This window comes from Halorubrum marinum, assembly GCF_048381195.1.
Lineage (GTDB): Archaea > Halobacteriota > Halobacteria > Halobacteriales > Haloferacaceae > Halorubrum.
On sequence record NZ_JBLWMM010000003.1, the window covers coordinates 222,918 to 334,661 of the forward strand.

The following is a 111,744-nucleotide window of genomic DNA, read 5'->3' on the forward strand; positions in this document are numbered from 1 at the left end:
GTCCCGGTGTGTATCGGTCGCGATCCGCCCGACGCGGTCGAGTGGAACCCGGACGCGTCGGTCGTGTTCGACCCGTACCGCCGACACGTTCTCGTCGAGCTGTTGACGAGTCGTTGCTCCACTGGCCTCGGTCGGGACGCGCTCAGTCACGACCAGATCCGCGAGATCAGCGAGTGGGCGGAGGGCGACGCACACGACGCGCTCGCGGCGATCGCCGGTGCCGCGATCACCGCGGAGCGGGCCGGCGCCTCGACGATCCGACCCGTCGATCTCGACGAGGGAATCGAGGCGGTACCGAAACCCTGCGTCGCGCTGGGGCGCGTGCTCGCGCTCTCCGAGAGCCGTCGTCGGTTGCTCTACGAGCTGGTGACCCTCCCGGAGACCGCCCGGTCCTCGGTGAGTGCGGCGACAGCGACGATCGCGGATCGGCCCGCCGTCGACCTGTCGGCGTCGACCGTCCGACGCGTGCTGTACGAGCTCGCCGACGCGGGGCTGCTCGACCGCGTCACGGTCGCGCGCACCGACGGAAAGGGGCGCCCACCGAGCCGACTGGTCCCGCGGTTCCCGACGCTCGTGTTCCGGGAGCTGTTCGACCGTCCCTCGTGGGTGGTCTGACGCGGCACGGCCGCCGCGATTTTTCCGATCGAGCAGAACGAACGCCCGTTCGAAGCGAACGGAACACAGTTGCGTCCGACGCCCGCATTCGCGATATGGTTCCACCTCTCGCCTTGGACATCGACGGCACGCTGACGACGCCGACCGGGCGGATCGACTCGCGCGTCTTCGAGCTGCTGCCGTCGTGGGAGGCGCCGGTCGTGTTCGCGACGGGCAAAGCGTTCCCGTACCCGGTCGCGTTAGCGCACTTTCTCGGCCGCGACGAACACGTCGTCGCCGAGAACGGTGGCGTCACCTACGTCGACGGTGAGACGACGCTCCTCGGCGACCCGGACGCCGCGTGGGCGGTCGTCGAGACCTTCCGCGAGCGGGGCGGCGATATCGGCTGGGGCGACGGCGACACCGTCAATCGGTGGCGCGAGACCGAGGTCGCGGTTTCGATCGACGCCGACGAGGCGCTCCTCCGCGAGGTGGCGGCCGCCGCCGGCGACGTCGAGGTCGTCGACACCGGCTACGCGTATCACGTCAAATCGCCCGACGTGAGTAAGGGTCGGGCGCTTCGGACCGCCGCCGCGACGCTCGGGATCGAGCCCGCGTCGTTCGTCGCGGTCGGCGACAGCGAGAACGACGTCTCCACGTTCGGGGTCGTCGGCGAGTCGTACGCCGTCGCCAACGCGGACGCCGCCGCCCGCGAGGCGGCCGACGTCGTGCTGGAGGAATCGTATATGGACGGAACGGCCGGGGTCTTGGCCGACCTCCGCGCGCGGGACGCGAGTTCGCGGGACTAATGTTCCGTCTCGCTACGGATCGAACGGATACCGCGCGGTCGATCCGCACTCCAGACAGCGGACGACGACTCTCCCCGGACGCAGTCGGACGCGGCTCGTCTTCCCGGGCCGCAGGTACACGCCGCAGTCGCCGCAGGTACGTCTGGAGAACTCCGCGGGGAGGCCACACCGATTCCGCTCCGCGATCCGCCGCGCAAGCGCGACGTACTCGCGGGCGCGGTCGAACTCGTCGTCGACGACCGCTTCGCGAGCGAGCGTCGACAGCCGATCGATGCGCTCCGAGGGGATCCCCATATCCTCACGGGCGAGTCGAACCGGCAAAGTCGTTGCCATCGAGTCGACCGATATCCCTCGTGAGCGTTCGATCCGACGCTCGGCGCGTCGGTCAACCCGCACGCTTTTTTATCGGTCCACGCGAACGGCAGCGTATGAAAGAATCCCTGATGGACGTCATCTGCTGCCCCCTCGACAAGTCCGACCTCGAACTGGCTGTCGACGAGCGCGACGAAGAGGAGATCCTCGAGGGAACGCTCACGTGCACCGAGTGCGGCGAGACGTTCCCGATCGAAGACGGAATCCCCAACCTCCTCCCCCCGGACATGCGTGAAGAGGCGGCGGCCTGATCGGAATCGGGCCACTATCCCCCTCGAAACGTACTGTATCTTTTTTTAGTGTGGGTTCGTCGGCGTACACGTGCCGACACTCTCCGTCGAACTGAACGGGGACGCCGTTCACTCGATCCGGGCCCCGGATCGATTCACCACGACCGGCCCGTTCGCCATCGCGTTCGATAACCTCGGTCGCTCGACGCACGTCCACCTCAACTTCGATGCCGAACTCGGGCCGATCACCTCGCTCGGGGAGACGAACCACTACATCGAAGACGAGCAAAAGCGACGCGTCCACGTCTCCGTCGCCGACATCGAAGAACCGGTCCGCGGAAAGCTAAAAATCGTCACCGGCTACGGCTCGAACACCCGGTACGTCGACGTCCGGATCGATCCGCCGCCGGATGCCACCGCAGACGAGATCGCGATCGACGAGGCCTTCACGAAGCCCCCGGAACGGGCTCCGCCCGTCCCGCCCGCACAGCGCGCGGCGAACGCGGTCGAGCGCCTGATCGATAAAGGCGGAGTTCCGGCGGCTGTCCTCGGGTTCGTCGCCCTTGCGGGCGGCGCCGCTCTCGCGCTCGCGCTCGAGAGCGTCGTCGTCGCGATAGTGGTCGGGATCGCCCTCACGGTGTCGGTGGCCGCGGTGCTGCTGGCGGTGTGGTGACGCTGGGATTGTGTGCCGACTGCGTCGGGCGCCCTGCAGTCGACCGCGCTACCCGTCCGCGGTCGATCGCACCGTCCCGGATCCACGCGCTTTTAACCGCTCCGGGGGAACGTGAGCGCATGAGCTTCGAGAAGGAAGACGAGGTCGTGCTCCACGACAAACACAGCGACTACGACGGCGAGACGGGAACGATAACGCAGGTCATGGAGACGATGTTCGGCGACGCGACCTACACGGTCAGCTTCGAGGACGGGCAGGAGACCGGCGTCCCCGAAGACTCCCTCACCGCCGCCGAGAGCGACGAGTAACTAGCCGCTTTTCAGGAGTCTCGCATGCCGAAAGTCCCCTTTCACTACGTCGACCTTCGAGCCTTCTCGTACGCGACCGAAGACGAGAAGCGAGTCGTAGACGCGCTTCGGACGTTCCTCCCCGAAGACGCCGAGATCGATCGCGTCGAGAACGTCGGCCACCACGGCGATCGAATCGTCGTGCTCTCGGCGCGCATCGAGAACGCGGACGGAATGCGACACGTCCTCGACGCGCTCGCCGACCTCGACGACATCGACCGCGTGATAGACGAACTCGACCAGCGCGTCGACGACAACTGCGCGCTGTTCATGCGTGTTGACAAGCAAGCGGCGTTCCGCGGAGACGTCCGGCTCGGTCCCGGCATTACGGTTCGGGCGAAGGTCGAGGCGTACCCGGCGAAGAAGGACGCGGCCGTCGAAAACGCCCGAGAGACGCTGTCTCGGCTCGCGGACGATTCGTAGGGCGGTTCCCCGCTCGGGAGTCGACACCTGCTCGCCCGGACACCACCGCCGCATCCCCGGCGTGGATTTTTATCGCGGCCCGCCGATCCGTGAGCTATGACAGACCCGTTCGTCGTGGTCGGGGCCGACGCGGCCGGACTGAGCGCGGCCAGCAAGTTCCGCCGCGAGGCTCCGGACCGCGACGTAGTTGTCTTCGAAAAGGGCCAGTGGATATCGTACGCGTACTGCGGGATGCCGTACTTCATCGAGGGCCGCATCGAGCGGCTCTCAGATCTTCTCTCGCTGTCCCCGAGTGAAGTCGACGAGCGGGGGATCGACCTCCGGCGCGGTCACGAGGTCGTCGCCGTCGATCCGGACGCGAGAACCGTGACCGCCGAGACCGCCGACGGCGATACCGTCACGCAGGCGTACACGGATCTCCTCGTCGCCACCGGCGGTCGCGCGACGACCGGTCCCTTCGACGTCCGCGGCCCCGACGGTGCGTTCACCCTCCACAGTATGGACACCGCGGCCGCCATCGACGCGTACATCGCTTCACCGGAGGCGTACGATCCGGCGCGCGCCGACGTCGACGCGGTCGACCGCGAGCGAGTCGAGTACAACGCGGCGCTTCCCGCCCCCGAAACGGCCGCGATCGTCGGCGGCGGCTACGTGGGCGTGGAGATGGCCGAGGCGCTCAGCGGGCGCGGGCTCGACGTTCACCTGTTCCAGCGCTCCGGGCACCTCCTCCCGCCGTTCGGCGAGGCGGTCGGCGATCGCGTCGAAGCGACGATCGCCGAAAACGGGGTAACGGTACACACGAACACGCCAGTCGAGAGGCTCGTCGGCGACGGTCGAATCGAGGCTGTCGCCTTCGGCGGCGAGGAGCTCCCCGTCGATATGGCGATCGTCGGCGTCGGCATCCGACCGAACACCGAACTGCTCGACGGGACCGACGTGGAACTCGGTGACGGCGGTGCGCTCTCGACCGACGAGTACGGTCGCACTAGCCTCCCCGACGTGTACGCCGCCGGCGACTGTGCGACCGCAACCCACGCCGTGACGGGTACAGAGACGTGGGTGCCGCTCGGGCTAACCGCCAACCGCGCGGGACGAGCGGTCGGGGCAACGGTGGCGGGCGAACCCTCGCCAGTCGGCGAGATCGCCGGCACCGCGGTGGTGAAGGCGTTCGAGATGGAGGCCGGTCGCGCGGGGCTCGTCGAGGACGAGGCGGCGATCGACGCCGGCTTCGACCCGGTGCGAGAGACGGTGACCGCGGGCTCTCGGTCCGGCTACTACCCGGGCGCCGCGCCCACGGACGTGACGCTCGTCGCCGACCGCGACACCGGTCGGCTCATCGGCGGGAGCATCGCCGGTCCCGACCGCGCCGCGGTCCGGATCAACACGCTCGCGACCGCGCTCGAGGCCGACATGACCGTCCCTGGGGTGGAACGACTCGACCTCGCGTACGCGCCTCCGTTCAGTCCGGTGTGGGACCCGATCCTCGTCGCTGCGAAGGTGCTCAACGGGACGTTAGCGGAGTGAGACGGCAGGGACTCGGGAGATCGCGGGCGGTCGGCTTCGGCGGACCTCCGCTGAGCGGTTCACTCCTTGTTGTTACTGTTCCGCTCGTCGCTGTCGTTCCGCTCGCCGCTGTCGTCCCGCTCGCCGTTGTCATCCTGCTCGGCTTCCTCGTCCTGGATGTCGTCGTCGGTACCGAGCCCGGCGGCAACCCGACCGATAACGTATCCCGCGAGTCCGACGGCGACCCCGCCGGCGAGGGCGACGCCGAGGGGTTCGACGAGCGCCGCGGCGAATCCGAGGGGGTCTGCAGACGGGATCGTGTAGGGGTCCGGGCCCGTCGTCCGGAGCAACAGCGCCGCGAACGGACCGTACGCGAGGAGGATCGACGGCAGCGCGCCGCCGCCGACCGCCGCGAACGCGACGACCCCAACGGCGGCCACGACGGCGAGCGCGGCGACGATCGGTGCGGTGATCGACGGTGTGGCCGACGCGACTCCGAGCAGTGCGGCCGCGTCGACGGCGACGTACGAACCGGCGAACCCGACCGCGCTCCACACGGCGGCTCGCTCGAATCCGGTCTCGCCGAAGGCAATTCGCGCGAACGCGGAGGAGCGGGTGTCCCGGCTCATTCCGGACGAGTCGCGCCGCGTCCGTCGCGGTCGGGTGTGCGGTTACCGTGCTCGTCGATCTCGCCGGCGACGATTCGCGTCGACGAGATTCGTTCGCCGTCCTCGGCGGGAACGTGCTCGACGACGACGATCGCTAGCGGATCGTGACCCCGCTCCGTGCGAATCTCGTTTATCCGCTTACCGCCGTCTTTCGTCTCCGGGGAGACGATGAGCGCGTCGAACTCGGGCTCGACGGCGATGCCGGTCGGCTCGGTCAGTTCGCGGATCTCGAACTCGCGGTCGTACCGCTCGGCACGCGGCGCGAGCTCGGCTTCGAGGTCGCGCTTTCGTCGGTCGTACGGGCGGACGTACCGCTCGACGTGTCGGGTCTTCGGCGCGAGTTCGTCGGACGTGAGTCCGACCGTCACGTCTCCCAACTCGAAGGCCCGTTCGAACAGCTTCCGGTGGCCGTCGTGAACGGGATCGAACGTGCCACCCAGCGCGACGTTCATGTCTGTCGGTTGCGCGGGCGGAACTTAAAGTGTCCCGAACTGGGAACGCGGCTCGACGACGGCGTTACCGGTCGGCGTCCTCGTCGTCTGTCTCAGCGTCGTCCGCGTTCTCTCTCTCGTCGTCGCTGTCGTCCGCTTCCTCAGGATTGTCGTCGTCGACGGATATCTGTACGGGCTCCGTGTCTCCTTCCGTCGACTCTCCGCCCAGCCGACGGTCGAGGTTGAACACGGCGTTCAGCTCCCGCTGGACGTCGCCGACGACGCCCTGTACCAGCTCGCTCGGCGCGATCGCCTCGTACTCGTAGGGGTTGTTCCCGGCGCCGCTCGCCTCGCGTTTGTCGCGCTCGACGGTCCCTTCGTCGTGGAGCTCCGCGAGCGCCTCGCGGACCGTACTCGGGTAGAGGCCGGTGCCGTCGGCGACCTCGTCGCTGGTGCTCTGCGGGTTGTCCCGGAGATACACGTAGATTCGAGCCCGCGTCTCGGTGTCGAGCAACCACGACAGCAGGTCGACGATGTTGTCGTCGAACCCCCTCACGGCCTTGTCAGCGCCCTCGCCGATCCGCTCTTTCGTCTTGCGCAGCTCCTCGCGGGTTCGCTCGGTCGGCGACTCGTTTACAGGGTCATCGTCCGGGTCTGTTCCCGGATCAGCACCGGAGCCGGCGAAGTCGTCGGCGTCGTCGACGGGATCGGTAGTCATACCCCAGAATGGGGACTGCGCGCTCAAAAGGGTTTCTCGTCGTTTTTGTTCCGACGAAACTGGTCGACGGCGAGGTCGGGGTGCGCCGCGGCGAGCGAGTCACGCTGTCGGCGACACGAGCAGATCGTCACACAGTTCGTCCAACCCGGACTCCGCTCGCAGCCGGCGCTGTCGCTCGGTGCCGCTCTCCGCGTCGTACACCTCTCGAATGCCGTCGATTCGCAGTCTGTCACACTCTCGATCGACGACTTCGCCGAGCGATACCGTCCCCTCGCCGTCGCGAGCGAGGAAGGCGGCGTCGTGGCCGTGGCGGATCGCGCGCCACTTGTTCTCGTCTAACAGCTCACGACGGAGCTGCGGACTCTTTTCGCCGTTTGTGTCGTGGTCCCCGTCCTCGTAGCGTTCGGCGTACTCGACCACCAACGCGTGGACGTACTCGACGAGCGCGAGGGTGACGGCAGGGTCGCGCTGGGCGTCCGGTGCGCGCACCTCGACGGTCCCGTGGCCGGTGTGCGGCCGCACGTCGAACCAGAGCTCGCCGCGGTCCGCGATAGAGCCGTGTTCGACCATCCGCCGTTCGTATAGCTGGAACGCGTCGAAGTCCGCGAACGCAGAGGGGATCCCCGTGTTCGGGAGATTCTCGAATATCTTTGCACGGGCCGACGCGAGGCCGGTGTCGAACCCGTTCCAGAACGGCGAGTTCGCCGACAACGCGAGAATCACCGGACAGTGCCACCGAAGCTGGTTGGCGATCCAGACGGCCGCATCAGCGTCGTCGACGCCGACGTGGACGTGGAGCCCGGCCGTGGTGTTTCGGTGTTGCGGGTACTGGATTCGGTCGAGCTGATCCCGGTATCGGGGCTTCTCGACGTGGTCGAGCTCGCGCCACTTCGCGGCCGGATGGAGCCCGGCGGCGGCGATCCGGTAGCCGTCGGCGGCGGCGTGGTCGACGAGCGCCTCTCGGACCGTCGAGAGCGCGTCGGCCGCGTCGGCGGGATCCTCGATCAGTTCGGTCTGCGCCTCGATCGTGCACTTGAACAGCTCGTGATCGAACCCCTCGGGGATCGCAGCCGGGGGGTCGCGACCGTAGACGAGGTCGTCGGTTCCGGACGTCGGGCGACCGTCGGCATCTACGATGTAAAACTCCTCTTCGATGCCGAGCGTCCCCATTCGGTCGAACGCGTCACGCGAACCGAGATCCATTACGCACCCGTTCCGGCCGGGCGCTCTTATATGAATTGGAACCCGAAACGCACTGCCGACGCTGGCGGATTAGTGGGGCAGCCGAGAAAACGAGCCGGTGAGGGCGATCGGTCGTGTGCCGTTTCGTGGTCCGTCGGTAGCTCTCCGACGCGAGGCCGCGGCGGCCTCGGTCCGATTAGCCGAGGACGTAGCGGAGCGCCGGGAAGCGCTCGACGAGCGCCTCGCCGCCGACCTCCAGCTTCTCGATGTAGGCGTCGAGCCCGAGGATGCGGCCCGCACCGAACGCGGCGACCGTCAGGAAGACGATCGCGTAGATGAGCGTCGAGTCGAACAGCGCGAGGATGTCGCCCTCCCAGCCGCCGAGGTAGAACAACATCATCTGCATCGCGCCGCCGAGCGCGGCCAGCCGGACGAACGCCCCGGCGATGAGCGCGAGGCCGATGAGCACCTGCGTCAGCGGCACGAAGACGTTCGCGAATTCGACGAACCACGGCGTCGAGCCCATCGCGGCGTACAGACCGCTCACGGGACTCGCCGCGTCGGGCGCGTGAACGAGGTACCCGCTGGCGTCGAACGGCTCACCGGTGACCTTTCCGATACCCGCGAACAGGATCATCCCACCGATGGCCGCCCGCAGCAGCACGATGAACAGCGCCGATAGCGAATGCGCTTTCCCCAGCAGGGTGATGCCGCCGAACTCTCCGCCGAACTCGTTGGTCGTCTTGGTTGACATAGTGTCTCTCCTCACTTACGGATACGCCGGATATACACATAAACCCGGAAGCGAGTTCTCTTTGTCATAGAACGAACCGTCGAACACCCCAGATCGTTTGGGTCTTTATAAGCAATAACACACGGATAGCCGATTTGTCCAGAACGATCAGTGGGTTCGGAGTGAGACGCACAGCTATTTTCGGTCCGATAGAGGGGTTCCGCGGTTCCCTACCAGGGCTCGCCGCTCGCGAGGTCGACGTCGGCGTCGCCCTTCTCAGAGGGACAGACGTCGGCGAGCACGCAGTCGCCGCAGTCCGGGTTGATCGCGGTACACGTCGCGCGGCCGTGGTCGATCATGAGATGCGTGAACTGCTGCCAGTCGCTTTCGGGGACGGTGTCGAGGAGATCCCGTTCGATCTGTTTCGGACTCTCTTCCTCCGTGATCCCCAGTCGGCGGGTGATCCGTTGGACGTGGGTGTCGACGACGATTCCCTCCACGACGTCGTGGCCGTGTTGGAGGACGACGTTCGCGGTCTTTCTCCCGACCCCCGCCAGGTCCGTCAGCTCCGACATGGTGTCGGGCACCTCGCCGTCGTGTTTCTCGGCGATGTCCGCACACGCCGAGCGGATGTACTTCGCCTTGTTGTTGTAGTACGTGATCGAGTTGATCGCCTCCGCGAGCTCCTCTTGGGGGGCGTTCGCGTACGCTTCGGGCGTCTCGTACGTCTCGAAGAGGTCGGCACAGACCTTGTTCACGCGCACGTCGGTGCACTGCGCGGAGAGGATCACCGCGATGAGCAGCTCCAGTCGGTTCGAGTAGTTCAGCGATATCGTCGAGTCCGGGTACTCCTCGTACAGCCGGTCCAACACTTCGGCGACCTGCTCCTCGCGCGGATCGAGTGGCGTGCCCATACCCGTCCGTCCGCCCGGGCGACATTGAACGATCCGGAACCGGTGGCGGGAACCTGTGACTCCGGAACCGATGCTGTGCTCGCAGCCGACCCGAAATCGGCAGATTCAGGTCGTTGTCTCGACAGGTCCGGACGTGTCTCGTTCCCGCGGCCGATCGCGTCGTCGCCCCGCTTACCGCCGCCGACCGCAGGAGTTCTACTGGCTGTGGATAGCCGCGACGGCCACCTACGGCGTCGGTGACATCGTCTCGACGATCGCGTTCCTCCGGTACGTTCCCGCGATCGAGGAGGCGAACCCCGTCGTCGTCCTCGCGCTCGACGCGTTCGGTCTCGCCGGGCTCGTCGTCCTCAAGATCGCCGTCTACCTCGTGATGCTGTGGATCAGCGTCGCGGGCGCTCGCGACGGCGACGCGCTGCTCTACTACTTTCCGCCCGTGCTGTTGACGCTCGTCGGCACGTACCTCACGGCGAGCAACGTCCGCCTCATGTGGCTCTCCTGACCGACGAGGCTCTCTTCCCCGACCGACGAGGCTCCCTTCCCCGACCGACATCGGTTTGCGCCCCCGAACCCACGTCCCTCACATGCTCTCGGACACGCCCGGGCTTCACCACGTGACCGGGATCGTCGGCGACGCGGCGACGAACGCCGCGTTCTACGGCGAGACCCTCGGGCTCCGGCTGCTGCGCCGGACGGTGAACTACGAGGACATCCTCCAGTACCATCTCTACTTCGGGGACGCGACCGGGTCGCCGGGCTCCGTGTTCACCGTCTTCCCGGACCCGACCGGCGACCCGGGCCGCTCCGGGAGACCGGGCTACGAGGCCGTCGCCTTCGCGGTCCCTTCCGACTCGCTCAACTACTGGCGCGACCGGTTCGCGAAGCGAGGAATCGAGGCGGAGTCGGTCGAGCGCTTCGGCGACCGGGTGCTCCGGCTCGCGGACCCGTCCGGGACGCGGGTCGAACTCGTCGAGCGCCAGACCGATCCGGCGAACGACGACCCGTGGCTCGGCGGCGGCGCGGTTGACGCGGCCGACGCAGTCGACGCGGTCGACGCGGTCCCGAAATCCGCGGCGATACGGGGGCTGGACGGCGTCACCGCGCTCCCCGCGGACCCGTACGGAACGGCGAGCGTGCTCGATACGCTCGGGTTCGCGTACGAGGCGGAGTCCGGCGACCGGATCCGGTACCGCGCGCCCGGCGACCGCGCCGCGGTCATCGACATCCTCGACCGTGACGCGCCGTACCTCCGGGAAGGCCCCGGCACGCTGCACCACGCCGCCGTGCGGGTCGCCGACCGAGAGGCCCTCCTCGACTGGCACGGGCTGTTCCGCGACCGCGGCTACGACGTCTCTCGGGTGAAGGACCGCCACTTCTTCCACTCGCTGTACGTCCGCGGTCCCGGAGGGCTCCTCGTCGAGCTCGCGACGGAGGCGACGACGCCCGACGGTCCGGACGCGGCGACCGGACCGCGGGGGCGCGGCCTCGCGGACCCCGATACCGACGGTCACGCGACGGAGCTCTACCTCCCGCCGCGGTTCGAGAGCGATCGCGAGCTGATCGAGGACCAGCTGCCGGCGTTCCGGCTCACCGACGGGAGCGTCGGAGGCGGTACCGAGCGATGAATGACCGATGAGTCGGCGGCTCGCTGGCGTCGAGGGGCCGCACGCCGCGGCGACGCTCGCCACCGGCGGCGCTCCGGCCGCCGCGGCCGAGGTCGCGCTCGTTCTCGTCCACGGCCGCGGGGGAACCCCAGAAGGAATGCTCCGGCTCGCCGACGAGTGTTATCGGCCGGGAACCGCCCTGCTCGCGCCTGGAGCGGTCCGGTCGACGTGGTTGCCGGCCGGCCACGACGCGCCGATCGACGCCAACGAGCCGGCGCTGACCTCGGCGGTCGACTGCGTCGAGGCGACGGTCGACGCCGCACGCGACATCGGAATTAGTCCCGCGGAGACCGTTCTGGTCGGGGTCTCGCAGGGCGGCTGCGTCGTGAGCGAGTTCCTTCGTCGTTGCTCGCGGCGGTACGGGGGCGCGTTCGTCGTCTCCGCGGCGCTCCCCGGTGAGGACCCGACCGTTCGTTCCGTCGTCGACGGTGACCGTCCGCTCCGAGGAACGCCGATTGCCCTCGACACCAGCGAGGACGACCCGTACGTTTCTGCTTCTCGCGTGCGCGAGACCGCAGAAGTCTTCCGGCGGGCCGGCGCAGCGGTCGACCTCCGAATCGACCCGGGCGACGGGCACGGGCTCTCGGACGCGACGCTTGCTCGAATCGGTGACCGTCTCGGAGCGCTGGTCGGCGACGCCGAGGGTTCGGGCGGGGACTAAGAGCGTCGCTCCGAGCAATCGCCCAAGCTCCGGTGTGCGTGGTCGACCCCCTCGTGGGCACCCGAACGTGTTCGCGGTGCGACCCATGTGGCCGCGGCGTGGATGAGCGGACGATGCCTGAACTCGATGTCAGAGAGATTCCACCGACCGAGCGTCACGAACGGATCCACCGAGAGTTCGACGAGCTGGAGCCCGGCGAGGCGCTGACGATCGTCAACGACCACGAGCCGAAGCCGCTGTACTACGAGATGGCCGCCGAGGTCCCCGCGTTCGACGAGGCGGGGTACGCGGTCGAACGCGAGGGCGACTCGCGGTTCGTCGCGACGTTCCCGAAGGTGGACCCGTCGTCCGCGGTGGACCGCGTTCGACTCGCCGACCTCGACGGCGAGCCGCACGCCGACGCGTTCCCGGGGAAGGCACCGAAGACGATTCGCCTGTCACTGGCGGCGGCGGAGCGCGTCCCCGCCCACGACCACCCGGACCGGACCGTCCTCTTTCACCTGCTGTCGGGGGAGGTCGAACTCAGGCTCGACGGGGAGCCGCATCGCGTCGAGGATGGCGAGATCGTCCGATTCGACGGAGAAATGGAGGTCGAGCCGGTTGCGATCGAGGCGAGCACCGCGCTGATCGTGTTGGCGCCGCGATCCGCCGACTGAGACGAGCGGGAATTTAATCTCTTTTTAGCCTTCTCCGACCATCCGGTCCTCGTCGTCCCACTCGCGCTCGCGAAGCTCGTACTTCTGGATCTTCCCGGTCGCCGTCGTGGGGAGCTCGCCGACGAACTCCACCTCGCCGGGCGTCTTGTACGTCGCGACCCGGTCGCGGACGAACTCCCGAAGCTCCTCTTCGGTCGCGCCGGGGTCGTCGGGGTCGCCGCTCTCGGGGACGACGAACGCCTTCGGCGTCTCACCCCACTGCTCGTCGGGAGCGGGGATCACGGCCACCTCGGAGACGACGTCGTGTTCGAACAGCGTGTCCTCCAGCTCGATGGAGGAGATGTTCTCGCCACCGGAGATGATGATGTCCTTCTTCCGGTCTTGGATCGAGACGAACCCGTCCTCGTCGACGACGGCTAGGTCGCCCATGTGGTAATACCCCTCCAGTCGCTCGGAGAACGCGGTCTCCGTGGCATCGGGCTTGTTCCAGTACCGGTCCATCACCTGATTGCCGCGGACGACGATTTCCCCGATCGTCTCGCCGTCGGCCGCCACGTCCTCGCCGCTCTCGTCGACGACGCGGACGTCGGTTCCGAGGTAGCCGATCCCCTGGGTCTTCTTCACCGCGAACCGCTCGTCGGAGTCCGCGTCGTAGTGGCGCTTCGCGTCCGAGGTCGTCACGAGCGGCCCCGTCTCGGTCGCGCCGTACACGTGTTTGAGCGCCCAGCCGAACTCCTCCTCGACGGTTCGGATCGTCGCTTCCGGCGGTGCCGCGCCCGCGGTGGCGGCTCGGACCGGGTTGTCGCCGGTCGTCGCGCCGCCGTGTTCGGCGTAGTGGTCCCCGAGCATGTTGAGCACGGTGGGCGCCGCACAGAAGTACGACACGTCCTCCGTGCGGATCCGGTCGAACACCTCGGCGACGTCGACCCCCCGCGTGCAGACGTGGCGCGCGCCCATCCCGGTGATAGCGTAGATGTGTCCCCACCCGTTGACGTGGAACATCGGTAGGGTCCAGAGGTAGACGTCGTCGTCGGTGATCTCCTGGTGGATCGTTATCAGGTACGCGTGGAGGGTCTCCGCGCGGTGCGTCCGGCAGACGCCCTTCGGATCGCCGGTCGTCCCCGAGGTGTAGTTGATCGTGATCACGTCGTCTTCGTCCATCTCCGGGCGCTCGTAGGCGTCCGAGTCCGCTTCGTCGAGGACGGCGTCGAACGACTCCCAGTCGCCGTCGACCGCCGCGGCGTCGTTCGTGATGAACGTCTCCGTCGGCACCTCGTCGCGGACGGCTTCGACGTTACTCGCGTACTCGGCGTCGGCGTAAATCGCGTCCACGCCCGCGTCGGAGAGCATGTACGCGAAGTCGTCCGGAGTGAGCCGGTAGTTGAGCGGCGTGTGGATCGCGCCGACCTGCATGGCCCCGTAGGCGGCTTCGAGGTGGTAGTGCGTGTTCGGGTCCAACACGGCGACGCGGTCCCCTTTCTCGACGCCCCGCGCCTGTAGTGCAGCCGAGAAGCGGTCTGCTCGCTCGCCGAGTTCGGCGTACGTGTACCGCGTTCCGTCGGTGGCGAGGACCGCCTCTTCGTCGGCGTAGTGCCGTCGCGCTCGGTCCAGGAAGTCGGTCGTCAGTAGCGGCTTTCGCATCAATTTATCATTATGTATGATTTATAAAGCGTTTGCGGCCGCTGCAAGCTCGGTGGATTCGGTGTTGGTTTTATGTAGCTGCCTCCAACGAGGGCAGTATGAGTGACGACAGCGGCCGAACGGCCATTACCGACGGTTACGTCGTGCCCATCGCCGGGCTGCTCGCGCTGGTGTTCGCCCTAATGACGGGAATTACGGCGGGACGTGCGCTGTCCGGCGATCCGGCTGACATCGCACTCCCGGTTATTTTCGGGCTCGCGAGCCTCGTCGCGGTTCGCGTGCGACAGCGCTCGCTGGCCGCCCGTGACGAGGGATGACCGCGACGATTCCGTCCGAAATCGCATATAAACAATGCGTGGACGAATCGCACACGGGCAACGGGATCAGAACCCTTAACAGTCGCACGGGAGTTTGATACGATAGCGGGATGGGATAGCCAGGAGATTCCGCCGGGCTCATAACCCGGAGATCGGTAGTTCAAATCTACTTCCCGCTACTACGTCTCTGTCGCGCGTCTTCCTTCGACGACTACGGTTACCTCAGAGCGACACGCTCTCGGTCACCGTTCCAATACGCTATGGGATCAGGATCCCCCGTCGCACGTGATCGACACCGTCCTGTCCGCTTTGTCGCCGGAGATTTCGGCACTCACCGCGCCGCCGTCAACCGCAATTGTCACCGAAAGTAGTTCGCCCTCAAACGAATCTTCACAGTCGAGCTCAGCCACAATTTCTCCCGAGCCACCGGGTGAGACCTCCGTCGGTGTGGATGTCACTGTGACATCGAGGCCGTCGGGTTCGTCGATAGCGATCGGTGCGACGCCGATCGACGTGTCGAAGCGGTTCGTGACGGTCACGAGCGTCACCGTTCTCGTTGTCTCCGCGTCATCATCCGTCTCGTTCGTCTCTGTCTCGTTCGTGTCGCTTCCACCCGCCTGGCTCACGTTTTCGCTAAACTCGATCCGGATCTCGTCGGGCGAGTCGTACCCCACGTACGCGCGTGCGTCATCGGCTTGACCGGTCGCGATACCTCTATCAGCCGTCATCGACGCGAATCCCCCCGTTCCGACGACCAAGCACACGAGTCCGACAATGAGGAGTCCCAGTCCGACCGTTCGAAGTGCGTTTACCATTGTGCCCTTTGTGAATTAGCGCTCGCCGATCAGTGCTCGCCGAGTTGAACGTTCGAACCGATCTCGTTCCGTCGAGTGTGGATCGTGTGGACGACGGCGGAGAGCCCAAACACGGCAGTGACGATGGTACCGAACGCCACCGTCGAAAGCTCGGTGAACGGGTGGAGACCGAGACCGGCGAGCGCGACGATACCGCCGAGAACCACTGTGAGCCCGAGGTAGTGGAAACACCACGGGATATCGTCTTCGGGCACGTACTCCAGGTGCATCTGTACCTCAGTAACGGCGTCGTCGAGTTTGATCGTCCCGCGGCTTCGATCGTACTCGATCAGACCGCAGTCGTCCAGCTTCTGCAGGTGCGTTTGGCGCAGCGACGAGTAGACCCGCTTCCGCTGTTTGTAGTCCACGTCCGCAACTGTCGTATCGTTCTCACGGGCCGCAACGTACTCGACGAGATCGCTGAGGTCGATCTCGTCGCCGGGGTCGTATTGGTTGAGCAACTCGATCGCATATCGCCGCCGGGCGTTGCTCAGAACGTCGAAGACGTCTTCGCGTTCGATTTCGGTGTCGTGCGGCGTTCGGGTCGGTAACCTCCGAACGGCTATGCCACCTGAGCCGTTAGATCGTTGGTTTTGTGGATTAGAGCTCACATCACGTTCCTCCTCTTTTCAGCACCGACTCGCTCTGGGGTGGATCGACCAACGATTGTCACCGGGAAGCGACGAGATGGTCGTCGCCGTCCCGGTATTTGGTCGAACCATTCGTCATGTCATCTACCCTGTATGTATATAGTTATAGCACCCGTTTGCTCGCAAAGTAGCTATTACTTGCAGGGCGGTGAGCGGATCGAAAATGCAGGTATCGATTGTTGACAAATATTATATACTTATTCCGGAGACTTCCCGACACGAGTTGACGGTCATCAGTTGTGCGGAGATACGATCCTGGGATCGAACAGTCAGCAGCCGGTTCGCCCGTGTCTGTGGCTCTGTACATATCGTTACCGTGTCTCGGCACGGGCGTCAGCGTCGGCGTCGAAAACGCGACCGTTCGCGTCGGACTGAAGGCCGCAGCCTCCGGTTAGCAGATCGGTGGAAGGCCCAGTGATCCGAGGTCAGTCGTCGTCGGTGTCGACGGCTTCGGCGTAGATGCTGACCGTCTCCGGCTCCGCGGTGTCGGTCCTGCGATCGTCCGCTTCGCGACCGACGAACTCGAAGTGAACTAGCAGGCCCTCTCCCGGGTCGAGAACGGCGCCGTCTGCGTCGACGTCGCCGGTGAACTCGCCGTCGCCCGATCGATCGTTGGTCGTCCCGATCTCCTCGTACGTGTAGTACGCTCGCGGGAAGTTCGTGCTCCAGTCCACATCGTCGAGGTTCTCGGACAGTGTGATTGCGATGGTGTCTCGCCCCTCGTTCCGTATCTCGAAGACGTCGGTGAAGACGAAGTTCGCGTCCTCGGCGAGTCCCGTCGCGTTCTGGGAGCCCGTGCTGCCGTCGAACGCCAGCCGGAGCATGGTGTCGTCGTCGTACTCCGCGTACGCGCTCGTGGGCACGAGGGTGAGATAGGACGCGTCGTCCCCCACCGTCTGGACGCTGATCCCGCGGTCGGCCCGCGCGACGTTGAAGGCGTTGCCACCGAACGCGGCCATTCCACCGACGGCCACCGATCCCATACCGATCAGAATATTTCGCCGTTGCATGTGTGGATCACTCGTGTCACGCCCGGTGTCGGCACGCGGGTCGACTCGTCCGAACGGGACTCCCAGCGTGCCGGTTTCAAGCGCTTGATAGAACGAACGCGGGGGAATAGACATTAGTCTGAATAGGTTGTTACACCGACACTCTCAGATTGCTATCTGCTCGATCCCCCGTCCGAGACGACAGGCTTGGATTGTGGTTCGACATAGCTTCATTCCTATCACATAATAATCACATAAATCCGCCCGTCCCTCGATCGATCGGATCGACCTCGTGGTAGGCTATTGACGGAGAATACGGGAAGTAGAAACGCTGAACGGGCCGATAACACCGTTCTGTGATCGGCCGAACCGGAGCCCGTAGCGCGAAACGGATACGTATCATACCAGCCAGCGGGCATCTCAGGCGGCTCAAAACGCGAGCTACGTCGATGAGATTGACGGTGACTCTCGTCTCATCGACGCGTGACAGGTCCAGTCCACGAGCGCGGTCTCTCGTGACACCGTCGGCTTGTTGTCGAGAAACGTGGCGTTCCGGCTCTGTAGTTCGCCCCTGTTACGCAACAAGAACTGGCTGGTGCAGTAACAGGCTCTTCAGATAAGTATGGGTTCCAGTCGTGGAGCAAGACAAGCGCTCGGCGGTGCCGGAGCCCGCGCGGCGTGGTCGTGCGAGAACCCACGTCGGTCGGGCGCGCCGGCACGGACGAGCGTGAGATAACTATGGAACGACGCAACTTCCTGATCGGCATGGGTAGTACAGCTGCGGGAGCAAGCGCGCTCATCGGCTCGGGCGCATTCAGTCGAATTGAATCACAGCGATCAGTGACCATCCAGGTCGCCGAGGACGCGAACGCGTACCTCGGAATGAGGACGCTCAACACGCCGAACAGCAACAACTTCGTCGGAACCGACGGAAACGGTCACCTGGAGATCGACATCGGTGACTTCGATCCTGATGGTACAAATTACGAGTACCAGACAGGTTCCGGTGTCAACTCGGACTCGTTCACCTACTTCGACGGGCTGTTCGAGCTGTGTAACCAGGGGAAGGCGGACGCAACGATCAGTTACGCGCTGCCGGAGTCGTCGCCTCATACGGACGTGGGGAATGACTGGACAGCCCCGGACGCCGAGTACGACCAGCAGGTGGTCGCGTTCTACTACATCGACGAAAGTCGCAGCGAAGCTGAGGACGGTGTTGATTCAGGAGGCCGAGTCATCGTCAACGAGGGCGATACGGTCGACCTTGCGCTCGGCGAGTGTGAGGAGATCGGCATCCGGACCGTGACCAAGGGCGTCGACGCGACTACGGGTGAAGCGCTCATCGACGGCGAGATCGTTGTGACGGCCGACGCTCCTGAGGCGGGACAGCCGAACAACTCCTGATCGAGGTACCGATTCATGACCCGACGACGACGAACCCCGATCGATGACGGTTCTAATGGTGGTGGGACGGACACGTCCGTTGTTCGCCGAGCGAACTCCGACCTGCGAACCGACGGCGTCATCTCGGGGCAGTCGTCGAAAAGTCTGAGCACCACGACGCAAGTAACAAGCGAGGACAGAGTATGAAACGACGATCTTTCGTCCTCGGTGCGGGTTCGGCCGCCGCCACGGGGAGCGCGATCCTCGGCTCCGGAGCGTTCTCCCGCGTCGAGTCCCAACGACAAGTGACCGTTCAACTGGCGGAAGACACGGACGCGTACCTCGGGCTGAAGCCCATTGATACCCCCAACAGCAACAACTTCGTCGAACTCGACGAAAACGGTCACCTGAAGATCGATATCGGCGATTACGACGACGGGACGTACGAGCGTCCGACCGGCGTGGGCGTCAACTCCGATTCGAACACCCGGTTCGACGGGATGTTCGACATCTGCAATCAGGGGAAAGCCCAGGCTGAGGTCTGCTTCATGTTCGACTATGACGACATGGTAGACCACGGCGATCCGAATCTCGACTTCCGGGACGAGTACGATAAGACGCTCCTCTGTCCGAACAGAAAGAAGATCGATGTCGGCGAGTGCGTGCGCGTCTCGATCGACTTGGCGTCGTACGACGTCGACGCAACCAGTGGCGATCCGCTGTTCGACGGTGACGTGCTCATCACGGCCGACGCCGACGGAGCAGGAGACACCGGAGACTAGCCTCTCACAGGACGATGACTAACAATTCAAATATATGAAAAGAAGAAAATTCCTCGCCGGAGCTAGTGGGGTTGGTCTCGGTGGCAGCGGCCTCATCGGTTCCGGCGCGTTCAGCGCAGTCGAATCGCAACGACAGGTAACCATTCAGCTAGCGGAAGACACGGACGCGTACCTGGGATTAGACACGTGCGGAACGATAAACGGCGATAACTTCGTCGGTACGGACGGCCAGGGTCACCTGACCGTCGACATCAGCGAGCACAGCGACGCCGCGGACGCAGGTCGCGACGTGAGCGAGCCGGCCGAAGGCGTCAACTCGGACTCGTTGACCGCGTTCGACAACGTGTTCCGGATCTGTAACCAGGGGAAGGAAGACGCGTGTGTCTGGATCGACGCCGAAGTCGCTGAGGATTTGCTTGAAGGGCACGACACCAGCCTGCCGACGCTCGACTTCTACGTCCTCGACGGCGACGGCGACCCGCGGTCGATCCTCGGCGAAGAGAACTCGGTTAAACTCCCCGTGGGGGAGTGCTTCTGTGTCGGTATCCGCGTCTACTCGAGGTTCCTCTCGGCGGGCGATCAGATCGTCGAGAATGAGGAGATCCGGATCATCGCCGACGTCGACGGCGCCGACGACTGTCCGGAGGTGAACGGCGGCACGATTCCCCCCGGTGAGGAACCGCAGAACGGGCAGGGGATCAGCTTCATCGCGTTCTGTGGTGACGACTTGACTGCGAACGATTACACCCTCTCCATTGTGGGTCGGAACGAAGACGGCGAACCGACGAGCGTGTCGTGGTCCGGCCCGACGCCTGACAATATCGTGGTCTTCGGAGGTGCGCGGCTGTTCAACACCTCCGGATCGCCGATCACGCTCAGTGGTGACGAGGTCGAGTGGAAAGCCGGTAATAACCCAACCGAACAGCGACCCCCGAGCCCGTGTAAAGACGGCAACTGCGGGCCGAAGTTCGACTACAAGTCCGCGTCCGACACGTTCGAAGCCGTCGGACATCAGGACCAGTGCGTTGACGAGAGCGACGACTAATCGCTCACCGTCCCGCGAATTTCCTATTTTTATAAAATGGTTCGGACTGAACGAGATTACCAGTAACGACGCACATCGTTTCAGATTCCCGTATACGAACTATCGAACCACCTAGCATGGGCGGTGTCTTTTTAAATAACTTATTTGAATATTCTTTTATTCTCGGTTGTTTTCGATAGAATCCACACGAGCCCTTAAGCCGGTTAAGCGTACAGTAACGTCCGTAATGGCACACAAGCTGGGTCGAAGAGCGGGACGCACAGCGACGGCACCGTTCGAGGGGACGGACGCGGAACCACCGGCGTCGAACGCGGACGGCGACGGCGACGAAACGGAGGCGGCGGAGTCCACGGCGGCGACGAACGACCGCGACGCCGCGGACGAGTCGTCTTCGGTCGCGGACACCAGTCGGCGGTCGGTGCTGATCTCCACCGGCGCGCTCGCGGGCGCGGGACTGCTGACCGGCGAGGCGGCGGCGTCGCCCGGCAACCGCCCGGAGGAGGTCGTGATCGGCACGGGGTCGCGGGCCGCACAGCGCGCCGTGGAGTCGCGAGCGGAGTCGGTGAGCCGCGTCCTCGACTTCGCGGACATCGGTCAGGCCGTCTCGGGGCGGTTCCCGCCCCAAGCGATCGAGGCGCTCGAGCGACGCGCCGACGTCCGGTACGTCGAACGCGACGGAGCGGTACCGCCGCTCGGACAGACGCTCCCGTGGGGCGTCGACCGCGTCGACGCCGACCGCGCGCACGCCGCGGGCGAGACGGGTGCCGGCGGCGACGTCGCGATCATCGACTCGGGGATCGACTCCGATCACGAGGATCTCGCGGCGAACCTCGGCGAGGGCTACGCGGTCGTCACGTGTTCGGGTTGTGCCGAACCCTGGGACGACGACCAAGGCCACGGCACGCACTGTGCGGGCATCGCGGGAGCGGTCGACAACGACGTCGGCGTCGTCGGCGTTAGCACGGAAGCGACGCTCCACGCGGTAAAGGTGTTCGACGCGGACGCGTACGCCACCGTCTCCGGCCTCTCGGAGGGGATCAAGTGGGTCGCCGATCAGGGGTACGACGTCGGGAGCATGAGCCTCGGCGCGGCGAGCAGTTACGCGACGCTGCGAGACGCCTGCCGGTACGCCGCGGACCGCGGAGTCCTGCTCGTCGCGGCCGCCGGCAACGACGGCTGTTCCGACTGCGTCAACTACCCGGCCGCCTACGACAGCGTCGTGGCGGTCAGCGCGACCACGAGCAGCGACAGCCTGGCCTCGTACTCGTCGTACGGTCCAGAGATCGAACTGGCCGCGCCGGGGTCGTACGTCTACTCGACCGTCCCGGGATCGTACGGGCGTAAGTCGGGCACCTCAATGGCGTGCCCGCACGTGGCAGGCGCAGGCGGGCAGCTGATGGCGAACGGTTACACGAGCACGGAGGCGCGAGCGCGACTCCGCGACACCGCCGAGGACATCGGGCTCTCGGCGGCTCAGCAGGGCGCGGGGCTGCTCGACGTCGAGGCGGCCGTCGACGACGGGGGCGACGGTGGAGACGACGACGGCGATGGCGATGGCGATGGCGACGACAGCGACGACGGAGACGGTGAGGAGACGGCTCCCCTCGCCGTCTCGACCACCGGCGCCTCCGACGTCGGCGAATCGAGCGCGACGCTCGACGGCTCGCTCGACGAACTACCGGACGGCGACACCGCGACGGCGGCCTTCGAGTACCGCCAACAGGGGGCAGACACCTGGTCGACGACGGATACCACGACGCTGACCGCGACAGGTGCCTTCGGCGAGTCAGTGACGGGCCTGACGGACGGGGCGGACTACGAGTTCCGCGCTGTCGCCGAAACCGAAAGCGATGCGGACGCCGGGACCACGCTCGCGTTCACGACCGACGCGGTCACGGTCACCGTCGACGTGTCGACGACCGGTTCCGTCGCAGTCGACGAGACGAGCGCCACGCTCGAGGGGACGCTCGACGTCCTCGACGGTGCCTCCTCGGCCGAGGTGGCCTTCGAGTGGGGCGTCAGCGGCGAGGGGCTTCCGGAGACGACGACCCCGGAAACGCTGTCCGCGACGGGGACGTTCGACGCGACGCTGAGCGACCTCGCAGGCGGAACCGACTACGAGTTCCGCGCCGTCGCCGATGCCGACGGGACCACGGACGCCGGCGAGACGCTGACGCTGACGAGCGACACCGCCGACGAACCGGCAGCCGCCGAACCGGTCGTCGACGACTACGTCGTCAGCGAAGCCGGGTCACCGAACCCACACGCGGAGATCACCGCGAAGTGGGCCGTGAGCGACGCCGACGGTGATCTCGACTCCGTCTCGGTCGAGGTCCTCGACCGACGCGGACGCGTCCGAGACTCGATCCGAACGAACGTCGCCGGATCGCAAGCGTCCGGGATCGACGAGCTCCGGGTGAAACACGCGCGCAACGCTCGGTTCGACGTTCGTCTCACAGTGACCGATAGGAACGGACACGCGGTCACGGAAACCCGGACCGTGTCCACCTGAGGTGCTACCAGCGAAGGATGCGTCCCTGGAGTCGTCCCAAACGCGTCTCAGTACCGCCCGTTGAAGACGACGTCTCCGCAGGCGTTACACGAAACGGTCACGTCCGTTCCCTCGCGACAACAGGATTCCCAGGCGCTCTCGCTCGCTTCGAGGGCCGCGTCGCAGGCCGGACAGCGTTCGAGAAACGCCCGTAGACTGCCGATGATCTGCGTACGGAGTTCGGGGTCGTACGACTCCCATCCCGAACACCACTCCGAGAGCGTCGGTTCGACGCCCATGTCAGCGAGGAACGCCGCCCGGGATGGCCACCCGTCGACGCGGTCCCCGTGGTAGGTCACCGCATACTCGCTCTCACGATCTTCGAGCGCAAGCGCCTGCGGGTCGACGTCGAGATGAGCCGCGAGGCGATCAACGCCGGTCCCGCCTTCACGAAGTCCGGCGATACGATGTCGCCACGCGTCACGGAACTCCGGATCGAGACAGAGGTCGTCGGCCTCCGAACACTCCGTCACCACTCCCTCGTCTTGGAGTGCTTCCCCTGCGTTGGTGTACCCGCCCTCCGCGTCGTGTCGTTCGGTGCCGACGCTCGGATCGGCGGTCACGCCGCCCCCCGCTGGTTCGACGTGATGCGTCCCGAAGAGCCGGTGGATTCGACCCGGCAGATACCGTTTCGTGAGCGTCGGCGTCCCCGGGATTAGGTATCCACGGAGGTAGATTGCGGCCCCACAGGCCGCGAGGACGGCGGTGCCGACGCCGATAGATACCGTTATCGTGGCTATCGATGCGGCAACCAGAGCGATGAGACCGTTGACCACCGTGCACGGAAGACACCGGTTCGATCCCGTGTACTCGGGCCGTCGGACCGCGTCGATCAACGAGGAAGCGTCGCTCATACCACACGGTGTGTGATATCGGGGCAAAAGTATACGCCGCGTCACCTCTCGGTCGAAACGGGGGTGGCCCAACAATCTGACATTGATGTAGCGAGCGCGTTGGTTACGTCCGGGCAAAACAGTGGCCGTACGGGTCGGATAGCCTATCCGATTTCGGTTCCCGCTGCTCGAACCCGGCGGATCCGTGACGCGGATCGCACAAATTATTACCAAGCGGTTAACACGTTACCGCGGTGCATAGCTAATTACGGCGCTCTCCTTGTTCGGGGCGTGACCGACGGAGAAGCCAGGGTCGACAGGTCGAAGCCGCGTCGGAGGGACTCAGTCCTGAGAGACACGTTCCGAGCGCTCTCGGGACGCGTCCCCGGTATGGCGCCGAATGCGCCGAAACGGAACGTCCTCGTGGTGCTCGGTGCACTGCTCGGGGCCGTCCTCCTGATCGCTATGATCGCGCCGGCTCTGTGAACTGATCGAAAACGCACCCGCGACGCCCCTCCGGAACCCGGAAGCGATTTCCGTCGCGCTGTCGTTCCCTCGCGTATGGATTACGAATCGAGCCTCGACCGCGCGATGGAGGAGGTACCGGACCTCGGCGGCTCCGACGAGCGGCTGTCGGTCCCCGACCCGGAGACCCAGAAAGACGGCGCGTTCACCCGACTGACGAACCTCTCGTCTATCGCCGACGCGCTGAGCCGCGACCCCGAACACGTCCACTCGAAGATCCAGCAGGAGCTCGGGACGGCCGGCCAGTACGAGTCGGGCCGCGCCCGCTATAACGGGAACTTCCGCGAACGCGACTTCCAGGCCGCCGTCGACTCGTACATCGAGTCGTACGTCACCTGCTCGGAGTGCGGTCTCCCCGACACCCGACTGGAGACGGAGAACCGCACGCCGATGCTCCGGTGTGAGGCCTGCGGGGCGTTCCGACCGGTCGCCAAGCAGAACACCTCGAACACCCAGCGTCAGGAGGAGGCGATCGAGTCGGGCAAGACGTACGAACTGGAGATCGTCGGCACCGGCCGAAAGGGCGACGGCGTCGCCGAACGCGGCGAGTACACGGTCTTCGTCCCCGGCGCACAGGAGGGAGAGACCGTCAAAGCGTACATCAAGAACGTCTCCGGAAACCTCGCGTTCGCCCGCCGCGAGAACTGAGCCGGCGAGGAGCGACCGGTCGCTGACCGCGTCCGCACACCCGTTCCGCTACCCGACCGTTTATCCGCGCGTTCGCGAATCGTGAGCTATGGCCACGCGACTCCCCGCCGCCGCCTTCGACGACCGTCTCGCGGCGGTCCGTGATCGACTCGCCGAGACGGACGCCGACGCGGCGACGTGGTTCGGCGCGACCGCGATCGAGTACCTCACCGGCTTCCACCACATCCAGACTGAACGACCCGTCGTCCTCGCGGTGACCGCGGACGCCGTGGAGCTCACCGTCCCCAGACTGGAGGTCGAACGAGTCGAGCCGAATCCGCGGATCGACGCCGTCCACCACTACTTCGACTATCCCGGCGGCGAGCCGATCGCCGTCGCCGTCGAGATGCTGAACGGCCTCGACGTCGACGCGGTCGCCACCGACGCCGACGGCGCGCCGGGCGTGATGGGCTACGAGGGGCCCGCGCTCTCGGAGTACCTCGACGTCGAGACGCAGTCGTGGGTCGACCGCATGCGCTGGGCGAAGTCCGACGACGAGGTCGACCTCATTCGCGAGTCGGCGAAGTGGGCGAACCTCGGCCACCGATACCTCGCGGAGTTCTCCGAGCCGGGCGCGCACCCGGCGACGGTCTCTCAGCGCGCGTCGACCGAGGCGTCCCGTGCCATGCTCGACACGCTCGGCGACACCTACAGCGTTCGCGTCCGCGGTGACGGTCCCGTCCACGCCGGGTACATCTCGGGCCACGAAACCGCCCTCCCGCACGGTCACACCCCGAACGAGCGGCTCACCGAGGGCGACGTGCTCGTAACGGGCGCGACAGCGAACGTCGACGGCTACCGCTCGGAACTGGAGCGAACGATGTTCGTCGGCGAGTACACGGACGAGCAGGAACACTACTTCGAGCTCATGCTCGAGGCGCAGACGATCGCCATCGATGCGCTCGGGCCCGGCGTCCCCGTCGCCGAGGTCGACGCGGCCGTCTGGGAGTACTTCGAAGAGCAGGGCGTGACCGACCTCGCGCAGCACCACGTCGGACATAACATCGGGCTCGGCGCGCACGAGCCGCCGTACATCGACCGCGGGTGGGGCGAGCGCTACGACGGCGACGACGCGGTGATGGCTCCCGGACACGTGTACACGATCGAGCCCGGACTGTACACCGAGGAGTACGGCTATCGCCACTCCGATACGGTCGCGATCACCGAGTCGGGGACGGAGACGCTCACGCACTTCCCCCGTGATATCGACTCGAACGTGGTGTGAGCGAAGGCGTGCGAACGCCGGCGTACTCAACTGACTACCGGCCCACTCGGAGGTTCGATACCGTCTACGTGACGCGGCCGACGACCACGCGGTGGTCCGTCTCTCGGGCGTGTTCGCGCCTCAGACGCGCCGCCTCATCGTCGACGTCGAACAGCCGTTCGAGTGCACAGTCTCTGCAGACGAGGTGGTACCGTTCCCGAGCTATCTGACTCATACTCGGTACACGACCCTCCTCCTGGTAGTTACACGCTCCATACCAGCGTCAAACGTGTCGTTAACCGTGCGGATCAGGTTTCGTCCGTTCGCTCCGCGAATCGGTCCAACGCGAACCCCAGCATGTCGGGGCTCACGGGCTGGTACTCCTCGCGTTCGTGTGCCGGTAGGTACTCCCGGACGCTGTTCCAGGACTCGCGGGCGTACCGAGCGTCGAGCAGCACCCGCACGCCGCGCTCCTCCGGTCCTCGAATTACCCGGCCGACGGCCTGTCGGGCCTTTCGGACCGCCGGGACGGTGAGCGCCGTCTCGAACCCCGACTCGAAGCGGCGGTCGTACGCGGTGATTACCGCCCGGGTCCGCGGACGGGCCGTGTTGATGATCGGAACGCCGCAGACGACGGCGGCCGACAGGCGATCGCCCCGGTAGTCGACGCCCTCAGTGAGCGTTCCGCGGAGGCTCGTCACGAGAACTTTCCCCTCACCTGCGAAGAAGTCGTCTTTGAGCGACTCCGTCGCGCGATCGCCGGACGACTCGTCGAGGAGCACCGGCTTGTCGAGCCGGTCGGCGAGCGACTCGGCCATCCACGTCGCCTCCGCGTAGCTCGGCGTGCCGACCAACACGTTGCCGTCCCGATTCGCCACGGTCGCGGTCGCGTCGAGGTGCGCGAGCCGCGTGTCGTTCTCTTCGCCGGGCGCGCCGCGGTTCTGATGGGTGAACTTCGGCGCGTCGACGGCGAAGCTCGCGCGGTTCCCGGGCGGGAAGGAGAGCCCGTACGTCCGCTCGACGACGGGGCGTCCCCGCGCTTCGAGGTGGTCGAGCCCGGTCACCTCGCGGAACACGTCCATCGGCTCTAGCGTGGCGCTCATCAGGACTCCCCCGCCGAACTCGGCGAGTCGCTCGCCGATCGGCTCGCTCGGCAGGCAGTTGTACAGCGCGAGGCTCGCGTTGTAGGCGCGCCGCCACGAGTCGGGCGGGGCGGTCTCGTCCCACGTCCGCTCCAGGTCGATCGCGCGGAAGAAGTCCTCGTGGCCCTCGCGGTACCACGCGTTGAGGGTCCGGCCCACCCCGGGCGCGGCGCGCTGTTTGTCCTCTTCCTCCAGCGAGTCGAGCACGCGTTTGACGACCGCGCCGACCTGCCGTGCCCGGGCCCAGACGCGGTCATCGTGCCCCTCGTTTCTCGCCCACGTCGTGATCGCGTCCTCGGCCGGCGTCTCCGGGTCCCGGAGCGGGAGTTCGTCGGCGTCCAGTTCGCGCATCGACGCCCGCCAGTCGGGGTGCTCGCGGTCGAGGTGCGCGATCACCCGCCGATCCAGCTCGCCGCGGAGGTCCGCGTAGAACTCGCGGACCGACTGGATCTCCTCGACGCTCACGTCGGCGTCGTCCAACTCCCCTCGCACGAGCGCGGCGTCGTCGGACTCCGCGCCGGCCGTCTCGAACTCGAGCGGCTGGACGACCCGCGTGAGCTCGTTTTCCGCGTCCCGGAGGCTGGCGTCGGCGACCGCGTCGCTCACGAGGTCGCGAACGCGCGGTTCGAGCATGTGCGCCTCGTCACAGACGACGAACGTCGAGTCGTCGAGCAGCGCCCCGGTGAAGGTTCCGGTCGTCACCGGATCGAACGCGTGGTAGTAGTTTCCGACGACGACCTCCACCTCCGGGACGAGCGCGCCCATGATCGAGTGCGGACAGGTTCCGTGCCCGGCGGCGAGTCGAACCAGTTCGCTCGGTCCGATATGTCCGAGTTCCGTGACGTCGAACGGGACGGCCTCCGCCGGGTCGCCGTCTTCGGGGAGGTCGTCCAGAAAGCCGGCGTAAAAGGGACAGAACTCGGTCCCCTCGAACTCCTCGGTGTCCGGGCGGTAGGGGGTGGGCTCGCCGTCGACGCTGAGGTAGTCGGCGGCGGGGGCGGAATCGCCGCTGGCCGAGGCGCCGCCGTTTCCCGAGTCCATCAACCCCACCTGCTGGCTCCGCGCCTCGCTCACGAGGTTTCCGGTCGTCGTCGCGCCGCCGTCGCCGACGAGGTTTCGGGTGCGCTCGCGGAGTCCTTCACAGCGCTCGTACACGTTCTCTCGGTCGATACCGCCGCGGTTCTCGCGGGCGTACGGGCAGACGTCCGCCTTCCCGACGAGAGTGAGTCCCGATATCGGGTCGTACCCGTCCGGCAGGTCCCCGTTGATCGTCTCCAGATCCGTCTCGAACTGCCGAAGCTGCTGTTTGACGCTCGTGAGTACGAAGACGCGCTCGAACTCGGAGTCGGGGTCGCGGACCCGATCCAGTCCGGCGGTGAGCGCGAGCATCGTCTTGCCCGTCCCGCACGCGCCCTCCAGTGCCAGAAAGCCGTCGTCTTCGGCGGCGTCGATGGCGGCGTCGATGCCGTCGGCCTGCTCCGGATACGGTTCGGAGTGGCCGAAGATGTCGGTCCATGTCGGGGCGTCTGTCACTGTGGCGGCGTAGCTCCCGATCGGAGTTAAACCTTGAGAGACCCGCGGCCGCTCCCGACGGCGGACCGGGTCGAAACCCGTCCTGACCGTGGGTGCGACCGACGGCGGCCGACCTCTCCTAGCCGACGATGTCGTGGAGGTCGCTCAGCTCGTCGATCTCCCAGGTCGGCCAGACGTTCAGCTCCCAGTCGCGGCGGTGGGGCCGCCGGATGAACGCGGAGTCGATACCGGCGTTCTCGGCGGCGCGGACGTCGGATTCGTTGTCGCCGACGAACAGGGCGTTCCCCGCGTCCAGGTCGCCGAGCGCCTGCTCGATGTAGTGCGGGTTCGGCTTCCGTAGCTGGAGCGAGTGGATCGTCGGCTCGCGACCGTATGCGGCTCCGAACCGCTCGAACCCGTCAAAGTGGTTCACGAGGAAGTCGACGGTGGCCTGCTGGTTCGAGGAGACGATACCCATCTCCACGTCGAGGTCCCGTAGCTCGTCGAGGTCGTCGTACGGCGTCTTGCGTCCCTCGCGCGCCTCCTGCTGTTGGGCCTTCGACACCACGTCGTCGCGCGTCCGCCAGAACGACCCCGGATCGAGGTCGTACGTCTGACAGACGGTCCCCACGCTGCCGGGGGTCGCACCGATGGTCATGCGCTCTACGTCGTCCGGATCGGGTTCCTCGACGCCGCACTCTTCGAATGCGTTCCGGGTCGCGTCCCGGAGCACACCGAAGCGTGTGCGGCCCACGAGGACACCGTCGTTGTCGAACACGACGGTATCGTACGTCATACAGTCCGGAGTCGCCCAGTACTTAAAAGCGTTTCACCAACGTCGCGACACGAACGCCGACTCTTTTATATACGTCCGCCCCGCGTCCCGCGGTATGCGCGTCAGCGTCATCGGCGGTAGTTCGGTCGGTCCGGAGACGGCGGCCGTCGCCGAGGAACTCGGGGAACGACTGGCGAACCGCGGACACACGGTCGTCTGCGGCGGTCTCGGTGGGGTGATGGAGGCCGTCTGTCGCGGGGCACACAGTGCTGGCGGCGAGACGATCGGGATCCTCCCGACGGACCGCCGAGAGGACGCGAACCCGCACGTCACGGTCCCGATCGCGACCGGACTCGGTCACGCGCGCAACGCGCTCGTCGTGATGAACGGCGACGCCGCGATCGCGGTCGACGGGTCCTACGGCACCCTCTCGGAGATCGGGCTAGCGCTCGCGCACGGACGGGCGGTCGCCGGACTCGACACGCACACCGTCGACGGCGTGAGAGCGGTCGCGTCGCCCGCGGCGGCGGTCGACTACGTGGAGACCGAGGCCGTCGAAACCCGTCGAGACGCGTGACTCAGAGCGTCTCCGAGGTGACGGGCCGGACGCGCCCGACGCCCGGGAATCCGCTCCACGACCGACCGATGACCGAGTACGCGGCGACGCTGAAATAGAACCCGACGAACGCCCCGGCAACGGTCCCGAGGATCGGGACGACGTTGAGCACGGCCGCGACGACGCCGCCGATCAGGAGCACGGCGAACATCGTCACCCACGCGACGGCGTACGACCGGGACGTCCAGACGGGTTTCAGCGTCCCGACGTCGAACCCGGAGCCGATCGACCGGGTCCGGGCGAAGTTCGCCAGCGCGGCCGGAAGGAGGTACCCGACGAGGAGCGCGAGGGCGAGCCACACGATTCCGCCGACGAGGATGCCGAGCACACCGAGGCCGCCGAGGGCCCCGTCTCCGCCGACGCCGACGCCCACGATACCGACGAGGACGACGGCACCGCCGACGAGGAGCGGGACGAAGCCGTAGACGATACCGATCACCGCGGCCTTGATCCCCGTGACGGTCATCTCCGCGAGGTCGTCGAACACCGGCGGGACCTCGTCGCCGGCGGCGGTGCGGTCGTACACTCGCACGACGTACCCGGCGAGGACGAACAGCGGGACGATGAGGAAGCCGAACAGCGCGAGTAGTCCGCCGATGAGAACGGTTTTGACGACGTCGTCGCTCTCTGCGGGGTATCGTATCGCCGACGCTATCGCCTCGACTACTCCGCCGTACTCACCGTCGATCTCGGACCCGTGTCCCGCCTGCATCCCGGTGTCGCTTTCGTCGTTTACCATGAGATATCCGGAGAACCGACACGGTGAGAATATATAGTTATATTCAGTGAAGCGGCGTGAATTACCCGCAATGCGACGGTTCCGTTCCCGATAGACGGGACCGAGGGAGGCGGAAGGGATCGCTCCCGTGCGGCGGGGCGGGTTCGTCGCCGGGATCGGACCTCGCGCGCTACCAGGTGTCGTGGAACGTGTCGAACTCGATCGAGTCGAGCGGCTTCTCGCCGATCGCGGCCTTGTACTCACCAGGGGTCAACATGGGCTTGTGGAATCGCGGCCCGTCGTCGGTCGTGATGCGGGGGCAGCCGGTGTTGACGAACGCGTCCATGTCGAAGTTGCGGAGGCGGTCCGGCGTCACCTCGTCCATCGTGATCAGGTAGGCGTTCTCGTTGTTCTCGACGATCTCTTGGGCCGTCTCCCAGCGTCCCTGGCCGATCTTCGTACAGAAGATGACGCCCCACTTCTCGGCGCCCATCGCCTTGTGAACCGAGGCGTAGCGCTGCTTGAGGAACTGGTCGTGTTCGGCGACCGACACCGCGTTGTTGACGGGGTCTGCGATGATGACGCGCTTCTCGGGATGCTCCATCGCGAGCCCGACGGGGTGGAACTTCCCGCCGCCGACGTACAGCACCTGATCGGCGGGGATGTCCGCGGAGGCGTAGTTGCAGCCGAGCACCTGTCCCTCCATCGTGAGGCGGTCGTCGCCGCGGCGCGTGTGGACCTCGTAGCCGCGCTCTTCCAGCCAGTCGGTCATCTCCTCGAACCGGTTCATGTGCTGGGCGGTCGTGACGAGCCCCACGTCGGGGTCCTCCTCCGGGGGTGTGAGCTCTTCTTCCAGCGCGTCCTCCATGATCGGGAACGGGTCGACGTTCGAGAAGAGCGGGACGTAGACGATGCTGTCGGACTCCTTCATCGGCGTGTGGCCGAAGTGGACGAACACGTCCGTCCGGCGCATCAGGTAGGTGTCGAGGTCGCAGGCGCCGTAACACGGCTGTCCGGACAGCATGAACGTCACGTCGTCCGGCGCGGCCGCGCGGAGGTCGTCGGCGACCTTCGGGCCGCGGCGCTTGAGTCCCTCCGGGAACTGGAGGCCGACCTTCGAGGCGTCTCGCTCCTCGATCGCCTCGACGATCCGGTCGAGTTCGTAGTCCCACTCGCGGTCGTGTTTCAGGGCCATCCCCGTCTTGGTGAGGTCGCCCTCCGTAGAGCCGCTCATGTCGACCGAATTGTGTGGCTGGACGGTTAAACCGCGCGTTCGACGGTCGTAGCGGGTGATCGATCGTGGTACTCTCGCTGAGGTCGATGCTATGTACCCAATCCCCTGCCGCGGCCGACGGATACAACCGCGGAGCCGACGAACCGAGGTGACATGACTGCGATTCCGCTCGAACACGTCCACGTCGCGCCCGACGACGCTCCCGAGAACGCGCCCGCGGTCTTCATCCTCCACGGGCGGGGCGCGGACGAGGAGGACCTCCTCCCCGTCGCCCGCCACCTGCCCGACGCGCTTCACGTGATCAGCCTCCGCGCGCCCGACCCGCTGCAGGGCGGGTACACGTGGTACGAACTCGACCTCTCGGGAGGCGGACTCGAATCGAGCCAGCCGGACGCGGCCGACTTCCGCCGCGCGCTCGATCTCGTGAGCGAGTCGGTCGCGGCCGCGACCGAAGCGTACGACCTCGACCCCGATCGGATCGGCCTCCTCGGATTCAGCCAAGGGGCGATCACGAGCCTCTCGCTCGTCTTGGAGGAGCCGACCCGCTACGCGTGGGTCGTCGCGCTCCACGGCTACCTCGCCGACGCCCACGCCGATCTCGACCCCGACGATATCGAGGGGAAACCGGTGTTCGTCGGCGCCGGCGCCGGAGACCGCGTCATTCCCGAGTCGCGCTCGACCGCGGCGGCCGACCGGTTCGACGACCTCGGCGCGGCTGTCACGCGCGGCAGCTACCCCGGCGGTCACGGTATCGGCCAACAGGAACTACGCGATGTCGTCTCGTTCGTCGAATCGCGGCTCGCCTGACGCCGATCGACGACACGCCGTGTCCCAGGCGATCCCCGGCTCCGGCAAGTTGAAACGGCTCCGGGCCACAGAGGATGTATGAGCGTCGAACAGGCCGCAGCCGACGAACAGGCCTCGATCGAAGACCTCGGCCGCGAGCTCGGCGAGCGGATCGCCGGAACGTCCGAGTACGAGCGCTTCGAGGCGGCTCGCGAGGCCGTCCAGCGCGACGAGGAAGTTCAAGCGAAGATCGACGAGTTCGAGCAGCTCCGCGCGGAGTTCATGCAGGCCCGCCAGAGCGGACAGGCGACGAACGCAGACCTTCACAACGTACAGGACGCACAGGACGAGCTCCACGCGATGCCCGTCATGAGCGAGTTCCTCGACGCGCAAGACCAACTGTCCGACACGCTCGAATCCGTCAACAAGGCCATCTCCGAGCCGCTCGCGGTCGACTTCGGTGGCGAGGCCGGCGGCTGCTGTCAGGACTGACGGCGCTGACTGCGGCCGACCGATCTCGACGGTACTGACGACCAGCTATTTATATACGAATCCGACGCAACTCGCCTCGTGATAGCCGTGGCTGGCGGAAAAGGTGGAAGCGGAAAGACGACCACGTCGGTCGGTCTCGCCCGAGCGCTCTCTCGACGCGGCGCGCCGGTCGTCGTCGCGGACGCCGACTGGGACCTCCCGAACACCGCGCGTCTCGCGACGGCGACCCGCGACGGCGACCGCTCGTCTGCACCGACCGAGGAGCGGACGGTCCTCGATGCGGTCCGCGACGAGGGACGACTCAGTCCGGCCCGCTCGGCACCGACGGTGCTCGCCGCGCCGGCGACTCCTCGACGTGTCGACGCCCAAAGCGTTTTTCAATCGCTCGACGAGACGATCCCGGACGATACGCCGACGCTGCTCGACTGTCCGGCTGGCGCGTCGCCCGACGCCGTGGCCCCGCTCCGAGACGCCGATCGGTGTCTCCTCGTGACGCCGCTCGACCGAGCGGCGCTTCGCGACGCGACGAAGACGGCCGCGATCGCGCGTCGGCTCGACTGTCGCCCCCTCGGCGTCGTCGCCGTCCGCGCCGAGTCGGTCCCCGAAGCCGTCGGTGAACTGCTCGGTTGTCCCGTACTGGGTCGTATTCCGGCGGCGGCGCCTGATCCCCTGTCCGCGCCGCGGGTTCGATCGGCGTACGACCGCGTTGCAGAGGCGCTCGTCGACCGGTACGGCGCAGATCGGTGGCGCATCGCGTAACCACTTGTGATACGGTGTCCCTCAACCGCTAGGTCGTACCGTGAGGACTGCCCGATGACGACACAATACGGCGGAAAGCGGGGATTTCACCCGCATCGACAGAGCCAAACCTCCGGAGACAGCAGCGATCATATGGAAACACTCCCGACCGGAATATCGGTGCTGGACCGGGAGTTCGGCGGCGGTCTCCCGAGCGGCAGCGTCGTCGTGCTGACGGCCGATCCGGCAAGCCAATCGGAACTGATACTCGACCGGTTCTCCCGGGTCCGCGACTGTCGCTACCTGACGACGGTTCGTCCGGTTGACGCCGTCGAGGACGCTTTGACGCTGGATACCGACGAGTCAGCGGCGACCGACGTTCGCCGGATCGATGACGGCGACACATTCGACGGGGTGCTCGAACGTGCCGCCGACCTCCCCGAACGCGGTACGGTCGTCGTCGATTCCGTCGAACCGCTAGAGCGACGCGATCGCACGGAGTACCAGGAGTTCCTCAACGATCTCCGCCGAACGGCCGACGAGGCGGACGCGATGGTTCTCCTCCACGCGCTGAAGAGCGACGCTGATACCCCCAACCGCCTCGTTACCGAGCAGGTCGCGGACCTCGTTTTCGACCTCCGAACGACGGTCACTGGCACCGAGATCGTCAACCGGCTCATCGTTCCGAAATACCGCGGCGGCGCGGCCCTCGAAGAGCCCCTCAAGCTGAAGCTCACGGACTCCGTCTCGGTCGACACGAGCCGAGACATCGCCTGAGATCACCGCCCCTTCCGCCGAGTCCTCTCAGAACGCGATCGCCGCAGCGAGTACGAGCAGGCCCGAACACAGCGCCGCGAGCGCCCAGTTTCGAGCCGTATCGAGCGATCCGTACGGGCCGCCTTTCCGCGAGAACAGGTACACCGCGTAGACGGCGAGCGGGGTGAGCGTTGGCAGCGTAGCGACGTCGACGATCCCGGCGACGCCGGACAGCAGCGCGATCGCGACCGTCGTGCCGCCGGCAGCGGCGGCGACGAGCGCGTCCTCCCGTGCGCGTTCGATCTCCATGTCTGTCCGTGGCTGACTGCAGTACAAAAAGGATCGATTCGTCGGTCCCGACGCGAGGTGTTTTGTGTCTCCGACGTTCGGACTGCCGCCCGCGCCGCCGCTTACTCCTCGTCGAGCTCGTCTGCGATCTCGTCGGCGTCGATGTCGACGTCCTCGAGCGCCTCCTCGATGTCACCGGCACCGGCGCCGCCCATGCCGCCCATCATGCCGCCGAGGCCGCCCATGCCGCCGCCCTCGATGACCTCCTCGACGACGACGCGGTCGAGGTCGAGTCGGCTCATGAGGTCCTGGGCGATCTGCTGTTTCTGGAACATCCACTGCTGGTTCATCTGCATCGCCTGCGTGGCCGTCACGTAGAGGACGTCCTTCTCGACTTCCTCGGTCTCGACGGTCTCCTCGCCGTCTTCGTCCTCGGTGACGGTCTCTTCTTCCTCGGTGACCGTCTCGATGCGGACCTCGGGCGCGTCCTGGAGGTACATCCCGAGCATGCCGGCGGCCTGCTCCTCGCGGTCGTCGATCGCTTCGAGGATCTCGTACTCGTATTCGAGGTCCTCGCCGGCCAGCGGGTGGTTGAAGTCCACGCGGGCGCGGCCGCCGATGATCGTCTCCAAGTAGCCCTGACGGTTGTCGATCTGGATCTGAGCGCCGGGGTACCGGCTGTCTTCGGGGATCTTGTCGGCCTTGACCGTCTCGACCTCGTCGGGGTCGTACGCGCCGAAGGCGTCTTCCGCGGGAACGTCGACGACGCCCTCGTCGCCCACGTTCGCGCCGAGGAACGCCTCCTCGACGGACGGGAACACGTGACCCGCACCGAGCGCGATGACGCGGGGCTCGAACTCGTGTTCCTCGGTGTCGATCTCCGCCTCTTCGGCGACCGACTCGTCGGTCGTGTCGATGACGCGGTCGTCGTCGGCGGTTCGGATCGTGTACGCGACACGAACGAAGTCGCCGTCTTCGAGTCCAGCGGCTTCGGTCTCGTCTTCGGTCTCGGCCTCGGCGTCCTCGGCCGCGTCCGCTTGCTCCTGATCGCTCATACCCAAAAGGTCACCTGTTACACCCTTAAGGCGCACGGTTCCGTCCGGCGCGGTGCGAGCGACCGCCGCGGCCGTTCGCGTCCCGCGCTTTTTAAGCGGCTCCCGGCCGGATGCGGCGGTATGTACGAGGTCGAGATCAAGGTGCCGGCCGATGTCGACGCGGTCCGCGAGCGCCTCCGTGACGCCGGCGCCGAGCGCGTCGATACCCGCCACCAGAGCGACGTGTACTACGACGCGCCGCATCGGAACTTCGCCGAGACGGACGAGGCGCTCCGCGTCCGCCACGAAACCGCCCTCCCAGGCGGACTTGATTCCGGGGCGTCGGGCGAGGCGGACGAGACGGGCGAGGCGGGCGAGGCGGACGAGATCGGCGGCGAGACGACGAAGCTGACGTATAAAGGGCCGCTGCTGGATTCGGCCTCGAAGACGCGTACCGAACACGAGACCGAAGTCGCCGACGGCGACGCGGTCGCCGGCGCGTTCACGGGCCTCGGGTTCGAACCGGCCGCGACGGTCGAGAAGCACCGGGAGTTCTGGTCGTACGACGGATTCACGGTGACGCTCGACGCCGTCGACGGTCTCGGCGAGTTCGTCGAGATCGAACGCGCGGTCGACGACGAGGCCGCGATCGACGCCGTCCGCGACGAGGCGATGGCGGCGCTCGACCGGCTCGGACTCGATGCGGCCGACCAAGTTCGAACGTCGTATCTGGGGCTGTTGCTCGACGGGAGCGTCGACGGGGAGTGAGGATTCCCACTGCTCGTCGCGGTCGCTACGCGTCGCCGGCGGGACGCTTCTCCGAGAGGACCGTCCGGTCGAACTCACAGACGAGGACGTCTCCGCCGTCACCTTCGGCACCCTCGACACCCTCTGCACCCTCGACACCCTCTGCACTCTCGGTAACCACTTTGAACGCCTCCACGTGCATCGTCACGACCCCGCGTTCGCCGTCGCTCGTCTCCCGCTTGTCGGTGACCGTTGACCGCGCCCGGATCGTGTCGCCGTGGAACACCGGACTCGGGTGCTCGACGTTATCGTACGAGAGGTTCGCGACGATGGTGCCGTCCGTCGTCTCCGGAATCGACACGCCGACAGCCAGTGACATCGTGTAGAGCCCGTTGACGAGCCGTTGGCCGAACTGCGTCTCCGCGGCGAAGTCGGCGTCGAGGTGGAGAGGTTGCTGGTTCATCGTCATGTCACAGAACCGCTGGTTGTCCGCCTCGCTTATCGTCCGCCGCGTCGCGTGGTCGATGGACTCCCCGACGGTGAACTCCTCGTAGTAACGTCCGGTCATGTCCGCCGCGTCGACCGGGCGGGTCAAATCGGTGTCGCTCGTCGCCGCGCCGACGACGTTTAATACCCCTGCGGCGGGAGTGGCGAGCATGGCCCGACGAAGCCTCCTGTTTTCGCCCGGCGACCGCCCGGAACTCATGCGAAAGGCCCCCGATGCGGGGGCCGACGTGATCTGCTTCGATCTCGAGGACGCGGTTGCGCCCGACCGCAAGGACGAGGCGCGAGAGGCCGTCCGCGACGTGCTCGCCGACCCCGAGTTCGACCCCGACGCCGAGGTGTGCGTCCGGCTGACGGTCGAGGCGGCGGGCGCGGACCTCGACGCGTTGGCGGGGGTAGACGCACAGACCGACCTCCGCCTCGACGCGGTGATGCTCCCGAAGGTCGAATCGGCCGCTCGGATCGACGAAACGGCGACGCTGTGTGCCGACCGGGGGCTCGATCCGGCGGTGTTCGCGTTGGTCGAGACCGCCGACGGCGTCCTCTCGGCGCGGTCGATCGCCGGTGCGCCGGCGACCGACGCGGTTATTTTCGGTGCCGAAGACCTCGCCGCCGACGTGGGCGCGACGCGAACCGCCGACGGAACCGAGGTACTCTACGCGCGCGAGCACGTGGTGCTCGCGGCGAGTGCGGCCGACGTCGACGCGATCGACACGGTGTACACGGACTTTTCCGACGCGGAGGGGCTCCGTGCGGACACCGAATTCGCGCTCACGCTCGGCTACGACGGGAAGCTCGCGATCCACCCGGCGCAGGTCGACCCGATAAACGAGGCGTTCACCCCGGATCCCGACGAGGTCGAGTGGGCAGCGGCCGTGCTCGCTGCACGCGACGAAGCCGAGCGGGAGGGCCGGGGCGTGTTCCAAGTCGACGGTGAGATGATCGATGCCCCCCTGATCGCGCAGGCGGAACGGATCGCGGAGCGCGCGGCCGCCGCCGGTCCCCAATAGCGATCCACACAAGAACTCGTTCGGCCGTCACAATTAACCACCGGCCCGCGGGAGAGTTCTGTATGGCTGGCCAAGTGAACCCGTTTGAGAGTCTGCAAGAACAGGTCGACGACGCGGCCGCGTTTCTCGACGCCGACCCCGGACTCATCGAGCGACTGAAAAACCCCGAGCGGCTCCTCGAAACGAATCTCACCTTCGAGCGCGACGACGGCTCGCTGGAGACGGTTCGCGCGTACCGGTCGCAGTTCAACGGCGACCGCGGACCGTACAAGGGGGGTATCCGCTATCACCCCAACGTGACCCGCGACGAGGTGAAGGCGCTGTCCGGGTGGATGGCGTACAAGTGCGCCGTCGTCGACGTCCCCTACGGCGGCGGAAAGGGCGGGATCGCGATCGACCCCGCGGACTACTCCGAGGACGAACTCGAACGGCTCACTCGCGCCTTCGCGACGGAACTTCGCCCGCTCATCGGCGTCGACCGCGACATCCCCGCGCCGGACGTGAACACCGGCCAGCGGGAGATGAACTGGATCAAAGACACCTACGAGACGCTGGAGAACACGACGGCCCCCGGCGTCATCACCGGCAAAGCGATCGATTCGGGCGGGAGCGAGGGTCGCGTGGAGGCGACCGGGCGGTCGACCGCGCTCGCCGCGCGCGAGACGTTTGATTGGCTCGACGACGACGTCGCCGACGCCACCGTCGCCGTCCAAGGCTACGGTAACGCGGGGTCCGTCGCCGCCGCGCTGCTCGCCGACCTCGGAGCGACGATCGTCGCCGTCTCCGACTCCTCCGGCGGCATCCACGATCCGGAGGGACTCGACCCTCGCTCTGTCAAGGCGCACAAGGCGGAGACCGGCTCAGTCACCGGCTACGGCGACACCGATCCGCTCACCAACGACGAGCTGCTGACCCTCGATGTCGATCTCCTCGTCCCGGCGGCACTGGAGAACGCGATTAACGGTGACCTCGCTCCCGACGTCTCCGCCGACGTGATCGTCGAGGCCGCGAACGGACCGCTCACGCCCCGCGCCGACGACGTTCTCGCCGACCGCGACGTCTACGTCGTCCCCGACATCTTCGCGAACGCGGGAGGCGTCACCGTGTCGTACTTCGAGTGGGTGCAGAACCGACAGCGGTTCCACTGGACCGAGTCGCGTGTCAACGAGGAACTCGAACGCGTGATCACCGGGGCATTCGACGATATCGTCGAAGCGTACGAGTCCCACGATCTCCGAAACCTCCGGACCGCCGCGTACGTCGTCGCTATCGACCGGATCGTCGACGCCGCCGATCAGGCTGGCAGCTGGCCGTAGGCGTCGCCTCTTCGGCGTGTGACCGTCGACTCACTCCAGCCAGGCGTCGCGGACCGTCACGTGACCGCGATCTCCTTCCCAGACGGTGTCGTACTCGACGCCGATCCGCCGGTCCATGTGCGGGCCGTCGACGACGTACGTCTCGAACTCCCCGCCCTCGCCGAGCGGGTGGACGCCGTACTCCTCCCGTAGGTCGAGCAGGTCGGCTAAGGCGTCCGCGTCGTACCGCCGTCCGAGCCACGACTCGTCGAGCCCGTAGGCGGCGACCTGTACGATCCGGATCTCGAAGCCGGCCTCGAACATCATCTCTGCCAGCTCGATAGGGTCCCGCTGCCAGAGCGGCGCGAACAGGTCGATCCCCAGCCGGTCGCACATCGCCTGAATGCGACTGGTCTGGAACTCGCTTTCGACCGCCCCGGCGGTGACGCCCGCGAGATCGACGTCGTCGACGACTGTGATCTCCCGGAGCGCCGCCTCCATCGGCTCGAGCTCCGCGTCTCCCTGCGCGCCGGCGTCGTCGACGTCGTCGGCCCCGAAGTCGTCGGGAGACACCTCGACGAGGTCGATTCCGACGCTCTCGGCCGCCAGCTCGGCCAGCTCAGTCGCCGGCGTGTGGTACATGTAGGAGTCGCCCGCCGGATGGACGGTCAGGAGCCGAGAGACGTCGAGTCCCTCCTCCAGCGCTCGGAACAGCGCCCACGAGGAGTCTTTGCCGCCGGAAAAGAGACTCACCCAGTCGCCAGTCATGCGCTGAGGGAAGTGCGCGGCGCCTAAAGCGTCGACGGTCCGAGTTGACAGGCGTCGACCGACGCGAACCGCGCGCGGCGATTCGTCGAGCGAGCGGAGATATCCCTGTGAGTTATCCGCCGAACCGGCATCATTACTGAAAAATGATAATATATTAGCGACTGTGCGTTGACGTTCGCGTATGGAGGACCAATCGGAGCCAACGCTCGACACGCTCACCGTCACCGAAGGCGAGGAACCGTTTGCGAACGGGAGCGGAGCGGGCGACGTGGTCTCGCCCGTTCACCTCTCGTCGACGTTCGCGCTTCCCGGCCTCGACACCGAGATGCGACTCGAAGACGTGGACCCGAGCGCCGGAGAGTTCGTCTACGGGCGTCTGTCGAACCCGACCCGTCACGCGTTGGAGACCCGAATCGCCGCGCTCGAGGGGGGCGCTCACGGCGCCGCGTTCGCGTCGGGCACCGCGGCGATCTTCACGACGCTGCTCGCGAGCGTGACTCCCGGCGACCACGTTGTGGCCTTCGAGGACCTGTACGCCGGCACGCGTCGAATGCTCGACGACGTGTTTCAGTCGCGTCTCGGTGTCGACGTCACGTACGTCGATGCGACGGACACGGCGAACGTAGCGGCCGCGCTCCGCGAGGAGACCGCCGCCGTCTGGATGGAGTCGCCGACGAATCCGAAACTCGCGCTGTGTGATATCGCCGGCATCGCCGACCTCGTCGCGGAGCGCGAGGCGGTGTTCGGCGTGGACAACACGTTCGCGAGCCCGTACTTTCAGCGGCCGCTCGAACTGGGTGCCGATGTCGTCGTGCACAGCACGACGAAGTACCTCAACGGCCACTCCGACGCCATCGCCGGGGCGGTCGTGACCGACGACGACGCGCTGGCCGAGGAGATCCGTTTCCTGCAGCAGGTCGGCGTGGGCGCCGTGAGCGGCCCGTTCGACAGTTATCTCGTGCTCCGGGGGATGAAGACGCTCGCCGCCCGCATGGATCGACACGAGGCGAACGCGATGACCGTCGCCGAGTTCCTCGACGAACGGCCGGAGGTGACCGACGTGTACTATCCCGGCCTGCCGGACCACCCGGACCACGAACTCGCTCGCGAGCAGATGTCCGGCTTCGGCGGGATACTCTCGTTCGAACTCGACGGCGAAATCGACGACGCGAAACGGTTTATCGAGGCGTTAACTGAGTTCACGCTCGCTGTCTCCGTCGGCGGCGTCGAAAGCCTGATCGAGTTGCCGGCGGCGATGACTCACGAACCGCTTCCGTCGGCCGAACGTGAAGCGCTCGGAATCTCGGACACGCTCATCCGCGTCTCGGTCGGTATCGAAGGGATAGACGACCTGATCGCGGACCTCGAACGCGGTTTCGATGTGATGAACCGCCGTTCGACGCTGGCATCGACCGACCACTGATCTCGGTCGCCGCTGCGACGGCGTCGGTTTCAGTCCGAGATGAACTCGTTGTCGCGCCAGTTGACGCCGCCCTCGCCCTCGCCCGCTCCCTGCGGGCTCTCGACGACCTCGATGCTCGCGGGGCGGGCTTCGCCCTCGACGATGCGGGTCGCCTCCAGCTCGTCGTCCTCCTCGGTGATCGCGGTCAGCGTGCCCTTCTCAGAGAGCAACGCCAGCTCGCGGAGCACCAGGAACATGGGGTACTGGAGCGCCGTGTTCTGGAGAACGGTCTCGCGGTCCCCTTTGAAACAGGCGAACTCGACGAGCTCGGACGGAATCTCTTCCTCTTCGTCGTCCATCCACTGCGGACCGCCCGCTCGGGGGGGCTCCTCCTCCCAGACGCGAGTCTCCGTGACGGACGCCTTCAGCTGGGCGGTCGGGGTGTACTTGCTAATTGACTCGTCGTCGGACAGGGCCTTGATAATGAGGGTGTTGTTTCGACGCGTGATGTCGATATCGTCGATCTCCGGCGGGAGGTCGGGGTCTTCTTCGAAGTACGTCTCCACGTCTTCGAGTGGCAATTCGAGCGTCGAATGAAGTCTGAACACGCGGCCTGTCATTGTTGGTTGGGTGAGGTGGGGTCGAACCGAGCGGCACGGCGGCAGCGGCAACGGCTGCACTCATCTGAGTTAGGCACCGTAGGTTTATATGGCCTGCCCTTCGACTCACGTGGATCACTTTTGGGTTCGAGATCGACTCCCGGCCACGCGATTGATTTCGATCGCTCGGTCCCGACTACTCCGCGTCGAGTTCGGCCGCCAGCTCCCCGCGTTCGTCGAGCTCAGCGAGCACGTCGCTCCCGCCGATGAACTCACCGTCGACGAACGTCTGCGGGATCGTCTCCCAGCCGCTCTCCGCTTCGAGCGCCTCGCGGTAGTGCGGGAGCGCCGGAAGCACGTCGACCGTCTCGAACTCCTCGACGTACTGGCTGATGAGTTCGACGGCGCGCTGAGAGTACCCGCACTGCGGCATCAGTCGGTTTCCCTTCATGAAGAGGACGACGTCGTTGTCCGCGAGAGTCTCCTGTACTCGGGTCGCGATCTCGTCCGGCTCCGCGTCGCTTTCGGGTTGGAACGTCATGGGACCGGATACGCGCCGCCGAGGCAAATGGGTTCCGCACGGCGGTTCGTCTCATCGGGCATCGGCCGGGACCGGACGCGCCGTCCCGGCGCCGGCGTTACTCGTCGCGGTCGACGCGAACGACGTCGACGAGCGAGTACACCGGGACGTCGTCGATCTCGTCGTAGCCCCGCTTGTCGACGAGCACGACGCAGGCGACGGGCTCGCCGCCCTGATCGCGGATCGCGTCGATCGACTCGCGCATGGTCGTCCCCGACGTGATAATGTCGTCGACGACGTAGCAGTCGCGGTCGCGGATGGCGGCGAAGTTGCGCGAGAAGCCGCCGCCCTGCTCGTCGATATCGCCCTCGTCCCACTGGTGTTTCGCGGGCGCGTACGTTCCGAGATCGGTGTCGAGCTGGCCCGCAACCGCGGTCGCGAGCGGCGCCCCGGCCTTCTCGATCCCGACCGTCAGGTCGACTTCCTCACCCTCCTTCGCCAAGAGATCCGCCATCGCGCTCGCCGCGTAGCCGAGGCGGGTCGAGTCACGGCCCAGCGCCGACCAGTCGACGTGGATGTCGGCCGTCGATCCGGTCGTCGTGGCCGCCGTCTCGGCGTCGCTGCCACCGCCTCGCTCGACGAGCCAGCTCGCCGTCTCGCGGGAGACGTTCAGCTCGTCGGCGATCTCTCCCTTCGAGAGACCGTGTTCCGCGAGCTCGGCTGCGCTGTCTATCAGGTCGTCAACGTTCTTCATATGCGCCGAATTCGACCGCCGTTTTAATAGTCGTGTCGTCATCCGCGAACGCGGCCTCGAACTCGTCGAGCCCGTACACGCCGGTGACGAGCTCGCCGAGGAATCCCTCGGAGAACCCGGAAAGCGACTCTACGGCCGCCTCGAAGTGTTCGTACCCGGAGTTCACGCTCCCGACGAGCGCCTTGTTGTGGAGCACGAACTCGCGGTGGAGCCGTCCGCCGTCGATCTCGAACTCCCAGTCGCCGGGGACGCCGAGTAGCGCGCCGACCCCGTTCGGGGCGAGTGCCTCGATCGTCTCGAACGCGTGCGGGGCGTAGCCGGTCGCCTCGAAAACGAAGTCCATCGGCTCGTGCGTCTCGGGAATTTGCGGGACCGGCGTCTCGTTCGAGTTCACGTACGTCGCGCCGAGCGACTCGATGATATCGATGGTCGGATCGGGCCGCTCGCGTCGTCCGAGACAGTAGATCCGCTCGAACGCCTCGTCGAGGGCGGCGACGGTTAACAGGCCGAGCGAGCCGTTTCCGAGCACCAGTGCCGACTCCGGTCCCCAGTGGAACGCCGAGCGGCTGGCGTACGCGTGTTCGATCGCCTTTTCAGCGATCGAGATCGGTTCGACGAGGAACCCCGACTCGGCGAGCGCGGGCGGGATTTTCACGAGGAACTCCGCGGGGCTGGTGAAGTACTCCGCCATAAACCCGTGGGCACCGACGATGCCGCGCTCGTGATACTCGCCCTCCGGCGCCATGTCCGGTTCGCCGCGCGCGAAGTACTCGTTCGCGCCGTTGGGCGGTCGTCGAACCGTCGGCACGACGACGTCGCCGGTCTCGAACGGGGTGTCGTTCGGGTCCTCGACCACGCCGACCGCCTCGTGACCCAACACGAGGTGGTCTTCTCCCGCCGGCGAGCCGCCGTGTTCGCCGGCGATGACCTCGTGATCCGTCCCGTCGACCCCGACGCGAAGCGTCCGGACGAGCGCCTCCCCGGCCGCGGGCTCCGGCCGCGGCTTCTCCGTCACGACCGGCTCGCCCGCCCCGTCGTACACAGCTATCGCTTTCATACGTGGATCCTCGGCGCGCGTGACCAAAAGATTTCTTTTATTCTGAGTAAACACTAACTCCCGTTCTACCGGGAGACTTTCACCGTCTTCACGCGATGGTGTACGCGTGTGCACGCTCACGCTCGCGTGGCGGACGTTCGGTGACGCTCCCGTCGCGCTCGCCGCGACCCGAGACGAGGCGCTCGACCGGCCGGCCGAGCCGCCGGGCCTGAGAGGCGAGAACTCGTCGTACGTCGCCCCTCGCGACGCCGAAGCCGGCGGGACGTGGATCGGGCTCTCCGCGTCGGGCGTCGTCGTCGCCGTCACGAACCGCTGGCTCGACGCGGATCGGGAGGGCGACCGGTCCCGCGGGCTTCTCGTCCGCGACTGCTTGGAGGCGGACTCCGCCGAGGCCGCGGTCAGGGCGGTCGAACGCGAGCTTCGTGACCGGTCGTACGACGGGTTCAATCTCGTGCTCGCCGATTCGGTTGCGGCGTTCCTGCTCGAATACGACGGTGAGCTCGCGATTACCCGTCTCGATCCCGGCGTTCACGTCGTCGGAAACGTCGGCGGCGTGGTGAACGGGATAGCACGATTCGTGATCCCGGACCGGCGCCGGGAGTTCGGCGCCGACCGCGCGGACAGCGCGAGACGGATCGCCGGCGCGCTCGTCCCCGAACCGGACGAATCGGGCGGAGGATGGCTCGACCGCGCGAGTGCGCTCCTCGCCGACCACGAGTACGGCGCCTGCCTCCACGGCGACGCGTTCGGAACGCGCTCGTTCACGCGTATCCGCGTCGGAGCGGAGCCGGGGGAGTCGGCGTTCGCGTACGCCGACGGCCCCCCCTGCGAGACGCCCGCCGAGCCGGTGTCGTTACCGCCCGGGTTCGGTGTGAACTGATCGAGGCCGGACTCGATCCGGGAGGCTCCCGGCCGTCGACGGCGCGGAAAGCCAGTTTTAAGCGACTCCCGAGCGCCCATAAGGATATGAGCGTGTCCGAACTCGAGGCCGACCTGTCGGAAGACGAGCACGGCGGCCTCGAACTGATCCGCGAGACCGGTGGTATCCACCAGAGCGACTTCTGGAAGGAGCTCGACGTCTCTTCGCGGAAGGGGAGCCGTATCGCGGAAGCGTTGGAAGCATCCGGACTCATCCAGCGAACCGACACGGTGTACGACGGCCACAACACCTACTATCTCGAACCGGCGCCGCGCGATCTCGACTTCTCGCTGCTGATGGCCGGCGACATGCTGTCCCCGTTCATCGGCGAGGAGGAAGTCGATCCGCAGGCGGACGCCTTCTCGCAGTGGATGATGAATCTCGCGTACGAAGAGTACTGACCGGCGCGACGACCTCCGACCGACCTGACCGACGCGACACTTCCCGACCGACGCGACTATCCTCCCGTCACCTGCGGTTCGACGCTCGCGACGAAACGTCGTCAGCGCCCTCACCCGAGCAGCAACACGAACAGCACCGCACCGGCCGCGACGGTGAGGAACAGCACGCTTCGACCGATTCCGGTCCGAATTTCGGCGTCGACGCCCGCCCGTCGGAGCGCCTCTCGCGGGTGCGTCGCCGTCCACATCGTCACGCCGGCGACCTCCATGACGAGCCGGTCGACGGCCGCCCACAGCTCCGTGACGCCCCAGACCGACGCGCGACCGAGGTAGAACACCGCCGGGTGCGTCACGCGATCCACGTCCGGCATGTGGTGTGCGAGCCAGCCGAGCGGTCGCTTCAGCGCGAAGAAGCCGACGAATCCGGCCGTCGCCAGCGCGGCGCTCTCCGTCAGGTGACCGGTACTGAAGGGGTTGAAGTAGACGGCGTCGCTGCGGATGACGTCGGTGAACGGCATCAGCTCGATCAGCTGTCCGTAGAAGACGCCGAAGAAGACGCAGGCTCCACCGGCCATCGCCATCCCGACCGTCTGGAACGGGGTGGCGTCCTTCGGTTGCAGCGTCGCAGACCCGTGGAAGAACATGTAGTAGCCGAGCTTGATGAACGACATGAACGTCCCCACGCCGCCGAGGATGAGCAGCCACCAGAGGAGGCCCTCACCCAACAGTAATTCGTAGTGTTGCACCTCGTGGGCCGAGTCGATCACCATCCCCTTCGAGATGAACCCGTTGAACCCCGGGACGGCCGTAATCGAGGCCGCTCCGACGACGTACACGAGGAAGGTGATCGGCATCACCCGCCAGAGCCCGCCCATGTCTTTGATGTTCTCGACGCCGGTACGGTAGATCACGACGCCGACGGCCATGAACAACAGGCTCTTGTACAACACGTTGTTGAACAGGTGCGCGAATCCGCCGGTGACGGCGAACTCACCGATGTAGCCAGCGAGGCCGATTCCGGCCAGCATGTACCCGACCTGCGCCTGAATGTGGTACGACAGCAACCGCCGCGGATCGTACTGCAACAGCGCGAAGAAGGCGCCGTAGACGGCCATGAATCCGCCGAGATACGCTAACCACATTCCGCCGTCGGGGAACGCCCGGTACATCACGTACACGGCCGTCTTCGTCGTGAACACCGAGAGGAACACCGACGCCGCCACGTGCGGGCGCGGGTAGGTGTCCGGCAGCCACGTGTGCAGGAAGATGAACCCGCAGTTGATCCCGATGCCGATCGCCGCGAGCACCGCCGCGGACGCGTGGATCCCGGTCGTCGCGGAGAAGAGGAATATCTCGTCGCCCGGCACGCTGCCGAGCATCGACGCGCCGTGGACGGCCACCGCGCCGAGGAGGAGCGTCCCCCCGATCCCGTGGAAGATCGCGTAGCGGTAGCCCGCACGCACCGCCGCGCCGCCGTACTGCCACACCAGCAGGGTGCTGGTGACGGCCATCAGCTCCCAGAAGAAGATCAGCGTGAGCCAGTCGCCGGCGTAGATCGTCCCGACCGTCGAGGAGACGTAGATCAGCGCGAACGCCGTCACCCACGTCGGCGCGTCGGTGCCGTACGCGTACAGCACCGCGGCCGTCGCGAGGAAGCCGACGACGACGCCCATCAGCAGGGAGAACTGGTCGACGTTGAAGAAGACGACGTCGAAGCCGAACAGCTGCGTCGCGAGGTGCGTTCCGGTGCCGCCGTCGCCGAGCAACACCGCCTGCACGAACGTGAACGCGGTCGCGAGCGCGGCCACGGCGTGTCCCGATCGACGCGGAAGCGCGAGCACGGCGAGCGCCGCGAACGCCAGCACGACGAACGGCGGAATCGCAGTGAGGACCGGGTTCATGGACGCGCCACCCCCTCAGGGAGCCGCGTGTCAACGATCAGTTCGATCAGCTCCAAGAACCCCATCTCGTAGGGGACGACGCCGAGCATGACCGCGAGCGTCATGGCCGTGAGTATCGGCCCGAGCATGAACCACGTCGACTCGCGGCCGCGCAGGGCCTCGAGCCCGGCGATGTGTTTCCAGCCGCCGGCGGGCGGACCGCCGTGGTGGCCGTGGTCGTCGTGACCCTCGCGGTCACCGTGCTGTTCCCCGTGGTCGCCGTGCGTGTCGTGCTCCTCATCCTGTCCGTGACTGTCGTGCGCGTCAGCGCCGTGATCGGCTGCTCCATCGCCGTCAGCGTCGTCTCGTCCGACACCGAACGGAACGTCCGCGTCGGACGGCTTCTGGTCGACGGCGTACTCGCCCGTGTCGACGCGCTCGGCGGGTTGCGAGAAGTCGCGATCGCTCGTGGTGAAGTCGGGTCTGACGACGCCCTCCTCGTCGGTCGGGAGGTCGTCGAGTTCGGCGTCCGGAACCTCGGAATCCGCGTCGACTCCGGCGTCGTCCGGAGCGTCGGCGGGTTCGGGAGCGCCCTCGGTTCCGCCCTCCGCGCTCTCGACGAATTCGTCGACCTCGGCGGTGTCCCCGTTCTCGTCGTCGTCTCCGCCGTCGTCGTCTCCGCCGTCGTCGTTAGTATCGTCAGATGCGCGGCCCCCATCGGTCGCCGCGTCGTCGGATGCGCGGCCCCCATCGGTCGCCGCCACCGTCGACCGCCGCTCGCCGCCCATCTGAAAGTCGACGAGCGGTTTCGCGTCGTGGTCGTCCTCGGACTCGAAGAAGGCGGTGTAGATCACCGGCCAGAAGTACGCGACGTTGAGCACGCCGGAGAGCAACAGCGCTCCCACGAGGTAGTACGCGACGGGCGTCAACTCGGCGCCCATCTGGATCCCCCCGATCAGCATGTAGTACTTGCTGACGAATCCGGCTAACAGCGGTATTCCGGCCATTCCCAGCGCCGCGACGGTGAACGCGCCCATCACCACCGGCATCCGCTTACCGATACCGGCCATCTCGGAGATGTAGTCGGTGTGGGTCTCGACGTGGATACACCCCGCACAGAAGAACAGGGTGAGCTTCATGAACGCGTGCGCCGGGATGTGCAACAACGCACCGATGAGACCGTGCCAACCGAACAGCCCCAGCCCGAGAATGATGTAGCTCAGCTGACTCACCGTCGAGTAGGCGAGCCGCTGTTTGAGGTGGTCCTTCCGGAGCGCGATCAGAGAGGCCGCCGTCAGCGTCACGGCACCGATCGTCGAGAGGACGAGCCCGGCGGTGAAGCCGAACGGCAGCGACAGCGAGAAGACGAGCTCGGGCCCGAACACGTCGAGGACGACGCGCGAGACGCCGAACGCGCCGGACTTGACGACTGCGACCGCGTGCAACAGCCCGGAGACGGGCGTGGGCGCGACCATCGCCTCAGGGAGCCACTGGTGGAGCGGCATGATACCGGCTTTCACCCCGAAGCCGATCGCGAGGAGGAAGAAGGCGAGCATCGCGAGGCCGGGGTCGGCGTTCGCGAGCTCCTGAATCCCGCCCGCGGTGAAGTCCACGGTGCCCGTGAGGACGTAGACGAGCGCCGTCCCGGCGAGGACGAGCACGCCGCCGCCGAACATCGTGTACGCGAGGTACTTCCGGCCCGCAGACCGCGCCCGTTCGGTCTCGTCGTGGGCGACGAGCGGGTACGTCGCGATCGAGAGCAGTTCGTAGAAGACGAAGATCGTGAGGAGGTTCCCCGCGAAGGCGATCCCCATCGTCGCCGACAGCGACACGGCGAACGCGGCGAAGTACCGCGTCTGGTTGATCTCGTCGTTCCCGCGCATGTAGCCGATGCTGTAGAACGACGTGACGATCCACAGCCCGCTGGCGAGGAACGCGAACAGCATTCCCAGCGCGTCGGCGCGTAACACGAACTCGATCCCGGGGAGGAAGGCACCGAGCGACCACTCGAACACCGAACCGTCGAGGACCGCCGGGAGCATGGAGGCGACGATGCCGAACTTCGCGACCGCGGCCGCGAGCGTCCACCCCTCGCGGACGTTGGGTGAGCGATACGACGCGACGATCAGGAACGTCGCGACGAACGAGACGAGAACCGCCAGTAGCGGACGTAGGTCCGTGATGGGTGCGTCAGTCATGCGAACACCTCCGTGAGATAGGGGTCGAACCACTCAGCGAAACCGAACCCGGCGAAGCCGAGGGCGACGACGACGAGCGTCGTGAGGAGGAGGACGGCCAGCGACGCGCCGGGGACTCGGTCGGGGACTCCCGGCGCCGTCGGGGCGCCTTCGACGGGCGTGACGCGGCCGTCATCGCCGGCCGAGTCGGCGTCCGTCTTACGGTCGCTGTCCCCTTCGCGGCCGCCGTCGGCCGCCACGTCGTGATCGGCCGCGGCACCGTGACCGCCCGCGTCGCCTTCACCGCCGGGGAGCCCGACGCCGGCGAAGTAGAACCGTTCGATCAGCCGTGCGACGTACGCCAGCGTGAACAGCGTGCTGACGAAGATCACGGCGGCGATACCGATACCGGCCCACCCGCCGTCCGCCATGCTCGACTCGACGGCACCGAGGCCGATGTACCACTTGCCGAGGAAGCCGACCGACGGCGGAATACCGACGAGCGCGAGCCCGAGGACGGCGATTGCGCCCGACGTGTACGGCGCCTCGCGGGCGATACTCGCGAGGTCCTCGATCCGCCGAGCGCCGTAGCCGAGCCCGAGCATCCCCACGCCGAGGAACAGGCCGAACTTGAGCAGGCCGTGTCCGACGAGGTGGACCATCCCGCCGAGCAGCGCGGTCTCGTTCGCGAGCGCGACCGCGGCCGCGATCATGCCGAACTGCGCCACCGAGGAGTACGCGAACATCCGCTTGAGGTCGGACTGCATCGCCGCAAGTGCCGACCCGGCGAGGATCGAGACGCCCGCGACGACGAGCAGTCCCGTCGTGATCGCCTCGTTGACCGCGAGAAAGTCGACGGTGAACACCGTGTACGTCACTCGGATGAGCGCGTAGGCCGCGGCCGTCGACACGAGCGCCGCGATCAGCGCGGTCACCGCGTCGGGGGCGCGCTGGTAGGCGTCCGGCTGCCAGGTGTGAACGGGGAACAGCGCGATCTTCAGCGCGAAGCCGGCGACGATAAAGGCGTAGCTCGCTTGGACGAGCGGGTCGGTGTAGGCGGCCTGCGCGACGATCTGCGTCTGCAGGTCGATCATGTTCAGCGTTCCCGTCGCGAGGAACACGTACCCGACGCCGACGAGGTACAGCGACGCGCCGACCGTCCCCAGCATCAGGTACTTGAGCGAGGCGTACGCGCTCGCACCGGAGCGGTTGGCCGCGATGAGCGCGTAGGTCGTCAGCCCGACGATTTCGAGGAAGACGAACAGATTGAACAGGTCGCCCGTGAGGACGATTCCGGCGAGTCCGCCGGTGAGCAGCAGGTACCCGCTATAAAAGGCGTTCCCCCGAGGGCCTGCCACTCGCGAGAACGCGAGCGTCGCCAGCGAGACGACCGCGATCAGCGCGAGCACGGCCGCCGACAGCCCGTCGGCGACGAGCTCGATCCCGACCGGCGGCTGGTAGCCGCCGAGTTCGTGTGTGAACCGCCCGACAGCGTACGTCTCGACCGCGATCGCGGCCGCGATACCGACGAGTCCGACCGTCGTCGCGGCCGCGATCGGCCACCCGACGTCGTCGTATCGGAGTCCGAGTGCGAGCGGAAGCGTCGCGGCGACGATGGGAACGACGACCGCGAGCGGGAGCAGGACGTCAGTCATCGGTCTCACCTCCGTCGGCGCTCGCGTCGCCCGGTGCGCGACCTCCGTCGGCGCTCGCGTCGCCCGGTGCGCGACCTCCGTCGGCGCTCGCGTCGCCCGGTGCGCGACCCCCGTTGACCGCGGGCGCTCCCGGCAGGGACCCGTCCTCGCGCATCAGCTCGCGGAGGGTGTCGGTCCGGAGCGTTCCGTACTCGTCGTAGATCCGGATACAGAGCGCGAGCCCGACCGCGGTGAGACTCACGCCGACGACGATGGCGGTGAGCACGATCACGTGCGGCAGCGGGCTCACGAACGTGCCGGTCTCTCCGGCGCCTGACGGAACGATCGGGATCGCGCCGCCGCGAACGTACGCGGACGCGACGAACAGCAGGAAAATCGCGGTCTGGAACAGGTTGAGTCCGATGATCTTCTTCACGAGGTTCGAGTTGGCAATCATCATATAGAGTCCGATACACAGTAGCAGCGCGAACGCCACGTACGCGTGACGCGTCGCGAGCACGTCGAGCGCGGGTGAGAGGGCCGCCACGAGGCTGGCTGGCTGTCCGGCTGACACGCTCGCTACGGTGTCGGCGACGGATGCGACGCTCATCGTGCACCTCCGTCGGTCGCGGCTTCACTCTCGGTGACGGCGGCCTCGTCGGCTTCGCTCCCGTCACCCTCGGTTCCGTCGTCTTCGGCGGCGAATCCTCCCGCGAGCAGGAAGAACAGCCCCATGAGCACGCCGCTCACGATGGCGGCGATACCGAGTATCTCCACCGCCTCCATCCCGTACGTTACCCGGTAGATCCCGTCTATCGGTAGCGGGACGAGGTCGTACTGGAGGAACGCGCCGCCGCGGGCGACTCCGAACAGGCCGATGCTGGCGAACACGAGCGTCCCGCCGACCGCGAGGACGACGACCACCGTGTTCGCGAGCCACTGTCGAGTCGCCTCGATCCCGAACGCGAACGCGATCATGAACACGACCGCGGCCATGATCGCTCCGCCTTGGAATCCACCCCCTGGTGAGCCGCCGCCGTGGAAGGTGACGAACAACCCGTACGTGAACGCGAACGGCGCGACCACCTTCACGGTCGGCATGATTACCTGACTCTCCGTGTACGGCGTCCCCTGGCGCAGCTCTGAGTCCAGTCTGTTCGAGCGTTGAGGCGGTGCCGTCTCCGAATCGACATCGCCCGGGTCGGTTTCGTCCGGGCCGGTGCCAGCCGGAGAGTCGTCGATATCGGTCTCTCTCTCGTCGGCGTCGATCGAAGCCTCATCGACGTCCGTCGCCCCCGCATCGACGTCCGTCGCCTCCTCGTCGACGTCGCTCATGCGAACACCTCCCGATGGAGGACGATGAGTGCGGCGATGCCAGCGCCGAAAACGACGACGGCCTCGCCGAAGGTGTCGAACCCGCGGAACGCCGCCAACACGGCCATCACCGTGTTCTCGACGCCCGTCTGAGCGTACGTCTCTGCGAGGTACCACTGGGTGACGTCCGGGTTCGACCACACCGGCGCGTCCGGCGCGCCGACCGCGGGTACGTCGCCCATCGTCATGAGAAGGCCGACGAACAGGAACCCGGCCGCCCCGGCGGCGGGCAGGTTCACCGACTCGAAGGCGATTTTGTGCTCCATCCGGGTCGTCTTCGCGAGCGTCAGGAGAAGGAGGATCGTCGTCACGCCCGCGGAGATCGCGGCCTCCGTCATCGCGACGTCAGGCGCGCGGTAGAACGTGTACAGCGCGGCCATCCCGAGACTGTACGCCCCGAAGACGATGACGGCCGCGAGCACGTCGCGAGCGAGCGCGGTCACTACCGCCGTGATCACGACGAAGACGAGCAGGCTCGCCTCGATAGCGGTCACTTCCGGACCCGCCGCGGTCGCGAGCGGGATTGTGTCGAGTCCCGTCATCGGCGCTCGTCACCCTCCGTCCACGGCACGATTCCCTCCTCGAAGGCGGCGCGGGCGATACCGTGCGCCGCCGTCGGATTCGTCACGAAGATGAAAAACAGGAGGATTAGGGACTTGAAACCGGCTCCCTCCCAGCCGATCACGAGCGCCACGGCCGCGAGCGCGAACCCGGCTCCGAGCGTGTCCGCCTGCGAGGCGGTGTGCGCCCGCGCGTAGATGTCCGGCAGCCGGATCACACCGGTCATCGAGACGAACGTGAAGAACAGCCCGAGCAGGACGAAGATCACGATCAGCGCCAGCCTGACTGGTTCGAGCGCCTCGATCACAGCACACCACCTCGCTCGACCGTGAACTTCGAGATGGCGATCGCCATCAGGAAGTTCAACAGCGCGTAGATGAGCGCGATGTCGAGGAACGTCGGCTCGCCGAGCGCGGCGCCCAAGATCGCGAGGATGACGACGGTGTTCGTCCCGAGTACGTTCACCGCGAGCACCCGGTCCTGCATCGTCGGTCCCTTCACCGCACGGTATAACATACCGATCGCGAGCACGACGAATCCGGCGGCCGCGAGGAGCAGGAAGTCGCCCAGCGTGTAGCCAGCGACAACGGCGGTATCGACGAGACTCATTCGTTACCCTCCCTGCCGATTCGGTCGGCGTCTCTGCTGCTATCCGTCGCACTCCCGGATTCAGCGGTCATCTCGTTGGCCGCTGTAACGTCTTCCCCGGCAGCGGTCCCGCTGACGGTTCCCCCGTCCGCCTGCGCGATGGGCAGCTCCTCGGTCGCGTCGGGTCCCTGAAGGATCGCCACGTCCTCGCGCTCTCGCGGAGTGGGAAGACGGGCCGCGTCCCGCCCGTAGTAAATGAACCGCGTCCATCGCTCGAGGGAGCCGTCGAAGAGCCCGTCCCGGGCCCACGGGAGCAGCGAGTGGACGTAGAGGTCGCTGTCACGGGCGCGGACCGTCAGCGTCCCCGGCGTCAGCGTAATCGAGTTCGCGAGCGTCATCAACGGAATGCCGCTCCCGACGAGCACACGGACCCGGTTCATGGTCGGGTCGATCGGGAGTCGCGGATCCAGTATCACCCGCGCGACCACCAAGTTCGCCTTGAGGATCTCGAAGAGGAGCACGGGGATGTATGCGGCACCGCGGAGCAGGCGCATGGGCGTCCGCGGAATCGTCGGATCGGAGTCGATGCTGATACGCGAGAGGGTGATCGAGACGACCGTCGCAGTCGCGATTCCGGTCGCCCAATCGAACCAGTAAGTCGGATCGCCGAGGACGAGGTAGAACGCGAGCGAGAGGCCGAACATGGCGGCGAACCGGATGCCCGTCGCCTCGGTTCGGAGCCGCTCGCGCCGGGTCGGTCGGGTCACCGGCGCCGTCTCGACGGCGAGCGACGTGTTCGAGAGCGCGAACTCCAGCGGCTGGAGCAGCGTCGTGTTGCCGACCGGCGTGTACTCCGGGTCCAACAGGACCGCGTCGGCGCCGACTGACTCGGCGTACGCGATCAGTACACGGACGTAGTCGTCCGGACCGAACAGGTACTCGTCGCCGCCGAGGATCGTGGTGGAGAAAGGCACGGCGGCGGCGTCGACATCGGCGTCTGCGAGGTCGGCGTCGGCCCACGCGGCGACGCGTTCGAGGGTGTGCTCCGCCGCGGCGATACGCTCGTCGGTACCCGGGTCGTCGTCTCGCCACGAGGCGATTTCCACGAAGTGTACCGCCGAGAATTCGCCGTCAGCGGCGACCTCGACGGCGTGCGCGACCGTCGCCCGTAGGGTCGACGTCTCCTCGACGGGAACGAGAAGCGCTCCGGGGCGGCCGGTCTCGGGTTCGGATCCGGCGGGCCCGGCGGCACCTGCAGCACCGGGACGGTCGGCGTCGCCGCCGTCAGCGTCGCCGTCGCCGTCAGCCACCGACCACACCTCCAGCGGGGGCGGGTTTGGCCGTCTCTGTGGACATTGTGATCTCTATCGGGATGTTTCCCTACCGCCTCAAAACAGTTTGTATCCCCGACGGGACGGCGGCTATCGGGGGGAGCAGTTCCGCGAACCACTCGTCTCGTCAGCGATCTCCTGACGGCCGATCAGTTCTCGGCGGCGACGGTTGGTGTTCACGCGGCCCGACCGAGTACGGACGCGAGTCGGTCAGCGATCCGACCAGCGACGACGTCCTTCGATCCGGCCGCCTCCGTCGGCTCCGTCCCGTCGTCGCCGACGAGGAGTACGCGGGTCTCGTCCGCGCCCATCACGCTCGCGTCGTTGGCGACGACGAACGCGAGTCCGACCCGATCGCGGATGCGTTCGGCTTCCGCGATCATGGCGTCGTCGTCCCCCGACGTCTCGGCTTTGAACCCGACGATCGGCAGGTCCGGGTACGCCTCGCGCACGGAGTCGATCAGCTTCGGCGTCGGGCGCAGGTCGACGGACAGCGGCGACCCGGACCGGATCTTCTCGTCGACCGCGTCGGCGGTGAAATCGGAGATGGCCGCCGCCGAGATCAGCGCGTCGGCCGTGGGCGCGGTCCGGCGACACGCGTCGATCATCTCGTCGGCGGTCTCGACCGGGACGACGTCTGCATACGGAACCTCCGGACCGTCTTGGACGAGCGTGACGCGGGCACCGCGGACGTAGAGCGCGCGGGCGACGGCTCGGCCGGTCTTGCCCGACGCGCGGTTCGTCAGGATCCGGATCGGGTCGATTCGCTCTTTCGTCGCGCCCGCGGTGACGACGACGTGCGCCCCGCTTAGCGTCTGCGGCGTCGTCGCTCGGGCGAGTTCAGTGACGACGTCGTCCTCGGACGCGATTTTCGCCTTCCCCTCCTCGATCCGTGGGTCCGCGAACGTCACGCCCCACGCCTCCAGCGTGTCGAGCGCGTCGAGCACCCCGGGGTGGTCGTACATCGGCTCGTGCATCGCGGGGGCCATCACGACCGGCATGTCGGCGCCGAGCGCGGTCGTCGCACAGGTCGTGACGGGGGTGTCATCGATCGCGGCGGCGATCTTCCCGGCGGTGTTCGCGGTCGCGGGCGCGAGCAGGAGGACGTCGGCCCACCCCTCGCGGCCACACAGCTCGACGTGTTCGACCGCGCCGGTGATCTCCGTGACGACGGGCTCGTCGGTCGCGAAGTCGACGGCCCACGGGTGGACGATGTTCGTCGCCGCCGAGGACATGACGGCGCGGACGCTCGCGCCGTGGCGGCGCAGTTCGTGGGCGAGTTCGACGACCTTCACCGCCGCGATGCTCCCCGACACGCCGAGCGCGACGTTGACCCCCTGTAGCATTATCGAGACGGTTCCTGCCCCGGTGGCTTATAAATTCGCAAGCAGAACGTTCACGGTCGAAGCCACGGAGAGATGTCGATTACGGAGAATCGAGGAGAAAGCCTCGCGCTTTAGCGCGGGGAGGATGTCAAGGACGAAGCGGCGATCCTCGATCTCACGGTCCTCGGCGCGACGCGCGATCCGTTCCTCAAGCGAAAACTCGTCGGATCGGTCGCAGCGGGCGTCGGGCGAGCGGCTGCGAGCTCGGTCGTGTTGACGCGTAAGGCCCCGCAAGACTGAGACGCCTGACAATTGGCGTGCGAGATACAGAGAGCGACTCGGCAGAGAACAGCCGTTTGACGAACGGACGTGGACTGACGTTAGCGTACGTCATACCACTGGTTCGGATGAAGAGGTGTCGGTGAACTCGAACCGTGCGCCGCCATCTATGCTGTCCGTGAGGGTAATGTCCCAGTCGTGAGCCTGGGCGATGCGTGAGACGATCGTGAGTCCGACTCCACTTCCGCCGTAGCCGGTCGTGTAGCCGTGGTCAAACACGGTCTCACGCTCGTCGGGAGGAACACCGTCACCGGTGTCTTCGACGTAGAATCCGTGTTCAAGCGGGCCGACGCGAACCGTTACGTCGGGGCCGCCGTGTCCGACCGCATTCCGGAAGAGGTTCTCGAAGAGGGCCGTGAGTTGGCTCGCCTCTCCGGTTACTGTGCACGGTTCCGTCGACAGGGTCGCGGATCGCGTATCGATCAACTCCCACGCGCCGCGGGCTACCTCAGGTACTGACACTGTTTCGTGGTTTTCCTCGGGAATACCGTGACGTGCGAGTGCGGTGAGGTCGGTGATGAGTTCCTGAATGCGGGTGAGAGCGGTGTCGATTTTCCCGAGGTGTACTTCATCGCCGGTTTCCCGATATCGTTCGAGATTCCCCGCCGCAATTGCTAACGGATTGCGGAGGTCGTGTGAAACCGTGCTGGCGAACTGTTCGAGCCGCTCGTTTTTGTCTTCTAATTCCGCTTCTCGCTCGCGTAACGCCTGTTCGGTGGTGACTTTTGAGAGTGCGGTGGTAAGGTGCGTTGTAAGCAGCTCGCCGATGGTCACGTCTTGGGTGTCGAAATTTGACGGGGTTGATGACCCGGCCATCAAAATGCCGTACGCACCCAGCGGGAGGTGTAATTCGCTGCGGATCGGTGACTCCGGATTATAGATATCTGCGTCGGCCCGGACGTCGTCGATCGCTGTCGCGACTCCATCCTCGAATACGCGCCAGGCAATACTCTCTCCGTCGCGAAACGTCGGAGGCTCGCCGATGAGCTCTCGAACAGCATCAGTGTACGCAACGGGGGCCAGTTCTTCGTTCTCCGCGTCGTACAGATGAATCGCGTTCGCCTGTAAGTCCAAGATCTCACGAGCGGCGACGACCCCGTGTTCGGCGACTTCCTCGGGGGTCTCCGCAGATAACAACCGTGATATCTCTCGGTTGAGCGCCTCGAGTTGTCGCTCTCGTTTTTTGTGCTCGGTGATCTCTGTGGACACGCCGAACACACCCTCTACGTCGCCAGCGGTATCCAGCGCGGGCACTTTCAACGAGAGATACGTGCGGTCGTCACCGTTCACCCTGATCTGCTCTTCGACTTCGATCGGTTCGCCCGTCTCAAGGACGCGGCGATCGTTGGCTCGGACGGCCTCAGCCGCTTCCGGCGGGTGGATGTCCGCATCGTACCGTCCGACGAGGTCCTCCGTGTCTACGTCGAACAGTCGCTCGTACTCAGCATTCACAAACACGTACCGGCCGGTAGTATCTTTCAGATACATCAGTGCGGTCGTGTTTTCGAGGATGAGACTGAGGCGACGGTCTGCCTCTCGCAGATCCGAGAGGACGTGCTGCCGGTCGAGGTACGCCGTGACAAGCTGGAGAATCGTGGTCAGTGACTCCTGTTCCTCGGGGAGAAACGCACCGCTGTCCGTCTCGGTCACGGAGTCAGTCGTGTAGCCGATCGTGAGTACGAGTTCGTTGCCGGCGGTGGTCACGTCTTGGACGGCGAGTCGATGCACTGGCGGTTCGTACTCCGGGGAGGTGAACTCAGTGTCATCAACGGAGAGCGAAGCAACCGCGTCCTCGGGGAACTGCAGCGACTGTGGAAGGGTGGTAACGACTTGCCGGAGCGTTTCTGCCGACCGCCCGTCGCTGTCGGTAAGTAGATTGCTGATAGTTTGTATCGCAGTGAGCTCTTTCACTCGCTCTCGCAGGTCGCGTTCCGTTTGGTGCTCGGTGACTGCGTGACGGATGCGTGCGGCGAGTCGGTCGTACTGCTCGGGGCCTCGTTTCTGCAGGTAATCGGTTACTCCGGCGGAGATCGCTTCGCTGGCGATCTCTTCTGAGCCTTTCCCAGTAAACAGAATAAACGGCAGTTCCCCGTGCGATTCACGAACCGTATGCAAGAACTCGAGCCCGTTCCGATCCGGAATCTCGTAATCGCTCACGACACATACGATCGGTTCCGTCTCGAGGAGGGCCTGTGCGTCCCGGACGCGTGTGGCGGTATGAATCGTAGCGTCTGGGAGTTTGCGCCGCAAGAATGTGGTTGTAAGATCCAAGAAATCCGTGTCGTCATCGACACAGAGAATATGCATATCGGAGTGTGTGTCACCTCGAGTAAAATTCTTTCTTAAAAGCGTTGCTGAAATCCCCTGTCTGTACCGTGGTCTCCCCCGATTCAGATCCGTACGGAGAAAGCGGCCATTGATCTGGCCGAAACGCGCCAGAAGTCGTCCGCTGAACACGGAGAACAGTGCGAGACGGCTTCCACCGCGTACCGTCACAGAAAGAATTAAGCCGTCTACTTGGGTATTGGTAGCACCTCACAGAGTGACGGGAGACGATCCACAGACGTCTGGGAGGGGGACCCGCGTCAGAGCAGCGATTCGTCTTCTGCCGCCGCAGTGGGGGGACAGTATGACGCCAAAGACCTCACGAACCATTAGACGGCGCGATATCCTCCGAGCAACAGGAGGAGGAATAGTCGTTGGTCGACGTCCTGCTCGCGCTGGAGTACGCCGCCGAGATCGGCGCTGACGTGGTGAATCTCAGCCTGGGAACGATCCCGTTACCGCCCGAGGCGAACGCGGCCGGACTCAGGGCCGCCAGAGAGCGAGTCGCGAACCAAATCCTCAGAGACGGCACGGTCATCACCGCCTCTGCGGGGAACAGCAGCGCGAACCTCCAGCACGGCGGGTGGTTCCGGTTCTACCCCAGCCTGGCCGGGACGGTTGCCGCGAGCGCGACCGGTGCCGACGATCTGCTGACGTTCTATTCGGATTACGGCACCAACGCGATCGACGTTGCTGCACCCGGGGGCGGAGTGGCCGATGCCGTGAAGAGCTACTGTGGCATTCTGGAGTATTTCCTCGAGGGCAGAATTGCCGATCCGGGTGAGGAGGTCCGGCTCTGCTTCCTGGAGCCGGAGGCGGTGTTTCCGATCCCGGTGCCACCGGACTATCCGGGTGCCGAGTGCTTCCCGTGTACCACGTCCGAATACCCGTACCCGCTCAACGCGATTCTCTCGACCATGTACGACCCGGCCACCGGCGAGTACGGATACGACTGGCAGGGCGGAACGTCGTTCGCGGCGCCACACGTCGCCGGTCTCGTCGCCCTCGTCCGTGAACTCGATCCGACGATGCACCCGCGGCAGGTCGAAAACGCGATCAAGCGGGGCGCCGAGGGAGCCGCCGGTCGGAGTGACCCCGACTTCGGAGCGGGGCGAATCAATGCCCTGAGCACCGTCGAACGAGTCGTGCGATAAGCGAACGTGTTCGGTGTGACTCCGAGTTCGCGAGATCGAATTCGGCCACCTCACTTTCGGAACGACAACCGAATCGGGCGATCTGCCGTAAGTGCGTCCGTCTCTCGTACGGCTATCGGACGTCCGTTCACAGTGATACCATCGGTCGGAACCCGCCTGGTCTTCGGAACCAGCGGTTTCGGACGCGAATAGGCCCGAATCCGAGCACGATACGGATGGGCGACCGACGTCGTATTTAGATACCGAACGCCGCGCGCAACATGTCTCGCGTTCCCGGTCCGAGTCCGACGGCGATCACGGTGATGAGGAGCAAGATCGTGTATCGCGGCGACTCCTCGAACATCTCGCCGTTGAACACCCAGACGACGAACGTCGCAGCCGCGAGCTTCACGAGGAGGAACGGCCACGCGTCGCCGATCACCGCGACGACGGACGCCGGGAGCAGCCGTCCGGTCCAGTCCACGATGAGGGCGTTGACGACGTGTTTCGGGACGAGATTCGACGTGCCGGTCAGCGCGGGCATCCAGTTGAGCCCGATGACGTTCGCCACGCCGTCGACGGCGTGTCCCCAGATGATGAGCGCTCCCGCGAACCCGGTCCCCTGTCGGATCGTCGGCTCGTACGCGGTCGCCAGCTTCCACGTCACGGCCGCCGAGACGGTCGCGATGACCAGCGTCAACACGAGGATGATCGGATAAAACGAGACGTAGTCGGTCGCGGCGGCGAGGTACCCCAGATACCCGACCGTCGCCGCGAGTCCGAGCGCGCCCATCGCGAACAGCGGCCTCGCGTAGTCGTCGACCAGGTCCCGGTCGGCGAGCGCGTACGCCGCGAGCACGCACAAGAGGGTGAACGCGAACACGGTGAAGTAGATGAACGGGCTTATCAACAGCGCGCTCGCCGGAAATCCGATCAGCGGCTCCGTACCGGCCCGGAGCGCAGCGATGCCCGCGTCCTCGACCGTTCGAAGCGCGCCGCCGAGCAGCATGAACGGGAACAGCGCGTAAAAGAAGCGCATCTCGGTGCCGATATCCAGCCGTCGGAGGAGGAAGACGACCCCGATCAGCATGGCGAGGAGGATCACCACGTAGCTCAGGGTAGACATCGTGGTGTAGCCGGGGAACGCGACCACGTCGCCCGCCTCGACGGCGGCCGCACACGCCGACGAGGTCCCGAGCAGCTCCGTGCCGCTCGCGTCTCGGACGGCGCACTGCGCGCCCTGTCCGTCCGCCGCCACCGGACCCCAGAAATACCGCCAGAGGAACCGGTCGTACACGAGCCGGGGCAGCGCGATCGACCCGAGCACGAGCAGTGCCGTCAGGCCGCCGACTGCCGCCGCCCACGCGCGCTCCGGCGACAGCTCGAACCGCCCGTCCGCGAAGGTGACCATGTACCCCGTTCGCGGTGCGTGCGAATTGAGGGTTCCGGTCCCGATTCGCCGGTCGCCTTCGTCCGCCCGGTCCACCTCGCTCGTCCGCTCGATCGCCTTCGTCCGCCCGATCCACCTCGCCGCTCACCAATTACGTTCGCCGCTCTCCCTCGGAGTCGTCTCCCGCTCCGCAGCATCAGATCGGCGGGCCGTCCAGTTCGTAGTCGGTTCCGAGGATGATCATCGTCTGTGACCGTGAGAACCCGTCCATCTCCGCGATCTGCTCGAACATCAGATCTCGGAGCCGATCCGTATCCTCGGCGACGACCCGCAAGATCACGTCCCACTCGCCCGTCGTCAGGTGGATCTCTCTCACCCCGTCGATATCGCGGAGGCGATCGAGCGCGTCCTCCTCGCGGCCCTGCTCGACGCGCAGCCCGACGAACGCGCTGACCCCGTACCCGACCGCCTTGGGATCGATCTCGGCGTGGTACCCCTCGATAACGCCGGCGTCCTCCATGCGACCGACCCGGTCGTGGACGGTCGCACTCGACATGTCGATCTGCCGTGCGACCTCGGAGAAGGGCGTTCGAGCGTCCGCCTGAAGGATGCGGAGGATCGCGCGATCCGTCTCGTCGAGTTCCATGCGTGTCGTTGGTTGGCAGCCGTCTTTTCACTTCCGACGGCCCGGTGCGCCTCTCGCCTTCTCCTGAGACAGTCGTCAGCTGTCCCGGGTCGAAAACGTTCCCTCGCGGATGGCCGCCTCGGCCGCGGCGAGGGCCTCCTCGGCGTCGAAGGCGTCGACGATTGCTTGCAGGTCCGCCGGGGGCTCGTCCGCGAGCTCGCGTGCGTGAACGGTCACGTTCGGCACCGCGCGGATCAGGTTGTCGATGATCGGGATATCGGCCGTCTGTGGCGATCGACTCCCCGGATTCAGATCGATCACGATCTCCGTCTTCCCCATCGCGTCGAGCGCCTCGGCGCGGTCCCCGTCCTCCAGCGGGACGACGACCACGTCAGCCGCCTCGATTCCGTCGGCGTCGACGGTGCCCCGGGCGTGCTCTAGTCCCGGTATCTCCCCGTCAGCCGCCAGTCCCTTCACCTCGTTGGCGCCGTGTTCGCGGAGGTGGTCGGCGATCCGGCGCACTCGCTCCTCCGTGTGATTGAACAGGTTCACCTCGAGGTCGGCGTCGACCGCGTCGGCGAGTTCCACCGTCTCCGCGGGTGCCAGCGCCGCGACGTTCCCGTTCACCGAGAGCACCGGATGATCGGCGAGGAGGAGCGCCGCGGCCGCGGTCCGCTCGGCTGCGTCCGCGCTCGGGAGGGTCCGCTCGCCGAGCAGGTAGTCGAACGCTTCCCCGCGCCCCTGCGCGATGAGTCCCTGTCTGGAGGTGATCCCCGCCTCGACGCCTGCCTCGATCCGGTGGCGCGTCACGAGCGACGCGTACCGCGGGTGGTCCTCGGGGATCTCCGGCTCCGTCATACCTTCCGATGACCATCCGTCAAATAAAAACGCCCCGTTCGCGGCCACCTGTTGCCGCACGCTACCAAACCGCCCAAAAGTTAAAACAGTCCGACACGTAGATCCGGACGCGATGAATAGGACTGGCAAGTACACCGTCGTGAAAGCGTGTAACGCCCACGGGGCGGTGACGCTCCGTGAACATCCCCGGAACGAGACGCTGCACGTCGTCGAGTACGACGACCCGAAGGTGGAAGCCGAGCTATCTTCCCTCGACAGCGGCTCCGTCGTCGAGCTTGAGCTTCGACGTACCGGTCGGCGAGGGAACGCGTGGTGCGCCGAGTCCGCGCGCGCGGTCAACAGCGTCTGATGACGGGCGCCGACCTCCCGAGCGTTCCCCGAGCATCCATTTTGCGTCAGGCGACCCCGATCCGCTCTCGGTAGGTCCCGTGCGCTGCCTCGAAGATAGCCATGATCTCGCCCATCGTGGCGTAGGCTTTCACCGCGTCGACGATGACCGGCATCACGTTCTCGCCATCGTCGATCGCGTTCCGCAGGTCGTCTAACGCCGCCTCCACGGCGTCGTCGTCGCGCTCGTCTTTCACCGATTCCAGTCGATCGAGCTGTCGCTCCCGGGTCGTTTCGTCGAGGTGGAGCAGATCCGGTCTCGTGTCCTCGTCGATCGCGTGTTTGTTCACGCCGACGACCGTCTCCTCACCCGTATCGACGCGCTCTTGGTACTCGTAGGCCGCCCCCTGAATCTCGCGGTGGAAGTACCCCTGCTCGATCCCGGAGAGCACGCCGTCGCGGACGGCGCCGTCGCCCATCTCTTTGATCTCCTCGATGTACGCCATCGCGTCGGCTTCGATCTCGTCGGTGAGCGACTCGACGGCGAACGAGCCGCCGAGCGGGTCGGCGATGTCGGCCGCGCCGGACTCCTCGGCGATGATCTGTTGGGTGCGAAGCGCGACGCGTACGGCCTGCTCGGAGGGCAGCGCGAGCGCCTCGTCGAAGGAGTTCGTGTGGAGGCTCTGCGTCCCGCCGAGTACCCCCGCGAGCGCCTGTAGCGTGACGCGAACGACGTTGTTCAGGGGCTGCTGGGCCGTCAGCGACTGGCCCGCGGTCTGGGTGTGGAACTTCAGCTGTTTGGAGGCGTCCGCCTCGGCGTCGTACCACTCGTCCATGATCCGCGCGTAGATCCGACGAGCCGCGCGGAACTTCGCGACTTCCTCGAAGATCGAGTTATGCGAGTTGAAGAAGAAGGAGAGCTGCGGTGCGAACTCGTCGACGTCGAGTCCGCGGTCGAGACACGCCTCCACGTACGCGAATCCGTCGGAGAGGGTGAAAGCGAGCTCTTGAGTGGCGGTCGACCCCGCCTCGCGGATGTGGTATCCGGATATCGAGATGGGCTTGAACTTCGGCGTCTCGTCGACCGCGAACTCGATCGTGTCCGTCACGAGATCGATCGAGGGCTCCGGGGGGATCACCCACTCCTTCTGTGCGATGAACTCCTTGAGCATGTCGTTCTGTAAGGTCCCGCGAAGCTCCTCGCGCGGCACGCCCTGTTGGTCCGCGATGGCGACGTACATCGCGTAGATCACGGGGGCGCTCGGGTTGATCGTAAACGAGGTGGACACCTCGCCCACGTCGATGCCGTCGAAGAGGACCTCCATGTCGCGGAGGGTGTCGACGGCGACGCCCTCCTTGCCGACCTCGCCGAGCGACATCGGGTCGTCGGAGTCGAGCCCCATCAGCGAGGGCATGTCGAAGGCGGTCGAGAGCCCGGTCTGGCCCTCGTCGATCAGGTAGTGGAACCGCTCGTTCGTCTCCTCGGCGGTGCCGAAGCCGGCGAACTGCCGCATCGTCCACGTCCGTCCGCGGTACATCGTCGGGTACACGCCCCGCGTGTACGGCTCCTCGCCCGGGAAGCCGAGATCAGCGTCGTAGTCGAGGTCGGCGACGTCGGCGGGCGTATATAGCCGATCGACCTCGTGGTTCGACACCGTGGCGAACCGGTCACGTCGCTCGCCGTGCCGGTCGATCACCGGATCGAGCGTCTCCGCTTTCCACGCCTCGTGGGCCTCGCGGATCTCGGAGAGCTCCTCGTCGTCGTACATACCCCGAGCTACCCGCCGATTGCGTATAAATATTCATTATGTTTTAGAACGGGGAGGGAAACCGCCGCTCCCAGAGCGACAGTCGTCAGCGACCGCCGAACAGCCGCTCCCACAGCGACCGCGCAGACGGGCGCTCCGAGAGCAACACCGGCGTGTCGAGGCGATCGATGGTGTCGAACGCGAGCGAGCCGCGAATCACTCGCGAGAGCAGCCCGCGCTCCGTCGCTCCGATGACGACGAGGCTGTACTCCTCGCCGACCCGTCCGATCGTCTCCTCGACCCCGCCCGTCTCGATGCGCAGCTCCGCGTCGCCGAGGCCGTGTCCGTCGGCCCAGCCGGCGAGGAACTCACGGCCGGAGTCCTCGTCGCCGGGGTCGACCACGTACAGCAGCGAGACATCGACGCCGACCGTGTCTCGGAGCGCCTTCGCGACCTCCGCGGAGAGATCGGAGGAGGGGCCGCCGGCGGTCGGGACGAGCACGTCCGAGAGATCCAGCCGCTGGCCGTCCAAGACGAGGAAGTCACAGGGCAGGTCGTGGGTGAGCTCGTCCAGCGACCCCTGGACGCGCCCGCCGGCGAACCGTGTTCCGCCGTACCCCATCACCACGGTGTCGGCGTCGTTCGTCCGCGCGGCGTCGAACACCTCCTCGATCCCTCTGTGAGAGAGGATCGTCTTCGTGTCGATCGGCACGTCGAACGCCGCGGCGTCCGCCGTCGCGGCGGCGAGCAGCTCCTCCGACGAGGTGTCGATCGCCTCCCGGTTCTCGGCGGCGGTCTCCAGCGAGGTCTGGTCCGGGACCGTCACGATGTGCGTCGCGAGCACGCGACCGCCTTTGTGCTCGGCTATCGCCCCCGCGAGCGTGATGAGCGCGCTCTCGGTCCGCGGGTTCGACACGGCGACCATGACCGTCGGCCCGTCGTTCCCGGTCCCGGTCGGTGCGACCGCGTCGGCGGCGTCGACCACCTGATGGGGGAGATCCGCCTCGCGGCTCCGGATGAACTCCGAGAGCACGCCCTGCTTATCCGTCTTGTCCCGGGCGTAAATGAAGTACCACGCCACGGCCGCGATGACGAACGCCGCCGACAGCGCGATCTCGATCCCGTCCATGAACGCGACGAGCCCGAGCGACAGAACCGCGCCGAGAATCGGCGTGATCGGGTACAGCGGGACGGTGAAGTCCGGGTCGTACTCCGGTGTATCGGCCTCGCGGAAGACGATGAGCCCGACGTTCATCAGCGCGTACACGATGAGGTGGAGCACGCTCGCCGCCTTCGCGAGGATCTCGATCTCCTGGCCCAACAGCGCGATGAAGACGACGATGAGCGCCCCGGTCACGAGGATCGATCGGTACGGCGTCGCGTAGTTCGGGTGGATCTCGTTGAGCCAGTTGGTGACGATCTTGTCCCGACCCATCGCGAAGTTGATCCGGGCGGACGCGAGGATCGAGGCGTTCGCCGAGGAGGCGGTCGCGAGGAGCGCGCCCACGGTCATCACCGCGGCCGCCCCGCCCGCGACTCCCGTCACCGGCCCGATGGACTCGGGGAAGGCGACCCGCGCCGCCTGCGCCACCGGCGCGTCTTGGCTGAGCTCCGGCCACGGGATGACGCCCAGCATCATGGTCACGAGGATCGCGTAGATCACCGTGACGATGGCGACGCTCCCGATGATGGCGATGGGGAGGTTCCGCCCGGGGTTCTTCAGCTCCTCGGCGACGGTCGCGATCTTCGCGTACCCGAGGAAGGAGACGAACACGAGCGCGGTCCCCGGGAGGATCGCGCCGTAGCCCGCCGGTGCGAGTCCGCCCTCGTTGCCCGCGAGCGTCGCGTAGTCGAACGAGAGGAACCCGGCGACAGAGAACGCGGCGAGGATCGATAGCAGCAGGAAGACGATCACCGTCTGGACCCCGCCGGTCTCCTTCGCGCCGATGTAGTTGACGGCGACGAACACCACCCCGGCGATGAGGGCTCCGAGCTGGATCGGATTGAGGAACGCGACCGCCGGGAGTCCGACGAAGACGGCGAGGTACTGGCCGAAGCCGATACAGTAGAACGCGGAGGCGAACGCGAGCCCCATCCAGTCGCCCATTCCGGCGATCGAGCCGAACATGGGCCCGAGCGACTTGTTGATGTAGTAGTAGCCGCCGCCGGCCTTCGGCATCGCCGTCCCGAGTTCGGAGACGGACAGCGCGTTCACCATCGCGATCATCCCCCCGACGACGAACGAGACGACCACGATGGGACCGGCGCCGCCGTCGGCGTTGACGGCCACGCCCGGCAGCACGAAGATACCGGCACCGATCATCGTCCCGATCCCGATCGTCATCGCCGAGACGAGACCGAGGTCCTTCGCGAGTTCCTCGTCGCTCATTCGTCTGTGGTCACCTCGCTATCCGCGTTCATCCGGACATCTCCTCCGACCAGCCGTCCGAAGAACCCACGGGAGCTGCGTTTCTCCGCGAGCAGCACGGAACACTCAACGTCGTTAAGCACCTGCAACACGAGCGATCCGCGGACCAGTCGCGAGAGCAGCCCCTTTTCGGTGGCGCCGATGATGAGCATCGTCGCGTCCCGCGCAGCCCGATCGATCGCGGCTTCCACGTCGCCGCTTTCGATCCGCATCGTCGCATCGGAAAGATCGTGCTCAGCGGCCCACTCCGTGAGGAACGCCTGCCCTGCGTCCTCATCATTGTCGACGTGCAGCAGCGTGATCTCACTGTCAAATTCGACTTGCAGCATCCGGGCGACCGCAGCGGAGAGGTCGGAGGCCGGACCGCCGGCGGTCGGCACGAGAATCCGCGACGGATCGAAGCCGCGATCGCGGAACACGAGGAAGTCGGAAGGGAGCGAATGCGCGAGTTCGTCGACCGCCGTCTCCGCGCGTCCCGGCGCACCATGAGAGTCCTCTCCCCATCCCATCACGGTGAGGTCTGCGCCGTAGGTCCGAGCCGCGTCGAACACCTCCTCGAACACGCGGTGTGAGAGGACGACGTGCGTCTCCACGTCGACGCCGAACGTCTCGGCGTCGTCGCGGGCGCGGTCGAGCAAGTCGTGGGCTGCGGTGTGTGCCCCCCGATCGCGTGCGGCCTCAAGGGGAGTCTGATCCGGCACGTTCGCGATGTTCACGGCAACGACCGTCCCGTTGCGCTGTTTAGCGATAGCGGACGCGAGCGTGATCAGGTGCTCTTCGGTCGCCGGGTTCGCGAGCGGTACCATCACGCGGTAGTCGTCGCCGCTCGGTTGGACCGACGTGGCCGCGGAGACGGCCGATTTGGGAAGTTCGTCGGAGCGGTCGAGGACCCACGACCCCAACACGCCTCGCGACTCCACCTTATTACGGGCGTAGATCAGGTACCAGAGCACCGCGAAAACGACGAGCCCCGCCGAGAGCAGGATGATCGTCGGCTCGATGTAGGCGATCAGCGCGAACGAGGATACCGCGCCGATAACCGGAACGACCGGGTAAAATGGGACCTCGAAGTCGGGGTCGTACCCCTCGACACCCGACTCGCGCATCACGATGAGCGCGATGTTGAGGAGGCCGTAGACCACGAGGTGAAGCACCGACCCCATCGTCGCGAGCGGCTCGACGCCGCCGATGACAAGGAACAGGAGAATGAGCGCGCCGGTGAGCGCGATCGACTTATACGGGGTGCCGAAGCGTTTGTGAATCTCGTTGAGCGACGGGGTGACGATCTTCTCGCGGCCCATCGCGAAGTTGATCCGCGACGACGAGAGGATCGACGCGTTCGCCGAGGACGCGGTCGCGAGCAGCCCGCCGATCAGCAGCATCCCGGCGCCGACCGCGCCCAGGGAGTAGCCGAACACGGAGTAGTTGCCGAACAGGAGTCTGGCGGCGTCGACGACCGCAGTCTCGTTGTTCGCGACGAGTTCGTTCGGTACCGCCGCGAGTAGCACGACGAGGAACAGCGCGTACACGATAGTGACGGTGACGACCGAGCCGAGCACCGCGAGCGGGAGGTTCCGTCCGGGGTTCTTGATCTCCTCGGCGACCGAGGTGATCTGGACGAACCCGAGATACGAGACGAAGATGATCCCCGTCACCGGGAGCACTTGGCTGGTCGTTCCCGGCGGCGCGATCGGTCGCAGCGACTCCATGTCGGCGTTCAACAGCCCGACGACGGTGAACACGGCGAGGATACCCATAAGCGACATCACGATAACGATCTGGAGCCCGCCGGTCTCCTTCGCACCGAAGTAGTTGACCGCGATGAAAAGCAGCGCGCCCGCGAGCCCGATCACCTGCGCGGCCTCCAGCGTCACCGGCCCGAGTCCGACGGGGCCGAGTCCGAGGAGGGCGTTGACGTACTCGCCGAAACCGTACATGTAAAAGGCGGAGGCGAACGCGAGCCCGAGCCAGTTCGCCCAGCCCGCGACGGAGCCGAACATGGGTCCGAGCGCCCGGTTGACGTAGAAGTACGCGCCGCCGGACTTGGGCATCGCCGTGCCGAGCTCGGAGGCCGACAGGGCGGTGAACAGCGCGATTACGCCGCCGAGGACGAACGTCGCCGCCGCGAGAGGGCCGGCGCGGGCGACCGCGGTTCCGGGCAGCACGAAGATCCCGGCACCGATCATCGTCCCGATCCCGATCGTGAGCGCCGCGAGCGGACCGAGATCCTTCGCGAGCTCCTCGTCGCTCATTCGTCCGATCCCTCACGCGGGAGCGCGACCACCGGAACCGTCGCCTTCGTTACGAGCTTCACGGAGAGGTCACCGGAGAGGAACTGCATGACCCGGTTCCCGCCCCGCGATCGGTAGACGATCGCGCTCGCGCCGACCTCGTCGGCCGCGTCGAGGATCGCCGCGGCGACGTCTCGGGCGTACGCCGTGTGCTCGTCGGCGTTCGGGAACACCTCTCGAACGGCGGCGTACGACTCCGCCGCCAGCTCCTCGGACTGTTCCACCGGCGTCTTGTCGGGAACGCCCTCACCCTTCTCGACGACGTGCAGCGCGGTCACTCGTTCCGGGTCGTACGGTTCGAGCGCCGCGGCCGTCGCCGCGGCGTCGTCCTCGTTGGCGACGGGGAGGAGCACGTGACCGAGGAGGTCCAATCGGTCGTCGTCGGTGCGTGTCATGCGCGGTGATATATATTCGCGGGTTAAGAACCTGACTGGTGTCGGTTGCGTGGCGTAGGTCGGCTGAACGAGCCTCTCGTACGCTGAGAAGCGGTCATCGATCCGTCAGTAACCTCGGTCGGGCACATAGCTCACTCCTCGACCGTTCGCTTTACCGGGTGCGACATCGATAACGGTTCATGAACGGTTTGAAGCGCCGCGTGGCCGGGTACTTCGCGGTCCTCGCGGTCGCGCTCGTGGTGACGACGCTCGGGTACCAGTGGGGGATGGCGACGTACGAGGGCCGACCGCGGACGTTCCTCGACGCGCTGCAGTTCACCGTCGAGATGTTCACCACGACCGGGTTCGGCGGCGACTCGCCGTGGGAGACCCCACAGATGCACGCGTACATCATCGTCACCGACCTCCTCGGCATGGCGTTGCTGGTCGGCGCGCTGCCCGTCGTCGCGACCCCACTTTTTAAATCGGCACTGTCGGCGGCCGCCCCTGAGCGAGCTGACAGCGACCTCGACGATCACGTCGTGATCTGCTCGTACACCGCCCGATCGGAGGTCCTCATCGACGAACTCGACTCGCAGGGGATTCCTCACGTCATCGTCGAATCCGACCGCGAGCGGGCGAACGAGCTGTACGAGGACGACCTCCGCGTGATCCGCGCGGACCCGGCGACGACCGACGGGCTTGAGGCGGCGCGGCTCGGTGCCGCGCGGGCGCTCGTCGCCGATCTGTCCGATCAGCTGGACGCGAGCATCGTCCTCACGGCGAAGGAGGTCGACGCCGACGTCCGGGTGGTCAGCGTCGTCGAGGACCCGGACAGCGCGCGGTATCACCGACTGGCAGGCGCCGATCACGTCCTCTCGCCGCGGTCGCTGCTCGGCCAGAGCCTCGCCGCGAAGGTGACGACGGCGGTGCGCACCGAGATCGGCGAGGCGGTGGCGATCGGCGATCGACTCCAACTCGCGGAGGTGTCGATCCGCCACGGGAGCGACCTCGCCGGAACGACGCTCGCCGAGAGCGGCATCCGCGAGGAGTCGGGGGCGTCGGTGATCGGCGTGTGGATCCGCGGCGAGTTCGACCCGACGCCCGCACCCGACACGCGCCTCCCGGCGGGAACCGTGGTGCTCGTTTCGGGGCGGAGCGACCAGCTGGAACGGCTCGTCGACATGGCGCAGTCGTCGGTCCGTCGGTTCCGGGCCGGGAAGACGATTATCGTCGGTCACGGTCAGGTGGGCCAAACCGTCGCCGCCGAACTCGCGGACGCCGGGCTCCCGCACACGATCGTCGACCGAGAAGACGCCGACGGCGTCGACGTCGTCGGCGACGCGACCGAGCCGGAGACGCTCACCGCGGCCGGGATCGAGGACGCCGAGACCGCGGTCCTCGCGCTTCCGGACGACACCACGACGGAGTTCGCCACGCTCGTGATCCGCGATCTCGCGCCCGACACGGAGATAATCGCTCGGATCGATCGGGACGAGAACGCCTCGAAGACGTACCGCGCCGGTGCCGACTACGTCCTGTCGCTGTCGACCGTCACCGGCCGGATGACCGCGTCGCGGCTCTTGGAGGACCGGGACGTGCTCTCGCTCGAACAGCAGGTCGAGGTGATCCGCGAGCGCGCGCCGGGGCTCGAAGGGCGTACCCTCGGCGACGCGAACGTCCGCGATCGGACCGGCTGCACCGTGATGGGAATCGAACGCGACGGGTCCGTGATCACCGAAATCGGGCCGGGGACGGTGATCGAACCCGACGACGAACTGATCGTCGTCGGCACCGACGACGGGATCCGCGAGTTCGAGCGAGAGTTCTGCCAGTAAGTGTCGCTGGCCGTCCGTGTTCGGACGGTCAGTCGTCGATCCCGGCGATGAACAGCGCGAGTACGGGGACGATCTCCAGCCGGCCGATCCACATGAGGCCGATCATCAGCAGCTTCGTCGTGTTCGGGAGGAACTCGTAGCTGCCGAACGGGCCGAGCGGGCCGAGCCCCGGACCGACGTTTCCGATCGTCGCGAGCGACGCGGCGAGCGCCTCGATCCCGCTCAGCGGCTCGCCGATGCGCGCGGTGTCGATTTCGATGAACACCGCCGCCAGCGCGAAGATGAGCAAGTACAGCATGGTGAACACCAGGATGCCGCGGATCACCTCTTCGTCGATGACTTCGCCGCCGAGTCTGACCGGGCGAACCACGTCCGGGTTCGCGGTCGTGTACAGTTCGCGGCGCAGTGTCTTGAAGACGACGAGCCACCGGATCACCTTGATCCCGCCGCCGGTCGAGCCGGCCGACCCGCCGATGAACATGACCAAGAGGAGGAAAAACTGCGTCTGTACGTCCCACTGCGCGAAGTCAGCGGTCGCGAACCCGGTGGAGTTCATGAGCGACGCGATCTGGAACGCCCCCTGTCTGAGGGCGTTTTCGAGGGTGCCCTCCGTGACGCCGCCGATCTCCGTGGCCGGTGCGCCGCCGTAGAACAGGCCGATCGCGAGCACGCCGGTGAGCCCGGTCACCAGCCCGAGGTACGTGCGGAACTCGGTGTTTTCGACCATCCGGGTGGTGTCGTCCCGGAGGAGGTACCAGAACAGCGCGAAGTTGACTCCCGCGAGGACCATGAAGGGGATGAACACCCACTGGGCGATCGGCGAGAAGGCCGCGATGCTGTCGGCCTCCGGCGAGAACCCGCCGGTCGGGAGCGTGGAGAAGCCGTGGGCGATCGCGTTGTACAGGTCCATGTTCGGCGCGAGGCCGGTGAGTCCGAGCACGAACAGGATACCGATGAGCAGCAGGGTGAACGCGAGGTAGATGAGCCAGAGCGCGCGGGCCGTCTCGGCGATCCGCGGCGTGAGTTTCTGGAGTCCCGGGCCGGGTGCCTCCGATTTCATCAGCTGTGCGCCGTTGACCGCGAGCTGCGGCAGGATCGCGACCATCAGCACGATGATCCCCATGCCGCCGAGCCACTGGGTGAGCTGTCGCCACATCAACACGGCGTGCGAGTGCTGCTCGAAGCTGATCTCGGCGGTGACGGTCGCCCCCGTGGTCGTGAATCCGCTCATCGACTCGAAGAGGGCGTTTATCGGGTGACCGAGCGCGGAGCCGTTGCCGTACCCCGCGATAATGTAGGGAATCGCGCCGACGATCGCCGCCATGAGCCACGCGAGCGAGACGACGGCGAGCGCGTCCCGCGGCCCGAGGTCCGGATCGTCTTCGAGGCGTTCGAGCCCCGCGCCGATCGCGACGCCGATCGCCATCGATGCCGCGAACGTCAGGGCGTCTTCCCCGTAGATCAGCGCCACGACGAGCGGGACGCTCATCGCCGCCGAGAGGTACTTCACGATGCTCCCGGTGTAGCTGAGTGTCGCCCGCGTGTCGATCGTTCGTGTCATGTTCGTTTTGCGTGTTTTCGTCTCGTGCCCTCAAGAGGTCCAGAACGCCTTCGTGAACAACACGAGCACCGGGATGATCTCGATCCGGCCGATCCACATCAGGACGATCATCACGGTCCGCGTCGTCATCGGGAAGGAGGCGTACGTCCCGTACGGTCCGGCCGCCCCGAACGCGGGGCCGATGTTGAGGAACGTCGACGCGGCCGCGCCCATCGCCTCGAACTCGCCGACTCGAAGCCCCGCTCGCTCGGCGTCCGCGACGACGAACACCGTCAGCAAAAAGAAGATGACGACGCTCAACAGGACGTACGCGTAGATGTCGCGGATCGTCTCCTCGTCGACCGGCTTCCCCGAGTTCCGAACGGGTCGAACGGAGTCCGGATGAACGGCCGTGAACAGGTCGCGTTTGAACGCCTTCAGGGCGACCATCCAGCGAAGTGACTTGATCGAACACGTCGTCGACCCGACCATCCCGCCGAGGAACATCCCCATGAACAGCATGTGTTTCGCCCCCGGTGCCCACAGGTCGAAGTCGACGCTGGCGTAGCCGGTGGTCGTGATGATCGACGCGACGTTGAAGACGGCGTGTCGGACCGTCCCCTCCGCGCCGAACGTCGTCTCCGGGTCGGCGTACAACACGAGCGCGACGATCGCGGCGAACGTCGCGATCGAACCCAGATAGAAGTGGAACTCGTCGTTTTTCAGCAGGCGCATCGGCTCGCCGTTGATGGCGAAGTACATGAGCACGAAGCTCGTCGAGCCCGCGACCATGAACGGGACGACGGCCCACTGGATCGCCGGGTGAAACGCCCCCACCGAGAGCGGCTCCGGCGAGAACCCCGCGGTCGCGACGGAGGTGAACGCGTGCGCGATCGCGTTATATAAGTCCATCTGCGGATCGAGCGCGAGCCCGAGCGCGAAGTACACGGCGACCGCGAGAAGGGTCAAGCCGAGGTAGAGCCCCCAGATGAGTCGCGCCGTCTGCGAGATTTTCGGCGTGAGCTTGTTCAGGTCCCGCGTCTGCGTCTCCGATTCCATCAGCTGTGCCCCACCGACGCCGAGCTCGGAGAGGACGGCCGTCGCGAGGATGAGGATGCCGAGCCCCCCGAGCCACTGGATCAGCTGCCGCCACATCAACACCGACTGCGAGTGGATCGAGAAGTCCTCCAGCACGGTCGCGCCCGTCGTCGTCAGGCCGCTCATCGATTCGAACATCGCGTTCACCGGGTGCGCGACCGTTCCCACCCCGGCGACGAGGAACGGAATCGCCCCCACTCCGGCGACGAGCAGCCAGATCGACGCGACCGCGAGGAACGCCTCTCGGGGACCGAGGTCGTCGTCCGGATCGCGGAGGGAGCGTAACCCCGCTCCGAGCGCGATCGTCGTCGCGATCGCCGCGAGAAATGGGAGCGGCGACTCTCGGTAGAACAGCCCGACGAGGAGCGGAAAGGCCAGCGGGATCGCGAGGTAGACGAGCACGTCTCCCGTCAGCCCCGCGCTCGCTCGCCAGTCGACACGGATGGTCCGTCCGGACATCACGCCATCGACGCCAGTTCGGAGGTGAACGCGGTCTCGACGAGCACGATGATGCTGTCCCCCGGCTGCAGCACGGTGTCGCCGCGCGGCGTCACGTGCTGGCGGTCTCGAACGATCGCGCCGATGACGAACTTCGCGTCGATCTCGTCGACCAGCTCCTGAATCGGTCGCCCGACCAGCGCACAGCCCTCGTCGAGCTCGAGTTCGAGCACCTCCGCCTGGTCGTTCTCGAGGACCGCGATGTTCTCGGCGACGCTCTCGAAGGTGAACCGGGTGATCTCCTCGGCGGTCACCGTCCGCGGGTTGATGGCGACGTCGATGCCGAGCTCCTCGAACACCGTGACGTAGTCCGCGCTGTCGACGACGGCGACGACGCGGTCCACGCCGAGTCGCTTCGCCAACACCGCGGCGAGGAGATTCCGCTCGTCGGATTCGAGCGCGGTGACGACGATGTCGGCCTCGTCGACGTGCTCCCGCGTCAGGAACTCGGTGTCCGTCGCGTCGTGTTGCATCACCACGGTGTTCGGCAGCTGCTCGGCCAGCCACCGGGCTCGGACCGGGTCCTGCTCGATGAGCCGCGAGGACAGGCCGCGCTCCTCTAAGATCCGCCCGGTCTGATAGCCGATCTCGCTGCCGCCGACGACCACGATCTCGTCGGCCTTGTCCGGAGTCGTATCGGGTGCGATGTCGTTCGCGAACGCCTGGACGCTCTCCGGGCTTCCGACGACGACGGCGCGGTCCTCCGGCTGAATCCGCGTGTCACCGCGGGGAATAATCATGTCGCCGTTGCGGAACAGCCCGACGAACGTGAGCGACTCGAAGCGGTCCGCCTCGGCGATCGTCTGGTTCGCGACCGGGCTCCCCTCGCCGATCTCGAACTCGGCCATCTGGACGAGACCGCCCGCGAACGGGTCGACGTCGATGGCGGCCGGGAGGCCGATGACGCGGACGATGTTCTCGGCGGTCAGGAGATCCGTACACACCATGAAATCGACACCGAAGGCGGTGTCGTCGCGCTGCCACGTGTGGAGGTAGTCCGTGCTCTTCACGCGGGCGATGGTGAACGCCGCGTCGAACGTCTTCGCGGTCCCGCAGGCGACGAGATTCGTCTGATCGTCGTCGGTACAGGCGATGAAGAGGTCCGATTTCGCGACGTCCGCGCTCGCTTGAATGGGCGAGGACGTCCCGTCGCCGGTGATCGTGAGCACGTCGTACTGGTATTTGATCTCTTCCGCGCGGTCGGCTTCGATGTCGATGACGACGACCTCGTGGTTGGACGCGAGGGTGGCGGCGATACTCGTGCCGACCTCGCCGGCGCCGACGATGACCACGTGCATGGACGCACCGATTCGCCCGACACTCAAGTTCGTTACTATCGGGATCCCGAACCGGATCGGGAACACAGTGCCGCTGTTTTCCGCCAAAACGGCCCGGAGACGGACGCTACTCCCCGCTGTAGAACGCCGCGGGCTCCTCCCACGCGTTCCGTCCGGAAACGGTCCGCTGCGGGAACGGGATAGTGATGTCCTCCTCGTCGAACCGCTCTTTCACGGCCTTCACGTAGTCCGCTCGCGCTTTCACGAAGTCCGACCGCGACGGGTCGTCGATCCAGATCCGCGACTGGAGTCCGACGTACGAGTCGGCGAGTTCCGTCAACCGCACCGAGGGGGCGGGGTCTTTTAAGATCGCGTCGCTCTTTTCGGCCTCCTCGACGATGATCTCCGTCGCCTTGTCGACGTCGTCCTCGTAGTCGATGCCGAAGACGAACTTCAGCCGGAGCGTCTTCTTCGCGACGGGGTTCTTGACGACGTCGCCGGTGAGCACGGCGTTCGGCACCGTCAACAGCTCGTTGTCGAACGTCCGAACGCGGGTGACGCGGAACGAGATGTCCTCCACGATCCCCGAGTTGTCGTCCCACTCGATCCAGTCGCCGATGCGGAACGGCTTGTCCGTGTAGATGAACACGCCCGCGACGAAGTTCTTGATCACGTCCTGTAACGCGAAGCCGATCGCGAGCGTCGCCGCGGCGGCGATCGTCGCCAGCGACCGGAGGAAGTCCTCGTAGCCGGCCGCGCCGAAGGCGATCGTGATCCCCACGAATAAGATGAGAAAGGTGGCGATCTTGTTCAGCGGCCGTCGCGCGTGCGCGTCGAGCCCCTGTCTGTCGAGCACCCGCTCGACGAGGGGGTTGAACACGACCTTGTTGAGGACGTACACCGCGACCATGACGACGACGAAGATCGCCGCGGAGATGACCGCGCCCGCGAGCGGTCCGAGAAACGTCTCTAAAAACGCGGTGACGGTGGTCACCGCGAGCGCGCCTCCAGTCGACGTCGCCGCTGGCATCAGTGGAGCACCGCCGTGTTCCCGCGCGTCTCGATCAGCCCGGCGTTGACGGCATCTGCGAGTTCCGCCGCGAGTTCGTCGGTGGTGGTCCCGCCGCGGGCCGCTCGCAGGAACTTCACCTTCACGAGCTTGGCGTCGCCCAGTTGGTCGGCCAGTTCGTCGACGACCGCGTCGATGCCGTGTTTCCCGACCCAGACCGTGACGTCGAGGTCGTGCGCCTCCTTGCGAAGCTGTTGGTCGCTCATACTCGGTGCAATGGCCCGCGGCAGTTGAAGCTTGAGATTCGCGCCTCGGCTGTCGAACCGAACAACCCTGCCTCCGGCTACCGTCCGCGTTCCCGGTCGGTTTCGACCTCGTCGTCCCTCGCCGCGTCGCCATCGGCTCGGTTCCGCTCGGCCCATTCCGCCGCGTCGTCGATCGTCTCCGTCTCCAGCAGTCGGTCGAGCTTCCGCTCGAACTGCTCGTCGGTGAGTTCGCCGCTCGCGTACCGGGTGCGGAGTCGGGCGAGCGCGTCCGAGGCATCGGTGTCGGCGTCGCGCTCGACCCGCGTTCCCGATCGACTGCGTTCTGGGTCGCCCTCGTCGGCCTCCTCGTCGTCTTCGTCGAACAGCATCGCGACCACGGGCACGATCACGATGTACCCGAACAGCATGAACGCGAGCCACCAGCTGAACCCGAGCAGCAGGGCCGCGAGCCAGGTTCCGGTCACGGCCGTCGCGGCGATCCCCGTCGCGTTCTCCGCAAGTCGGTCGGTGAATGGAGGTCTCATCGTCGGTCGATTATCAGCGCGGCGGGTCAAAGTCGTGTCGCCGAACGCCACGAACGTGGTTTCGGGACGAGTCGAGGCCGTCGATCGGCGGACGCGACCAAAGTTTAGATATGTCTAATAATATTATTCGACCGGAAGCGTATTATGTTCGTGTCGCAAACAGACACGTAATGAATCCGGACGCGAACGAATTGAACGGACTCTCTCGGAGACGGTTCGCGGCGCTGGGCGCCGGCGCGTTCGCCGGCGGCCTCGCGGGCTGCACCGGGACCGGAGACGGCGGCGGTTCGGCCGCGGGCGCGGGCGACGGTTCGACCGAGGGCGAGTACACCGTCGTCGCCTCCTTTTTCACCTTCTACGACTTCGCCGACACGCTCGCCGAGGGGACGGACGTCGCGGTCGAGAACCTCGTGCCGACCGGGCTCCACGGCCACGGCTGGGAGCCCGACCCGTCGATCCAGCGTCGGATCACCGACGCCGACGCGTTCGTCCACGTCGGTCCCGACTTCCAGCCGTGGGCGGACCGGGCGATCGACGCACTCGCGGCCGAAACGCAGGGGACTCGCCTCATCGACGCCCGCGAGGGGATCGACCTCATCGGTCTCGCCGACTCCTTGGACGAAGACGAGGCGGTCGAGGGGGCGAAGGACCCGCACTTCTGGCTCGACCCGCAGCGCGCGAAGGGCGCCGTCGAGAACATCGCCGACGGGCTGGCCGACGTCGACCCCGATCACGAGGAGACGATTCGGGAGAACGCGACCGCGCTCGACGCGGAGCTCGACGCCCTCGACGAGGAGTGGCAGGCGGTCTTCGACGCTGCCGAGCGCGACGTGGCGTTCCTGGCCGCGCACAACGCCTTCGCGTACATCGCGGAGCGGTACGACGCGACGATCGAGCCGCTGGTGGTGAACCTCGCGGCCGACGGCGACGTCCGACCCGCGGACATGCGACGGGCCCAAGAGACGATCGCCGAGAACGACATTCGGCACATCGGCGCGGCCGTCTTCGAGCCGATCCGGTCGGCGAAACAGCTCCTCGAACAGACCGACGTCGAGGCGTACTACCCCGTGACTCCGTACGCGGGGACCGCGGAGTCGTGGGTCGAACGCGGGTGGGGGTACTTCGACATCGCCCGCGAGGTGAACCTCCCCACCTTCCGGATCCTACTCGGCGCCGCCGACCCCGACGAGGTGACGTTCGCCGACTACGGACGGAACTTCGAGCCGTGATGGGGTCCGCGGACGCCGCCGAGGGCCGACTCCGCGCCGACACCGACTCCACCGGGGGCGGTCCACTCGTCGACGCGCGCGACCTCACGTTCGGCTACACCGCGGCGCCGGTGGTCGAGGACGTGGACCTGCGCGTCGAATCGGGCGAGTACGTCGGGATCATCGGTCCCAACGGCTCGGGAAAGAGCACGCTGCTCCGACTCCTCTTGGGGCTCCAAGAGCCCGACTCGGGATCGGTCGAGCTGCTCGGCCACCCGGCGCGGGCGTTCGCGGAGCGCGAGCGCGTCGGCTACGTGGCGCAGGACGTGACGAAAGACGAGAAGCGCATGCCGATCACGGTGAGCGAGGTCGTCCTGATGGGGCGGTTCCCGCACGCCGGGTTCGGCCGCGTGGCAACGGCCGACCGCGAACGCGCCCGCGAGGCGCTCCGCACGGTCGGAATCGAACACCTCGCCGATCGACGTATCACCGCGCTCTCCGGCGGCCAGCGCCAGCGGACGTACATCGCGCGGGCGCTCGCCGGTGAGGCGGAGCTACTCGTTCTCGATGAACCCACGGTCGGCGTCGACGCCGAGTCCGTGGAGGCCTTCTTCGACCTCCTCGACGAGCTCGTCGCCGACGGGATGACCGTGCTGTTAGTGGAACACGACATCGGCGCGGTCCTCGAACGGACCTCGCGGGTCGTCTGTCTCAACCGCGAGGTGTACTTCGACGGGTCGCCGACCGCCTTCGCCGAGAGCGACGCGCTGGATCGCGCGTACGGGACGAACATCCGGCGAAAAGAAGGGGAAATCGTCACATGACCGCGACCCCGACCGCGGTCGTTTCCGACAGCTTCGCGGCGGTGCCGCTTCTCGGCGCTCCGTACGACCTGCTCGCTCGGCTCGTCGGGCAGTGGAGCGACGGGCTCGGATGGGTCGGCGAGACGCTCGGCATTGGGATGTTGGACTACGTGTTCATGCACCACGCGTTCCTCGTCGGCGGACTCATCGCGGTGATGGCCCCCCTGATCGGGACCTTCCTCGTCCACCGGCAGCTCGCGCTGATCGGCGACGCGCTCGCGCACACCGCGTTCGCGGGCGTCGCCGTCGGCCTGTTCGTCAACTCGCTTCTGGGAACGGGGATCTCCCCGTACGTCACGGCGATCGTCGTCGCCGTGATCGCCGCGTTGGCGATCGAGCTGATCTCGGAGGTCACCGACGCGTACAACGACGTGTCGATGGCGATCGTGCTCTCGACCGGATTCGCCCTCGGGGCGGTCCTCATCAGCGTCAACACCGGCGGACTCGCGGTCGGGATCAACCAGTACCTCTTCGGGAACCTCGCGACGGTCTCCCGAGAGAACGCGGTCCTCCTGGTAGTCCTCTTCGCGATCGTCTCGCTGGTCGTGACGGTCACGTACAAACAGCTGCTGTACGTGACCTTCGACGAGACGGCCGCCCGCGTCGCCGGTATCAACGTCCCGTGGTACAACCGTTTGATGACGACGCTGACGGCGCTCGTCGTCGTCGGCGCGATGCAGATCATGGGCGTCATCCTCGTCGCGGCGATGCTCGTCGTGCCGGTCGCCGCCGCAGCACAGGTCGCTCGCGGATTCCGCGAGGCGCTCCTCGCGTCGGTGGTGCTCGCCGAAATCGCGGTGATCGTCGGGATCACCCTCTCGTATCGCTACGAGGCGACCGCCGGCGGAACGATCGTCCTCGTCGCCGTCGCCGTGTACATCTTCATGGTGCTCGCCGGAAAGGTTCAGTCGGCTCGATCGGTCGACGAGGCGGCTCCGACCGACGCCGCAGTCAGGGACGGTCCCGTCGGCGAGCCGTCCGACGACTGATCCGTCTCGCGTCCCGTCCGGTTCTCCCCTTGCTTCGGCCGATCTCAATTCACCGCGGCCGACCCTCCCTTCACCGCGTCCGTCTTCCGTTCGCCTCGCGGAGGCCGTCGTCGAGCCCGAGACCGACGCGGTCGCCGTACCGGTCCCACACGACGACGAGCGACGGGACGAGGAGTATCGACGCGAGGTACGCGTACAACACCCCGAGCGCGAGCAACACGCCGAAATCGCGGATCAGCGGGATCACGGCGAGCCACAGCACGCCCAGCCCGGTGACCGTCGTGAGCATGCTCCCGGTGAGCGCGCCGCCCGTCCCCGCGATGGTGACGTCGAGCGCCTCGTCGATCGGCTTTCCGGCTTTGAACTCGTCGACGAACCGATGGACGAAGTGGACGGTGTAGTCCACGCCGAGTCCGATCGAGACCGAGAGGATCGGGGCGTTGATCGGCGTCAGCGGGATGTCGAGCAGCCGCATCGACCCCACGAGAAGCCCCACGGTGACGAGGACGGGAACGAGGTTGAGAATCCCGTACACCGCCTTCCCCTCCAAGTACGCGTACGACAGCGCGAGGAAGATCGCCGTGAGCGCGAACGCGGCGAAGAGGCTCCGGATCGCGGAGTCGGTGAGGAGATCGATCACGGCCTCGTTGACGACCAAGCTCCCGGTCGGGACCGCCTCGAGGGGGGTGCGCTCGGCCAGCTCCCGGACGTCCGCGACGGCCTCGGAGTTGTCGACGCCCGGGCGGATCGTGTAATCGATCCGGGCGCTGCCGCGGTCGGCGGCGACGTACCCGCGGGCCTGTCCTTCGGCGGGCGAGTCGAGCAGCGCGTCGTACACCTCGTCGACGTTGCGATCGGGCACGCCCGTCCCCAGCCGATCGTTGCGCTCGACGACCTCGCGGAACGCCGGGTCGCGTGCCGCCTGATCGTCGATGACCGTCACGACGCTGGTCGACGCGGCTCGCCGATCGTCGGTCGTCTCGAAGGTGTCCGGCGGGTTCCGGGTCGTGCGGTCGATCAGCTCCAGGGCGTCGTCGTTTCGCACGGACTGGTCGACGTACAGCGTGACCGACCCGACGAAGTCCTGTTCGAACTCCTCTTCGAACAGGGTGAGCACGTCGAGGAACGTGTACTCCGTCGGCGCGAACGGCTCCGGGAGGTTCGAGTACGTCTCTAGCCTGTCCTCGTCCGGGAAGAAGGCCTCCTCGGAGAACTCGGTGTTCACGCCGGTACCGTAGGCGGCACCGGCCGCACCGCCGAGTACCACCACCGCCACGACGACGACGGGAGCGACTCGCGACAGATCGACGCCGACGCGCAGGAGCCTTCCGAGTCGCGATCCGCCGGACCCGAGCGGGCTCGATCCGAACTCGGGGATCGGGAGCCGCTCGCGCCAGCGGTCCACGAGCACCTTTGCGGCCGGGAGATATATCCCGAACACCAACAGGGTAAAAACGATTCCGGCGGCGGCGACGAGCCCGAAGTCCCGGTTCGGCTCGAAGGGGCTCACCACGTTCGAGACCAGTCCGAACACCGTGGTGATCGTCACCAGTAGGAACGCGATGAGCAGCTGATCGGTCGTCGTTCGCATCGCGTCTGCGATGCCGCTCCCGCCGCCCCGCTCCTCGCGATACCGATTGACGACGTGGATCCCGAAGTCGATCCCCACCGCGACCAGCAGCGGGAACACGGTGATGAGCGAGTCGGAGAAGGGGATCCCGGCGTAGCCCATGAAGCCGAACGTCCAGAGGACGGACAGCAACAGGGCCGACAGCCCGATCCCCATGTCGATCGGGTCGCGGTACGCGACGATGAGGAAAAACAGGATCAACAGGAGCGCCGCGGGAAACACGATGATCGCGGTGTCGGTCAACAGCGCCGCGATCTCCGACTGCAACACGCCGTCTCCGAAGAGGATCGCGTTCTCACCGGCCTCGTTGCCCGGGACCGAGTCGACGACCTCGATGCTCTGCGTCTGCAGCTCCGTCACCCGCGCGGTGGTGGCGGCGTCGGGCAGGTCGTAGGTGATGCCGACGATGGACGTGCCCGCGCGTTGGGCGGTCGGGTTGTAGTCGACCGACACCTGCGCCGCGATCGCGCCCGTCTCGTCGGCGTCGGCGATCGCCGCGGACAGCTCGCGAGGGGTCGCCTCCGCGACGGCGTCGCGCCGCTCCGCCGTCGTCTCCGCCGCGGGATCGAGCTGTCGCGCGACGGCGTCCGCGTGGCTCGACGTCGACTGCACCCGGAGCGTCGAGCGCGACTCGAGCCGGTGTTGGGTCTCCAAGATACGGACCAGCGCCGGACGCGACAGTACGTTGTCGTCGGAGACGATCACCTGTGCGGAGGTCGCCGACCCGCCGATCGACGTCTCGAACTCCTCGTCGATGTCGTCTAACGCCTGTTGAGCGGGAATGTCCTGGGTGAACTGGTCGGCGCCGGCGCTCGTGGTGATCCCCGCGAGCCCGCCGGCGGCGACGACGCTGACGAGGAGGAAGACGGCGATCACCGCGGCCGGTCGGGTCGTGACGAGCTCGTCGACGCGCTCGACGAACCGATCGGCGGCGGTCACCGGCGCCTCCGTCGGCCGGTACCGCGACCGACACTCGTCGCTCCCGACGCTGGGGGCTCGCGCTCCGGATGATCGGACGATTGCCGATCGGACGATTGCCGATCGGACGATTGCCGATCGAACGATCGCCGTCCGGATGACTGATCGCGCATTCGACTACCGCCGCCGGTACCACACGACGGCGCCCGCGCCGGCGACGACGACGAGCACCGCGACAGCGATGGTCCCGAACGGGAGGCCACCGTCGTCGGTCGGTTCCGTCACTTCTACCGGGAGCTGTGTCACGTCGGAGATCCGGTCGTTGCCGCGCTCGTCGTCGTACCGGAAGTCGAGCTCGATCGGGTGCGTTTCGGCGCTCGCGCCGGACGCGGCCGCGACCTCGAACCAGATCTCGGTCGACTCGCCGGGCGCGAGCTCGGCGACGAACGCCTCGTCGTTGACGGCCGACAGCGGGCTGTCGGCGTACAGCGCCGCGTTGATCGACGAGAGCGTCTCGGGTCGTTGGTTCGTGATCTCGACCGTGATCCGCCGGGTCTCACCGGCCGGGACCGTCGGGTCGTCGGTGACGATGTCGAACTCGGGCTGTCGCGGAGCGACCTCGACGCGTCGGGTCTCGGACGACGCGATCGTCGCGTCGCCGCTCGTGTACTCCGTGGTGAAGCGGAACTGGCGGGGGCCGGGGTCGGCGTTTCCGTTCACGTCCGCGTCGAACGCGAACGTCGCGGACTCCCCGGCCGGGATCTCGGGCAGCGCGTATCGGCTTTCGCCGAGGCTCACTCGGTCGCTCCCCGGGTCCGCGACGAGCACCGCGTCGTCGACGTCGGCTGGCCCCTCGTTGGTGATGGTCCCGGTGACGGTCCCCGAGTAGCCGACCTCAAGGGTCCCCTCGACGTCGTCGAGCGCGAACGACTGCTCGGAGAGCGGCACGACACCGGCCCGTGACGAGGGCGACGTCGACTCGATCCCGTCGCTGTCGCGGTAGTCGACGGTGGAGACGAACGCGTACGCGCCGCCCCCGAACGCGGACGTGACCGACGAGTCGAACGTCACGGTCCGGTTCTCGCCGGGGTCCCAGTCGCCGACGAACGACTCGGCGCTCCCGTCGCCGCCGATTACGGCCGCGCTCCCCGTCGTGCTCCCGGTGACGACCGCGTCGCGGGCGGTCTCCTCGCCCACGTTCTGCATCGTCACACGCAGGTCGCCGTCTCCGCCGACCTGCGCGTCGGTCTCGGTGTCGAGGATCGCGAAGCGCGCGCCGTCGTCGACGACGACCGTCACGTCGAAGCGCTCCGTCCTCGGTGAGTCGTAGTGGTTGTTCTGATCCGGAACGATGGTACGGGTGTAGCGGTACCGCGTCGTCACTTCGATATCGTACTCCCCGTCCGCGATATCGTCCGGAACCGTCACGCTGAGCGGGACGGAGGTCGGCGCCCCGGTCGGCACGTCGCCGACGGCGACTTCGCCGGTCGTCACTTCGAGCGGCGTCCCGTCGGCGTCGGCCTCGAGACGGAGGCTACGGGCGGTCGTCACGCGGGGATCGAGATCGTTGCCCATGTCCATCTCTCCGGTGTTGAGGATGTCGACGGTGATGGACGATTCGCCGCCACTCGGGAGCGTCGCCTGTGAGAGGTACACGTCGAGGTCGGGCGACCCCCGTATCTGTCCGCTTCCGTTCGCCTGTGCGAGGGTGTCGCCACCGAGACCGGAGGGTGCGATTGCGGTGTGGCTGCCGTCGGCCGTGTCGGCGCTGGCCGGAGCGGCGACTCCGGCGAGTCCGGCACCGGCGACGAACGCGGCGGCGGCGACGACAGCGAGAGCTAGCGAGAGCGATCGACCCCATCGGATCGAGCGGCTCATCTCCTCGGTCCTCCGATCGGGGATCCGTCGAGCGCAACGACGCCGTGACCGGTTTCCGGGCGTCCGAACGCGTCGGGTCGAGTCATACGGTCGGGTCGGACGCTCGTGGCATAAGCGTGTTGAATGAACGTTCAATCAGGAGTGCTATATACGCGGCCGCGATAGCGGGGGTATGCAGGACCCGTTCGCGGAGCCAGTCGACACCCGGCAGGCGATCCTCGGGGCGGCGTTCCGCGCGCTCTGTGACCACGGGTACGCCGACCTCACGATAAGCCGGATCGGCGAGGCGTTCGACAAGAGCCCGTCGCTCGTCTATCACCACTACGACGGGAAAGACGAGCTGCTGGTCGACCTCCTCGGCTTCCTCCTCGACGGGTTCGAGGCCTCAGTCGGAGCGGACGAGTTTGACCTGTCGCCGCGGGGTCGGATCGACGCATACGTTTCCGCCACGCTGGATCCGGACTCCGCCGCCGACGCGTGCACACCCGACGCCGAGTTCATCAGGGCCATCGTCGAGCTCCGGGCGCAGGCGGCCTCGGACGAAGCGTACCGCGAGCACTTCGATCACAGCGACCGCGTATTCGGTGCGTTTCTCGAAACCGCGGTCCGCGAGGCGGCCGCCGACGTTGCCGGGAACGACGGTCGTGGTGAACAGACGCTCCGAGGGCCCGAGGACCTCGACCCGGTGGATCCCGAGGAAGTCGCCGCGACGCTCCAGACGCTCGCGACGGGCGGGATGCTCCGGTGGGCGACGACGACCGACCGCGCCTGGGTCGGCCCGACGCGGGCGGGGATCGACCGCTACGTGGACGCGACGCTCCCACGAGTAGCGGTGGACAACTCGGAGTAACGGCGGATAACCCGGATTAGCGGCCGTCGTCGTCGGTGTCGCCGTCGACCTCCATTCGCGTGACCTCCTCTTCGAGCCACTCGCGCAGCCACTTCACTCGCTTGATGCGCTGGTGAGCGATGCTCTCCGCCCTGTCGGAGACGACGCGGTCGGTGTGGTCGCGCGCTCGCTGGAGCACCCGATCGACCATCTTCGCGGCGTCCATGTGCGTCCGCGACTCGTACCCCATCCGCAGCAGCATCAGCACGGCGCCGTTCGCGCCCACCTTGTCCAGCACGTCGGCCTCGATCAGACATCGGCTCTCTAGGGGCACGTTGTCGAGGTCGCCCGTGTACGAGTGGTCGACGACCGCCCCGCAGACCTCCTCGATGAACGACTCGGGGTAGTTCCCCCGGCTCTTGAGGTACTCCCGGGCGACCCGCGCGCCGGCTTCGGCGTGGATGTCCTGTTCGGCCTCCAGCTTGGCGACGTCGTGGAACAGCGCGGCCACACGGACCACGTCTACGTCGGCGCCCTCGGCCTCGGCGATCTCGGTCGCGAGATCCACGACGTTAAGGATGTGGTTAAACCGATATTTCGAGGAGTGCCACGGGTACCAGCGCATCCGACCGCCGTCCTCTTCGCTCTCGACGCTGGCTGCGAGGTAATCTCTCACAAACCCTTTCATCTCCTCGAAGTCCTCGTCGCTCACCTCCGTTTCTTTAATCTCGACGCCCACGGGGACCACCTCGGGCGAAAAACTCGTAATTCATTACCGTAACCGAGGAGCGTTTCGTTCTTAGTCGTTACGACGGGGATATCCACTTCTCAGGACGTGGAAAAGTCACGTCTTCACCGGTCAAAGTCCAGTTCGACGACATTCTCGCTCACGTGAAGATAGGTGATCGGGTTCTGTCCGGGGCCACCGGTGATCCGGAGCGTGAGATCGACGAGATCGGGGTCGCTCTGAATGTCGACGTTACCGCCCACGTCGATCTCGTTGAAGACGACGGTGCCGCGGATCGCCACGTTCCCGTTCGTCTCGAAGTCGGCGTTCGGCGCGTAGATGATCGCGTCGATCCGGGCGTTACCGCCGCCCGACGACTGGGCGGCAACGTCGCCGTTCACGTAGAACTGCGTGCGGCTCGCCTCGATAGCGGGCGACGTGGTTCCGATCGTCGGGTTCTGAAACTTCAGATCGCCGGCGATGTAGTACTTCACCCCGTTATTCGTCGTCTCGTCGTTGATCTGCAGGTCGTGACCGCCCACGTCGAGGTCGCCGTCGATGGCGACGGTGATGTTGCCGCCGCTCGTGTCGAAGTACGTGTCGTTGGTGATGGTGACATCGCCGCCCGCGTAGTACGTGCCAGCGGTGCACGTTTTGTTGAGGCAGTTGGAGACGTCGGTGCCGTTGCTCTCGGCGGTCGCCAGCTGGCTATCGATGATCGACGCGGGCGAGGGATGGGTGTTGCCCGTGGTGTAATTGCGATCGTCGACCTCGCTGTTCCCGCTGAAGCTGTCCGACCCCATCCCGGTCGAGAGCGCCTTGTCGAGGGGAATCTCTTGAGGTACGACTAGCCGGGCCGTCGTGGTCCGGTTCGCGTCGTCCTTCGTCACCTCGCCCTCGGCGCGCTGGGAGAAGAAGTCGTACCACCCCTCGTAGTACTTGCTCTGCACCTCGACGACGACCGTCCCGTTCTGGAGGGGGTTATTCGTCGCGTTGACGGCGGTCGCGTTCCCCTCGCCCCGACGAACGACCCCGGCGCTCCCCGACGGCGAGCGCTCGTCACCCGTCAGCTTCACCACCGGGAAGGTGAGCGTGCTCCCGCGGTAGTGGTACTCCGGCGGCGAGATCATCCGTCCCCGATCGTTTTGCATGGCCCAGACGCCGCCGCCCTGCATCGCGATGTCGCGCCGTTGGCCTTCGTACTCCATCGTTCCGATAGTTCCGTTGTAGACGGTCTCGACATCCCCGCCACCTCGTTCGATCCACACCGCAACGCGTCCCGCGTCCTCGTCGAGCGTGAGCTGTCCGCCGTCGACCGATCCGAGGTCGAATCGGCGAGCGTTCGTCTCGCCGAGCGCGACGAGGCTCGACTGGGAGCTGAGCTGTGACATCCCGTTCTCGACGCTCGACGAGCGAGCGTCGTCGGTCACGAGTCCGAGCGCGGCGCTTCCGGTCGCCACCGTGACGGTGACGGCCGCGATCGTGATCGCCAACAGAAGCACGACCCCGATCACCTCGCTTTGCGCGCGCTCGCGGCTCTTCATACGGGCGGCTACGCCGTCACCGTATTTAAACCTCGACCGCTGGACATCAGTTTTGATACGGTCAGAGACCGTCGAAAACGTCACCGATCCGAGGACGTCGTCCGCCGATCCGACGACGCCGTCCGCCGATCCGATCTCTCGGGACGACACCTCTCGAGCCGACAACGACGAGGTTCTTAAGCGGGCGGCTCAACGACCCGAACACATGTGGCGCCCGTGGGGTGACAGTAAAAAGGGGCGGTTCCAGCGTGCCGCGGGGGTGAACGTCGCCGGCAACGCGGCGAAGATCCTCGTGGAGGGTGCGGCCGGACTGGCGTTCGGCAGCGTCGCGCTGCTGGCGGACGCGGCCCACTCCGTCGCCGACCTCGTCGCAAGCGCGGTCGTCTTGGTCTGGGGCGGGTCGCGCTACGACGCCGCCGACGAGAGTCACCCGCACGGCCACCAACGGATCGAGCCGCTGACGGCGCTCTTCGTCGGCGCGACGATCTTCCTCTTGGGCCTCCTCCTGTTCCGCGAGTCCGTCGTTAGCCTGCTCGGCCCGCACGACGTCGCGGCGAGTCCGATCCTCGTCGGGGCGTTGCTGTTCGCGATGGCGGACATGTACCTCCTCTACTGGTACACCGAGCGAGTGAACGCGCGGCTGGGCTCGACCGCCCTCTCTGCGCTCGCGACGGACTGTCTCAACGACATTTATACCACCGTCGCGGCGCTGGTCGGCGTGTTCGGCGTGCTTCTCGGATTCCCCGTGCTCGACCCCGTCGCCGGGGGGCTCGTCAGTCTCCTCGTCATGTACCAAGGCGTCGAAATCGGCCGCGAGAACGTCACGTACCTCGTCGGAGCGGCGCCGCCGCCCGGGGACCGGAAGCGCGTGACAGCGGCGCTCCGCGAGCATCCCGCCGTCGAGGGGATTCACGACCTCACGGTGTACTACGACGGCACCGACCTCGAAGTAGAGGTTCACGTCGAAGTCGACGGAAGCATGACGCTGCGAGAGGCTCACGACCTCGAGACAGAGCTCATTATGAGCCTCCGCGCGCTCGACGATGTCGGCGACGTCCACGTTCACCTCGATCCGTCCGGCCTCGGCGAGTGGAAAGACGCCGACGATCGGACGGAGTTCGGTGGCTGAGGAGCTGCTGACCCCGGCTCGGCGTCGGGCGGAGGACCCCCTTCGATCGAGAGACGACGGTCGCGAAGACCACCGCGGCCGTGCGAGTTTTGCTGCTCACGAGCGTACGAATCGTATGCTCCGACGCCGTTGGCTGGAGATGACGTGGCGCGACGGGCTGTTCCTTCACTGGCCGGTCGATCCGGCGGTCGTCGCCGAGACGCTCCCGGACCGTCTCTCCGTGGCGACCCACGACGGCGACGCATATCTCGGTGTCGTCGCTTTCGTTATGGACGACATCCGCCCGCGCGGCGCCCCGTTCGGGCTCTCGTTTCCGGAACTGAACCTCCGGACGTACGTCGAGGGGCCCGCCGGACCCGGCGTCTATTTTTATAATCTCGACGCGGACGACCGGCTCGGCGTCGCCGTCGCTCGGCGGCTGTTCGCGCTGCCGTACTACCGCGCCGCGATGGACGTGACCCGCGAACCGACCGCTGGCGCCGAGGACACGGTTCGGTTCGCGAGCCGCCGAACACATTCCGGCGTTCCGTCCGCCCGGTTCGACGCGACGTACAGGCCCGAAGGTGAGCCTTTTACCGCCGAATCGGTACCGCTCGACGCGTTCCTCGTCGAGAACTACCGGTTCTACGCCGAGGGGGATGCGCTTTATAAGGGCGAGATCGCCCACGACCCGTGGCGGCTGCGAGAGGCGACCGCCGAGGTCCGGACGAACACGCTGTTCGAGGCGAACGGGTTCGACCGGCCCGAGGGAGAACCGCTCGTCAGGTACGCCGAGCCGATCGACGTGAGTGCCGACCGAATTCGGCGGGTGTAGCGGTTCGGACGCCTGTGTTCCGAGACTGCGTGTAGTTCAGATCACGGGAACAGCCCGCAGATCACGGGAACGTCCCGCAGATCACGGGAACAACCCGCGGTACTCGTGTGCGCTCGCGGTGCGTTCGAGCGCGAGGGTGTACGCGGCCGTCCGGAGGTCGGGGAGGTCTTTCTCGTCGTACTGCTCGATGGTCTGGTCGAACGCCGTCCCGATGCGGCGCTCCAGTTCGGCGTTGACCGTTTCGAGCGGCCACGAGAACTCCTGAGCGTTCTGGACCCACTCGAGATACGAGACGATGACGCCGCCCGCGTTCGCGAGGATATCAGGGACGACTTGCACGTCGCGTCCGCTGAGCACCTTGTCGGCGGCGACGGTCGTCGGACCGTTCGCGGCCTCGACGACCGCCGACGCGCGGAGGTCGTGGACGTTCGCCTCGGTGATCACGCCCTCGACGGCGGCGGGAATCAGCACGTCGACGTCCAGCGTCAACAGCTCGTCGTTCGAGAGCATCTCGGGCGCGTCCCACCGGCTGCGGTCACGGTCGTCGTTGCGGTCGCCGTCCCCGGTCGGAACGTCCCGGAGGGTGCCAGCGACGTACTCGTCGATGAGTCCGCCGGCGGCGACGTGCGCGTCGAGCGCGTCGACGTCGAGTCCGTCGGGGTCGTAGGCGGCGCCGGTCACGTCGGAGGTGGCGACGATCCGGGCGCCCGCCTCGTCGAGGAGCTTCGCCGCGTTCGACCCGACGTTCCCGAAGCCCTGAATCGCGACGGTGGCGTCGGTAAGGTCTCGATCGAGGTACTCGAAGAGCCGTCCGGTGACGATGGAGACGCCGCGACCGGTGGCCTCGACCCGACCGGGGGTGCCGCCGATCTCCAGCGGCTTTCCGGTGACCACTTGCGGGACGGTGTGACCCTCGTACATGGAATAAGTGTCCATCATCCACGCCATCGTCTGCGGGTTCGTGTTCATATCGGGGGCAGGGACGTCGGTCTCCGGGCCGATCATCCGTCGAATGCCCTCAGTGTACCGGCGCGTGAGCCGTTCGAGGTCGCGATCGGTGAGCTCCTTCGGCTCGCAGATAACGCCGCCTTTCGCTCCGCCGTACGGGAGGTCGACGAGCGCGGTCTTCCACGTCATCCAACCGGCAAGCGCCTCCACCTCGCGCTGCGTGACGCTCGGGTGGAACCGCACGCCGCCTTTAAACGGGCCACGAGCACTGTTGAACTGGCATCGGTACCCTTCGAACACCTCGACGTCGCCGGATTCGAGCTCCACCGGGAGCGTGACCTTTAGCGTCCGCTCCGGATGTTTGAGTCGCTCGAAAATGCCGTCGTCCACGTCGGCGTACTCCTTCGCGCGGTCCATCTGTGCCAGCATATTCTCGAATGGAGCGTCGGCCATGTCCGACCGGACACGAGCGAGGGTGATATCGGTTTCGGCAAATATCGCCATCGTGAGTGAGTCTCAACCATACGCTCGGTGCGATACAGTCGGTACGGTTCGCTGCGCTCGCTTCGGCCGGACTTATACGTCGGCGTCGACAACGTCGTTCCATGACACTCGCGCGTGCGACGGGGGGCCACCGATGACGGCCCAGTCGCTTCATCCCCGCGTCAGGATCGTGTGGATCCTCCGTGCGGCCATCGTGTCGGCCCTGCTCTCGGCGCCGTTCGTCGGCGGATTCTACTTCGGATACCTCCCCGAGTGGGCACCGATCGTCGCTGCGTCCGTCTTCCTCGTGGCCGGGATCGTCCACGCGATCCTCCGGTACCGTCGGTGGAGCTACGAGATCCGCGAAGACGCGCTGTACCTCGACCGCGGCGTTATCACGCAGGTACGCACGACGGTTCCGCTGGTGCGGATCCAGCACGTCGACTCCCGGCGCGGCCCGGTTGAGCGCGGCGCCGGACTGGCCTCCTGTGTCGTCTACACCGCCGGCTCACGCGGCGCCGACGTGCGGATACCGGGACTCACGCCGACGGGCGCGAGCGACCTCCGCGAGGAGCTGAAACGGCTGGCCATCCGCGCGGACGGGGAGGACGCGGTGTGAAGCTCGCTCCCCAGTCGATCCCGTACCGAGCGTTCCAGAAGGTGGCGGGGATCGTCGTCATACTCTTTTTTATCGTCAACAGCAACAACTGGGGGTTCCTCGCCGCGGTCGGCGTCGCCGGTGCGGTGCTGCTCGTCGCGCTCGCGTACGAGGTGGCGTACTACCGGCGGTTCGAGTACGATCTCACGGATGACACCCTCGACATCTCCTCCGGCGTTATCTCTCGCCGCGAGAGAGAGATTCCGTACCGCCGCATCCAGAACGTCGACGTGAGCCGAAGCGTGATCCAGCGAGCGCTCGGCGTCGCGGCCGTCGACCTGGAGACCGCAGGCGGCTCCAGCACCGAAGGGTCGATCCGGTTCGTCACCCCAACGGAGGCGACCCGGCTGCAACGCGAGGTACAGCGCCGCAAGTCGACCTCCTCCGGCGGAACGTCCTCGGGTGTCGCCGGGGAGGTCGTGGATGCCGAATCCGATTCGCCGGGACCGATCGAAGAAGAGCTGTTCGCGATCACGCCGAGCGAGCTCGCCCTTGTCGGCGCGCTCTCCTTCGACGGCCGACTCATCGGCCTGCTCGCGTTCCTCGGGTCGGGGTCGTTCCCCGTCCTCTCCAGTTTCGTGCCGGACGCTTCGGCAGCCCTCCTCACGGCGACCGCGCTCGTCGCCGTGGGCGCGCTCTTCCTCGTGTCCTGGATCATCGGGGCCGCCCTCGCGTTCTCGAACTACTACGGATTCCGGCTCCTGCGAGCAGGCGACGAGCTCCGATACGAGCGGGGGCTGTTCAGACGGTACAGCGGATCGATCCCGACGGAGAAAGTACAGACGCTGTCGATCACCGACAACCCGGCGAAGCGAGCGCTCGGCTACGCCACCCTCTCTATCGAGACCGCGGGGTACGCCCCGGGACAGGGCGGTAACTACGGGAGCCAAGCCGCCGTTCCGATCGCGGCCACGGACCGCGTCTACCGGCTCGCCCACGAGGTAGAGTCGTTCGGATCGCCGACGTTCAACCGACCGCCGAAGCGGATCCGCTGGCGGTACGCGTTCCGCTACGCGCTCGTCGTCGCCGCGTCGGTCGGGATCGCGTTCGCCGTCGACTGGGTCGTCGGGCCCGACCTCCCGTGGTACGGCCCGCTCGCGCTGCTCGTCGCGGTGCCGCTCGCGGCCCACCTGAAGTGGAAACATCGCGGCTACTGGCTCGGCGAGGATCACCTCCTCACCCGAAACGGGTTCTGGAGTCGGACGGTGACCGTCGTCCCCTACTACCGAATCCAGAACGTTATCGACAGCCGAACCGTGTTCCAGCGGCGGTGGAACGTGGCGACCATCGTGGCCGACACCGCCGGGACCAGCTCTCTCGTCGGTGCTGACGCGGCGGCGGTCGATTTCGACGTCGAGGAAGCGGTCGAACTCCGTGCGACGCTCCAAGAGCGGCTTCAGTCGGCGGTCGCAGACCGTCGGGACCGTCGATCCGCGTTCGAGTGGTTCGACGGCGAGGTGGACGCGGCCGCGCCGGACGACTCACGCGATTCCGACGGCGCGGCCGCAGACCGCGACGCTGGGGAGTCGAATTCACCGACGACGGGCGTCGTAGAGCCGGATATTCCGGACGACGGCGTGGTTCGTCCGGACTTCTCCTCGGGCGATCGGGACTACTCCGAGCCCGCCGACCGCGTCGACACCGGAGAGTACGCGGTCGATCGGTTCCCCTCGGACGCGGACGTCCCGGATCGCGACGCCGCCGCCGACAGCGGCTTCGCTGGCGCCGAGAGCGACACCGACAGCGACGATGACAGTAGCTTCGGGACCGACGACGACAGCGACTCCGACGGTAACCGCAACAGTGACAGCAAGCGCGACTCCGACGGTAACCGCAACAGTGGCAGCAAGCGCGACTCCGACGGCAAGCGCGACGGCGGTTCGTCTCAGACCGAACCGTAGCTGCTCACGCTCCGTTGCTCGTTCGCGACGACCACGCACTCACTCCGCGAGCAGCCGCTGTGCGATCGTGTTCCGCAGGACCTCACTCGTCCCCTCGTAGATCTCCGAGAGTTTCGCATCGCGGTAGAATCGCTCGGCCGGGAAGTCCTTCGTGTAGCCGTACCCCCCGTGAATCTGGATCCCTTCGTTGGCGACCTCCCGCGATATCTCCGAGGCGTACAGCTTCGCCTGCGCCGCCTCCTTGATGAAGTCCTCGTCGCGCATCTTCAGATCGGCCGCCTCGTGCATCAACAGCTCCGCGGCCCGGATCTTCGTGTCCATATCGGCGAGCTTGTGCTGGATCGCCTGGAAATCGGCGATAGGCCGGTCGAACTGCTCGCGCTCCTGTGCGTACGCCGTCGCCTCGTCGAGCGCCGCCTTGGCGATCCCGACCGAGCGCGCCGCGATAGTGATTCGGCCGCCGTTCAGCGTTTTCAACGCCTGCACGAAGCCCTCGCCCTCCTCGCCGAGTCGTCGCTCCGCGGGGATCCACATGTCGTCGAAGCGAAGCTCGGCGGTCGGACAGCCCTTGTCACCGAGCTTGTCCTCCGTCCCCTCGACGATGAACCCGTCGTCCTCCTCCGGGCGGACGACGAACGACGAGATCCCCTTGCGGCCCGCCTCGGGATCGGTCTTCGCGAACAGCGTGACCGTGTCGGCGACTGAGCCGTTCGAGATCCACAGCTTCCCGCCGTCGATCCGGTAGCCGTCGCCGTCGCGATCGGCGGTGGTCGTCATCGCGGGCACGTCAGAGCCGGCTTCCGCCTCAGAGAGGGCGAACGCGCCGATCTCCTCACCCGTGTTGAGCGGCGTGAGGTACCGCTCTTTCTGCTCGTCGTCGCCGAAGGCGTACAGCATGTTCCCCGCGAGCGAGGTGTGGGCGGCGACGACGGTTCCGAGCCCTCCGGATCCGCGCGAGATCTCCGCGAGTCCGATCGCGTAGCTGTGGTAGTCGAGTCCCGCCCCGCCGTACTCGTCCGGGAAGGGCATTCCCATGAGCCCGAGATCGGCCATCTCGTCGACCAAGTCGGCCGGGAACTCGTCGGTCTCGTCGATTTCCGCGGCGCGCGGTACGACCTCTTCGTCGACGAACTCCGCGACCATGTCGCGGATCTGGCGCTGCTCTGCGGAGAGCGTGAAGTCCATGTCCACTCGTTTCCGCACGCGAACTTATCGGTTTCCACACGGTTGTTCACGGGCCGATCGTTGCTGTACCGGGTCTAGCCGTCGCGTCTCGCAGTTTTTGCGACTCCCGCTCGGGCGATCATCCGCGAGCATTCCACGAGGCTTTTTATGCGTTGTGACGTAAGAGTGAGTAACCGAATGAGCGGACGAACATATGGCTCCGTTGAATCCGACCTCCAGTGGTGTCACGAGGCGGTTCAGGGCGTTTCTCGGACCTTCGCGCTGACGGTCGACGTGTTAGAAGAGCCGATGGCCTCACAGATCTGCATCGGCTACCTCCTCTGTCGCGTCGCGGACACCGTCGAGGACGCCGGACACATCCCTCCCGAGGCGCAGAGCGACGTCCTACGCACCTACCGCCGCGCGATCGACCCGGACGACGAAACCGACATCCTCGCGTTCCGCGAGTCGGTCGACGAGTGGCTCCCCGCCCCCGCCGATCGCAACGACGACTGGGAGGTCGTCGCGGAGGCGCCGACGATCGCCGCGACGTTCGAAGAGCTCGACGCCGACGCGCAGGCGGCGATCGTTCCTCCGGTTTTGGAGATGGTCGACGGAATGGCGATGTTCGTCGACCGGCACGCCACCGAGGGGGGCCTCCGCATCGACGACCGCGACGAGCTGGAGCAGTACTGTTACTACGCGGCCGGCACCGTCGGAAACCTCATCACGAACCTGCTCACCCGCGACGACCTATCGGAGGACCGCGCGAAGCGCCTTCGTGACACCGCCGAGGAGTTCGGGCTCCTCCTCCAGCTCGTGAACGTCTCGAAGGACGTGTACGACGACTACACCGAGGAGAACAACGTCTATCTCCCCGCCGAGTGGCTGGCGGACGAAGGCGTCGATCAGGAGCGCGTCGTCCACCCCGAGAACCGCGAGTCGTCGGCGCGCGTCGTCGGCCGGACCGCGGAGTACGCACGGTCGTTCCTCGACGACGCGCAGGCCTACTTGGAGACGATGCCGCTCTCGAACGGGAACACGCTGGAAGCGTGGACCGTTCCGTATCTGCTCGCGGTCGGCACCCTCCGCGAGCTCAGCTCCCGGCCGGAGGACGCCCTCACAGAGAGCGGCGTGAAGATCTCCCGGCAGGAGGTGTTCGCCGTGATGTCCGTCGCCGGTGAGGCCGGGCGCGACTCCCTCGCGGAGCTTCGACAGACGATCGCGCGGACGCCGTACCATCGAGCCGTCGAGCCGGCCGACTGACCGACGCGACGCCTCGTCTCGGGCGAGACGCACACTACCTCAGAACGCACACTACCTCAGAACGCACACTACCTCAGAACGCACACTACCTCAGAGCCGTGCCCGCGCACGCGACACGGCCGGGACGCTGACGCCGATCGTCTCCGCGAGCGCCTCAGCCGCGCTTAACAGCCACTCCGCCCGCTCGACTCGCGAGTCGAGATCGCCCGGACCGATCCGATACGCCTCCACGAGCGCCTCGACCGTCGCGCCGCCGATCCACTCGTCGAGGATGCGGGCGGTTTTGACCGACTCCAGCCACTCCTCGAAGTCGTCGGTCTCTCCCATCGCCGTCGTCAGCTGTCCGGCGTTGGCTCGCGCGAAGCGGTAGATCTCCGCGCGCTCCTCGTTGCCCAAGTACGTGTCCTGCATGTCGGGCGTGTCGCAGATCACCTCGAAGGCGGTGAGCGTCGTCGCGCGGTCCATCGCCGCCGCCGTGCGAAGCCCCTCGACGATCCGCTCCCCGGTCTCGGGTCGCACGTACTGCTTCGAGGTCGTCTCTCCCACGGGCGTTGCGACCAGTCGGTACGCCTCGACGCCCCCGGTCTCCCGTCGTATCATTCCGGCCGCGACGAGGTCGTCGACCGCGACGGCGACGGCGTCGGCCAACCCGCCGGCCCCCGCCGCCCGCGCGTAGAAGGTGCCCTCGAACACGTCGAGGATCTCGGTCTCGGTCTCTGCGAAGCCCGTGGCGATAGCCGAGAGGACGTGAGTCCGGAGCGCGCCGGGGTCCGCGAGCTGCGATTCGACGGCTTCGGGCTCTCCCTCGATGTACCGCTCGACGAGCGCCGGTTCGGTGTCCTCGGTCCCGACGAGGACCGCTTCGCCGTGGGGGTCGAGCCCCGGCCGACCCGCGCGTCCGCACATCTGGTGAACTTCGAGCGTCGGGAGCCACTCCATCGCCGAGCCGGCGTATCGCTTCTGGTCGCGGACGACGACCCGTCGAGCCGGGACGTTGACACCGGCGGCGAGGGTCGGCGTGGCGCAGATACACGCCACCGAGCGCTCGCGGAACGCGGACTCGACGACGGCTCTGTGGCCCGATCGCAGCCCCGCGTGATGGAACGCGACGCCCGCTCGGAGGCAGTCGGCGAGCTGCTGTCCGGTGACGGTTCCGTCGATGTCGGCGACCTCGTCGCCCGCGGCGGTCGCGGCCGGTTCGATCCCCATCCGCTCGGCGAGATCGTCCTCGGCCAGCCGCTCGGCCAGCGCCACGGCCTCGGTCCTGGACCTGACGAACGCGAGAGACTGGCCGCCGTCGGCGACGGTGTCGGCGACGAGCGCGGCCGTGACGTCGGTCGCGTCCGGACCGTCGTCGGCCTCGTCCCCTCCGCGTCCGTCCTCCCCCGTCGCTCCCGGGACCTCAACGGTCGCAGTCGTGCCGTCGTCGAAGTCGACCTCGCCGCCGACGGCGACACCGGTTCTGAGGTCGACGGGGCGCCACTCGGATTCGACCAGTTCGGCGTCGAGCCACTCAGCGATCGCGTCCGGGTTGTCGACGGTGGCGGAGAGCGCGACGACCTGTACAGCCGGATTTCGGCGTCGGAGCGTCGCGAGCGTCACTTCGAGCGTCGGACCGCGCCGCTCCGCTCCGAGGAGGTGAACCTCGTCGACGACGACGCAGGCAATCTCGTCGACCCACGAGGCGCCGTTGCGGATCGCCGAGTCGACCTTCTCGCTCGTCGCGACGACGATGTCGGTACCGGCGAGCTCCTCGCCCGTGGCGTCGAAGTCGCCCGTCGAGATTCCGACATCGACGCCCGGGAGCGCTGCGAACGTCTCGTACTTCTCGCGAGCGAGCGCCCGGAGCGGACAGACGTACAGGCCCGGGCCGTCCGCGGTCAACAGCGCGAGCTCCGCGATGAACGTCTTGCCCGAGGCGGTCGGGATCGCGGCGACCACGTTCTCTCCCGCGCAGGCGCCGGCGTCGACCGCGGCCGCCTGCGGGGGATAGAGAGTAGATATCCCGCGCTCGGCGAAATGGTCGACGTACGCCTCCGCCAACGGCAGCTCCGAGACACGCATTCGTTCCAGAGTTCGGCGGGAACGTATTTAAAAAGTCGCCGGAGAGCGGTCGTCTCCAGCACAGCGATAGCGGCGTCCGCTTACTCGTCGTCGTCGAACTCCTGAAACAGTTTCTCGAAGTCGTCGTCGTCTCCGGCGATCGCCTCCAGCGACTCGTCGGCCTTCGATCGAAGCTCGCTGATTCGAGCCGTGAGGTCCTGGTATTCCGTGTTATCCGCGAGTTCGGTCGAACTCTTTTCGGCCTCTAGCATCGCTTTCTTCGAGGTCAGCGAAAACAGCTCTTGCACCTCCGAGTCGTACTCACCGCGCTGCAGGAGGGACGTCACGGTCTCGCGAAGGGTGTCGCTGGTGACCGGTTTCACGAGGTAGTCGTCGAACCCCATCTTCAGAATGTCGAAGTCGGGTTCGACGGCAGTAACCATCGCTACACGGCAGTCGATTCCGCGCTCGCGGACCGCCGAAAGCACCTCGTCACCGGAGAGTCCGGGCATTCGCCGATCGAGCAGGATCGCGTCGACGTCGTTGTTCACGGCGTCGAGCTCGTCGAGCGCCTCTTGGCCGCCGTACGCGGTCCGAACGCGGTACTCGTCGCCGAGCCACGCGGCGTAGAGGTCGGCCAAGTCTGGTTCGTCCTCGACCACGAGGACAAGCGGCGGATGCTCACTCATGGATTCTCGGAGCGACGACGTGTTCGCTCACACGTTTCGTCTTTTCGCAGGCTATATTAAAATACCTCTTCGGGTCCGGGGCGCCGCGGCCCGTCCCCGATGTTTCGACTGCCCGAAGCGTTACTCGCTCGGGCTGTAGTTGGGCGCTTCGTCGGTGATCATCACGTCGTGCGGGTGGCCTTCGGTCTGTCCGGCGCTGGAGACGCGGACGAACTCGGCGCGCTCGTGGAGCTCGGGGACCGTTCCGGCACCGACGTACCCCATTCCGGAGCACATTCCGCCGGTGAGCTGGTGAAGCTCGGATGCGAGACTCCCTTTATACGGGGTCGCGGCTTCGACGCCCTCGGGGACGAACTCCTCGTCTTCGTCCTCCTCTTTCAGATAGCGGTCTCCGCCGCCCGACTTCATCGCGCCGACGGAGCCCATCCCGCGGTACTGCTTGTACTTTTTGCCCTGCATCGTGATGACGCGTCCGGGCGCCTCGTCGGTACCGGCGAAGTACGACCCGAGCATCACCGCGTCCGCGCCCGCCGCGAGCGCCTTGATCGCGTCGCCGGAGTAACGGATCCCGCCGTCGGCGATCACCGGCACGCCGCGTTCGGCGGCGACGTCGGCGACTTCGCTCACGGCGGTCATCTGCGGCATCCCCGCCCCGCTCACGACGCGCGTGGTGCAGATCGACCCGGGCCCGATACCGACTTTCAGTCCGTCGGCGAACTCGACGGCGGCCTCGGCGGCCTCGCGCGTCCCGATGTTGCCGACGACGACGTCGGCGTCGACGGTCGCTTTGATCGCCTCGGCGGAGTCGAGCACGTTGAGGTTGTGCGCGTGCGCGCAGTCGATGAAGATGACGTCGACGTCGGCCTCGTCGGCCGCGACGGCGCGCTCCTCCTCGAACGGGCCGACGGCGACGCCGGCGAGCAGTCGACCGTCCTCGTCGCGGGCGGCCTCCTCGTGCTCGCGGCGCTGGAGGATCCCGCCCATCGTGACGAGCCCGACGAGCCCGTCGCCGTTGTCGACGATCGGGACGCGCTCGATCTTGTGCTCGTACATCAGTTCGAGCGCCTCGCGGGCGTCGACGTCCTCGGATGCCGTGATGACTTCGTCGGTCATCGCTTCGCTGACGGCGTCGTCCTCGCCGACCTCCAAATACGGGCGGATGTCGGTTCCGGAGATGATCCCGAGAACCGTGTCCGCCTCGTCGACGACGGGGGCACCGGAGACGCCTTCGCGCTCCATCAGCCTGTCCGCCTCGCGGACCGTGTCCTCCGGTGACACCGTCACGACGTTCTCGCGGCGGATGACGAGCTCGTGAGCGCGCTTGACTCGCCCGACTTCGGCCGCGGTCTCCTCGACGGTCATGTTGCGGTGGAGGACGCCGAGACCGCCCTCGCGGGCCATCGCGATCGCGAGGTCGCTTTCGGTGACGGTGTCCATCGCTGCCGAGAGGACCGGCACCGTGAGTTCGACGTTCTTCGAAACGCGCGTCGAGAGGTCGGCGTCGTCGGGCTCGACGCGGCTCTCCTTCGGTCGAAGGAGCACGTCGTCGAAGGTCAACGCCTCTGGAACGTCGAGCTTTGCAGAAAACTGTCCGGAGTTCCTCGCCATATAAACCGTCATGAGTGACCGATAAAAAGCATTGCGAGTCAGCACGGATATGCACGCCATTCTCATCCAGATTCGCGTACTATCCACGGATATGGATCGTATTTGGAAGGAGGGCGCGTATCGGCCCCGCAGAAGTATTCTCGGCGCGCCCTCACTCGAGGAAGTCTCAGATCGGTCGTCGAGAACACCTAGCTGCCGATAGTTCGTCGGTGAAACGCAACTATTAGTGAAATATCGATGGTACTTATAAGAAGATGAGTGAAGAACCCTTCGAGATGTGCGGACAGATCTCACACAACCTTTAACGCAACCGAAACACGTATATGAGGTATGGACTCCGACAGTCCCGCAACCGCGCGCATCGCCGGCCAGCCGATTCGAACGCTCGGCGGCTTCGCTACAGCCGGCAATACGCGCAAACCGTTTACACGGACTCGTCGGGCCGCTCGCGGATTCGACTCCGTATGCCGGGCCCTCGGCTATCGTGGGTCGCCCGCTTCCTACCGTGTACCCGACGGTCAGGGTCATCATCCCTGAATGAGCGTCTCACGTCACCCGATTGCGCTTCGGTTGGAGCAGCAGGTCGGCGGCGCGACGAAACTGCTGGCGACCGTCATGGCGCTGCCGCTCATCGACGGGATCTTTCCCGCGCTGGTCGTCGCCGGCGTGTTGTCGACCGCCACCGGTGTCGTCGAGACCGGGATCCTGATTTTCGGCGGCTCAGCGACGGCCGCCGTGATCTTAGCGGAGATGGACGGCACCCGGCGGCAGATGGCGACCTCCGTGTTGCTGATCGGTGTCGTCATCATCCCGGTCGCCGCGGTCGAAGCCGCGCTCGCCCCGACGTTCAGGGGGTTCCTCAATCTCCCCGTCTTCGAGCGCTTCGCCGGGCTGGTGATCCTCACGATCGCCGCGAAGACCGCGAGCTCGGAGATCGGCGAGTATCTCCCGAGCCCCGCCGTCATCATCGCGCTCGGGCTCGTCGCGAGCTTCCAGCCCGCCGGATTCGCCATCGAGACGTCACCGGAATACGTGCTCAACGGCGCCGCCGCAGCGGGCGTCGGCGTCGCGTTCGCCCTCTCGGTCGCGCTGCTGTCGCCGCACCTGCGCGGCCGCGTCGACATCGATCGATTCCGCTTCGGTTCCGCGGTCGCGCTCGGGGTGCTCGCGCTCCCGATCCTGCTCAGGCCCTTCGATTTGATGCAGACCGAAGCGCCCGTCGCGCTCGCCGTGTTGGCCGTGACGGCGCTGTTCGCGTACGACCCGAACGCGGAACCCGGGCCGATGGCGAGCGTTGGCGACGACTCCGACAACGACCCCGGCGACGACCCGGACACCGCGGACGACGACCCCTCGGGCGACGACGGAGACGCGACCGACGAGCCGGCTGACGACGAGTCGCTCGACTCGACCGATCCGCCGCTCGACACGCCTCCCGAGGCGCCCGGGCCGATCGTCGACGACGACGTCGCGGCCCTCGCGAACGGCGGCGAGCGCGAGTCCACGGTCGACGACGACGGGACCGACCCGTTCGTCGACGACGACTCGCGTGCGCCGTGGCTGTAGCGCGCTTCCGTCGTCTGACCGGTCGCGATCGGTAGTTACCGCCGAGTCAGCGCCGAGTCGGCATTCGGCGCGCGGGTCGCGGGGGTTTAGGTGATCCGCCGCATACGCCGGGTATGTCCAATCGCGTCGTGCAGGGACGGATGGTCACCCCCGAGACGCTCGCGGAGCTCGTCGAGGGCGAATCGATCCTCGAAGCGGAGTCGATCACGGACGCCGACCGGGAGTGCCCGGAATGCGGCGGCGACGTCATCCAAGTCGGTTACATGCCGAGCGTGACGGAGTTCGTCACCGGGTACAAGTGCCAGGAGTGCGACTGGAAAGACGACGACCGGTGACGCCGATCGCGTCGCCGTCGGGGGAGTCGGGTCGCCTCCGCACCGTCCCTCGAACGCCCGCGATCGAAACCCCTTTATCCGCGTTTCGGCAACCCACGAGTGCAGCATAACGCGGGGCTGTGGCCAAGCCAGGCATGGCGACTGACTCCAGAGGCTCGCGCCCGGGACGACACTCCAGACTGATATACCGAGCGGCCGACTGATCATCGGTCGCGTTGACGACCCTCTGGAGTTCCGAGGCGCACCGGAGATATCAGTCGATCGGGGGTTCAAATCCCTCCGGCCCCATAGCGGTCTTCACTCTAACGTATCACTTCTTAGTAATAGCTATTCGACTAAAAACAGGTCCGCAACCGGAGGTGTTGGCGCGTGAGCCTCGGATACTCCGGGTCGTTCACCGTCACGAAGGACCGCGAGTTTCGGTGCGATACCTGCGGTGCCCGATGTACTCGAAGCATCAACGGTAATCTCGAGTACGGTCATCTCGTCGGCTGTCCCGAGCGTCCCGACCAGTTCACGACAGGGACCGCTGACAGCGGGTACAAGTACACTCCCGACGACACTGACGCCGACACTGACGGGGGTGCATCCGCGTGAGCGACGTCGATCCCGGACATCATGCGACCACGTTCAAAACCGCGCGAGAGGAGCGCGACCGAGATCTCGACACGTCTCACTCGACGCTCGTCTCCGCTCGGTGCGTCGAGTGTCGCGAGATCCGAACTAAGAAAACCTACACAGACACCGACGAGACCCGGTCGTTCCGCCATGTCTGCCACGACTGTCAGCGCGCCACCTGGTGGAACGTCCTCGAGGTCGTCGACGACGACCAGGACGACGAGCCCGAGCTCGTCACCGACGGCGGAGTGGATCGCGGGACGATCGATGTTCACGGTCACGACGTGTACCCCGAACAGCGCTCCGTCCTCCCGTGTCCCGCGTGTCGCGACTCAGTCGAGGCGTACTACCTCGGTAGCCGGAACTCCCTCGTACACGGCGACCAGCCCCGAGAGACCGTCGTCTCTGGGTGGGTGTGTCCCGACTGCGGCCGCACCTTAGAGATCGCCGACCACGACATGATGAACGGCGATCCGCAGTGGGCGGACGTTCGCGTTCTGGACCAGGAGGTCGATCACAAATGAACATCGACGCACTTCCGAAGCGCCCGCTCTCGACCGACGAGATCCGAGAACTCCGCTTTGACGGCCTCGATATCTATTCCGTCGCCATGTACAAGTCGGACCGGTACCGCGAGGTCGCCGCTCTCGATATCCGTTTGGACGGAGACGACCACGTCCTCGTCTTCGACGATATGCGTTGGAAAGCTATCCACTCCGACCGCACCGATCCCGGCCGCGTCGTTGAGATCGTGCAGGAATGGATCGACCACAGAGAAGCCGATCAAATTACTCCGATCGCTCCCGAGCCCTGGTCGGGTGATCGCCAATGAGCATCGACGCGCCCTCAACGCCCGACGCGTCGATCGGCTCGCTCCCCGACCCGTCCCTCGAGGACCGTCGCGGTCCCAAGCCCGTCGCTCACGGTGCCGGTGTACAGTGCGTTTTTAACGATATCGACCGCGACGAGCCGATCTACTCTGCTGTTCACCAGCTGTGGTACGAGGTCGTCGGTGATCGCGACCAAGAGCCCGGCGTCGTCGCCGACCTCGACAGCACCGACGTCGAGTGGCTCGACCCGCCCACGTCCGGCCGCGATTGGGTCGTCAAACTCACTTCGAGCCGCTGGAAGGGTGGAAAGGGTACGGGAGACGACTTTAGCCGGTACTACAAGTACGATCTCACCCTTCGCGAGCGCGACGAGGACGGAAACCTGTACAAGACCGGCCGCGCGTGTTCGCTTCGAGTTATCCCTCAGTTCGACGACCTCCATTACCAAGACGGGAACGAAATCACCTACCAGTACGGAGAGGGATCGCTCGTTCGATGTTCTACCACTTGGGCGGACACCGCCGAGGAGGTCGAGCGCCGGATGTTCGACGTTCTCGACGCCGTCCTCGATGTCGACCGCGACCGACTCCGTCTCGACCGCGACGAGGACTCTCGCCGGATTCAGAAGGCCGAGGCGCACCACCGGTTCGATATCGGGTGGAAACGCCAAGTCGTCGAGACGCTCGACCGGACTCGCGAGCTAATCGCGTACGGCGGCATGTCGGAGATCGACGCGCATCAGAAGCGACAACGCGAGGGGTACCTCGAGGCGCTCGTCGACGCCGATCGGTGGCACCTTCTTGGGTTCGATCGAACCCGCTTCGATATCGAGTTGAAGTGCTACCAGGCCGCCGGGTGGGCGGAGATCCCACGCGAAGATCCGGCGCACCACCCGAAACTTGAGGCGTCGTTCGCGGGCGTTGACGGCGACGGAGCACTCCCGCACGTCGACGAGTGGGAAGACGTCATGTCGACGCTCCGGACAGTCGTCTCGTCACATCTAGACTGGTCCGGCGTAGGTCGCGACGAGCTCGTCGCGGATGACTATCAGCCCGGCCCGGCCGTTCCCGAGTACACGTACGCTCACCCGTGCGGGCGTCGCGAGCAACTACGCGAGCGCTTCGAAGCCGTCTCGACCGAAGTGTACCGCGAGGCCCTGAAAGCGAACACTCAGGCCGTGTACGATATTCTCACGGTGATCGCGACCGAAGCCGGTGCGTCGTACGACCAGCTCGAGGAGCGTACCGGTCTCGCCCGTTCGACGATCCGGTACCACGTCTCCCGTCTCGCAGAGATCGGCGTTTGCGATAAGATATCTAATCCGGTCCTCGTCGTGTTCCCGAGCCCCGCCGCGCTCAAAAGCTCGAAGGAAATCCTCCGGAGGATCTACCCGGACGACCAGGTCGACGACCTCGAGGAGCGTGCGGTGGCTCGTCGAGAGCGCCGCGAGGAGCGCGACGATCCGACCTCCGTCGGCGACGACCAGGACCCCGACGACCTGGAAGACTCTCGCGACGCCGGCGACGACGATCGCGCCGACCAGGACGACGCAAACACCTGGCGGTACTTCGACGAGACGATCCTTGAGCCGCACCAGCTGTCGAACGCGCTCGAGAAAGGCTACCTCGAGCCCGACCACGTGCGGGTCCGCGTTGACCCGTACGAATGGATCGGGGGGTAGGACATCCGTCGGCCCGGTCGAAAGCGTCGGTCGACAGCGATAGCGCCGTCTTTTCTTTGCGTCTTAACCAACATCCGACCGACCGACACCATCTAATGTAGGTTAAGACCGCGATTCGACCCCGTCGAACCTGTTCCGTTCGCGTATGATTTTTGTTTGTCGGTACATCTCGGGTGGAGAGAACAACATAACGGTTCTGCCTGTCTTTCACGGATCCGCGCGTTTCGGCGTGTCGAGCGTCGATAAATCGGCCGTCTGAGCGTTTGCGGCGAGCGGGTAGGTTAGCGGGTTCCCCTACGGGTGTAGCCCCTAAGGGGGAGAACAATAACGACCGGAGCCAGAACGGCTCCGGTCTACCGCAACACACCGCCCCGCACGTGGAACCTACAGGATGGACGTAGGAGACCCTCTCCGCGGTGAGAGCGCGGGGTACACGTGGGCAGAACCCCGAGAAAGTACCTTGTCAGATAGCCTTACGACGCCACCGCATCGACGAGCCACCGGAGGAGACGTCGGCCCGGTCCGGTCGCTTTCTCGACGAGCTCCCGGAGCGCGAGGTGGAGGTGGTCCACGATCACCGACGGGTTCGGATCGAACCAGTTCGCGGCGATCCCCGCTGCGAGCACGACCAGGACCGCCACCGAGTACGCCACGAGCGCCGCTCCCGCGCTCGCGGCCCGGTGACCGACTCGACGGGCGCGCATGAGGTAAAACGCCACCAGCACGCACGACGCCGCCGCTAGCGCGCTCCCCCCGAGACCTATCTGTCGGAGCAGCTCGAGAAGGAACGACATGGGCTTAGTCGTCGCCTCCCTGGTCTCCGAGGTCGAACGTGACCTCCGTGTCCGGTTGCGCCTCCGCCTGGTTACTCGCCCGCCAGCGGTAGATCGCGAAGCTGACCAGAATCAGCGCGAGGAGCGCCCCGATCTCCGCGATCACTCCCTCGAGTGCTCCGAGCACCGAGCCCGGACGGATCGACTCAAGCGCGAGCACGCCCGCCAGCGACACGGTCGGGATCAACACCCACGCGGGGATGTCCGCCCGCGTTCGCGCCTGAATCTGCCAGAGACCGAGGAGCGTCGCGATCGACGCCACCACCGCCCCGAGCCCCGACGCCGCCGCGTCACCGAGCGCGAACACCGTCGCGCTCCACATCTGAGCGATAAGCGACCCCGGCGTCACCAACTCGAGCGCCGCCGCGGAGATCACCGTCGAGCCGACGAGGAGGAGCGCGTTGCCCCGAACGCCGGTCGCGCCGCCGAAGCGACGCCCCGCCCAGAACAGGCCCGTCACCGACAGCCCGACTGCCGGGAGCACCAGCACCAGCGGCGCGACCGCTCCGGTCGGTTCGGGGACTCCACCGCCACCCGACCCCTCGCGGTCCAGCTGTCGAATGGTGTACGTCTCCGCAGAGCCGTCCGTCGTGAAGTACACCGGCGACGACGCGCGGTCCGCGTCGATCTCCCGGTCCTGCGTCGCCGACCACAGGACGTACCGCTCTCCCGGGAGCGTGTCGTAGTACGTCACGTCGAGCGTTGACGCGCCGACCGTCTCGCCCTCGCGAACGGAGAACCGCGGCTCGTCGCCGTCCTCGACGAGAACCTCCATGCCGCCCGACTCCGGCTCGACCGACAGCGGCGACGACCGTACCGTCATCGTCGAGCCGACGTTCGCGTCTGGCGCCCGGAGGATTTGCGTCCCGCTCGCGGCGACGTCGACGTGTGCCGACTCGCCCGACCAGCTCTCCTCCGTCGCGTAGTGGATCCGGTCGCCGAGCTCCGTCCCGTCGACGCGGAGACCGAACATGCCGCCGTCCGCGATCTCCGTTATCTCCACCTCCGTCGCGAGCTCGTCGCCCTCGACCGTCGGTTCCACGATATCGACCGTCCCGTCGTACGTCCGGATCTTGTGACCCGTCGCCCGCACGTCGACCGTCGTGTCCGCGTCGACGTCGCCGATCATGACCTCGAGGTCGGTTCCGTTCAGTTCGTGGCTCGGTGGCGCGCTCCACTCGCCGCCGTTGAGCCGATACTCCACGTCGTCGATCTCCGCGACGCGGTCAGAGAAGGTCAGGACGGCGTTCGTGTCCGCTGTCGCCGACGGGTAGGTGTTGCTGACGTTGAACGACTCCGTCCACGAGGTCGCGTCGACCTCGACGCTTTGGGTCGTCCCGCTCGCGTCGTGAGCGTACGTGAACCCGGAGAGCGACTCCGGCCCCGTCGCCGGCGAATTGGTGCGCACAGTAACCGTGTTCGTTCCCTCCTCAAGCCACGCCTCGTTTGTCGCGAGGCTCGTCGTCTCGCCGTCCGCGAGCGTCCCCGTGTGGCTCGTCTCGTGACCGTTAACTTCCACGACGGGATCGCGCGTCTCCGTGGCCTCCGTGATGTTTGCCGAGACGGTCGGAGCGTTACCTGAGCCGGATATCTGCCATGTGTCGCCAATCGACGGATCGTAAGTTGCGGTCCTCGTCTCACCGTCAGTTAGTAGTTCGCCCGACGAAACCTCCGCGGTCCCGTCGCCGGTCGCGTCGACCTCCGGCGAGAGTGTCCCGTCTAATTCCTCAAACTCATAACTCAGATCGACCTCCTGAGCTGGTCCGGAAACGGTCGGTAAACTCAACTCGATCGTGTTCCCTCCACTCGTGTCGAGAGTGTTATCAGACAGCGACAGCGTCGTCATCTCGCCTTCTGAGAGCGTCCCGCTGTGGCTTACCGTTTCGCCGTTCACGGTCACGGCGGGATCGAGGGTCGGATAGGAAGCATCGTATGAGAGTGTCCATTCAAATCCTTCCTCAGAATCGCCCCAAGATAATTCCGACGTGTCTGTGGTTAGATCCACACTTGCCGGTGTCCCTGATTCCACGTTGAACGACCCGCCCGTGTCTGGCTGTACCGTAGTACTAATATCGTGGTTTCTTTCAGTTAACTCAACATACTCATCATCTCCGCCAAGCCCGGCGATCGAGAACCCGCCATTACCGCGCACATATTCGATCGACATATCCACGTTGTTACCGACAGGCACATCATTTCCGTCCCAAACCGTCGTTTGGTAACCCGACTCGATTCGCTCCGTGCCCATAGAAACACCGTCGACATATACCTCAACATCCACATATTCGTTCTCATAATTCTCTCCGTATATTTCCACTTCTTCAACCGTGTCTACCTCATTCGCGCTTTGCGTCCACGTATCCGTTTGCCCGCCATCCCATACCCCTCCGATCTGACCGTCACCGTCGCTATTCGGATAATGGATGTCCGATCTTTCTGTCGGGCCGATCTCAATAACTGCATTTTTCGGATCCGCGGTTCCAGCTATGTCAACCGAATCAACTGACGTATCAAGTGTCCCGGTTGTTTGTTCGTGTGTCGTGTCCTCCACGCCTGTCAGATCGATCGTCGGCGTCGCACTCTCGCTCGTATCTGTGAGCGACCCCTCAAGCGCAACACTCGTCGAATATCCGTCCGAGACACCGATCGCCGAATCGCTGACGGTTCGGCTCCCGAACCCGTTACCTTCGACGGTGAGCGTCGTCTCCGGCGGATCAACCGTCCCGCCGATATTGGGATCGACCTCGCCGGTCGTCGTAACGGAGTAGTCGCGCGTTGCGGTGTTCTCCACGCCCGTCGCATTGATCCCGAAGTTGTCGACGCCGTCGAGGCTGTCGATCTCGTACTCGTAGGTCGTCCCGTCGCCAGCAGCGTCGCCCGACAGCGTGATCCCGCCCGAGAACGTCACCGTGTTATCGCTGAACTCCGGGACGGTGAACACGCCGACCTCGCCGTCTTTGTCGATCGGCGACTGCCACTCCTCGCCGCTCTCGTGGACCCCGTACGCCACCTCCGGCGCGAATCCGACCGCCGTCTCGAGGAGCGCCAGCTCCACCGCGACCTCGCGGCCGTCGTGGACCTCGTCGTCTCGAAGCACCAACGCGACCTCGTCGTTCGTCACGATCGTCCCCGCGTTGAGGTACTCCTCCTCCGCGCGCTCCGGCGTGGTCACGATCGCCTCAAGCGTGTCCGCGTGGTCGCTCGCGTAGATCGCGCCCTCGAGGTCGGCCGCGCCTATCGGAACGTCCGCGCCCTCGGGTATGTCCTCGTGTACCTGTGCGTCCCCGAGCGCGAGCATCCCCGACGGACCACTCGCGCCCGCTGTCGCCGGCGCGAACGCCGCGCCGACCATCGACACCATCATGAACGACGCCAAAAGCGTCGCGAGAATCTTCTTGTTTGAATCTGTCATGTCGCACCTCCGTCCGTCGGAGCACCGCCACTAAACAGGGGGGTGGGGGGGTGCTCCCCTTGGAATGTTAATATACGCGCGTGTGCGAGGCCGGCTCTCGCCGCGTTCCGGACCGACGTATCAGCCCGCCGAGTCGTGGATCCGCGTTTCGACCCGACCTCCCGCGCGTTCTTTTTCGATCTTTTCGCTCGAGCGCGAGCTCGACGAGACGACGATCTCCCTCTCATAGCCCCACCGCCTCGAGGTCGAAGTCGATCGATACCTCCGCGTCGAGCCGCGCCTTCCCCTTCACGTTCGGCCAGGAGATCGACGCGTAGTT

109 protein-coding genes and 2 tRNA genes (2 of these 111 running past the window's edge) are annotated in these 111,744 nt (G+C 66.5%); 50 read left to right on the plus strand and 61 right to left on the minus strand.

Going from position 1 to position 111,744, the window contains the following annotated elements:
• Both ACNSN4_RS04920 and ACNSN4_RS04925 read left to right on the plus strand, forming a co-directional pair.
• Nucleotides 1-615, plus strand: the 3' portion of a protein-coding gene (locus ACNSN4_RS04920; protein WP_418284666.1) for a Cdc6/Cdc18 family protein. Its footprint begins 558 nt before the window's first position; only the last 615 of its 1,173 coding nucleotides appear in the window; the start codon falls outside the window, past its left edge; the stop codon is at nt 613-615.
• 95 nt (nt 616-710) lie between these two features.
• Entirely contained in the window at nt 711-1,403 is a 693-nt protein-coding gene (locus tag ACNSN4_RS04925; RefSeq protein WP_418284667.1) for a phosphoglycolate phosphatase, read from the plus strand.
• A 12-nt stretch (nt 1,404-1,415) separates the two neighbouring features.
• On the opposite strand, the gene ACNSN4_RS04930 is transcribed toward ACNSN4_RS04925, so the two are convergent.
• Nucleotides 1,416-1,697: a ribonuclease P protein component 4 gene (locus tag ACNSN4_RS04930; protein ID WP_418284981.1), complete on the minus strand. Its 282-nt coding sequence runs from the start codon at nt 1,695-1,697 to the stop codon at nt 1,416-1,418.
• Nucleotides 1,698-1,831: 134 nt separating this feature from the next.
• On the opposite strand from ACNSN4_RS04930, the gene ACNSN4_RS04935 reads away from it, so the two are divergent.
• The 5 genes from ACNSN4_RS04935 (at nt 1,832) to ACNSN4_RS04955 (ending at nt 4,972) form a co-directional block, all read left to right on the plus strand.
• Complete coding sequence (locus ACNSN4_RS04935; protein ID WP_418284668.1) at nt 1,832-2,026, plus strand: methytransferase partner Trm112; 195 nt, start codon at nt 1,832-1,834, stop codon at nt 2,024-2,026.
• A 70-nt stretch (nt 2,027-2,096) separates the two neighbouring features.
• Nucleotides 2,097-2,678: a DUF7524 family protein gene (locus ACNSN4_RS04940; RefSeq protein ID WP_418284669.1), complete on the plus strand. Its 582-nt coding sequence runs from the start codon at nt 2,097-2,099 to the stop codon at nt 2,676-2,678.
• Nucleotides 2,679-2,797: 119 nt separating this feature from the next.
• Complete coding sequence (locus tag ACNSN4_RS04945; protein WP_418284670.1) at nt 2,798-2,986, plus strand: DUF1918 domain-containing protein; 189 nt, start codon at nt 2,798-2,800, stop codon at nt 2,984-2,986.
• A gap of 24 nt (nt 2,987-3,010) precedes the next feature.
• A complete protein-coding gene (locus ACNSN4_RS04950) occupies nt 3,011-3,448 on the plus strand; it encodes an RNA-binding protein (protein ID WP_418284671.1) in 438 nt (145 codons plus the stop codon).
• Between the two features lie 96 nt (nt 3,449-3,544).
• Nucleotides 3,545-4,972: an FAD-dependent oxidoreductase gene (locus ACNSN4_RS04955; protein WP_418284672.1), complete on the plus strand. Its 1,428-nt coding sequence runs from the start codon at nt 3,545-3,547 to the stop codon at nt 4,970-4,972.
• Between the two features lie 59 nt (nt 4,973-5,031).
• On the opposite strand, the gene ACNSN4_RS04960 is transcribed toward ACNSN4_RS04955, so the two are convergent.
• The 6 genes from ACNSN4_RS04960 to nth form a co-directional block, all read right to left on the minus strand.
• On the minus strand, nt 5,032-5,580 hold the full coding sequence (locus ACNSN4_RS04960) for a hypothetical protein (RefSeq protein WP_418284673.1): 549 nt from the start codon (nt 5,578-5,580) through the stop codon (nt 5,032-5,034).
• The gene (locus ACNSN4_RS04965; protein ID WP_418284674.1) at nt 5,577-6,071 is read right to left on the minus strand and encodes a phosphopantetheine adenylyltransferase; all 495 of its coding nucleotides are present in this window, start codon (nt 6,069-6,071) and stop codon (nt 5,577-5,579) included. The genes ACNSN4_RS04960 and ACNSN4_RS04965 overlap by 4 nt, the downstream gene beginning before the upstream one ends.
• A 64-nt stretch (nt 6,072-6,135) precedes the next feature.
• Nucleotides 6,136-6,768 carry a helix-turn-helix domain-containing protein gene (locus tag ACNSN4_RS04970; RefSeq protein WP_418284675.1) on the minus strand — a complete coding sequence of 211 codons (633 nt, stop codon included), beginning with the start codon at nt 6,766-6,768 and terminating at the stop codon, nt 6,136-6,138.
• 99 nt (nt 6,769-6,867) lie between these two features.
• Nucleotides 6,868-7,971, minus strand: coding sequence for a glutamate--cysteine ligase (locus tag ACNSN4_RS04975; protein WP_418284676.1), 1,104 nt, complete (start codon nt 7,969-7,971; stop codon nt 6,868-6,870).
• 175 nt (nt 7,972-8,146) lie between these two features.
• Nucleotides 8,147-8,704, minus strand: coding sequence for a DoxX family protein (locus ACNSN4_RS04980; protein WP_418284677.1), 558 nt, complete (start codon nt 8,702-8,704; stop codon nt 8,147-8,149).
• A 209-nt stretch (nt 8,705-8,913) separates the two neighbouring features.
• Nucleotides 8,914-9,597, minus strand: coding sequence for an endonuclease III (gene nth / locus ACNSN4_RS04985; RefSeq protein WP_418284678.1), 684 nt, complete (start codon nt 9,595-9,597; stop codon nt 8,914-8,916).
• A 133-nt stretch (nt 9,598-9,730) separates the two neighbouring features.
• Here nth and ACNSN4_RS04990 point away from each other — a divergent pair, with 133 nt between their 5' ends.
• The 4 genes from ACNSN4_RS04990 (at nt 9,731) to ACNSN4_RS05005 (ending at nt 12,575) form a co-directional block, all read left to right on the plus strand.
• Entirely contained in the window at nt 9,731-10,096 is a 366-nt protein-coding gene (locus ACNSN4_RS04990; protein WP_418284679.1) for a DUF5658 family protein, read from the plus strand.
• 82 nt (nt 10,097-10,178) lie between these two features.
• Nucleotides 10,179-11,219, plus strand: a complete 1,041-nt coding sequence (locus ACNSN4_RS04995) for a VOC family protein (protein ID WP_418284680.1) — start codon at nt 10,179-10,181, stop codon at nt 11,217-11,219.
• A 7-nt stretch (nt 11,220-11,226) separates the two neighbouring features.
• Entirely contained in the window at nt 11,227-11,919 is a 693-nt protein-coding gene (locus ACNSN4_RS05000) for an alpha/beta hydrolase (RefSeq protein ID WP_418284681.1), read from the plus strand.
• Between the two features lie 113 nt (nt 11,920-12,032).
• Complete coding sequence (locus tag ACNSN4_RS05005) at nt 12,033-12,575, plus strand: DUF2249 domain-containing protein (protein ID WP_418284682.1); 543 nt, start codon at nt 12,033-12,035, stop codon at nt 12,573-12,575.
• A gap of 24 nt (nt 12,576-12,599) precedes the next feature.
• Here the strand turns inward: ACNSN4_RS05005 and ACNSN4_RS05010 are convergent, their stop codons facing one another.
• Entirely contained in the window at nt 12,600-14,216 is a 1,617-nt protein-coding gene (locus ACNSN4_RS05010; RefSeq protein WP_418284683.1) for a long-chain-fatty-acid--CoA ligase, read from the minus strand.
• Between the two features lie 98 nt (nt 14,217-14,314).
• On the opposite strand from ACNSN4_RS05010, the gene ACNSN4_RS05015 reads away from it, so the two are divergent.
• Both ACNSN4_RS05015 and ACNSN4_RS05020 read left to right on the plus strand, forming a co-directional pair.
• Nucleotides 14,315-14,533: a hypothetical protein gene (locus ACNSN4_RS05015; RefSeq protein WP_418284684.1), complete on the plus strand. Its 219-nt coding sequence runs from the start codon at nt 14,315-14,317 to the stop codon at nt 14,531-14,533.
• 104 nt (nt 14,534-14,637) lie between these two features.
• A tRNA-Met gene (locus ACNSN4_RS05020) sits at nt 14,638-14,712 on the plus strand.
• Between the two features lie 87 nt (nt 14,713-14,799).
• Here ACNSN4_RS05020 and ACNSN4_RS05025 read toward each other — a convergent pair.
• The 3 genes from ACNSN4_RS05025 to ACNSN4_RS05035 all read right to left on the minus strand — a co-directional run bounded on the left by ACNSN4_RS05025 (nt 14,800) and on the right by ACNSN4_RS05035 (nt 17,047).
• Nucleotides 14,800-15,261 carry a hypothetical protein gene (locus ACNSN4_RS05025; protein WP_418284685.1) on the minus strand — a complete coding sequence of 154 codons (462 nt, stop codon included), beginning with the start codon at nt 15,259-15,261 and terminating at the stop codon, nt 14,800-14,802.
• Between the two features lie 116 nt (nt 15,262-15,377).
• Complete coding sequence (locus tag ACNSN4_RS05030; protein WP_418284686.1) at nt 15,378-15,998, minus strand: DUF7344 domain-containing protein; 621 nt, start codon at nt 15,996-15,998, stop codon at nt 15,378-15,380.
• A 464-nt stretch (nt 15,999-16,462) separates the two neighbouring features.
• Nucleotides 16,463-17,047 carry an oxidoreductase gene (locus ACNSN4_RS05035; protein WP_418284687.1) on the minus strand — a complete coding sequence of 195 codons (585 nt, stop codon included), beginning with the start codon at nt 17,045-17,047 and terminating at the stop codon, nt 16,463-16,465.
• 717 nt (nt 17,048-17,764) lie between these two features.
• Between ACNSN4_RS05035 and ACNSN4_RS05040 the strand changes: the two genes are divergently transcribed.
• The 4 genes from ACNSN4_RS05040 to ACNSN4_RS05055 all read left to right on the plus strand — a co-directional run bounded on the left by ACNSN4_RS05040 (nt 17,765) and on the right by ACNSN4_RS05055 (nt 22,748).
• Nucleotides 17,765-18,430, plus strand: coding sequence for a hypothetical protein (locus ACNSN4_RS05040; RefSeq protein WP_418284688.1), 666 nt, complete (start codon nt 17,765-17,767; stop codon nt 18,428-18,430).
• Between the two features lie 182 nt (nt 18,431-18,612).
• Nucleotides 18,613-19,191 carry a DUF1102 domain-containing protein gene (locus ACNSN4_RS05045; protein WP_418284689.1) on the plus strand — a complete coding sequence of 193 codons (579 nt, stop codon included), beginning with the start codon at nt 18,613-18,615 and terminating at the stop codon, nt 19,189-19,191.
• A 34-nt stretch (nt 19,192-19,225) separates the two neighbouring features.
• Nucleotides 19,226-20,236, plus strand: coding sequence for a hypothetical protein (locus ACNSN4_RS05050; RefSeq protein WP_418284690.1), 1,011 nt, complete (start codon nt 19,226-19,228; stop codon nt 20,234-20,236).
• Nucleotides 20,237-20,462: 226 nt separating this feature from the next.
• Complete coding sequence (locus ACNSN4_RS05055; RefSeq protein ID WP_418284691.1) at nt 20,463-22,748, plus strand: S8 family serine peptidase; 2,286 nt, start codon at nt 20,463-20,465, stop codon at nt 22,746-22,748.
• 47 nt (nt 22,749-22,795) lie between these two features.
• Here ACNSN4_RS05055 and ACNSN4_RS05060 read toward each other — a convergent pair whose 3' ends face one another.
• The gene (locus ACNSN4_RS05060; RefSeq protein ID WP_418284692.1) at nt 22,796-23,641 is read right to left on the minus strand and encodes a DUF8054 domain-containing protein; all 846 of its coding nucleotides are present in this window, start codon (nt 23,639-23,641) and stop codon (nt 22,796-22,798) included.
• A gap of 540 nt (nt 23,642-24,181) precedes the next feature.
• Here ACNSN4_RS05060 and ACNSN4_RS05065 point away from each other — a divergent pair.
• Nucleotides 24,182-24,793: a translation initiation factor IF-2 subunit beta gene (locus ACNSN4_RS05065; RefSeq protein ID WP_418284693.1), complete on the plus strand. Its 612-nt coding sequence runs from the start codon at nt 24,182-24,184 to the stop codon at nt 24,791-24,793.
• Nucleotides 24,794-24,881: 88 nt separating this feature from the next.
• The gene (locus ACNSN4_RS05070) at nt 24,882-26,057 is read left to right on the plus strand and encodes a M24 family metallopeptidase (RefSeq protein WP_418284694.1); all 1,176 of its coding nucleotides are present in this window, start codon (nt 24,882-24,884) and stop codon (nt 26,055-26,057) included.
• A 64-nt stretch (nt 26,058-26,121) separates the two neighbouring features.
• On the opposite strand, the gene ACNSN4_RS05075 is transcribed toward ACNSN4_RS05070, so the two are convergent.
• From ACNSN4_RS05075 to ACNSN4_RS05085, 3 genes are all read right to left on the minus strand, one after another.
• The gene (locus tag ACNSN4_RS05075) at nt 26,122-26,271 is read right to left on the minus strand and encodes a hypothetical protein (protein ID WP_418284695.1); all 150 of its coding nucleotides are present in this window, start codon (nt 26,269-26,271) and stop codon (nt 26,122-26,124) included.
• A gap of 73 nt (nt 26,272-26,344) precedes the next feature.
• On the minus strand, nt 26,345-28,711 hold the full coding sequence (locus ACNSN4_RS05080) for an ATP-dependent DNA helicase (RefSeq protein ID WP_418284696.1): 2,367 nt from the start codon (nt 28,709-28,711) through the stop codon (nt 26,345-26,347).
• A gap of 118 nt (nt 28,712-28,829) precedes the next feature.
• Nucleotides 28,830-29,486 (minus strand): HAD family hydrolase, encoded by a 657-nt coding sequence (locus ACNSN4_RS05085; RefSeq protein ID WP_418284697.1) that lies wholly within the window; start codon nt 29,484-29,486, stop codon nt 28,830-28,832.
• Between the two features lie 94 nt (nt 29,487-29,580).
• Between ACNSN4_RS05085 and ACNSN4_RS05090 the strand changes: the two genes are divergently transcribed.
• Nucleotides 29,581-30,042: a TIGR00725 family protein gene (locus tag ACNSN4_RS05090; protein ID WP_418284698.1), complete on the plus strand. Its 462-nt coding sequence runs from the start codon at nt 29,581-29,583 to the stop codon at nt 30,040-30,042.
• 1 nt (nt 30,043) lies between these two features.
• Here ACNSN4_RS05090 and ACNSN4_RS05095 read toward each other — a convergent pair whose 3' ends face one another.
• Complete coding sequence (locus ACNSN4_RS05095; protein WP_418284699.1) at nt 30,044-30,820, minus strand: DUF4013 domain-containing protein; 777 nt, start codon at nt 30,818-30,820, stop codon at nt 30,044-30,046.
• 169 nt (nt 30,821-30,989) lie between these two features.
• Nucleotides 30,990-32,033 carry a diphthamide biosynthesis enzyme Dph2 gene (dph2, locus tag ACNSN4_RS05100; protein ID WP_418284700.1) on the minus strand — a complete coding sequence of 348 codons (1,044 nt, stop codon included), beginning with the start codon at nt 32,031-32,033 and terminating at the stop codon, nt 30,990-30,992.
• A 153-nt stretch (nt 32,034-32,186) separates the two neighbouring features.
• Between dph2 and ACNSN4_RS05105 the strand changes: the two genes are divergently transcribed.
• From ACNSN4_RS05105 to ACNSN4_RS05120, 4 genes are all read left to right on the plus strand, one after another.
• Entirely contained in the window at nt 32,187-32,840 is a 654-nt protein-coding gene (locus ACNSN4_RS05105; protein ID WP_418284701.1) for an alpha/beta hydrolase, read from the plus strand.
• Between the two features lie 78 nt (nt 32,841-32,918).
• Nucleotides 32,919-33,311 (plus strand): YlbF/YmcA family competence regulator, encoded by a 393-nt coding sequence (locus ACNSN4_RS05110; RefSeq protein WP_418284702.1) that lies wholly within the window; start codon nt 32,919-32,921, stop codon nt 33,309-33,311.
• A gap of 78 nt (nt 33,312-33,389) precedes the next feature.
• Entirely contained in the window at nt 33,390-34,070 is a 681-nt protein-coding gene (locus ACNSN4_RS05115; RefSeq protein ID WP_418284703.1) for a MinD/ParA family ATP-binding protein, read from the plus strand.
• Between the two features lie 132 nt (nt 34,071-34,202).
• On the plus strand, nt 34,203-34,826 hold the full coding sequence (locus ACNSN4_RS05120; RefSeq protein ID WP_418284704.1) for an RAD55 family ATPase: 624 nt from the start codon (nt 34,203-34,205) through the stop codon (nt 34,824-34,826).
• A 27-nt stretch (nt 34,827-34,853) separates the two neighbouring features.
• Here the strand turns inward: ACNSN4_RS05120 and ACNSN4_RS05125 are convergent, their stop codons facing one another.
• Nucleotides 34,854-35,114: a DUF8049 family protein gene (locus ACNSN4_RS05125; RefSeq protein ID WP_418284705.1), complete on the minus strand. Its 261-nt coding sequence runs from the start codon at nt 35,112-35,114 to the stop codon at nt 34,854-34,856.
• A 101-nt stretch (nt 35,115-35,215) separates the two neighbouring features.
• Nucleotides 35,216-36,148 (minus strand): FKBP-type peptidyl-prolyl cis-trans isomerase, encoded by a 933-nt coding sequence (locus tag ACNSN4_RS05130; protein WP_418284706.1) that lies wholly within the window; start codon nt 36,146-36,148, stop codon nt 35,216-35,218.
• 120 nt (nt 36,149-36,268) lie between these two features.
• On the opposite strand from ACNSN4_RS05130, the gene cyaB reads away from it, so the two are divergent.
• The gene (gene cyaB, locus ACNSN4_RS05135) at nt 36,269-36,895 is read left to right on the plus strand and encodes a class IV adenylate cyclase (protein WP_418284707.1); all 627 of its coding nucleotides are present in this window, start codon (nt 36,269-36,271) and stop codon (nt 36,893-36,895) included.
• 25 nt (nt 36,896-36,920) lie between these two features.
• Here cyaB and ACNSN4_RS05140 read toward each other — a convergent pair whose 3' ends face one another.
• Nucleotides 36,921-37,442, minus strand: a complete 522-nt coding sequence (locus ACNSN4_RS05140; protein ID WP_418284982.1) for a MaoC family dehydratase — start codon at nt 37,440-37,442, stop codon at nt 36,921-36,923.
• An 88-nt stretch (nt 37,443-37,530) separates the two neighbouring features.
• Between ACNSN4_RS05140 and ACNSN4_RS05145 the strand changes: the two genes are divergently transcribed.
• Both ACNSN4_RS05145 and ACNSN4_RS05150 read left to right on the plus strand, forming a co-directional pair.
• Nucleotides 37,531-38,388 (plus strand): HpcH/HpaI aldolase/citrate lyase family protein, encoded by an 858-nt coding sequence (locus tag ACNSN4_RS05145; protein WP_418284708.1) that lies wholly within the window; start codon nt 37,531-37,533, stop codon nt 38,386-38,388.
• Between the two features lie 62 nt (nt 38,389-38,450).
• Nucleotides 38,451-39,704, plus strand: a complete 1,254-nt coding sequence (locus ACNSN4_RS05150; protein WP_418284709.1) for a Glu/Leu/Phe/Val family dehydrogenase — start codon at nt 38,451-38,453, stop codon at nt 39,702-39,704.
• 30 nt (nt 39,705-39,734) lie between these two features.
• On the opposite strand, the gene ACNSN4_RS05155 is transcribed toward ACNSN4_RS05150, so the two are convergent.
• Nucleotides 39,735-40,451: a diphthine--ammonia ligase gene (locus tag ACNSN4_RS05155; protein WP_418284710.1), complete on the minus strand. Its 717-nt coding sequence runs from the start codon at nt 40,449-40,451 to the stop codon at nt 39,735-39,737.
• Nucleotides 40,452-40,632: 181 nt separating this feature from the next.
• Here ACNSN4_RS05155 and ACNSN4_RS05160 point away from each other — a divergent pair, with 181 nt between their 5' ends.
• Nucleotides 40,633-41,874, plus strand: a complete 1,242-nt coding sequence (locus ACNSN4_RS05160) for a trans-sulfuration enzyme family protein (protein WP_418284711.1) — start codon at nt 40,633-40,635, stop codon at nt 41,872-41,874.
• A gap of 29 nt (nt 41,875-41,903) precedes the next feature.
• On the opposite strand, the gene ACNSN4_RS05165 is transcribed toward ACNSN4_RS05160, so the two are convergent.
• From ACNSN4_RS05165 to ACNSN4_RS05180, 4 genes are all read right to left on the minus strand, one after another.
• Complete coding sequence (locus tag ACNSN4_RS05165) at nt 41,904-42,473, minus strand: DUF7110 family protein (RefSeq protein WP_418284712.1); 570 nt, start codon at nt 42,471-42,473, stop codon at nt 41,904-41,906.
• Between the two features lie 175 nt (nt 42,474-42,648).
• Nucleotides 42,649-42,993, minus strand: coding sequence for a glutaredoxin family protein (locus tag ACNSN4_RS05170; RefSeq protein WP_418284713.1), 345 nt, complete (start codon nt 42,991-42,993; stop codon nt 42,649-42,651).
• A 97-nt stretch (nt 42,994-43,090) separates the two neighbouring features.
• Entirely contained in the window at nt 43,091-43,726 is a 636-nt protein-coding gene (gene gfcR, locus ACNSN4_RS05175; protein WP_418284714.1) for a transcriptional regulator GfcR, read from the minus strand.
• Nucleotides 43,713-44,783, minus strand: coding sequence for a glucose 1-dehydrogenase (locus ACNSN4_RS05180; RefSeq protein WP_418284715.1), 1,071 nt, complete (start codon nt 44,781-44,783; stop codon nt 43,713-43,715). The genes gfcR and ACNSN4_RS05180 overlap by 14 nt, the downstream gene beginning before the upstream one ends.
• 106 nt (nt 44,784-44,889) lie before the next feature.
• Here ACNSN4_RS05180 and ACNSN4_RS05185 point away from each other — a divergent pair, with 106 nt between their 5' ends.
• Together ACNSN4_RS05185 and ACNSN4_RS05190 are read left to right on the plus strand one after the other, a co-directional pair.
• Entirely contained in the window at nt 44,890-45,663 is a 774-nt protein-coding gene (locus ACNSN4_RS05185) for an NRDE family protein (RefSeq protein WP_418284716.1), read from the plus strand.
• Between the two features lie 86 nt (nt 45,664-45,749).
• Nucleotides 45,750-46,103, plus strand: a complete 354-nt coding sequence (locus ACNSN4_RS05190; protein WP_418284717.1) for a helix-turn-helix transcriptional regulator — start codon at nt 45,750-45,752, stop codon at nt 46,101-46,103.
• 110 nt (nt 46,104-46,213) lie between these two features.
• On the opposite strand, the gene ACNSN4_RS05195 is transcribed toward ACNSN4_RS05190, so the two are convergent.
• The 11 genes from ACNSN4_RS05195 to ACNSN4_RS05245 form a co-directional block, all read right to left on the minus strand.
• Complete coding sequence (locus tag ACNSN4_RS05195; RefSeq protein WP_418284718.1) at nt 46,214-48,004, minus strand: Na(+)/H(+) antiporter subunit D; 1,791 nt, start codon at nt 48,002-48,004, stop codon at nt 46,214-46,216.
• Nucleotides 48,001-50,181 (minus strand): cation:proton antiporter, encoded by a 2,181-nt coding sequence (locus ACNSN4_RS05200; protein ID WP_418284719.1) that lies wholly within the window; start codon nt 50,179-50,181, stop codon nt 48,001-48,003. The genes ACNSN4_RS05195 and ACNSN4_RS05200 overlap by 4 nt, the downstream gene beginning before the upstream one ends.
• Nucleotides 50,178-51,815, minus strand: coding sequence for a monovalent cation/H+ antiporter subunit D family protein (locus ACNSN4_RS05205; protein ID WP_418284720.1), 1,638 nt, complete (start codon nt 51,813-51,815; stop codon nt 50,178-50,180). The genes ACNSN4_RS05200 and ACNSN4_RS05205 overlap by 4 nt, the downstream gene beginning before the upstream one ends.
• On the minus strand, nt 51,808-52,404 hold the full coding sequence (locus ACNSN4_RS05210; protein WP_418284721.1) for a cation:proton antiporter subunit C: 597 nt from the start codon (nt 52,402-52,404) through the stop codon (nt 51,808-51,810). The genes ACNSN4_RS05205 and ACNSN4_RS05210 overlap by 8 nt, the downstream gene beginning before the upstream one ends.
• The gene (locus ACNSN4_RS05215; protein ID WP_418284722.1) at nt 52,401-53,129 is read right to left on the minus strand and encodes an MnhB domain-containing protein; all 729 of its coding nucleotides are present in this window, start codon (nt 53,127-53,129) and stop codon (nt 52,401-52,403) included. The genes ACNSN4_RS05210 and ACNSN4_RS05215 overlap by 4 nt, the downstream gene beginning before the upstream one ends.
• On the minus strand, nt 53,126-53,710 hold the full coding sequence (locus ACNSN4_RS05220; protein ID WP_418284723.1) for a DUF4040 domain-containing protein: 585 nt from the start codon (nt 53,708-53,710) through the stop codon (nt 53,126-53,128). The genes ACNSN4_RS05215 and ACNSN4_RS05220 overlap by 4 nt, the downstream gene beginning before the upstream one ends.
• Nucleotides 53,707-54,033, minus strand: coding sequence for a monovalent cation/H(+) antiporter subunit G (gene mnhG / locus ACNSN4_RS05225; protein ID WP_418284983.1), 327 nt, complete (start codon nt 54,031-54,033; stop codon nt 53,707-53,709). The genes ACNSN4_RS05220 and mnhG overlap by 4 nt, the downstream gene beginning before the upstream one ends.
• Nucleotides 54,033-54,338, minus strand: a complete 306-nt coding sequence (locus ACNSN4_RS05230; protein WP_418284724.1) for a cation:proton antiporter — start codon at nt 54,336-54,338, stop codon at nt 54,033-54,035. The genes mnhG and ACNSN4_RS05230 overlap by 1 nt, the downstream gene beginning before the upstream one ends.
• Nucleotides 54,335-55,627, minus strand: a complete 1,293-nt coding sequence (locus ACNSN4_RS05235) for a monovalent cation/H+ antiporter subunit E (RefSeq protein WP_418284725.1) — start codon at nt 55,625-55,627, stop codon at nt 54,335-54,337. Before ACNSN4_RS05235 ends, ACNSN4_RS05230 begins: the two co-directional genes overlap by 4 nt.
• Nucleotides 55,628-55,824: 197 nt before the next feature.
• Nucleotides 55,825-56,994: a bifunctional phosphopantothenoylcysteine decarboxylase/phosphopantothenate--cysteine ligase CoaBC gene (gene coaBC / locus ACNSN4_RS05240; protein WP_418284726.1), complete on the minus strand. Its 1,170-nt coding sequence runs from the start codon at nt 56,992-56,994 to the stop codon at nt 55,825-55,827.
• 369 nt (nt 56,995-57,363) lie between these two features.
• Entirely contained in the window at nt 57,364-59,619 is a 2,256-nt protein-coding gene (locus ACNSN4_RS05245) for a PAS domain-containing protein (protein ID WP_418284727.1), read from the minus strand.
• Between the two features lie 392 nt (nt 59,620-60,011).
• Between ACNSN4_RS05245 and ACNSN4_RS05250 the strand changes: the two genes are divergently transcribed.
• Complete coding sequence (locus tag ACNSN4_RS05250) at nt 60,012-60,791, plus strand: S8 family peptidase (RefSeq protein WP_418284728.1); 780 nt, start codon at nt 60,012-60,014, stop codon at nt 60,789-60,791.
• A 235-nt stretch (nt 60,792-61,026) separates the two neighbouring features.
• Here ACNSN4_RS05250 and ACNSN4_RS05255 read toward each other — a convergent pair whose 3' ends face one another.
• The 3 genes from ACNSN4_RS05255 to ACNSN4_RS05265 all read right to left on the minus strand — a co-directional run bounded on the left by ACNSN4_RS05255 (nt 61,027) and on the right by ACNSN4_RS05265 (nt 63,643).
• Nucleotides 61,027-62,181 (minus strand): DUF63 family protein, encoded by a 1,155-nt coding sequence (locus ACNSN4_RS05255; protein WP_418284729.1) that lies wholly within the window; start codon nt 62,179-62,181, stop codon nt 61,027-61,029.
• A 175-nt stretch (nt 62,182-62,356) separates the two neighbouring features.
• On the minus strand, nt 62,357-62,806 hold the full coding sequence (locus ACNSN4_RS05260) for an Lrp/AsnC family transcriptional regulator (RefSeq protein WP_418284730.1): 450 nt from the start codon (nt 62,804-62,806) through the stop codon (nt 62,357-62,359).
• A 75-nt stretch (nt 62,807-62,881) separates the two neighbouring features.
• Complete coding sequence (locus ACNSN4_RS05265) at nt 62,882-63,643, minus strand: 4-phosphopantoate--beta-alanine ligase (protein ID WP_418284731.1); 762 nt, start codon at nt 63,641-63,643, stop codon at nt 62,882-62,884.
• 112 nt (nt 63,644-63,755) lie between these two features.
• Here ACNSN4_RS05265 and ACNSN4_RS05270 point away from each other — a divergent pair, with 112 nt between their 5' ends.
• Nucleotides 63,756-63,992, plus strand: coding sequence for a DUF7999 family protein (locus ACNSN4_RS05270; RefSeq protein ID WP_418284732.1), 237 nt, complete (start codon nt 63,756-63,758; stop codon nt 63,990-63,992).
• Between the two features lie 46 nt (nt 63,993-64,038).
• On the opposite strand, the gene ACNSN4_RS05275 is transcribed toward ACNSN4_RS05270, so the two are convergent.
• The 4 genes from ACNSN4_RS05275 to ACNSN4_RS05290 all read right to left on the minus strand — a co-directional run bounded on the left by ACNSN4_RS05275 (nt 64,039) and on the right by ACNSN4_RS05290 (nt 70,832).
• Nucleotides 64,039-65,739 (minus strand): acyl-CoA mutase large subunit family protein, encoded by a 1,701-nt coding sequence (locus ACNSN4_RS05275; protein WP_418284733.1) that lies wholly within the window; start codon nt 65,737-65,739, stop codon nt 64,039-64,041.
• An 85-nt stretch (nt 65,740-65,824) separates the two neighbouring features.
• Nucleotides 65,825-68,107 carry an amino acid permease gene (locus ACNSN4_RS05280; RefSeq protein ID WP_418284734.1) on the minus strand — a complete coding sequence of 761 codons (2,283 nt, stop codon included), beginning with the start codon at nt 68,105-68,107 and terminating at the stop codon, nt 65,825-65,827.
• Entirely contained in the window at nt 68,104-70,398 is a 2,295-nt protein-coding gene (locus ACNSN4_RS05285) for an amino acid permease (RefSeq protein ID WP_418284735.1), read from the minus strand. Before ACNSN4_RS05285 ends, ACNSN4_RS05280 begins: the two co-directional genes overlap by 4 nt.
• Nucleotides 70,395-70,832 carry a universal stress protein gene (locus tag ACNSN4_RS05290; protein ID WP_418284736.1) on the minus strand — a complete coding sequence of 146 codons (438 nt, stop codon included), beginning with the start codon at nt 70,830-70,832 and terminating at the stop codon, nt 70,395-70,397. Before ACNSN4_RS05290 ends, ACNSN4_RS05285 begins: the two co-directional genes overlap by 4 nt.
• A gap of 179 nt (nt 70,833-71,011) precedes the next feature.
• On the opposite strand from ACNSN4_RS05290, the gene ACNSN4_RS05295 reads away from it, so the two are divergent.
• Nucleotides 71,012-72,649 carry a potassium channel family protein gene (locus tag ACNSN4_RS05295; RefSeq protein WP_418284737.1) on the plus strand — a complete coding sequence of 546 codons (1,638 nt, stop codon included), beginning with the start codon at nt 71,012-71,014 and terminating at the stop codon, nt 72,647-72,649.
• A 28-nt stretch (nt 72,650-72,677) separates the two neighbouring features.
• Here the strand turns inward: ACNSN4_RS05295 and ACNSN4_RS05300 are convergent, their stop codons facing one another.
• From ACNSN4_RS05300 to ACNSN4_RS05325, 6 genes are all read right to left on the minus strand, one after another.
• Nucleotides 72,678-74,210 (minus strand): TrkH family potassium uptake protein, encoded by a 1,533-nt coding sequence (locus tag ACNSN4_RS05300; RefSeq protein WP_418284738.1) that lies wholly within the window; start codon nt 74,208-74,210, stop codon nt 72,678-72,680.
• Nucleotides 74,211-74,240: 30 nt separating this feature from the next.
• A complete protein-coding gene (locus ACNSN4_RS05305) occupies nt 74,241-75,746 on the minus strand; it encodes a TrkH family potassium uptake protein (protein ID WP_418284739.1) in 1,506 nt (501 codons plus the stop codon).
• Nucleotides 75,746-77,083 (minus strand): Trk system potassium transporter TrkA, encoded by a 1,338-nt coding sequence (trkA, locus tag ACNSN4_RS05310; protein ID WP_418284740.1) that lies wholly within the window; start codon nt 77,081-77,083, stop codon nt 75,746-75,748. Before trkA ends, ACNSN4_RS05305 begins: the two co-directional genes overlap by 1 nt.
• 106 nt (nt 77,084-77,189) lie before the next feature.
• Complete coding sequence (locus ACNSN4_RS05315) at nt 77,190-78,092, minus strand: mechanosensitive ion channel family protein (protein WP_418284741.1); 903 nt, start codon at nt 78,090-78,092, stop codon at nt 77,190-77,192.
• On the minus strand, nt 78,092-78,337 hold the full coding sequence (locus tag ACNSN4_RS05320; RefSeq protein ID WP_418284742.1) for a YhbY family RNA-binding protein: 246 nt from the start codon (nt 78,335-78,337) through the stop codon (nt 78,092-78,094). Before ACNSN4_RS05320 ends, ACNSN4_RS05315 begins: the two co-directional genes overlap by 1 nt.
• Nucleotides 78,338-78,414: 77 nt before the next feature.
• Nucleotides 78,415-78,861 carry an SHOCT domain-containing protein gene (locus ACNSN4_RS05325; RefSeq protein ID WP_418284743.1) on the minus strand — a complete coding sequence of 149 codons (447 nt, stop codon included), beginning with the start codon at nt 78,859-78,861 and terminating at the stop codon, nt 78,415-78,417.
• Nucleotides 78,862-79,031: 170 nt separating this feature from the next.
• Between ACNSN4_RS05325 and ACNSN4_RS05330 the strand changes: the two genes are divergently transcribed.
• The 3 genes from ACNSN4_RS05330 to ACNSN4_RS05340 are packed head-to-tail and all read left to right on the plus strand — an operon-like array spanning nt 79,032 to nt 81,921.
• Complete coding sequence (locus tag ACNSN4_RS05330; protein WP_418284744.1) at nt 79,032-80,090, plus strand: metal ABC transporter substrate-binding protein; 1,059 nt, start codon at nt 79,032-79,034, stop codon at nt 80,088-80,090.
• Nucleotides 80,090-80,893 (plus strand): metal ABC transporter ATP-binding protein, encoded by an 804-nt coding sequence (locus tag ACNSN4_RS05335; RefSeq protein ID WP_418284745.1) that lies wholly within the window; start codon nt 80,090-80,092, stop codon nt 80,891-80,893. Before ACNSN4_RS05330 ends, ACNSN4_RS05335 begins: the two co-directional genes overlap by 1 nt.
• Entirely contained in the window at nt 80,890-81,921 is a 1,032-nt protein-coding gene (locus ACNSN4_RS05340; protein WP_418284746.1) for a metal ABC transporter permease, read from the plus strand. Before ACNSN4_RS05335 ends, ACNSN4_RS05340 begins: the two co-directional genes overlap by 4 nt.
• Nucleotides 81,922-81,991: 70 nt before the next feature.
• Here ACNSN4_RS05340 and ACNSN4_RS05345 read toward each other — a convergent pair whose 3' ends face one another.
• Together ACNSN4_RS05345 and ACNSN4_RS05350 are read right to left on the minus strand one after the other, a co-directional pair.
• A complete protein-coding gene (locus tag ACNSN4_RS05345; protein WP_418284747.1) occupies nt 81,992-84,490 on the minus strand; it encodes an efflux RND transporter permease subunit in 2,499 nt (832 codons plus the stop codon).
• A gap of 156 nt (nt 84,491-84,646) precedes the next feature.
• Nucleotides 84,647-86,347 carry a COG1361 S-layer family protein gene (locus ACNSN4_RS05350; protein ID WP_418284748.1) on the minus strand — a complete coding sequence of 567 codons (1,701 nt, stop codon included), beginning with the start codon at nt 86,345-86,347 and terminating at the stop codon, nt 84,647-84,649.
• Nucleotides 86,348-86,519: 172 nt separating this feature from the next.
• Here ACNSN4_RS05350 and ACNSN4_RS05355 point away from each other — a divergent pair, with 172 nt between their 5' ends.
• Nucleotides 86,520-87,197, plus strand: coding sequence for a TetR/AcrR family transcriptional regulator (locus tag ACNSN4_RS05355; protein WP_418284749.1), 678 nt, complete (start codon nt 86,520-86,522; stop codon nt 87,195-87,197).
• A gap of 16 nt (nt 87,198-87,213) precedes the next feature.
• On the opposite strand, the gene ACNSN4_RS05360 is transcribed toward ACNSN4_RS05355, so the two are convergent.
• Complete coding sequence (locus ACNSN4_RS05360) at nt 87,214-87,924, minus strand: HD domain-containing protein (protein ID WP_418284750.1); 711 nt, start codon at nt 87,922-87,924, stop codon at nt 87,214-87,216.
• Nucleotides 87,925-88,028: 104 nt separating this feature from the next.
• Nucleotides 88,029-89,447, minus strand: coding sequence for a DUF7289 family protein (locus tag ACNSN4_RS05365; RefSeq protein WP_418284751.1), 1,419 nt, complete (start codon nt 89,445-89,447; stop codon nt 88,029-88,031).
• A gap of 205 nt (nt 89,448-89,652) precedes the next feature.
• Here ACNSN4_RS05365 and ACNSN4_RS05370 point away from each other — a divergent pair, with 205 nt between their 5' ends.
• Both ACNSN4_RS05370 and ACNSN4_RS05375 read left to right on the plus strand, forming a co-directional pair.
• A complete protein-coding gene (locus ACNSN4_RS05370) occupies nt 89,653-90,576 on the plus strand; it encodes a cation diffusion facilitator family transporter (protein ID WP_418284752.1) in 924 nt (307 codons plus the stop codon).
• Between the two features lie 115 nt (nt 90,577-90,691).
• Nucleotides 90,692-91,390 carry a YqjF family protein gene (locus ACNSN4_RS05375; protein ID WP_418284753.1) on the plus strand — a complete coding sequence of 233 codons (699 nt, stop codon included), beginning with the start codon at nt 90,692-90,694 and terminating at the stop codon, nt 91,388-91,390.
• Between the two features lie 81 nt (nt 91,391-91,471).
• Here ACNSN4_RS05375 and ACNSN4_RS05380 read toward each other — a convergent pair whose 3' ends face one another.
• Entirely contained in the window at nt 91,472-92,791 is a 1,320-nt protein-coding gene (locus ACNSN4_RS05380) for a Glu/Leu/Phe/Val family dehydrogenase (RefSeq protein WP_418284754.1), read from the minus strand.
• Between the two features lie 184 nt (nt 92,792-92,975).
• Between ACNSN4_RS05380 and ACNSN4_RS05385 the strand changes: the two genes are divergently transcribed.
• Both ACNSN4_RS05385 and ACNSN4_RS05390 read left to right on the plus strand, forming a co-directional pair.
• On the plus strand, nt 92,976-93,440 hold the full coding sequence (locus ACNSN4_RS05385; RefSeq protein ID WP_418284755.1) for a PH domain-containing protein: 465 nt from the start codon (nt 92,976-92,978) through the stop codon (nt 93,438-93,440).
• Entirely contained in the window at nt 93,437-95,380 is a 1,944-nt protein-coding gene (locus ACNSN4_RS05390) for a PH domain-containing protein (RefSeq protein ID WP_418284756.1), read from the plus strand. Before ACNSN4_RS05385 ends, ACNSN4_RS05390 begins: the two co-directional genes overlap by 4 nt.
• 39 nt (nt 95,381-95,419) lie before the next feature.
• Here ACNSN4_RS05390 and ACNSN4_RS05395 read toward each other — a convergent pair whose 3' ends face one another.
• Entirely contained in the window at nt 95,420-96,565 is a 1,146-nt protein-coding gene (locus ACNSN4_RS05395) for an acyl-CoA dehydrogenase (protein ID WP_418284757.1), read from the minus strand.
• 177 nt (nt 96,566-96,742) lie between these two features.
• Between ACNSN4_RS05395 and ACNSN4_RS05400 the strand changes: the two genes are divergently transcribed.
• Nucleotides 96,743-97,810: a phytoene/squalene synthase family protein gene (locus ACNSN4_RS05400; RefSeq protein WP_418284758.1), complete on the plus strand. Its 1,068-nt coding sequence runs from the start codon at nt 96,743-96,745 to the stop codon at nt 97,808-97,810.
• Nucleotides 97,811-97,900: 90 nt separating this feature from the next.
• Here the strand turns inward: ACNSN4_RS05400 and ACNSN4_RS05405 are convergent, their stop codons facing one another.
• From ACNSN4_RS05405 to guaB, 3 genes are all read right to left on the minus strand, one after another.
• Nucleotides 97,901-99,874: a DEAD/DEAH box helicase gene (locus tag ACNSN4_RS05405; protein WP_418284759.1), complete on the minus strand. Its 1,974-nt coding sequence runs from the start codon at nt 99,872-99,874 to the stop codon at nt 97,901-97,903.
• Between the two features lie 80 nt (nt 99,875-99,954).
• Entirely contained in the window at nt 99,955-100,542 is a 588-nt protein-coding gene (locus tag ACNSN4_RS05410; RefSeq protein ID WP_418284760.1) for a HalX domain-containing protein, read from the minus strand.
• A gap of 120 nt (nt 100,543-100,662) precedes the next feature.
• On the minus strand, nt 100,663-102,150 hold the full coding sequence (gene guaB / locus ACNSN4_RS05415; RefSeq protein ID WP_418284761.1) for an IMP dehydrogenase: 1,488 nt from the start codon (nt 102,148-102,150) through the stop codon (nt 100,663-100,665).
• A 330-nt stretch (nt 102,151-102,480) separates the two neighbouring features.
• Here guaB and ACNSN4_RS16545 point away from each other — a divergent pair, with 330 nt between their 5' ends.
• From ACNSN4_RS16545 to ACNSN4_RS05450, 8 genes are all read left to right on the plus strand, one after another.
• A complete protein-coding gene (locus tag ACNSN4_RS16545; RefSeq protein WP_496923283.1) occupies nt 102,481-102,687 on the plus strand; it encodes a DUF8099 family protein in 207 nt (68 codons plus the stop codon).
• Entirely contained in the window at nt 102,688-103,716 is a 1,029-nt protein-coding gene (locus ACNSN4_RS05420; protein WP_418284762.1) for a DUF5794 domain-containing protein, read from the plus strand.
• Nucleotides 103,717-103,829: 113 nt separating this feature from the next.
• The gene (locus tag ACNSN4_RS05425; RefSeq protein ID WP_418284763.1) at nt 103,830-104,051 is read left to right on the plus strand and encodes a DUF5795 family protein; all 222 of its coding nucleotides are present in this window, start codon (nt 103,830-103,832) and stop codon (nt 104,049-104,051) included.
• Between the two features lie 113 nt (nt 104,052-104,164).
• Nucleotides 104,165-104,339, plus strand: a tRNA-Trp gene (locus tag ACNSN4_RS05430).
• 81 nt (nt 104,340-104,420) lie between these two features.
• A complete protein-coding gene (locus ACNSN4_RS05435; protein ID WP_418284764.1) occupies nt 104,421-104,648 on the plus strand; it encodes a hypothetical protein in 228 nt (75 codons plus the stop codon).
• Entirely contained in the window at nt 104,645-105,193 is a 549-nt protein-coding gene (locus ACNSN4_RS05440; protein ID WP_418284765.1) for a hypothetical protein, read from the plus strand. Before ACNSN4_RS05435 ends, ACNSN4_RS05440 begins: the two co-directional genes overlap by 4 nt.
• Nucleotides 105,190-105,501, plus strand: coding sequence for a DUF7964 domain-containing protein (locus ACNSN4_RS05445; RefSeq protein ID WP_418284766.1), 312 nt, complete (start codon nt 105,190-105,192; stop codon nt 105,499-105,501). The genes ACNSN4_RS05440 and ACNSN4_RS05445 overlap by 4 nt, the downstream gene beginning before the upstream one ends.
• Complete coding sequence (locus tag ACNSN4_RS05450; RefSeq protein ID WP_418284767.1) at nt 105,498-107,180, plus strand: winged helix-turn-helix domain-containing protein; 1,683 nt, start codon at nt 105,498-105,500, stop codon at nt 107,178-107,180. Before ACNSN4_RS05445 ends, ACNSN4_RS05450 begins: the two co-directional genes overlap by 4 nt.
• Nucleotides 107,181-107,653: 473 nt before the next feature.
• On the opposite strand, the gene ACNSN4_RS05455 is transcribed toward ACNSN4_RS05450, so the two are convergent.
• The 3 genes from ACNSN4_RS05455 to ACNSN4_RS05465 all read right to left on the minus strand — a co-directional run.
• Nucleotides 107,654-107,974 (minus strand): hypothetical protein, encoded by a 321-nt coding sequence (locus tag ACNSN4_RS05455; protein WP_418284768.1) that lies wholly within the window; start codon nt 107,972-107,974, stop codon nt 107,654-107,656.
• A gap of 4 nt (nt 107,975-107,978) precedes the next feature.
• On the minus strand, nt 107,979-111,425 hold the full coding sequence (locus tag ACNSN4_RS05460) for a hypothetical protein (RefSeq protein WP_418284769.1): 3,447 nt from the start codon (nt 111,423-111,425) through the stop codon (nt 107,979-107,981).
• A 223-nt stretch (nt 111,426-111,648) separates the two neighbouring features.
• Nucleotides 111,649-111,744, minus strand: the final stretch of a protein-coding gene (locus ACNSN4_RS05465) for a hypothetical protein (protein ID WP_418284770.1). Its footprint extends 1,287 nt past the window's final position; the window shows 96 of its 1,383 coding nt (coding positions 1,288-1,383); its start codon lies beyond the right edge, outside the window; its stop codon occupies nt 111,649-111,651.

Bases quoted from the DNA above. Each gene is read 5' to 3' on its own strand.
- ACNSN4_RS04925 (WP_418284667.1), top strand. From the start codon at position 711: ATGGTTCCACCTCTCGCCTTGGACATCGACGGCACGCTGACGACGCCG.
- ACNSN4_RS04930 (WP_418284981.1), bottom strand. From the start codon at position 1,697: ATGGGGATCCCCTCGGAGCGCATCGATCGGCTGTCGACGCTCGCTCGC.
- ACNSN4_RS04935 (WP_418284668.1), top strand. From the start codon at position 1,832: ATGAAAGAATCCCTGATGGACGTCATCTGCTGCCCCCTCGACAAGTCC.
- ACNSN4_RS04945 (WP_418284670.1), top strand. From the start codon at position 2,798: ATGAGCTTCGAGAAGGAAGACGAGGTCGTGCTCCACGACAAACACAGC.
- ACNSN4_RS04950 (WP_418284671.1), top strand. From the start codon at position 3,011: ATGCCGAAAGTCCCCTTTCACTACGTCGACCTTCGAGCCTTCTCGTAC.
- ACNSN4_RS04955 (WP_418284672.1), top strand. From the start codon at position 3,545: ATGACAGACCCGTTCGTCGTGGTCGGGGCCGACGCGGCCGGACTGAGC.
- ACNSN4_RS04960 (WP_418284673.1), bottom strand. From the start codon at position 5,580: ATGAGCCGGGACACCCGCTCCTCCGCGTTCGCGCGAATTGCCTTCGGC.
- ACNSN4_RS04965 (WP_418284674.1), bottom strand. From the start codon at position 6,071: ATGAACGTCGCGCTGGGTGGCACGTTCGATCCCGTTCACGACGGCCAC.
- ACNSN4_RS04970 (WP_418284675.1), bottom strand. From the start codon at position 6,768: ATGACTACCGATCCCGTCGACGACGCCGACGACTTCGCCGGCTCCGGT.
- ACNSN4_RS04975 (WP_418284676.1), bottom strand. From the start codon at position 7,971: ATGGATCTCGGTTCGCGTGACGCGTTCGACCGAATGGGGACGCTCGGC.
- ACNSN4_RS04980 (WP_418284677.1), bottom strand. From the start codon at position 8,704: ATGTCAACCAAGACGACCAACGAGTTCGGCGGAGAGTTCGGCGGCATC.
- nth (WP_418284678.1), bottom strand. From the start codon at position 9,597: ATGGGCACGCCACTCGATCCGCGCGAGGAGCAGGTCGCCGAAGTGTTG.
- ACNSN4_RS04995 (WP_418284680.1), top strand. From the start codon at position 10,179: ATGCTCTCGGACACGCCCGGGCTTCACCACGTGACCGGGATCGTCGGC.
- ACNSN4_RS05000 (WP_418284681.1), top strand. From the start codon at position 11,227: ATGAGTCGGCGGCTCGCTGGCGTCGAGGGGCCGCACGCCGCGGCGACG.
- ACNSN4_RS05005 (WP_418284682.1), top strand. From the start codon at position 12,033: ATGCCTGAACTCGATGTCAGAGAGATTCCACCGACCGAGCGTCACGAA.
- ACNSN4_RS05010 (WP_418284683.1), bottom strand. From the start codon at position 14,216: ATGCGAAAGCCGCTACTGACGACCGACTTCCTGGACCGAGCGCGACGG.
- ACNSN4_RS05015 (WP_418284684.1), top strand. From the start codon at position 14,315: ATGAGTGACGACAGCGGCCGAACGGCCATTACCGACGGTTACGTCGTG.
- ACNSN4_RS05025 (WP_418284685.1), bottom strand. From the start codon at position 15,261: ATGACGGCTGATAGAGGTATCGCGACCGGTCAAGCCGATGACGCACGC.
- ACNSN4_RS05035 (WP_418284687.1), bottom strand. From the start codon at position 17,047: ATGCAACGGCGAAATATTCTGATCGGTATGGGATCGGTGGCCGTCGGT.
- ACNSN4_RS05040 (WP_418284688.1), top strand. From the start codon at position 17,765: ATGGAACGACGCAACTTCCTGATCGGCATGGGTAGTACAGCTGCGGGA.
- ACNSN4_RS05045 (WP_418284689.1), top strand. From the start codon at position 18,613: ATGAAACGACGATCTTTCGTCCTCGGTGCGGGTTCGGCCGCCGCCACG.
- ACNSN4_RS05050 (WP_418284690.1), top strand. From the start codon at position 19,226: ATGAAAAGAAGAAAATTCCTCGCCGGAGCTAGTGGGGTTGGTCTCGGT.
- ACNSN4_RS05055 (WP_418284691.1), top strand. From the start codon at position 20,463: ATGGCACACAAGCTGGGTCGAAGAGCGGGACGCACAGCGACGGCACCG.
- ACNSN4_RS05060 (WP_418284692.1), bottom strand. From the start codon at position 23,641: ATGAGCGACGCTTCCTCGTTGATCGACGCGGTCCGACGGCCCGAGTAC.
- ACNSN4_RS05065 (WP_418284693.1), top strand. From the start codon at position 24,182: ATGGATTACGAATCGAGCCTCGACCGCGCGATGGAGGAGGTACCGGAC.
- ACNSN4_RS05070 (WP_418284694.1), top strand. From the start codon at position 24,882: ATGGCCACGCGACTCCCCGCCGCCGCCTTCGACGACCGTCTCGCGGCG.
- ACNSN4_RS05075 (WP_418284695.1), bottom strand. From the start codon at position 26,271: ATGAGTCAGATAGCTCGGGAACGGTACCACCTCGTCTGCAGAGACTGT.
- ACNSN4_RS05085 (WP_418284697.1), bottom strand. From the start codon at position 29,486: ATGACGTACGATACCGTCGTGTTCGACAACGACGGTGTCCTCGTGGGC.
- ACNSN4_RS05090 (WP_418284698.1), top strand. From the start codon at position 29,581: ATGCGCGTCAGCGTCATCGGCGGTAGTTCGGTCGGTCCGGAGACGGCG.
- ACNSN4_RS05095 (WP_418284699.1), bottom strand. From the start codon at position 30,820: ATGGTAAACGACGAAAGCGACACCGGGATGCAGGCGGGACACGGGTCC.
- dph2 (WP_418284700.1), bottom strand. From the start codon at position 32,033: ATGAGCGGCTCTACGGAGGGCGACCTCACCAAGACGGGGATGGCCCTG.
- ACNSN4_RS05105 (WP_418284701.1), top strand. From the start codon at position 32,187: ATGACTGCGATTCCGCTCGAACACGTCCACGTCGCGCCCGACGACGCT.
- ACNSN4_RS05110 (WP_418284702.1), top strand. From the start codon at position 32,919: ATGAGCGTCGAACAGGCCGCAGCCGACGAACAGGCCTCGATCGAAGAC.
- ACNSN4_RS05120 (WP_418284704.1), top strand. From the start codon at position 34,203: ATGGAAACACTCCCGACCGGAATATCGGTGCTGGACCGGGAGTTCGGC.
- ACNSN4_RS05125 (WP_418284705.1), bottom strand. From the start codon at position 35,114: ATGGAGATCGAACGCGCACGGGAGGACGCGCTCGTCGCCGCCGCTGCC.
- ACNSN4_RS05130 (WP_418284706.1), bottom strand. From the start codon at position 36,148: ATGAGCGATCAGGAGCAAGCGGACGCGGCCGAGGACGCCGAGGCCGAG.
- cyaB (WP_418284707.1), top strand. From the start codon at position 36,269: ATGTACGAGGTCGAGATCAAGGTGCCGGCCGATGTCGACGCGGTCCGC.
- ACNSN4_RS05140 (WP_418284982.1), bottom strand. From the start codon at position 37,442: ATGACCGGACGTTACTACGAGGAGTTCACCGTCGGGGAGTCCATCGAC.
- ACNSN4_RS05145 (WP_418284708.1), top strand. From the start codon at position 37,531: ATGGCCCGACGAAGCCTCCTGTTTTCGCCCGGCGACCGCCCGGAACTC.
- ACNSN4_RS05150 (WP_418284709.1), top strand. From the start codon at position 38,451: ATGGCTGGCCAAGTGAACCCGTTTGAGAGTCTGCAAGAACAGGTCGAC.
- ACNSN4_RS05155 (WP_418284710.1), bottom strand. From the start codon at position 40,451: ATGACTGGCGACTGGGTGAGTCTCTTTTCCGGCGGCAAAGACTCCTCG.
- ACNSN4_RS05160 (WP_418284711.1), top strand. From the start codon at position 40,633: ATGGAGGACCAATCGGAGCCAACGCTCGACACGCTCACCGTCACCGAA.
- ACNSN4_RS05165 (WP_418284712.1), bottom strand. From the start codon at position 42,473: ATGACAGGCCGCGTGTTCAGACTTCATTCGACGCTCGAATTGCCACTC.
- ACNSN4_RS05170 (WP_418284713.1), bottom strand. From the start codon at position 42,993: ATGACGTTCCAACCCGAAAGCGACGCGGAGCCGGACGAGATCGCGACC.
- gfcR (WP_418284714.1), bottom strand. From the start codon at position 43,726: ATGAAGAACGTTGACGACCTGATAGACAGCGCAGCCGAGCTCGCGGAA.
- ACNSN4_RS05180 (WP_418284715.1), bottom strand. From the start codon at position 44,783: ATGAAAGCGATAGCTGTGTACGACGGGGCGGGCGAGCCGGTCGTGACG.
- ACNSN4_RS05190 (WP_418284717.1), top strand. From the start codon at position 45,750: ATGAGCGTGTCCGAACTCGAGGCCGACCTGTCGGAAGACGAGCACGGC.
- ACNSN4_RS05195 (WP_418284718.1), bottom strand. From the start codon at position 48,004: ATGAACCCGGTCCTCACTGCGATTCCGCCGTTCGTCGTGCTGGCGTTC.
- ACNSN4_RS05200 (WP_418284719.1), bottom strand. From the start codon at position 50,181: ATGACTGACGCACCCATCACGGACCTACGTCCGCTACTGGCGGTTCTC.
- ACNSN4_RS05205 (WP_418284720.1), bottom strand. From the start codon at position 51,815: ATGACTGACGTCCTGCTCCCGCTCGCGGTCGTCGTTCCCATCGTCGCC.
- ACNSN4_RS05210 (WP_418284721.1), bottom strand. From the start codon at position 52,404: ATGAGCGTCGCATCCGTCGCCGACACCGTAGCGAGCGTGTCAGCCGGA.
- ACNSN4_RS05215 (WP_418284722.1), bottom strand. From the start codon at position 53,129: ATGAGCGACGTCGACGAGGAGGCGACGGACGTCGATGCGGGGGCGACG.
- ACNSN4_RS05220 (WP_418284723.1), bottom strand. From the start codon at position 53,710: ATGACGGGACTCGACACAATCCCGCTCGCGACCGCGGCGGGTCCGGAA.
- ACNSN4_RS05230 (WP_418284724.1), bottom strand. From the start codon at position 54,338: ATGAGTCTCGTCGATACCGCCGTTGTCGCTGGCTACACGCTGGGCGAC.
- coaBC (WP_418284726.1), bottom strand. From the start codon at position 56,994: ATGCTACAGGGGGTCAACGTCGCGCTCGGCGTGTCGGGGAGCATCGCG.
- ACNSN4_RS05245 (WP_418284727.1), bottom strand. From the start codon at position 59,619: ATGCATATTCTCTGTGTCGATGACGACACGGATTTCTTGGATCTTACA.
- ACNSN4_RS05255 (WP_418284729.1), bottom strand. From the start codon at position 62,181: ATGGTCACCTTCGCGGACGGGCGGTTCGAGCTGTCGCCGGAGCGCGCG.
- ACNSN4_RS05260 (WP_418284730.1), bottom strand. From the start codon at position 62,806: ATGGAACTCGACGAGACGGATCGCGCGATCCTCCGCATCCTTCAGGCG.
- ACNSN4_RS05265 (WP_418284731.1), bottom strand. From the start codon at position 63,643: ATGACGGAGCCGGAGATCCCCGAGGACCACCCGCGGTACGCGTCGCTC.
- ACNSN4_RS05270 (WP_418284732.1), top strand. From the start codon at position 63,756: ATGAATAGGACTGGCAAGTACACCGTCGTGAAAGCGTGTAACGCCCAC.
- ACNSN4_RS05275 (WP_418284733.1), bottom strand. From the start codon at position 65,739: ATGTACGACGACGAGGAGCTCTCCGAGATCCGCGAGGCCCACGAGGCG.
- ACNSN4_RS05280 (WP_418284734.1), bottom strand. From the start codon at position 68,107: ATGAGCGACGAGGAACTCGCGAAGGACCTCGGTCTCGTCTCGGCGATG.
- ACNSN4_RS05285 (WP_418284735.1), bottom strand. From the start codon at position 70,398: ATGAGCGACGAGGAGCTCGCGAAGGATCTCGGTCCGCTCGCGGCGCTC.
- ACNSN4_RS05290 (WP_418284736.1), bottom strand. From the start codon at position 70,832: ATGACACGCACCGACGACGACCGATTGGACCTCCTCGGTCACGTGCTC.
- ACNSN4_RS05295 (WP_418284737.1), top strand. From the start codon at position 71,012: ATGAACGGTTTGAAGCGCCGCGTGGCCGGGTACTTCGCGGTCCTCGCG.
- ACNSN4_RS05300 (WP_418284738.1), bottom strand. From the start codon at position 74,210: ATGACACGAACGATCGACACGCGGGCGACACTCAGCTACACCGGGAGC.
- ACNSN4_RS05305 (WP_418284739.1), bottom strand. From the start codon at position 75,746: ATGTCCGGACGGACCATCCGTGTCGACTGGCGAGCGAGCGCGGGGCTG.
- trkA (WP_418284740.1), bottom strand. From the start codon at position 77,083: ATGCACGTGGTCATCGTCGGCGCCGGCGAGGTCGGCACGAGTATCGCC.
- ACNSN4_RS05315 (WP_418284741.1), bottom strand. From the start codon at position 78,092: ATGCCAGCGGCGACGTCGACTGGAGGCGCGCTCGCGGTGACCACCGTC.
- ACNSN4_RS05320 (WP_418284742.1), bottom strand. From the start codon at position 78,337: ATGAGCGACCAACAGCTTCGCAAGGAGGCGCACGACCTCGACGTCACG.
- ACNSN4_RS05325 (WP_418284743.1), bottom strand. From the start codon at position 78,861: ATGAGACCTCCATTCACCGACCGACTTGCGGAGAACGCGACGGGGATC.
- ACNSN4_RS05330 (WP_418284744.1), top strand. From the start codon at position 79,032: ATGAATCCGGACGCGAACGAATTGAACGGACTCTCTCGGAGACGGTTC.
- ACNSN4_RS05335 (WP_418284745.1), top strand. From the start codon at position 80,090: ATGGGGTCCGCGGACGCCGCCGAGGGCCGACTCCGCGCCGACACCGAC.
- ACNSN4_RS05340 (WP_418284746.1), top strand. From the start codon at position 80,890: ATGACCGCGACCCCGACCGCGGTCGTTTCCGACAGCTTCGCGGCGGTG.
- ACNSN4_RS05350 (WP_418284748.1), bottom strand. From the start codon at position 86,347: ATGAGCCGCTCGATCCGATGGGGTCGATCGCTCTCGCTAGCTCTCGCT.
- ACNSN4_RS05355 (WP_418284749.1), top strand. From the start codon at position 86,520: ATGCAGGACCCGTTCGCGGAGCCAGTCGACACCCGGCAGGCGATCCTC.
- ACNSN4_RS05365 (WP_418284751.1), bottom strand. From the start codon at position 89,447: ATGAAGAGCCGCGAGCGCGCGCAAAGCGAGGTGATCGGGGTCGTGCTT.
- ACNSN4_RS05370 (WP_418284752.1), top strand. From the start codon at position 89,653: ATGTGGCGCCCGTGGGGTGACAGTAAAAAGGGGCGGTTCCAGCGTGCC.
- ACNSN4_RS05375 (WP_418284753.1), top strand. From the start codon at position 90,692: ATGCTCCGACGCCGTTGGCTGGAGATGACGTGGCGCGACGGGCTGTTC.
- ACNSN4_RS05380 (WP_418284754.1), bottom strand. From the start codon at position 92,791: ATGGCCGACGCTCCATTCGAGAATATGCTGGCACAGATGGACCGCGCG.
- ACNSN4_RS05385 (WP_418284755.1), top strand. From the start codon at position 92,976: ATGACGGCCCAGTCGCTTCATCCCCGCGTCAGGATCGTGTGGATCCTC.
- ACNSN4_RS05395 (WP_418284757.1), bottom strand. From the start codon at position 96,565: ATGGACTTCACGCTCTCCGCAGAGCAGCGCCAGATCCGCGACATGGTC.
- ACNSN4_RS05400 (WP_418284758.1), top strand. From the start codon at position 96,743: ATGAGCGGACGAACATATGGCTCCGTTGAATCCGACCTCCAGTGGTGT.
- ACNSN4_RS05405 (WP_418284759.1), bottom strand. From the start codon at position 99,874: ATGCGTGTCTCGGAGCTGCCGTTGGCGGAGGCGTACGTCGACCATTTC.
- ACNSN4_RS05410 (WP_418284760.1), bottom strand. From the start codon at position 100,542: ATGAGTGAGCATCCGCCGCTTGTCCTCGTGGTCGAGGACGAACCAGAC.
- guaB (WP_418284761.1), bottom strand. From the start codon at position 102,150: ATGGCGAGGAACTCCGGACAGTTTTCTGCAAAGCTCGACGTTCCAGAG.
- ACNSN4_RS16545 (WP_496923283.1), top strand. From the start codon at position 102,481: ATGGACTCCGACAGTCCCGCAACCGCGCGCATCGCCGGCCAGCCGATT.
- ACNSN4_RS05420 (WP_418284762.1), top strand. From the start codon at position 102,688: ATGAGCGTCTCACGTCACCCGATTGCGCTTCGGTTGGAGCAGCAGGTC.
- ACNSN4_RS05425 (WP_418284763.1), top strand. From the start codon at position 103,830: ATGTCCAATCGCGTCGTGCAGGGACGGATGGTCACCCCCGAGACGCTC.
- ACNSN4_RS05445 (WP_418284766.1), top strand. From the start codon at position 105,190: ATGAACATCGACGCACTTCCGAAGCGCCCGCTCTCGACCGACGAGATC.
- ACNSN4_RS05450 (WP_418284767.1), top strand. From the start codon at position 105,498: ATGAGCATCGACGCGCCCTCAACGCCCGACGCGTCGATCGGCTCGCTC.
- ACNSN4_RS05455 (WP_418284768.1), bottom strand. From the start codon at position 107,974: ATGTCGTTCCTTCTCGAGCTGCTCCGACAGATAGGTCTCGGGGGGAGC.
- ACNSN4_RS05460 (WP_418284769.1), bottom strand. From the start codon at position 111,425: ATGACAGATTCAAACAAGAAGATTCTCGCGACGCTTTTGGCGTCGTTC.